Raw genomic sequence first — 115,343 nt, 5'->3', positions numbered from 1 at the left:
AATGGCATTGTAAATTATCCAATATTTTGGTAATATTAATCCTAGAATTAATAATTGTATTCATTATTAATGTGCAGCGACTATTTTTTAAAGTTATTTGCCAACAAGGTAAGAAAACCGTAGCCGCAGGAAATGGATAATCTGCTTTTTTATGCTGATCAAAAAAACTGAAAGTACAAAAAAATTGAGGTAGGGAAAAAGTCTGATTTTGATGAGATATAGGAATTATGTTTTTTAGACAATTTTTGATAAATTCTTCCGATTTTGTAAACCTATCTTTACCAGAAATTTCTATTTTATCTAAAGTGCCAATTGCCGCCATTGCTTCACCATTACTTCTATTTTCAAAATAAAAGTTTATGGTATTTTTATGATTAAATTTATCGAAAACTAGCAAAGGATCAACTAAGCCAATTTCTAGGGGAATACTCACAATTTTACTATAATTATGGCGACGGCAATTTTCCTGAATCTCTAATAGTAATTGATTAAGGTATTTGTAGTCTACAAAGGTGTGGCTGCGACATGGTGAAATTGTCATGGATGTATAAGTTAATTTTTATTAAGTTATCTTCCTAAAATGTAATAAATCATGGTGGTATTTTTATAGGTAACATAATTCAGTCACCATTAACCAGCATAAACTTAGCTTGATTATGGGGTTTATCCTGTTTTGGCGGCAAGATAGCGGGTTTTATGCCAGGATATTCGCCTATAATCATAAAACTAGCATTTTTTGGTAATTTATTGATTGTACCGATAAGTGATCAACAATCCTAAATCTAAAATAGCTAGTCAAGTATCATGCAAAATTATAAAATTTAACTGATAACTAAAGTTCTGGTAATTTAATTAATCACAACTGATGACTTCAACTCAGATTTCACCACCTCAAGCTAAACTATGGATGGCGGCTATTAAACCGCCAATGTACAGTGTTGCTATTATGCCGATTTGGGTAGGTTCGGCGGTAGCATTTAGGGAAATAAAGATTTTTAATCCCATAATATTCTCCTTGTTTATTGCTGCGGCAATTTTGATTTTAGCTTGGGAAAATATTAGTAATGATGTCTTTGATGCCGAAACAGGAATTGATCAGAATAAACATCATTCATTGGTGAATTTAACTGGTAATAAAACCTTAATGTTTTGGATAGGAAACCTGTGTTTAGGTTTGGGTTTGTTGGGAATAATAGCGATCGCTATTTTGCAAAAAGACCCCACAGTTATTGCCATAATCCTCTTATGCTGCGGTTTGGGCTATATGTACCAAGGTCCCCCTTTCCGTCTAGGATACCAAGGTTTAGGGGAAATTCTCTGCTTTTTTGCCTTTGGTCCTTTGGGTATGAGTGCGGCTTATTATAGTCAAACTCAAACCTGGTCTATGACCAATTTAGCAGCTTCGGTAATTTTGGGCATTGTTACCAGTTTAGTGTTATTTTGTTCCCATTTTCATCAAGTTGTAGATGACATAGCCGCAGGAAAGAAATCTCCTATTGTGCGTCTAGGAACTCACACTGGTGCAAAGGTTTTAGTGGGTTTTACTGCGAGTATTTATCCTCTAATTTTGTTATTTGTGATTTTGAATATTTTCCCAATTTGGACATTACTTAGTTTTCTGAGTTTACCTTTTGCGGTGAAATTATGTCGTCATGTTTTAGAAAATCACAACCAACCAGATAAAGTCAGCAATTCTAAATTCATCGCTATCAGAGTTCAGTTTGTGAGTTGCTTATTTTTGGGTTTAGGATTTATTCTTGGTTAAGGCACATTAAGAATAAACGAACCACAGAGGCACAGAGGACACAGAGGAATGAGAGTTTGAATGTTTTTTATTTGGAAGTCCTTCATGGTTTATCAATTTTCCTTCCGTTACTTTAGTCAAAAATTCACAAATCCCATTATTACTAATCATGGGGTTTGGGAAACCCGCGAATGTATCATTATTCGCTTGATTGATGCAAAAAATAATGTTAGTTGGGGGGAGATTTCTCCCATTTCTTGGTTTGGTTCAGAAACTATCAAACAAGCTTTAGATTTTTGTTATCAACTTCCAAAAGCAATTACTCAAGAGATAATTTTAGCGATTCCAGATAATTTACCAGCCTGTCAATTTGCTTTTGAATCTGCTTTGGTTATGGAAAAAGCTACTAATTTTAATCTCACCTACAGCGGCTTATTATCAGCGGGAAAATTAGCTTTAAATCAATGGGGTAATTTATGGGAACAAGGATATAAAACCTTTAAATGGAAAATTGGTGTTGATGAGATAAATCAAGAATTAGAAATATTTGATTTACTAATTTCCAGTTTACCAACTTCAGCAAAATTGCGTTTAGATGCTAATGGGGGACTTACTTATCAAGAAGCTGAATTATGGTTAAAGAAGTGTGATCAATTCTCATCCAAAATTGAATTTATCGAACAACCTTTATCTGTAGATAAATTTACAGAAATGCAAGAATTAAGTAATTCCTATTCTACACCAATAGCTTTAGATGAATCTATCGCCAATCTTCACCAATTAGAATTATGTTTTCAACAAGGTTGGCGGGGAATTTTCGTGATTAAACCGGGGATATTCGGTTCACCATTTCGGTTAAAAGAGTTTTGTAAAAAACATCAAATTGATGTTGTATTTTCATCGGTATTTGAAACCGAAATTGGGAGACAAGCTGCATTACAATTAGCAGCAGAATTATCTGGTAATAACCGCGCTGTTGGTTTTGGAATTAACCACTTTTTTCAACTACAAGAATCAAACTGGCTAGAAAGTCTATGGAAAACCTTTTAGATAATATACAAAATCATGATTGGCTAATTTGTGATCATAGTCAAGAATTACCACAAATAGCCACAGAATTATATTTAAAATTAACTCAGTTATCAACCCCAAAAATTATTATTGCGGAAAGATCACCAGTGAGATTTTTAGCCAGTTTTATTGCAGCTTGTGCGGCTAAATGTCCGGTTTTTCTCTGTAACCCAGATTGGAGTCAAGCTGAATGGGAACAAGTCTTTAATTTAGTACAACCAGATATAGTTTTAGGAATAGATCATAATTTTTCAAAATCACCAATTATCAATTATGAATTACCAATTACTAATACTATCATGATTCCTACAGGTGGTTCATCAGGAAAGATTAAATTTGCTATTCATACATGGGAAACATTAACTGGATCTGTACAAGGATTTACAGAATATTTTTCCATAAATGTAGTTAATTCATTTTGTATATTACCATTGTATCATGTGAGTGGATTAATGCAATTTATGCGTTCCTTCACAACAGGAGGTAAATTAGTAATTACCTCATCTAAAAAATTAGAAACTTCTCAACTACCAAATATTAACCCAGCCGATTTTTTTATATCTTTAGTTCCCACCCAATTACAAAAACTTCTCCAAAATCCCGAATTAACCCAATGGCTATCCAAATTTTCTACAGTTCTGTTAGGAGGTGCGCCACCTTGGGATGAATTATTAGAAAAAGCAAGATATCATCAGATTAGATTAGCACCTACCTATGGCATGACAGAAACCGCTTCTCAAATAGCAACTCTTAAACCTGATGAATTTTTACAAGGTAAATTTAATAGTGGGAAAATTCTCCCCCATGCTAAAATCATCATTGATAATCAACCAGGAAATATAAATATTCAAAGTCAATCTTTAGCATTAGGTTATTATCCCCAAATGTGGGAAAATAGAGATAACTTTGTAGTTGATGATATTGGTTTTTTAGACAATCAAGGCTACTTACATATTATTGGACGGAATAGCGACAAAATCATTACAGGTGGAGAAAATGTTTACCCCACAGAAATTGAATCAGCGATTAGAAAAACAAACATGGTAATAGATGTCTGTGTAATTGGTATAACTGATAAACATTGGGGACAAGCATTAACAGCCATTTATATTCCCAAAGATAGAAATATCTCCCCCAGAGAAATTCAAACCCAAATAAAAAATCAACTGAGTAAATTCAAAATTCCCAAACATTGGATTTCCCTACCAAACCTACCCCGTAACACCCAAGGTAAAATCAACCGTCAACAACTCCAACAAATCGCCGCAGAATTTATAAAAACTAACTAATGGAAAATTACATAACCTCCTCCCTCGACCTTCTTCTCTCTGCGCCCTCTGCGTCTCTGTGGTTCGTTTCTAACCAATGATTCATATAATCTGGTAATTCCTGCTTAATTTTACTGCTAGCATCAATACAAACGTGCCTAGTAATTGCCTTAGCAACCATTGCTTCATCTCCTGTCATTTCATAGGTAATTTCAAACTTATCCGAACCTATTTTTTCCGGTAACAAACTAATTACTAAATTGTCACCACAATACATAGGACGAAAAAAATCTACATTTGCATGAACAATAGGAAAAGCTACAGATGGATTAGTAAAAAATGATTTAAGATTAATACCAGAAGCTGCTAATGAAACCTCATAAGCTTCATGACAAATTCTCAAAATGTTAGCAAAATAAACGACTCCAGCCGCATCAGTATCTTGAAATCTTACAGTGTAGTAATACGTAAAAGCCATTACAAAGATGTCCTGAATTAAAATCTGCTATTACATATCATTTTACTTCATATTAACTTTTAATAAAAATCCCATGATCTCAGAACCGATAGATAATGTTTTTTGTCAATGCGTAAGTCCTAGTACAGCATGGCGCAAATAAAGTAACCATTCTTAATAGCTATTACGGGTTGAGGTAAATAAATTTCATGCTGTTATTGATGAATCGTTTCTGGGCGCAGACCCTGCGCCCCTACTTTCTGAATTTTTCATGGTCAGAATCTACTAGTACAGCCTGGTGTAAATAATATGACTATTAAAAGCTCCGAAAATTTGATTGATTACAAGGCTTGAAAATGGTTTATTCACTTAGGGAACACCAAAAAATAAATTACCCAATTTTGTGGGATGGGCATCCTGCCTGTCCTTGATGATTAGCAGGCAAGATGCCCGCACCACAAGAAATTTTTGGGTATTTTTTTAATTGGAAGTCCCTTAAGACGCAGTGTAGTAGTATCATAGGAATGTTATTACCAAGTATAACTACGCATAAGTCGGGATGACAGGATTCGAACCTGCGGCATCCTGCTCCCAAAGCAGGCGCGCTACCAAGCTGCGCTACATCCCGTAAAGCCATCAAAACCAAACTCCACACGAACCGAATCATGTATTTTTGGTTCATCTCGACTATCATATCACAAAAAATAATAAATGCAAACCCAAATGATCCAGAAAAATCAGATTTAGGGAAATATCCTCAATTCCCTAATCCCCACACCCCAGCCACCTTGATCACTGAGGATACCAAAACATTCCTTTTATACCTTCAGGATCTGACATAAAGCCCATCGTCTTATAGAAATCTACAACATGAGGGTCGGCAAAAAGAGTGACATTACTAATTTCTTCACTCCTGAGTTTTTTGAGGACATATTTCATTAATGCCTTACCTAGTCCTCTACTTTGAAAATCAGGATGAACGACTACATCCCAAATAGTGGCATTAAAAGCATGATCTGATGTAGCACGGGCAAAACCAATCAAACGCTTTTTGTTTCCTCGCACTTGCCACATAGAGGCTACGAGAAAACTATGCTCAATAGCTTTTTTTACTTTTCTAAGAGGGCGACGTGACCAGCCAACTGCATCACAGAGTTCTTCAAGTTCATAAAGGTCAATATCTCTTTCCGTACTGAAAACGATTTGATCCTTACCTACACTAGAATTACCATCAACTTCCGCTGTATGCTCATTAACAGCAGTGTTTTTATTTGTCGCTAAAGATTCAGGAGTGCTAAACCAAGTTTTCCAAAAACCCATGCCAATGCAGTTCGGGTAGTATGACTAAAATTGGTTTCCACTTTTAAAAAGTGTTGATTCACATTTAACATCACTATGATTATTGCCGGCTAATTCACTAGAAACATTCTACGCGGTTTAGCGATTTGCAATACTCACAGCTAGTTATCAAGTGTTTCTTCCCAATCACTCTCAACTCTAGCATTTTGTTTTGACACTACTCCATAAAACTGAACCAAAGGCAAAAATTTTCCGAAATTCAAGTATCTTTCTCATTTTCGTGACTAGTGGTCTGTCAAATTTATTTTGACGGGTAATGATCGGGAAAAACTTCTGTTCTTCCCTCCCCTGCCCCCCTGCCTCTCTTCTCCCCTGTCCCAGTTTGTACAAAACAAGCAAGTCCTACCCGCAAAAATGGCTTCTGGTTTAAAATCTTCAACTCTAGAACTCCTGAAACGCTTTAATCGGGCGTTTCCCCAATTCTATGAGCAATTTGTTAGCAGTGAGATTCAACTTCAAAATTTACGCCTAGCATACCGTCTTTATAAAACTAAACGGGCTGTTATTGAGATGAAGCCAGAAGGGAGCAAAAGCGCCCTTCATTTTGCCTACCGCAATCAATCTTTCCTCTTGAGCGATATTTTTGGTGTCCTAGCAGCTTATGGTTTAACTATTCACGGTCTAAGTTTATATGGTCAAATTCGACCACCAATGCTGGTTTTTATTAAATTACTGGTATCTCGTGGCAATAAAGCACTGACTGAAAAAACTGCTGAAAATGTTTGTCGTGCCATTCGTGAGGCGTTAGCAGGCACATTTGAGGTAGAAGAAATGCTGGCTGTAGAATTTAATCTTGATGCTGGTTTGGAACAGGTACAAACTGATTTCTATGTTGATCCTGTTTTTCATCTTCCGGCTTTAGTAATTGAAGCTGATAATCAACCTGGATTATTCTATAAAGTGATGTACGCTATCTGGCAAGAAGACCTGCTGGTGGTTAACGCCAATTTACTAGTTTGGCGCGGACGGACTCGACTAATTCTTTATTTGTTAGGTCCGAATGAAAGTCTCATTCCTGAATATTTAGGTCACAAAATCGCGGAAGGAGTGAAACATAGATTACTTAATCAATAAAATTAGCTCAGTAGGTTGGCGTTAAAAATTGTTGTTATGACAAGGCAAGAGGTTTTAGGTAATTGTACTTTTATTTACACATTTTGTTTATTTAACGTCTATCTGCTTAATTCAAAATTTTAATTTTTGAATTTTTGGTTCTCTGTTCGTGTTGAGTTGTATTGAGTCGCACCCACCCTTGAGGGTACGATATTTAATTATGGCAACAATAGAAATCTTAGGCGTTCCACATACTTATGAGCTAACTGCTCCCACATCATGCCCCCATACTTTAGTATTTATCCACGGTTGGCTAAATAGTAGCGTATATTGGCAACCTGTGATTTCTCGTTTATCGGTAGATTTGCAGTGTTTATCTTATGATTTACGAGGTTTTGGCGAATCGCAGTCTCAGGTGACATCAGATATAGAACTGGCTGCTACAGACTCTAGTATGGTTAGTTTGTCTTTGGATTCTATGCACTCTCCATATGCTTATGCTCAGGATTTGGCTGTGCTTCTCCAACACCTGAATATTTCTAGTGCTTGGTTAGTTGGTCATTCCTTAGGTGGTACTATTGCTCTATGGACGGCGGCTCAACTACCTGATTGTGTTCAAGGTGTGATTTGTATTAATGCCGGTGGTGGGATTTATCTGAAGGAAGCTTTTGAGCAATTTCGCGCCACTGGGCAAAAATTTTTACAGGTTCGTCCCCGTTGGCTTTCACAAATGCCTTGGATTGATTTGTTGTTTACTAAAGCTAGTGTGTTGCGTCCTCTAGACCGATATTGGGCGCGTCAACGACTGATTGATTTTATTATTGCTGACCCTGAAGCTGCTTTGGGAACTCTTCTCGACTCTACTACGGAAGAAGAAATTAACTGTCTACCCCAATTAGTATCCAAATTAAAACAGCCAGTCTATTTTTTAGCTGGTGCTGACGATAAGGTGATGGAACCTAAGTATGTCCGCCATTTAGCAAGTTTTCATTGGCTTTTTCAATACGTGGGCGATAATGTGATTGAAATTCCCGATTGTGGTCATCTGGCTATGTTGGAGCAACCAGAAGCCGTAGCTGAACATATTCGGTCATTGGTCATTGGTCATTAAGAAAATTCTTCTTTCTCCTGAACTCCTGAATGGGCGCAGGCCCTGCGCCCCTACCTCCTGAACTAATTTTCGTATAATTGCATGACTTGGTTCAGTGAGAGCCGGGAATGCACTCCTAATGTGAGGGGTGATGTTCTCCCAAGCGATAGATGTTCGGCGGCGGCACAGCCAATCATGGCGGCGTTGTCGGTACAAAATTTTAAGGGGGGGAATAAAACCCGGATGTTATGTTTGTTGGCTGCTGCTTGTAAATGCTTTCTCAGTCCACTATTAGCAGCTACACCACCACCTACGGTAATGGTATCTAGTCTATAGTTACGAGCGCAGGCGATCGCCCTTTTGGTGAGCGATCGCGCTACAGTATCCTGAAAACTAGCCACTACATCCGCTATTGGTACTTCTTTGCCCTCTTTCTCTAACTGCTGCACTAAACGTAATACTGCTGTCTTCAATCCGCTAAAACTACAATCATAAGGATGATAACCCCCACCAGGTAAAGAAATTTTTCCTTCCGGTAATGTAAAAGCTTGGGGATTGCCAGTTTGTGCCAGTTTATCAATTATTGGTCCACCGGGATAACCCAGTTTTAACAACCGCGCCACTTTATCAAAAGCCTCACCCGCCGCATCATCACGGGTTTCTCCCAAGGTTTCGTAGATACCATAATCTTTCACATAAATCAAGCTTGTATGACCTCCAGAAACAAGTAAGCTAAGAAAGGGAGGATTTAAACTTGGCTCACTCAAGTAAGTCGCGTAAATATGACCTTCCAGGTGATGCACCCCTAAAAAAGGCAAATCATGGACAATTGCCAGAGTTTTAGCAGCCGTTAATCCTACCAGCAACGCTCCTACCAGTCCAGGCGCACAGGTGGCAGCTATTCCATCAATCTGACTCCAATCTAAGTGACTAGATGCGATCGCTTGCTCTATTTCATAATTCAGCGTTTCTAAATGCTGACGTGAAGCCACCTCTGGCACTACCCCACCATATTGTTGATGAACAGGAATTTGTGAAGCAACAATACTGCTACATACTTCACGATTCTTAATAATTGCCACAGCAGTTTCATCACAACTGGTTTCAATAGCCAAAACGGTTGTCATAGTAGATTAATAGGGAATAGGGAACAGGGAACAGGCAAGGGGGGCAAGAGGCAAGAGGCAAGAGGCAAGAGGCAAGAGGCAAGAGGCAAGAGGCAAGAGGCAAGAGGCAAGGGGCAAGAGGCAAGAGGCAAGAGGCAAGGGGCAAGAGGCAAGAGGCAAAAGGCAAAAGGCAAGGGAATATATACATTCTCTCATATCTCCCCTACTCCCCTACTCCCCTACTCCCCTACTCCCTACTCCCTGCCCCCTGCCCCCTGCCCCCTGCCCTTTTCCCTATCTTTTGATTGAGAAGCTTTAACTTTTATTGACTTCAACTTTACTCAGTCCCCAGCCAAGAGTATGATGACTTCCTAGTTATCTAAAATAAAGACTGTACAAGCCGCTTCGTTTTGTACAAGAAACTTCTCGTTTTGTAATAAAAGGAAACAACTCCATGAGACGATTGTTTGCTTTGCTTTTGGTGATGACTCTTTGGTTCAATTTTGCTCCTGAAGCTAAAGCACTAGGCGCAAATCTTGTTCCTTGTAAAGACTCTCCCGCCTTTCAAGAGCTAGCACTAAATGCCCGTAACACCACCCCTGACCCCGAATCAGGTAAAAAGCGGTTTGAACGTTATTCTCAGGCACTCTGTGGACCAGAAGGTTATCCCCACTTGATTGTAGATGGCCGTCTTGATCATGCTGGTGATTTTTTAATCCCTAGTATTCTCTTCCTCTACATTGCTGGTTGGATTGGTTGGGTAGGCCGTGCTTATCTCCAAGCAATCCAAAAAGAATCAAATGCGGAGCAAAAAGAAATCCAAATTGATTTGGGTCTTGCCCTACCTATCATCACCTCCGGTTTTGCTTGGCCAGCAGCAGCAATCAAAGAATTGCTCTCCGGCGAATTAACAGCGAAGGATTCAGAAATTACCGTTTCGCCACGTTAATTCATTTGTTTTCACTTATTCATTCTGGAGACTAAATTCATGGCTGAAAAAGGCGACGAAACCAACTACTTGCTGACATTCATCTCTACTGCCCCCGTTGCGGCTACAATCTGGCTAACAATCACAGCCGGGATTTTGATTGAATTTAACCGCTTCTTCCCCGACCTACTTTTCCACCCCCTATAGGTTGAAAACACGGTTAGGAAAAGCTAAGTAAATTAGCTTTCTCTTCTGGATTGTTTAGCAATAAACAATCTTAAATAATGTATGAAACTCGTAATCTTAACTATAATTTACGGGTTTCATGCCTTAAAAAACTAACAACAGTGATTCAAGGAATCGAACAATAGTTATGGCAATAGCAGCAGGACGTGACCCACAAAAAGGCGACCTAGAAACCCCCATCAATTCCGCCCCTTTGGTGAAGTGGTTTATTAGCAATTTACCAGCTTATCGCCCCGGTCTAAATCCTTTTAGACGTGGTTTAGAAGTTGGTATGGCTCATGGTTATTTGTTATTTGGACCTTTCGATAAGTTAGGTCCCTTACGCAATGCCCCTAATGCTAACTTAGCTGGTTTACTGGGCAGTATTGGCTTGGTTGTAATTTTAACTGCTTGTCTATCTTTATACGCTAATAGCAATCCTGATAAAGCTCTTGCTAGTGTTGCTGTACCCAATCCTCCTGTTGATGCTTTCAACTCTAAGGAAAGCTGGAATAATTTTGCCAGCGCTTTCTTAATTGGTGGTATCGGTGGCGCAGTAGTTGCGTTCTTCTTGACAGGTAATTCTGGATTAATCCAAGGTTTATTGGGTTAATTTGATGACTGGTAATGGGTAATAGTTGCTAATTTGGGCTATTACCCATTTAGGGAAGAGGCAAGAGGCAAGAGGCAAGAGGGAACAGGCAAGAGGGAGAATTTGTTTACCAATCACCCATTACCCATTACCCATTACCAGATATTTATTCAAAAATCGCCTTCTCTATTTCCTTTACAGCTTGCTCAAAATCATCATTGATAATTTTTATATCAAATTCGTTAGCAGCGACAATTTCCTCTTCAGCACGTTGCAAACGAAGAGAAATAGCCTCTTCCGCATCTTGTCCGCGCCCGCGTATCCGCTTTTCTAATTCTGCAAATGAAGGTGGTAAAATAAAGATACTGAGAGCGCTAGGAAAGGTATGACGAATTTGTCTTGCTCCTGCTAACTCAATTTCTAGCACCACCAACTTACCAGCTTGAACGTGATTCAGCACAGCCTCACGGGGTGTACCATAACAGTTACCAGCAAATTCTGCCCATTCTAAAAATTCGCCTTGAGTAACTAACTGTTCAAACTGACTCCGACTAATAAAGTGATAGTTTTTACCATTGATTTCTCCCGGACGGGGAGAACGAGTCGTTGCAGATACTGAATAATGCAATTCTGGATAACGCCGGAGAATTTCATTCATTAATGTACCTTTGCCGACTCCACTCGGACCGGTTAAAACAATTAGTTTGCCCAGAGGCAGACATTCTTTCGTATTTGCACCATTATGGGTAGGTAAGACTTGCATTATCCGTGAAAAGAGTGAATTAATAAATACAAATGATTCCTTAGTCTTGTGTTAGCGACTAAAATAACTAATACCATTTTGAACTTGGGACTTGAGATGGTTAAATACCTGTGGTATAAGCTTTTGCGCCAGTATTTCTCATCCTCACTCTTCAAAATAGCATCAAGACTAAAGAATTTGTAGCACTGGTGACAGAAATCCAGTCTATTCATATCCTACAGCCGATATGGTACAAATAGAATTGGGTTGATAATTATGCCGATGATTAATTATCTACAACATGATGATCACGAGAAATGACAAACCGATTGGCTACTGTTTCTGGCTGAATCGCGGAGAGAATAACATGACTAGAATCAGTAATAATCACTGCCCTAGTCCGTCTTCCATAGGTAGCATCAACTAATTGACCTCTATCCCTAGCATCGGTAATAATCCGTTTAATGGGAGCAGATTCTGGACTAACGATGGCAACGACTCTGTTGGCAGAGACGATATTACCAAAACCGATATTGATTAATTGAATTTCCATAAAAAAGATTTCAGCTAAACGAAAAATGAAAAGCTCGTAGTAAACTTATTCCCATGTTATCGCTAAAGAATGGTAGTTACAACGATTTAAACCACGTTAGCCAGAGTTTTTTCATAATTAATGCTTTTTTTAGCTGTATTATCCGCTAAATCTCCTAAAAATATTCCCTATGATATATGCAGAATTGTAGGGACAGAACCTATGCACTCCTCATTCAGCAGGTATTTTAAGATAAAAAATCAGGCGTTGCTGATTAAGAGTATGATTTTATTATGCCTACGGCACGCTGCGCGAACACGCAGAGGCGCTCCAGTCGCAGAGAGTAAGAGTTTCATTTTTTTTGATTTTTCAATTTCATACCTCAATTCAGCAACGCCAAAAATCATATCGGAGACAAAATAACCTGCCCTTAAAAATACTTTGAGTATATTTACTTATACTAAATGTGGGTAAAAACCCTGAAATAACATATTTATAGGGTATTTGTTGAATTTACATTTCGTTACATATATTCATTGTTTAACGCCAACTTATTTATTTTTTTATTTGGAAGTCTTTAATGCTTGCCATTTTTGTTGTAATTGCTGGTAGTTGGGAGTATGTCCACCATAACGCCAACTCACATAAGCATGACAGATTTCATCTATCACCTCAGCTATTTCTGGAGAATGGTGTTGGTATGCAAGCTGGGCATATTCTAGGGGTGTTTGACTAGGATGCTTACCTAAACCCTTGTTGGCAGTCCATTGTAGCATTTGTTGGTACAGTCTTTCCATAGGCGGTAATTTCTTTAACCAACGCAAGTTAAGCCACTTCCGCCATTGTCCCCAACCCAGCCAAGCGAAGAAAGCGGCGATTGTCCCCACGATTAAGCCGGTTAATATTCCTAACCAACCTTTAGTAAATAAACTTAAGAACCAAGCTACCCCTTGGAATAACCAGCTAAATATCGTCCCAAACACAGTATTTAAAATAGCTGTAATTGGTGAAGGTAACCAACCAGCTATCCAATTCCAAAATTGACGCAGCACACTAAAAGTTTGATCTTCTTCGATAGAAGGGGGAATCAAAGGATGTCCAGGAATTGGATCAAAGGTAAACCAGCCATACTTGGGGAAATAAACTTCTGTCATCGCATAGGCATCTGTATTGCGGACAACATACATCCCCGTAAACGGATTAAATTCTCCTGGGGCAAATCCCGCCACTAGCCGTGATGGAATACCTACAGAACGTAGCATAATCGTTAATACAGTGGAAAAATGGTCGGGATAACCACCTTTATTTTTGAATAAAAAGCTTTCTACTAAATCATCCTTTTCATCCAAATAAGGCAAGTCCAAGGGATTGGTGGGTAGGGTGTAATTTTGTTTGACATACTGGGCTAAATAAAGAGCTTTTTCGTAAGCCGAATCTAGGCTTTTAGTCCCTGGAGAACGGGAAACCCTTTGTTGATCATAACTAGCCAGTGCTTCTTCGGTTCGTTTTCGGACTTTATCGGCAATTTTTGGTGGGATTTGCAGATAATACTGTTTAATATTAGTTGGGTATTTAGTTGAGGCTTTAACCAATAAAGAGCGATCGCGGTAAGGGACATCTGAAACAACTGTATATGTTAGCCCTTCTGACAACTGCACTGGCGCACGTAAACCATCTTCCTGATCAATGGCTATGGCTGGAGTGGGAAAATACAAACCTTTGGGATAGGACATCGCTGGAATCAGGTTAGGCAATTCCGACACCAAATTGTAAGTTTGCACCACCTCTTTGGTGAGAGTCGTGAATGGTGGAGGATCAATAGAAATGCGTGCAGTCCAAGGTGATTGTCTGAGAGTGGTAACTTGATCATTACGGGAAATATTCCAACCTTTGCCTGTGTAATTGTCAAAGGCTAGAACGCGCCAAAAACCTTCAGCTTGCGATCGCACCCGCATCACCACCTTGGGTTTCATCTCTCCCCGCAGATTTTGGTTCATCTCGCTATTAAAACCGTAATAAAAATTATTATCTAATTTTCCTGGTTCACCAGCCATTCCTGAGCCTCTACCACTATCATTACCACTACCTTGACCATTACCCTTACCTTCACGGACATAACCGGGATTAATAATACTCCTGCCTGTAAAATTATCTGGGACTTTCAGCGGCGCACTTACAGGAAAAGACCTCAGTTGATAACCAGGAAACCGAGGCAAAATAGCAAAAATCCCCAGTCCCAAAGCCACAATCACCAAAAAATTTAAAATTAGAACCTTAAAATTGAAATTAGGATTATTCTTTTTGGCAGATTTTTCCGAAGTTGATGGCTTGAACCCTAGACGAGATCGGTAATCCAGCACTAAAGTGGGGAGAGCGATCGCTAAAAACAACAGCAACACAGGCGCAAAAGCCATAGTTTGGCTCAAAGTCGCCGCCACACCCACCAAAATCAACCCAATTACAATCGAATAGCCCAAATCCTTCCGCCGAGGCGTATCAAAGCTATGTAATACTTGCAATTGAATCAATAACTCCGCCAAACTTAGCCGAGTATCATTCCAATTACCAATAAACCGCCCAAAAAAAGCCCCCAAAGCCAACAACATTCCAATCGCAATACAAAACTGGATCGGAATATTAGAATCACGACGACGGTAATAACTCCACCACGTTCCCACCACAGTCAGTGGAACAGTCCACAGACTAAATTGAGTCTCACCAGCAATATCCGTAGCCACAATCCCCAAAATTACCAGTACCATCACTAGCGCTCGCAAAGGAATCGAATCTTCCACTTCTTTGACTGGCGATTTTCCTCTAGTTGGTTGCCACTGCTTACCTAACGGTAAACGCCAAAACCGATTAATCCTAGACAAATTAAACATTTTCAAATAAGCAAAGCTATGATGTAGACGCTGCGGATACTATACTAGGTAGAAAACTATCATCTCGTTTTCAACTTCCCCCCTATCCTAGCTTCAGACTCCCTGAGAGTACAAGTATCCCGCTCATAGCTAAATATTGAATTGATCTTGTTGATTGCAAAGAGAACTAAGTTTTAAAACCAGGAAATTCAGCAAGATTATGATCCATTAGTTGCCATTAGACATCTCCAGAAATTAAAGATGCTTGACCTGAAACCCTTGTAGAGACGTTCCATAGAATGTCTCTAGCATCTTTTTTAGAGATGTCTATTGCTCCCATCTAACTCCTAGATAGGCAATATTACCTTAGATTTTCACCTGAATAGCCAACAACAAAGGCTGTTGATCTAATTCAGGGAACTCCACTGCCAAAGTATAAATTGGCTGATTTCTATCAATTTGTAACTCTACAACTGGTATTTCTGAAGTCTCAGATTTCACAAATTCTTGAGTATCATTACCCTGGAGTTGTAAAATCCCCGGCGTAGGTAATTCACCCTGAACCGTCAACTTGATGAATTTACCTAAATTCCGTAATTCTACTCGAATACTCAAAGTCCCCACCGTAGTGAGCCATTGTTTCTCTACCAGTGGCTGAGTCAATGAAATTGGCAAAGTTAAATTTTCCAACAACTGCTTGGCTGCCATTAAAGACAAAGCCATTTGTTGACGTGGCAATAAATCAAAATAATCACTCTCAACATCAGCCGTAGCTGTCAAAGTATCAGCAGAACGATAAGAGCTTCTCAGGACTAACCCAGCCAAATCATTAATAGCTTGAGCATCTGTAGGGAACATACTTTCTACCACCTGAACTAACTTAGCTCCCAGAGGTAAAGAAGATGTCAATAACACCTGACATTTTTCTAGCAATTGCCAAAAAACTTTTTCAGGCAAAGGAATAGGCAAATTTAGCTTAGATTGGTGGACAGTCCACCCCCAAACAGGAACTAAACCCAGAGATTGTTCTTCTACACAGTCGGGATACTCCATTGATTGTGTTTCCCAAGGGAACAACGGCGGATTTTTTTCTACTTGGTCTTGTAAACGACGTTTAAGAATAGCTTGAAAACGTTCTTGCACAGTAGGAATTTCTCCCAATTGAAAGGTTTGGGGCTTTTCTTATCAATCTGAGTTCACCAATAATTTGGCTACCATCTTGAAATGAATATCTACCCCGTCAATTTCCTCACATTATAACAAGCTATACCCGTAAGTGTTGAAGTTATGATTTTTCAATACCCAAGCAAGTTGATCATTTTGTGAAGATTCACAAGTCACCATTCATGGGTAGATGCACTAGATCCGGACACTAAAGAATTCCGAATTTCCCAAGCTTGTTCTAAAATCTTCAACCAACGTTTCTGTAATTGTGCCATTGACAGGCCTAATATCTTAGATATTTGCTCGTCAGGTTTTCCTTGCTGCTTCAAATCTAAGATAGACTTTTGTTTATCATCTAGTTGTGCCAGATAAGTTTTCCATTGAATCGGAGTTAAACCCAAATTAGTGGGTAAAGAAACTTCCAACCACTCATGAACCAATTCCCAACGATGTAAAAGAGCAAACCGAATTAAATGATATTTAAACCGTTGCTGTAAGTAATCACGCTGCCGAGATGTTAAACCTAAAATTGACTCAATCTCTGGTGCTGATAAATCTTGAAGACGCAAAGCAAAGTAATCAGCACAGTCAGATTGTTCTTTTTCTTCTAAATAATCTATTAATTCAGTAATCACAACCGAGCGCAGGGTATCTTCTTCTGGTTCGGGCTGCATAGCCATAGCCGAGCGCAATTGATGGATAGCTGGTTCTTCCCAAGAACCGTCAAACTCACCACTACCACCCTCTGATGCCTGTTCTATATCTACACTTGTTTCTAAAGGCTGTTGCTTGGAAAAAGTTTGCGCCCGCAAAATAATTAGCTGTTGCTGCCTTCCGGGGAGTGGAATCCGACGTTTACCATATCGTTCGGTAAATGCCATGTATTCTCCCAATTCTAAAAGAGTCTGGGGGCGATAGGTCGGAGCTAATTGGTTTTCCCTTCTAAAAGCATTTAAAGCCTCCAAATAAAAACTCTGGAGAAAATCTTCAATGATAGTCAACCGCCCTTGATAGCTTAATTGCTTGTGAGGGGGATTAATATAACGATAAACAATAGCACTCAGTGTGCTGTGTAATTCTATCCTTCCACGACTTGAACCTAACTGATAGTATCGAATACACTGTTGTAACCGATGTTTAGCTAGGCTCATGGCTGAACTTTCTACAGACCCGGAAGTTTGAATGCGTTTACTTTCATTGCAAATTCGCAGAACTTCGTTAGTAATTCTCACCGACACATCGTGACAATTTTGCTCCGAAGCCTTAGTTGACTGTTGAAGTTCCCTAAATAGGAATTGAAAGATGACCTCCACGCTGATAGAAATTTTCCCCTGATTAGTTGCGATTGCTGTTGAATTCATAGTCCCAGTTCTCAAAAAGACCCTAACATACTTTGGACACGACTTGTTAGACTTTGGATAATAGTTTCATGGTTGTTGTGTACAAGTCAAACGCAAACCAATTTACAGTGAGGATATGTGGCATAAGCAGATTGAACTTGACAAATCCCAATTTAGTGGGATATTTTCTTGCTCATGTTTTAGCCATTATCCAAAAGTCATTTACAAATCATGATGGATTTAGAAGCACAAATTCAATTGCTGATAGACAATGCACCCCAGGATGGCGTGACACCAAAGATTATGGTATCAATCGCCCCTGTATTAGTCGCCATTGCCCAAAAGTTAAACCACTACCAATACTTTATTCTCCAAAATTCTGAGCAAGATTGGGTTTTAACTACATTGAGCAATCGCGCAAATCCAGGAATAGAAAAGCAAGTTATTTACGCTTTCCCTACCATACAAGATGTTTCCCTAATCTCAGATGCTGGGCGTGACCCTCACTTGCTGCCAACCCTCATGGATGTTACTCAAATTTTATTCCAATTGGTAGCTTTGAAACCAGTACACAGCATAGTTTTTATAGAAACACCAGGAAATTTAACCAATACTGTAGAAGTGCGGCGTTCTGAGCTAGAAAAGCTGATCCAGCAACAATTACAGCAATTTAAAGCCCAAAAAACAGTTCCTCCCAATATTGCCTAACTAAATTTGGGATTTAGGAAATTTAATATCCACAATCCCAAATCTTAAATCGCCCTCAATTTTGCTTAGTAGTTGTAGGGTGCGTCAGACTGTATAAATCCTGCAAATAAACAGATTGTTGATATCTGACGCACCCTACCAATGTTCCAGTTGCGTAAGTCCTGCTTAAATCGCCTTAACTTTTTTTTAGTAGAGCCGACTTAGTACATAGTCGGTCAAATTCATCAGTGCTTCACGTGATGCTGATGGTTCTAAAACACCAATAGACTCGGTGGCTAACCTAGCATGGTGAGCAGCTAATTCTCTCGCCCTTTGGATACCTCTACTATCATGGACTAGTGCCAGTGCTTGCTCTAAATCCCCTGCCTGGGCAAACTCTCGTTCAATCAGGACTTCTAAGTAGGGTTTTTCTTCTAAAGCAAATAAAACTGGTGCTGTCAGGTTGCCACTTTTGAGGTCAGAACCCGCTGGTTTACCCAGGGTGTCTGTTGAACTGGTGAAATCAAGAATATCATCTACTATTTGAAAGGAAAGACCTAGATGGCGACCATAACTGTACAAGTGTTCGGCAGTTTCTAGGGATGTTTCACTAATTAATCCAGCAGCCTTAGAACTGTTGGCAATTAATGAGGCTGTTTTGTAATAGCTTTTTTGCAGGTACGTTTCTGTAGAAAGACTAGCATCAAAACGATTTAACCCTTGTTGGATTTCTCCAGCGGCTAAGTCCATAATTACTTCAGAAAGCAGTTTAACAACATCCAAATTATTTAGATTTGCTAAATACCAAGACGATTGTGCAAAGAGAAAATCCCCTGCAAGCACAGCAATGCGATTACCAAACAAACTATGTACAGTCGGTACACCGCGACGAACATTTGATTCATCTACTACATCATCATGGACTAGACTGGCTGTGTGAATCATTTCTGTAATTTCTGCCAGTCGTCGGTGACGCGGGGTAATATCTTCTTCGAGCATGGTTGCCCGCGATATAAGTAGCACTATTGCAGGTCTGATTCGCTTCCCCCCAGCACCGAATAAATGTTCGGCTGCGGCATAGAGAATGGGGTGGCGATTTCCAACTAGCTGTTTAAGGTTATCTGCTAGTATTTGCAGGTCTGCTTCCACAGGGGTAAACAGGGAGGTGGCTGGGGTCATGGATGGGCGGACTCTGACTTAGGTTACGAAAGTTTACATATTCTTTAATTTTAAGATAACCCAGTGTCAGCGCAAAGTTTTCCTTCAGCAAGATGATTTTTAATATCTATTGCGTTATTCACACATTAGATTATGAATGTGTTATAATCGGAGGCTATCTTAAGGTTAAATAGTTCTTGCTAAATTTGTTAATTAATAAATTGCGTAGTAACGAAAACTTTGATGTCAATAAAATAACACACATTGACGGTAACTTCAAGTTGACGGTTAGCAATGAAAAATTTTTAAATTTAGTCCAGAAATTAGCTTCAAATTCAGGTTGGCTGTGTTAGGCTAATACCTAGAGATATTAAGTTTTTCAGATTATTCACTTCCAGCGTAAAACCATCATTCAGTGATTTTACGTGATAGCGTTGTGAGTATAAAATAACTCGTCGCCAAAGAGAAAATAGGAATAATCCCTAAATTCTAGGCAATAACCATGCCTTTTGAGTTGAATTGTGCTTTTCCAGTTATGGAACTAACTCAACGTATTCAACGCACGTTGAGTCTTAGCGTACATTTATTTAAATTGGTGTGAGGTCAATAACACAGGCTGGGTAGACTGCTGATAAGCGCGGTTAGAGTTTGCTGCCGAGCAAAATTGCTGCTGTCGGATGTATAGCCTGGGAAAGTTGATATTAAAGAAAATAAATTGATTGACCAGAGAAAATTAGTTTTCGCCTGGAATGTTTTGTATAGCTAACTACATTTATCAAGGTGTGCTTGATTAATTGAGTTCTGCTGGTTCTGTATGCAATTTTATATTCCCTAGTAATTAAAGATGGTGGAACAATGATTTACAGAAATATGCCTATGATGATATTTACTTTAGCTGCTGGCTATTTGTTTAGTGTATATTTGTTATTGGCTTTAGCAAAGCGAGCAAGCAAAAGAAATGTTTCTCAAAGCGGATCTGATTCTGGACAGGATAAATATAAGCAGCAACGGGAATTAACTACAAATGTAACTCAAGCTGTCAATAGTCAATGAAAGCAACTTGTAGGGAGCAGTACCGCAAGGCGGAAGTCAAAAGTCAAAAGTCAAAAGTCAAAACGAAGACAGCATAGGCTTTTTGATGATTTAGAATGGTTTGTTTACGCCGTGTTGTAGTAGGGTAAAGAGGAGATAAATATCTTTGTTTGCTTCTGACTAGTGGTCTGTCAAATTTATTTTGACGGGTAATGATCGGAAAAAACTTCTGTTCTTCCCTCCCCTACCTCCCCTACCTCCCCTACCTCCCCTACCCCCCCTACCTCCCCTACCTCTCTTCTCCCCCTGCTTGCCTTCACCCGTCATTTTCGGGTTGACAGACTAATAGTTTTTGGGCGCAGGCCCTACTTCTGGGCTTTAAGAGAGGACGGTATCAGCAAAACATACTTGTTCTACCATTGGAGTATAGCCTAACCATTGTAAGCTAGATTGGGTAAATTGCTGGGAACAACCGCTGACAGCGAAGCGGGTAGGCATTGGTGGATGAGTATTCTTGATCCCTAGTATATCTAATTCTTGAGAGCAAGCGGCGGCGACATGAACTGCTGGGTCAATTAGCTTGACTTGCTGGGGAAGGAGCGATCGCAAGATGGGCGACAAATGGGGATAATGGGTACAACCATAAACTAAAGTATCTATTTCTTTCTGAATCAAAGGTTCTAGATAAGTTTTGGCTATTTCAATGGTATAGGGGTCGTGAATACGATTTTGTTCAATGAGTGGGACAAATTCTGGGCAACTGACTTGCCAGACTTGGACATTAGATTGAATTTCTAAAATGGCTTGACGATAGGCGTTGCTTTGAGCCGTAGCTGGAGTAGCAATGACACCAATCCGTTGTCCTTGTTGGACTGCTGCCTTTGCACCTGGTAGAATCACCCCTAAAATCGGGAAATTAAACTCTTGACGGACTATATCTAATGCCAGAGCCGAACTGGTGTTACAAGCCATAATTGCCATTTTCACCCGTTGCTGCTGCATCCAATGGAGGATTTCTCGGACAAATTGTAGTATTTCTGCTTGGGAACGAATACCATAAGGAAGACGGGCTGTGTCCCCTACATAAATAATTGATTCATTGGGAAGTTGTTGATAAATTTGTCGCAATACGGTTAGTCCACCAACTCCACTGTCAAATACCCCAATCGGAGCGCGTTGAGGTTCTTGGGGGGAAAAAGTATCAAAAATAGAAGATGAATACACAGCAAATATTAATTTTGATTTTGACACTCTCCGGTCTAAAGACGCGGAGATTCTATAGAGAGTTTCAGTCTATATCCCTCAGTTATCCCAGTTTCAGGCAGGGTTCCTTAAATATTTGGGTTCTTGCCCTGATTTCGTTTGCCCTGGCGGGCGAAATCATATCTGACAAGCGTAACTTTCCGAGAGTCCCGCGGTAGCTTTTTATGTCTTTAGTGACAATTTAATTGTATCACGAATATTGAAGGCAATCAATTCGCCCGTGTGCGTTTTCCCCTTCGGACTGAAGACCCGAAGCTCCCAACGCTACCGCGTTCCTCTTGTGGTTAGTAGTCAGTGGTCAGTGGTCAGTAGTCAAGAAAAAACAAAGAACAACTGACAAAGAACAACTGACGATAATTATCTTTGTTTTAAATAATTCAGAATACCACTAGCTATGCCCTCAGCCATACGACTTTGGTATTCTGGTGATCCTAAACGGGGATTATCTTCCCGACCAGTCATATAGCCTGTTTCTACTAAAATAGCAGGCATAGTATTTTTTCTCAGCACATAAAATCTAGCTTTACGAGTGCCTCGATTCTTGAGGGTACTAATATTTTGGAGAATGGCTTGTCGCACAGTATCAGCTAAAGCATAACCACTGTCGTAATAATAGACTTCTAAACCATTGACATCAGACCGATTATCCACAGAATTAGCATGAATACTGACAAATAAAGTTGCATTAACACGCTTGGCTATATCCACCCTTCCTTGCAGTTCCACAAAAAAGTCAGCATCTCGCGTGAGGACAACTTGGATACCATTTTGTTCTAAAATTGTTGCCAGTTTGGTACTAATGGGTAGAACAACATCCTTTTCTAGTAAACCACCCAGTCCAGGAGCGCCAGAATCTTTACCACCATGTCCAGGATCAATAACTACTAAAACTTTGCCATTAGGAACTGGTAGACGGGGCTGAGGTCTTGTTTGCGGAGGTGGTGTACTAGAACCTGGAGGATCTTGTGATCCAGGAAATCCAGGTGGTATAATTGGAGGACGTTGAGCGCGGAGATTAGTTTGTAATTGTAGCGCCAATAATTGAGACGTAACTTGACTTAGTGCGCCAAAGCTAACGCCAGATGCAGGTTGAACAAGAACAATTACGGTATTGTCAGACTGGGGTTGGAGACGGACTTTAAGAATCGGGCTATTGTTAGTAAAATCCGGACCTTGGACCTGATTAGCTAATTTAGCATTGGTAATGGTAATGCGAAATAGACCTGAGCTTCTATCCCAGCCGGTGGTGGCAGATATGGCTTGGTCTGCTCTAATTAATAATTGTGTGCCATTGCCACCGAGTTCTACAGATTGAATAATTGCGGGGGAATCACTCGGTGATGGTGCGGATGATTGGTTATTCTCAGGTAATTTAGCTAAACGATCTGGGATGACGACAAAACCACTGTCACCACTAGCTAATGCTTGCCAATTGGGACTGGCACTATCTAACTGTAAGGTCATGCGAACAGCAGATGGACTGCTGGACAGTTGGCTAAATTGGACACGACGGACTCCATAGTGATTAATCACTAGATTCCGTTGTCCCATATTTGGTGATAGGGCTGCGCCAATGATATCAATATTAACAGAGCGATTATCTTGACTGCGATTGATTTGCAGTTGAGGATTTCCACCACTGGTACTAATAAAAAACCCATCTCTTGTAACTCGCAATTTATCAATTTGCACTACCCCTGGGATGGTTTCTCGATTAGATGGAGTAATTCGGTTGGTAGTGACTACGTTGTAAATACTTCTGGGGTCTATTGTTGGTTCAGATGATTTATCGGATGTTGGGGGTAATGATGGTTCTCCAGTTTGCCCAGAAGCAATTTCTGGTTGTGGTAATTCTACTATCCAACGTTTGCCATTGGTGGGAACAAATTTAACTTGCTTGGGGTTGAAGGTGTAACCAGGGGCTAGTTCGATCACTAAGCGTGTTGTTTGGTCATCAAATTGACCGACGCGAATAGTGCGGATTTTGCTGCCAATTTGTTGGGTTACGGACGGACGACCAAGTTCTGTTCCTGGTAAGTCAATTACTAAGCGTGTGGGGTTAAAAATGAGTTGGGCTTGGGGTTGGACTGGGCTAGATGTGTTGATTTCTAAGTGGTTTTGATTAGTATCAAACCGCCAAGATTCTAATTTCGCGGCAAAAGCGGGCGAAGATAGGATGAAGACCGTTCCAAAAGTGCTAGGTATTAACCAATGTAGTTTCACAATCCTTTCTCCTGATTCCTATTGATGGGATTTGTCAATATCTCGACTTATGGGGTAATCTTCAGACCATCACCGCTGCAAATTTAACTTTGTGCAAGTAAAAGATTTTGGTGTTGGTAGTAAGACACGGCTAATGGCGTAGGATTGTAGCATACAATCGGTTTAGTATTACCATTTAGTCAACAAGTTCATTTCTCTAGCATTGGTAATAAATCAGATAACAGGTGATAAGAGTGACTATTTATCTTGATTTTAAATACTGAAGTATGCCTTGGGCGATCGCATCGGCCATTTGATTTTGATAAGCTGAAGTTCTCAGTTTGGCAGCATCGTCTCTACCAGTTAAGAAACCGGTTTCTACTAAAATTGAGGGCATAGAAGTTTTGCGAAGAACATAAAATCTAGCTTTCCGCACTTTCCTATCTCTGACATTAAGACTTTGCAGAATTTTACTGTGGACAATTTGAGCGAGTGTTAAACCACTATCGTAATGATAAGTCTCTAAGCCACTAACTTCTGGACGACTCTCACCGGCTGAATTAGCGTGGATACTGACAAATACATCAGCATTAGCCTGTTGTGCCATTGTCACTCGTCCTGGTAGAGTTACAAAATAGTCAGAGTCTCGCGTCATAATTACTTGGATACCGTTTCGTTCCAAAACTTCTGCAATCCTTTTCCCAATTGGTAAAATAACATTTTTTTCCTGGACTCCACCGATACCAATTGCCCCTGAGTCTTTACCACCATGTCCGGGGTCAATTATAACTACTATTTTGCCTTTACGAAGGTCGCGCCTTTGGGTAATTCGTGGTTGTCTGGGTTTGAGGTCAGGTAGTTGTTGTCTGGGTGGTAATAAAGGGGGCAAATTCATGGGTGGTCTAATCTGACGATATCGTTGCAGTTTTAGAACCAGAAGTTTATCTCCCACTTGATTGGGTACACCTAGTGTAACACCTGATGCAGGTTGAATCAAGATAACTACAGTATTTGGCGGTTGTGGTTGCAGACGGAGCTTGATAATAGGACTATTAGCATCAAAAGTAGGGCCTTTGACTTCGGTGGCTAATTTGGCATTGGGAATGGTGATACGGAACAAACCAGAACTTTTATCCCAACCTGTGGTAGCGGATATAACTTGGTCGGCTTTAATTAATAATTGTGTGCCATTGTCAGTAAGTTCTATAGATTCAATTGTCGAAATTGAGCCGTTATTGTTTCTGGTAGGGGGAAAATTCTCATTTTCAGGTGCATTTATCATTCCCCTGGAGGGAAGGATGATTAAACCGCTGCTACTGGAGGTTACTTGCCAGTCAGGACTATTTACATCTACTTTTAACGTCATGCGGACAGATGTTGGTGTTGTTTGCAATTGGGTAAATCCAATATTGTCCACACCGTGTTTATTAACTGCCAAATTTCCTTGTGTTAAATTGGGTGATAAAGTTGCACTAAGAATGTCAATAAATACTGTGTTTTTATCACGGCTTCTCATGATTTTAGTTTGAGGATTACCGCCATTAGTGCGGATAAAAAAGCCATCACCAGTAATTTGCAAATTTTCGAGTTGAATTGTACCTTTATTACTGCTGGCAGTTCTAGTAATTGGTGAAAATTCAGGTTTCGTCTGGGAGTCTATGCCGACTAGATTGTAATTATTATTAGTATTATTATTAGCTGTTGAGTTGGCATCAAGTTCTAATTTTGGTAATTTCACTGTCCAGCGATTAGCACTTTTACCGACAAATTTTACTTGTTGAGGATCTAGAGTATAACCAGGATTTATTTCTAAAACTATTCTTGTTGTTTTTTCATCAAATTGACCAATGCGAATTTCCCGAATTCCTCCGCCTATTTGTTGAGTTAATTGGGAACGTCCAAATTTAACACCTGGTAAATCAATGACTAAGCGAGTGGGATTAAAAACTAATTGTGCTTGTGGTTTGACAGCACCATTTGTATTAATTTCTAATAGATTTTGATGACGATCAAATCGCCAAGATTCTAATTTTGCGGCTAAAGTTGGCGATGATAGCATCAGTACAGTACCAAAGGTAGTAGGTATTAACCATTGTATTTTCACGGTTTTTTCTCCTTAGCTGAATTAATAATTAATAATGAATATAGACACATACAAAAAACACCCACCACTGTCAATTAATGACATAGTTTGGCGGGGTATTCTCTATAATTACTACAAAAATCTTCAATCTGTAAAAACTGGTCTGAAAAAAAATAGGAATACAGAACATTATCAAGGCTAATAGAATGGGAAACAAGGAAAGTTTTATAAAACCAAAAGTAAACCAAAAGTAAATTTAATTAAAGGTAGAAATAATAACCATTTTAAAATTAGAGTGTTTCAAAATTACAGAAGACGGAGATTGGATGAGAGAAGTTTCTTCCAACCTCCTTATATAGTAAATGTGGAAACCACAGCAGAGAAAATTTTCAACTATCTTCTGTGGGATTTACAGCAGAATTTGAGGTGAAATTCAAATTACTAATCATCTTTTGTGGTGATGAGAGATGGTGGTATTTCTACTGCTAATGTTTTGCCAGAATTGCTGTCTAAATTTGTGGCGGCGTTTGATTCTGGAAATACAAATCTCAACAGGGGAGGAGCGATGAATGTGGTAATAATAACCATCATAATAATTGCTGCTCCTAATGGTTTTGAGAGGACACCACTAGCTGCACCGACACCAGCAAATACTAAGCCGACTTCACCTCTGGGAATCATCCCCACACCAATAGCCAAGCGGTTAATCCCCGGTTGACCAAATACTGTTAAGCCTGTCACTACTTTACCGATGATGGCGACTGTAATCAGGAAAGTTGCCATGATTAAGGCTTCTTGATTGGTGGGAATGGCTGGATTTAAGACTCCTAAATCAGTTTTTGCACCGACTGTGACGAAGAAGACGGGAACTAACATATCAGCAATGGGGATAACTTGCTTTTGGAGTTCTTTGCGTTTGTCGGTTTCTTCGAGAACTAACCCGGCGGCAAAAGCCCCAAGAATGGCTTCTAAATGGATGACAGAGGCGAAGTAAGCCATGATTATGGCAAAAATGAAGGCGGGGATGACTAATTCGCCTCTGGTTTTGAGTTGATCGGCGATCGCTACAAATGATTTATTAAAGACATTACCAAAAACTATTGCCCCAATTAAAAAAGCGCTCGCACTAATAATCAAATAAACGACGTTACCGACATCAACTACACCATCTTTGGCTAAACTGGCAACTACCGCCAGGACGATAATTCCCAAGACATCATCAATAACGGCTGCACCAAGAATAATTTGCCCTTCTTTGGAGTTCAACCGTCCTAATTCGGAAAGCACTTTGGACGTAATTCCAATACTAGTTGCTGTCAAAGCTGCACCGGCGAAAATTGCGGGAATAGCGGTGATACCAAATATGGTCATTAATCCCACTGTACCCGCCGCAAAGGGGACTATTACCCCAACTGTAGCCACTACGAAGGCTTGAACACCAACAGCCATGAGGTCTTTGAGGTTGGATTCTAAGCCAATTTCAAACAGAAGGATAATTACACCCAATTCTGATAAAACCGAAACCACCTCGGATTGCGCTGCAAACACCTGGGGTGTGGCTTCTGGGGTTAACCCAGCGGTGAGTTGCAAGAAGGTCATGATTAAGGAATTAGAAGCGTCTGTACCACCTTCTGGGAATACTAACAGATGAAGTACGGAGACACCGATAATTACACCCCCGACAAGTTCACCTAAAACTGCGGGTAAACCGACTTTGTTGGCTAATTCTCCCCCAACTTTGCTGGCAAAGTAAATTACGACTAAGCTTAATAGCACAGCGGCTAATACCATAGAACTGTCTGCGGTTTCTGTGGCTGTGGCTAATATGGGAACAGTTGCACTGATAAGCTGCATTGGTTATGTGAATAACAATTTCTTTATTTTTACCCTTTTTCTGGCAGGAATTTCTAATTAACTAATGTAGGGGTTTTTCTTTTAGATGGTCTTAAGTTTAGAATTTAGAGGGTACTAGCGAAGAAGATCAGCTAAAACAGAAATAAATGATTCATATACAGCGAAAAATCTAATATGGAAGAACTCTTAGAAATTAGACAACTCCTAGAACAAGGAAAAATCAATGAAGCTTTACTATTAGTGGATGAATTAGAAGAAATGAGCCTCAGTGATAAAATCAATAAAATTGATAGTTATGGCGTAATTCTACTGATTCATCTAATCAAACAAAAAGCCGAAAAACGTTCTACCCGTTCTTGGGAACTTTCCATAGAAAATGCAGTGCGGGAAATCAATAAAATTAACAAGCGCCGCAAATCTGGTGGTGTTTACTTGAATCAAAGAGAATTAATGGAAATTCTCCAACAAGGATATCAAGTAGCACTAAAAAGAGCGGCGCTAGAAGCTTATGAGGGACGTTATGAAACAGAAGAATTAGCAGCTATGGTCAATGAACAAGAAGTTTTATCTCAGTCGCTGGAATTAATTCAAAAGTAGTCAAGATTCACAGATCCGTTCTATAAAACTTACCCAAAATTACCAAAGTCTAGACACATCTGGACAGCGATAATCTTAGTGTTTATTTCCTGCTTCATCGCGGTCTTAGAATGACTTCCAATCTTGTTTGCCCGCTCCACAGGCAATCTCGGTAGAACTTACCGTTTCTGACCGTAGTTCCTAAAAAGAACCCCGACTTCTCAAAGAAGTCGGGGATCTAGATATATATGTGCCTATGCTGTGACTTCTTCCTTCACTTCCTGTTGTAATGCTGAAAACAATCTATTTAGTGCATTTACGTAAGCTTGAGCCGATGCTACAATAATATCTGTGTTGGCTGCATGACCAGAAAATACACGGGATTCATGGCGGAGGCGAATTGTTACTTCTCCTAAAGCGTCAATTCCTCCGGTGACAGATTGTACGGAAAACTCAATCAATTCATTCGGTACATTCACTACCCGATTGATGGCTTTGTACACCGCATCTACAGGACCAGTACCAATGGCTGCATCAGTTAATTCTTCTCCGTCGGGAGTGCGGAGTGTTACTGTAGCAGTGGGTTGAGTATTACTACCACAGGAAACCTGTACCAACTCTACCCGGAATAACTCTGGTGCTTGTTGGATTTCGTCGTTGACAATCGCTTCCAAATCCCAATCAGAGATTTCTTTCTTTTTGTCTGCTACTTCTTTGAATTTGACGAAGGCTTTATTCAGTTCTGTTTCTGATGGTTCAAAGCCCAATTCTTTCAAGCGGGTACGAAAAGCATTTCTACCAGAATGTTTACCCAATACTATTTGGTTGTCTGATAAACCAATTAATTGAGCATCCATGATCTCATAAGTGAGTTTGTTTTTCAATACCCCATCTTGATGAATTCCAGATTCATGGGCAAAAGCGTTTGCACCGACAATGGCTTTATTTGGTTGCACCAACATTCCCGTTAAATTGGAAACCAAACGCGAGGTTTTATAGATTTGTTTGGTGTCAATATTGGTGAGTGATGCTTCGGAATTTTCAGCCCGTCCCAAAAAGGGATTAAAATATTGTCTCCGGACGTGCAAAGCCATTACCAACTCTTCTAAAGCTGCATTGCCGGCTCTTTCACCAATGCCATTGATGGTACATTCTAGTTGACGAGCGCCATTTTTGACAGCTTCTAAAAAGTTAGCAACAGCTAAACCTAAATCATTGTGTCCGTGAACGGAAATAATGGCTTTGTCAATGTTGGGGACATTTTCAGTAATGCCTTTAATGATTGCCCCAAATTCGCTGGGGGTGGTGTATCCTACGGTATCAGGAATATTAACAGTTGTGGCTCCAGCAGCGATCGCTCTTTCCAAAACTTCATACAAAAATTCTGGATCAGAGCGTCCCGCATCTTCAGGAGAGAATTCGATATCATCGGTGAAGCTTTTGGCATAGGCTACCATTTCTTCAGCGATCGCCACCACTTCTGGTCTAGTCTTCTTTAACTTATATTGCAGGTGGATATCAGAAGTAGCAATAAAAGTGTGAATTCTCCCTTTAGCAGCAGGTTTGATAGCCTCCGCAGCCGCTTTGATATCATCATGTTTGGCTCTAGCCAAACTACAAATTACCGGACCATTTTCTGTCCCCACAGTTTGGGCAATTTTGCTCACTGCTTCAAAATCTCCAGGACTAGCAAAAGCAAAGCCAGCCTCAATAATATCTACTCCTAAGCGTGCTAATTGTTTAGCAATAACTAGCTTTTCGTCTATGTTGAGAGTTGCTCCAGGACACTGTTCTCCATCACGCAATGTGGTGTCAAAAATGATAATTCTATCGGTTTGCTTGCTCATTAGCTTAACCTCTGTGAGTTTTGAGAGTGGGCTGAATAAAAGAACATTAGGGAATTAGAATTAATCAAATGTGGTTTGATTTGTCAGTCCTAGAGAATTTATAATCATCACCGACTTCTAATTCCTAAATTCTTGCTTGATAAAATAACTGGAACTCTGAAATCAGAGTTTTTAACTTTGAGACTTGTGAATAAATACTAAGCTAAGTTAAGTTAACCGTCAGTTTTTTCTATTCTATCTCTAATATCATTCAAGTCTATATATCTATCAGTAGCATTACGTAATTCTCTGGCAATCATGCCCTCAGTTGATACTACTGTAATATGAGTATTCTTGGAGCGTAATAATTCGATAGCCCTTTCAAAATCACCATCTCCGCTAAATAATACAACTCTGTCATATTGATCTACCGTATTAAACATATCAACGACAATTTCAATATCTAAATTCGCTTTTTGAGAGTAACGACCCGAAGCGTCATCATAATACTCTTTGAGAATTTTCGTGCGGACTGTATATCCCAAGCTGATAAGGGCATCTCGAAAACCTCGTTGGTCTTGAGGGTCTTTTAATCCAGTGTACCAGAAGGCATTGATTAATGTAGTGTCTGACTGTTCGTATTTGAAATATTCTAAAACGCGCCGGGGGTCAAAAAACCAACCATTTTTTTGTTGAGCATAGAACATATTGTTTCCGTCTACAAAAATAGACAGACGATTCATTGGAGAACCCATAAAAATTTACACCTAATAATAGATAAGAATGTTAGAGGGAAGAATAGATTATAGCAATTATCAACTGGTAATTTCGCTAACATCTTTGAGGTACATAATTATGTATAGCCATTATCTTACCTCTTTTAAAGCCAAAATTTGGACAAAATATCCAAGTAGAGAACCGAATTATTTAACTGGTTTCACCTCTGAGAGTTGTAAATATGTTATCTGATCAAAATTTAGCAATAAAATTGACCTAGTAACAGGATTCTGAACTAGATAATATCCAATTTTACTCCTAAAGAGGTACAGTATAGGATTTTGGGTAGTTAAATCTTCATCAATAGATTCTTCCCTCAACTGTAGGAATAATTTAAGAGAATTATCAATACTTCAAGAGAAGACCATTGAGGATACGCCTCTAGGATACCCTAAATAGGGTAGGGGGGGTAGGGGAGGGAAGAACAGTTAAGTAGTGGGACAGAATTAATTACACAATGTCATTGCGTAAACGTTGCGTGGCGTTAGCCATATGGAACGAAGTGAAATGAAGCAATTCCAAGGGTTGTGATTGCTTCCCTTCGCTCGCAATGACTGTAAATATTTTTGTCCAATTAGTTAAGTTTTTCCGCCACGCTCCAAAACTTGCCCCCAAGGGTTTTTAGCCTATTTTCTTATAAATTTTTATGACAACGTTATGACAGAGGTAGGTTGCATATTCATCATTTAAGTAGGTGAACAGAAAAATTTAAAGGTATGTGAAGAAAAGTAAAATCACTCAAAACTCTCTTCCTGTTCCCAGTTAAGAGTTCCCTGTTCCCTTGCCCCAACGACAATTTTTAACGCCCACCTACTTAGTCACATTCGGAGTTTCTAAATATTGTTTGTCTGACTGAGGATAAACAGTTACCCAATCTAAGTACCTAATTGACGGAAATAACTCTACTTTAGCGATTGAGGCTGGAAGTTTCTTTAGATCTAAGGATTTAATTTTCCCTATGGCTAAACCAGCCGGGAACTTCTGACTATAAGTAGAGGTAGATACTAAGTCTCCTATTTTAACATTAGGGACTTTTTCATAGAACTCTAACACACCTTCAGTGGAAGCATCACCTTGTAAAACTCCTTTAGCTGATGTGCGGTTGATAGTTACGCCTACTTGACTTTTTAAATCACTTATTAACAATACACTGCTAGTATTAGTTGTCACACTATCTACTAAACCTACCAATCCACCATCGGCTTTGACAATAGAACCTTCTTGAATGCCTGATGCAGTCCCCCGATTCAAAATCACCTGTTGCCACCAATGATCTGCACTGCGTCCTACCACCCGTGCTATAGTTGGTTTCTGAGGCAAGGTTTGTTTCTCTACATAGCCCAGTAAATTTTTTAATTTCTGATTTTGGCTTTCTAAATCAACGATGCGAGTTTGTAATTCTAAAAATCTTGCATCTTTAATATTTTGTTCAGGAATTGCTCCTGACTGTAGCATCTGTAATGGGCTGGTGATTCCTTGGTAAATCTCCCGTAACAATGCTCCTTTTGTCTCTCTGAGTGTCCAGGAACTACCTACAACTAAGGCTAATAATCCTATTTGTAATCCTTTGTATTCCCACCAGCGTTTTAAAGTAAACATAATAACCTATATGTATTTTATAAATTATTTAGGAGTTGTAGGGACATGGTTTGGTAACTTTTTAGTGATGCCTATAGCGATCGCCATCCGCAAATCTGGAAATCAACTCCTGTGTACTTGTGTTGAAAATAATGGGTTCTATAGTTACATCAGACGGCGTAGTTAGGAGGTACAAAATCTCAATTAAGGCCTATGCACAAAGCCAGTTTTAATCCTGACTTATGACTTCTGCTGTATGAATAAATACAGAACCCATATATTCCTAACTTACTATACCCAAGACGGCTTAATTATTTGATTCTCCGGGAGGGGTAAAGCAAGAGCTTAATAGTGTCAACTTAACGTAAAACCCGTAGCCTGCCGGGGAATGATAGACGCTATCATTTCAGGGTGGGTCTGTCAGCCAAACAAATAAGCCATCTGTAGCTTAAGTTGACACCAATGAGCATTACTAAACCTCTACAAATATAGGGTTTTTCGTGATTTTACAAAAGTCCATGTCCCAAAGGTTTTGAGTATAACTACTACTAATATAAGTTGCCAGTTAGGTAAATTGTCAGAATCAGGATATCCAGGATTAAAGGATGAAACCAGAGCTTTTATTACCAATTACCTATTACCAATTACCAGCCTCAACAAAATAACTAGCAACTTAAGTTACTACATATTGCGAGAACGCCCGCTAAAGACTCTTTCCAATTGCTTGAAGTTTTCTAATACGCGACCAGTTCCCAGCACTACACAGCTTAAAGGGTCGGCGGCTATATGGGTAACAAGACCTGTCTCATGACTAATCAATGTATCCAGACCTTTGAGCAACGCACCACCCCCTGCCAACATGATACCACGATCAATAATGTCTGCTGCCAGTTCTGGCGGTGTCCGTTCTAGTGTTCGCCTAACTGCTTCGATAATTACCGCTAGAGGCTCTACCATACTTTCCCGGATTTCTGGTCCTTTGATGGTTACAGTTCTGGGTAAACCAGACAGTAAATGTAAGCCTCGAACTTCCATTACACTATCACTATCGTCTGCGGTCGGATAAGCAGAACCTATTTTAATCTTAATATCTTCTGCCGTGCGTTCACCAATTACCAGATTATGAACCTTCTTCATATACTGGGCAATGGCTTCAGTTAACTCATCTCCAGCAATGCGGACTGATTCGCTGATTACTGTTCCTTGAAGACTTAATACCGCTACTTCTGTTGTCCCCCCACCGATGTCAATAATCATGTTACCAGTAGGTTCTGCCACTGGCAGTCCTGCACCAATTGCTGCTGCAACTGGCTCATCAATCAAATATACTTCTCTAGCGCCGGCTTGGGTAGCTGCATCCATGACAGCCCGTCTTTCTACTCCAGTGACACCACTGGGGATACCAATGACAATGCGGGGCAACATCAGGGATCTCCCTTCATTTACCCGCTGAATAAAGCTTTTTAACATCAACTCAGCCGTATCAAAGTCAGCGATCACACCGTCGCGCAGGGGACGCAGAGCAACGACGTTCCCCGGTGTGCGTCCGAGCATTTTTTTAGCCTCTTCCCCCACTGCCAGTGCCACTTTCAGATTTTGATCAATGGCAACGACGGAAGGTTCTTGCAGGACAATCCCTTTACCAGATACATAAACTAGGGTATTGGCTGTACCGAGGTCGATACCCATATCCCAGGATGGACGAAAATTTAAATTGAAAAGACCCACGCTTCTCTATGCCCCCTATTTACACTACTTCTGACTACAAACATAAGAGTTAATATAGCGGTTCTCGATTGGGTGATATACAAGAACCCCGACCCACTCCTCGCAAGCGAGCAATAAGCTATGATGTATTTCATTCAAGTGCATACTGCTATAATGATGCCATGATATTCGGTTCCCTGACTCCAGTAGACTAGACTATTTTTTTATTTAGTTTTTGTCAATCTTGAGTTTAGTTTCATGAATCTTAACTTCTATCTTCTCAAGGTTACTCAGTATAACCGTATAATTTTTTTTAGCTATAAGGTATTTTTTGAATTTTTTTGGGGTTGACTGTGGCGATTCTAACATATTTTTAATCATTTCACAATTAGTTATTATAGAATCCGGAGTAATAGAATACAAAAATACTAGGAAATAAAAACCATGAGCATTAATGTTGTCACTCTTGTTGGTCGTGTCGGTGGTGATCCAGATATGAAATATTTTGAGTCAGGTACAGTTAAATGTAGATTGACTCTAGCTGTAAATAGAAGATCACGCAACAATGATAAACCAGACTGGTTTAATCTAGAACTTTGGGGAAAAACTGCAGAAGTTGCGGGTAATTACGTCCGTAAAGGTGGTTTAATTGGGGTTAAAGGTTCTTTGCGATTTGATACTTGGAGCGATCGCCAAAGTGGAGTTGCGCGTTCTAGTCCAGTTATTAATGTTGAACAACTAGAATTATTAGGTTCTAAGCGTGATGGTGAAGGTGGGATGTCTGATATGTCCCCAGATAATTTCTAATTTAATTAAACGGGCGGTTAGAAACCGCGTCTACACAGGCAAAACCCAGATGGTGCGTGGGTTTCAAATCCTTGATTTTTCCTTAGTCCGCGCAGGCGGACTTTGTTTGTGTAGCCGTGACTTCTAGTCGCCGGGGCTTAAATTGACTAATAGCTAATTTGCAATGTTACTGATGCTTGTACTTCTTGTTCCCCCGCAACTATGGGAGTAGAAGCATCTGCGAAATTGGCTTTAGCAGCTTCAGCCCGATATAGCATCGGTGGCGGTGGTGGGGTTGCACCATTAATTTGAATACTGATAATGTCTTTTTGCTCTAATTTTAAGGTGCTAAGAACCGTTTCCGCTTGTTCTTGTGCATCCTGGGTAGCTTTTTTTAAGGCTTGTTTTTGGGCGCTGGCGATCGCCTCATCACTAGCAATAAAACTTATACCATTAATTTGTGTCGCTCCAACTTTCACCGCATCATCCAATAAAGTTCCGGCTTTATCTGTAGGAATGCGGAAGCTGACTGTATTACTAGCAGCATAACCAGTAATGCGTTGAACATTATTACTGTAGCTATATACTGGGTTGAGGCGAATTCCTGTAGTTGTCAATTTTTCAACATTGCGTTTTTTTAATAAAGCCACCACAGCCGATGATCTGCGTGCCGCTTCTTTTTGGGCATCTTCCGCCGTTTTTCCTTGAACTTCTACACCCAAACTAACTTGAGATAAAGTTGTCGAAATTGTTTCTACTCCCCTTCCACTCACGGTTAAAGTTCGCCATAATTTTTCTTGTGCTGATGCAGGTAACATAAAAATCGCACTGAGAAATATACTCAAAGATAATATTTTCCCAAAATTCCGGGTTGGAAACCGATAATTAGATAAAACAGTGATAGACATCTTCCTTAACACTCCTCTAAAAACCTATTAATTCTGGGGTAACTGTTATTAACAGCCACCAAAATATTTTCACACCGAAGGTGTAATTTCCATACTTATAGTTTCACACTGCTTAAACTTATATCGAACCTGGTTACATTTTTTGTAACGGTAAAAATTATGTGTTGGGTTTCCTTCCAACCGCAATTATTTTATGATAGTTCTTCCTTATCAAATTTATGATAACAAATTTAAAATCAATTGTCAACCCCCACATCTTCTTTTTTGCGCGACTCAATTGAGTGATATTTTTGTAAATATCGAGAAGTTGAGATCCCCGACTTCTTAAAGAAGTCGGGGATCTTATGGATCTTATTATTTATTATTGTTCAGAAACAACCATGACATCATCAACACCAGAAACCCTATCTAAATTCGTGCAATTTTGTCACCAACATATCACCGGACAAGAACGCAAAGAAGCACAAACATTTCTCGACCGCTTTTTTCGAGCCTTTGGACATGAAGGTGCATTAGAAGCGGGTGCGACTTACGAAGAAGCAATTAAAAAAAGTAGTAAAACCGGAAAAACTGGCTTTGCTGATTTAGTTTGGAAACCTCGCGTTTTAATAGAAATGAAAAAACGGGGAGAAGATTTAAATAAACATTATTCCCAAGCTTTTGATTATTGGACTAGGTTAGTCCCAAATCGTCCTAAATATGTGATTTTATGTAATTTTGATGAATTTTGGATCTTTGATTTTGATATTCAATTAGATACACCTGTAGATAAAATTACCCTCGAACAACTGCCAGAACGGTCAGGAGCATTGACATTTATGGAATTAGGGCAAAAAACCCCTGTATTCCAAAATAACCAAGTAGAAGTTACTGTTAAAGCTGCCCGTCGCATGGGTGAATTATTATTAGAATTAGAAAATAGGGGAATTGAAAAGTTAACAGCACAGCGGTTTATTTTGCAATGTGTTTTAGCGATGTTTGCGGAAGATAGACAACTGTTACCCCGTGATATGTTTGTTTCTTGTGTCCAAGATTGTATGAATGGGGGAAGTTCCTATGATGTTTTGGGTGGTTTATTTCGGGAAATGAATCAACCCGGAAAAACACCAGCGGGACGTTATCAAGGAGTAGATTATTTTAACGGGGGTTTATTTTCTCGAATTGATGCAATTGAATTAACGAGGGAAGAATTAAATTTTTTAGATGTGTCTGCGCGTGAGAATTGGAGTAAAGTCCGTCCGGCTATTTTTGGGAATTTATTTGAAGGGAGTATATATAAGGAAGAACGTCACGCGAGGGGAATCCATTATACTTCTGAAGTGGATATTATGAAAATTGTCCGTCCCACAATTAGCCGTTATTGGGAAGAGAGAATTGAGGAAGGAACGACAATTAAGGAACTTTCCAAACTACAAATAGAATTACAAAGTTATCGAGTTTTAGATCCTGCTTGTGGTTCGGGTAATTTTCTTTATATCGCATATCAGGAATTGAAGAGAATTGAAATCTTGCTATTAGAGAAAATTCAATCTTTGCGTAAATCTCCAGATAAACAATTGCAAATGGGTTTGGTGACACCTTTACAATTTTATGGAATGGATACAAATCCCTTTGCGGTGGAATTAGCGCGGGTGACTTTGATGATTGCGCGGAAGATTGCGATTGATAATTTACAATTAACTGAACCTGCTTTACCTTTGGATACTTTGGATAATAATATTGTTTGTCAAGATGCTTTGTTTAGTGAATGGGTAAAAGCTGATGCTATTATTGGAAATCCGCCATTTTTAGGTGGTAATCGAATTCGTTTAGATTTAGGAGATGAATATGCGGAACGTATTTTTAGCAAGTTTTCAGAAGTTAAATCACAGGTAGATTTTTGTGGTTATTGGTTTCGTTTAGCTCATGAATTTCTTAATGGAAAAGGTAGAGCAGGTTTAGTTGGTACTAATTCTATTAGTCAGGGAAATAGTAGATATGCTTCTTTAGACTATATCACTAGAAACGGTGGTTATATTCATGAAGCAATTCCAACTCAAAATTGGTCTGGAGAAGCACAAGTTTATGTTAGTATTGTGAATTGGTGTTATGAAAAACCATCTAAATTTCATTTAAATAATCAGGTAGTTAAACAAATTAGTTCCTCTCTAAGCTCAACCGTTGATGTTTCAATAGCTGTTAAATTAAAATCAAACCTTGATCGATGTTTTGAAGGAGTTAAGCCGAATGCAAAGGGATTTATAATCACAGAAAATCAAGCTCAATGCTGGATAAAATCTAATTCTAAAAACGAATTAGTAATTAAGCTATTTTTAGATGCAGGAGACTTAACTAAAGCTCCAAATGGAAAACCCAGTAGGTGGGTTATTGACTTTGAAAATATGAGTTTAGAGGAAGCTAGTGATTATATTCTACCTTTTGAACACGTTAGAGTTACTGTAAAACCAGAAAGAGAAAATAACCGTGAAGCTGTTTTAAGAGAAAAGTGGTGGAGGTTTAAACGTACTCATGCAGCAATGAGACAAGCATTGATTTCTCTAAAAATTTATTTCGCTGTTCCTGCTCACTCAAAATGGTTTATTTTTGTACCTTCATTGTCAAACTGGCTACCTAATAACTCTACCAAAGTTGTAGCATCAGATGACTTTTATATATTAGGAATTCTCACATCTAACGTACATCGTCTTTGGGTAAAAGCGCAAAGTTCAACTCTTGGAGAGACAACACGTTATACTCACAACACTTGTTTTGAAACCTTCCCATTTCCGCAAACAGCAGATATAAAAATAGTCCAACAAATCCGCACCAAAACAGAAGAACTACATCAATATCGCACTCAACAAATGGAAACAAAACAATGGGGAATCACCACATTATATAATAAATTCTTCCACGAACCCAGCAGCCAACTTTATAAACTGCATCAACAATTAGATAAACTGGTAATGTCAGCTTATAACTTTCAAGCCAATGATGATATTTTAGAAAAACTGCTGATATTAAATTTAGAATTAGCCGAAAAAGAAAAACAGGGAATCAAAATTATTGGACCGGGTTCACCAAATTAGAATACAAAGCACATTTTAGGTAAATGAAGGGCAAATAAGTAGTGAGACAGAATTAATTACACAATGTCATTGCGTTAGCGAAGCGTGGCGTTAGCCATATCGAACGAAGTGAAATGAAGCGATAGCGAAGCGCTGCTGCAAGCAGTTCGCAAGGGTTGTGATTGCTTCCCTTCCCTCGCAATGACTGTAAATATTGGCGTTGCTGAATTGGCGTATGATTTTTGGAGGTAGAGACGTTCCATGGAACGTCTCTACAAGAGTCTTGAACGTATGCAAAATTATTTTTATCCCTAAAATCAGCAACGCCTAAATATTTTTGTCCAATTAAGTAGTGGGACAAAGCGTGGCGTTAGCCATATCGAACGAAGTGAAATGAAGCGATAGCGAAGCGCTGCTGCAAGCAGTTCGTAAGGGTTGTGATTGCTTCCCTTCCCTCGCAATGACTGTAAATATTGGCGTTGCTGAATTGGCGTATGATTTTTGGAGGTAGAGACGTTCCATGGAACGTCTCTACAAGAGTCTTGAACGTATGCAAAATTATTTTTATCCCTAAAATCAGCAACGCCTAAATATTTTTGTCCAATTAAGTAGTGAGACTTTTTGTGGAGTTCTCTAAAAGGAAATCCTGTCAGGATTTCCCAGTTTCAGCCAATATGACTAAAAATTTAGCGCTTGAAGCGAGAACGTTGTTGGCGACGTTGCTTGTGTCTGGCTATGGCTTTGCGCTTTTCTTTTTCTAAAGGTGTCTCAAAGTGACGCTTTTTCCGCATATCTTGGAAAATTCCTGCTTTGGAAACTTCCCGCTTGAATCTTCGTAGTGCTGATTCAATCCCTTCATTTTCACCTAAGACCACTTGTGTCATTCCTGTTCCTCCGTAGTTTAATTCAATATTTGAGAACTAAAGTCAAAATAAAATACTCCAGCAGCGCTTAGCGGGAGACTGTATCTGCTGGATACTCTAGATTTTAATTTTTTTTTACTGGACTTAGTAGCGATCGCCGCTACTACTACTCCCAAACCAGAGAGTGTAGAGAGTTAGATTCGGAGAGACGTATTTAAAAAAATCTTCAAACGACTTACTCAACCGAAAATAATCTTTGATATCCCCAAGTATAGCACTACATGAGAATATTAACCCATAACGAACAAATTTTCCCAACAAAACCACCAGCATTGTCAGGAAATTCTCCACGACAAATACTGTTTCGTTGACACTCTCCTAAGAGGAGAGGGAAAAGGAATAATATTTAATACTGGAGAGGCTTTGAACTTGTTCTTTGTATGATAAAAAAGTCCGGCTTCTAGCCGTTTTGAGTATATCACTAATATTGAAGGCAATCAATTAGCCCCTGTGCGTTTTCCCCTTCGGTCTGAAGACGCGAAGCTCCCAACGCTACCGCGTTCATTTTGTAAACCGTGTGAGAATGCTTTGCGCTTCTTGACACAGTACCTCATGATTTTGATAATTACTCGCTAGTAATTCCCCCCATTGATGAATGTCGCCAGTGTTATATTCTAATGGCGTGCAGTCAAAGTGGGTAAAATTACCACCTGCTTCTGTCAAGATTAGTTCAGGAGCAGCCATATCCCAGTCTTTAGGTGCGGATTTACCGGAAAGGGAAATGTAAACATCTGCTTGCTGTTCAAGTATCGCGGCAATTTTGCAACCGACGCTACCAATTGCTTTTTGATTTTGATAGGGCAGGTGCTGTAATAGATATTCTAACCTATCGTTGCGGTGTGAGCGACTAACCACCAAAATTAGATCCTGGATATTTTTACGGGAGTTCAGTCGCACAGGCAAAGAACCTGTTGCAGTTTCGATAAAAGTTCCACTACCTCTAGTAGCATAATATAACTTTTGTGCCTCTGGAACTGCCACGACGGCTAACATTGTCTGTGTTCCTTGAATTAAGGCAATATGAATTGCATATTCTCCGGTTTTGTTGATAAAATCTCTTGTTCCATCTAATGGATCAATAATCCATACCCACTCAGCAGGATTTTTTCCCTGTTGTGATTTATGAGTTTCTTCGCTGATATATCCAAAGTCTTCATTACCTAAAGCAGCTTGTAACTGTGACAAGATATATTCACTAACGGCTAAGTCTGCCACTGTAACGGGTTCGCTGTCTTTATACTGGATATCTAAATTTGGTGCGTCAGCAGTACCGTGATAATAAGAACTCAGGAGACTGGCCGCACCCCAACCTACCTTCCGTGCAATTGTTAATATTTCAGATAAGTCTTTCATTTGGGGACAAATTTGGTTAACACTCTCCGGGTCTTTAGACGCGGAGATTCTATAGAGAGTTTCAGTCTATATCCATCAGTTATACCAGTTATAAGGCTACGGTGTACACACAAGTTATCGAATCACCATTAGACTTCTCCGGTAAAGATTGTAGAGACGTTCCATGGAACGTCTCTACAAGGGTTTCAAACGACGCACATTTAATTTTCGGAGATGTCTATTATTCCTCAAATTACCCCACCCTAACCCTCCCCGATGCTTTGGGGAGGGGACAAGATTCCGGTTTCCCCCCTTGATAAGGGGCTTGATAAGGGGGGATTAAGGGGGGTAATTTAACTTGTGTGTACACGATAGCCTTTATAAGAGGAGGGTTAGGGAGGGGTAAAACATTTGATACAGCAATCATGACTTTTCAAACACCCTCTAAGAGGTTGTTTGAAAAGTATTAGATGAAACCGATAATCTCCAGAAACCTAACCCCCCTTCTCTAGGGGACTTCCAAGAAATAAATTATCCTGATTAACGAACCACAGAGGCGCAGAGGACACAGAGGAATAAGGGTTTGAGAGATTTTTGCGTTAGGTGGTTGAGTATTTTTTTATTTGGAAGTCCCTAGGAGGGAATGGGGGTTTCAAAGCCTCTCCCCGCATCGGGGAGAGGTTTACCAGAGGGGTTTATTTATACATTAAAGACTTTTCAAACATCCTCTAAGCATTAGACTTAGACGTTTAAATTTCACCAAGTTCGCGTACCAAAATGTTTACACGCCTCCGCAGCAGTATTTCCAGCTAGTGCTAATGCTTCTATAAAATTCGTTTCCAGGATGTAGTGACAGAAAGCACCGTGAAAAATGTCTCCTGCGCCCAGTGTATCAACGGACTGTATTTTTGGCACATTAACTACACCAGACTGATCACGAGTTAAGTATTGAATGGGGTTTTCCCCTTGAGTAATGGCAATATAAGGAATGTTAAAATTTTGCAAATAGGCAAAAACGTCTTCCTGATTTTTGCAGTTAGGTGGATAGAAATTAGCAGAACAAATAGCATAATTGACAAAGGGTAATATTTCTGCAAATCCTGGTTTCCAGCTACCACCATCAATAACAACTGGAATATTCTGAATATTAGCAGTTTGGGCAATAATTTTGCTGACCTCCATTTGATGTCCGTCAATTAATACAATATCAATATCTTGTAAAATATTGGCAGGGATAGAAGTAATATTTGCCTGAGTTTTAACGGCATTAATAGAAATTACCGCTCTTTCACCTGTACCTTGGGTAACAATAATTGAAGAGACAGGTGGCGGTGTTTTCCTGTAGGGGTCTAAGTCAATAATTGCAATTTGGTAATTCTCTAAATCGCTACAAATTAGCTGTGTGATATGGTGCGAACCCAATACACCTAAAACTGTAGATTGGTTGTTTAAATGACTGAAGGTGACGGCGGCGTTTGTTGCGGGTCCCCCTGCTGCTATAGTATAGTCAGTGGCAACTAATTTTTGATTATTTTGGGGGGGAGAATCCGCGAGATAAATGAAATCTAAGGTAATTAAACCGACAAATAAGCCAGATTTGCTCATTGCTAATTTGCATTTGAATTTTCACTAGATGATATCATGTATAATTAAAGATGTATATAATGTTAATTTTCCTGATATTGATCCTTGACCAGAAAGTTTAGAGATTTTGTTAAATAATACTTTTGGAAAAGTGAAGAAAATTCACCAACAAGTTAAATTATATGCAAGATTATCTAATCTGTGAAATCCCTTAATCCGTTGAATCCGTGTTCAAAATTAATATGCAAACTGAACCTTGACCAGAAAATTTAGAGATCTTGTTAAATAATACTTTTGGAAAAGTGAAGAAAATTCACCAACAAGTTAAATTATATGCAAGATTATCTAATCTGTGAAATCCCTTAATCCGTTGAATCCGTGTTCAAAATTAATATGCAAACTGAACCAAAACCAGGAACACTTTATATTGTCGCTACACCCATTGGTAATCTAGAAGATATGACTTTTAGAGCGGTGAGAATTTTACAAGCAGTGGATATAATTGCGGCGGAAGATACACGCCACACAGGCAGATTATTACAACATTTTCAAGTGAAAACTCCCCAAGTTAGTTACCATGAACATAATAGTAATACTCGTATTCCCGAATTATTAGAACAGTTACAATTTGGAAAAGCGATCGCTTTGGTAAGTGATGCGGGAATGCCAGGAATTTCTGACCCAGGATATGAGTTAATTAAGGCTTGTATTGATGAGGGGATTACTGTTGTTCCTATCCCCGGTGCAAGTGCTGTAATTACGGCTTTGAGTGCGGCTGGATTACCCACAGATAGGTTTATTTTTGATGGTTTTTTACCAGCTAAAAGTCAACAACGCCAGAAATATTTGGAATCTTTGCAAGGTGAATCTCGAACTTTGGTTTTTTATGAATCACCTCACCGGTTGCGGGATACTTTAGTAGATTTGGGGGCAATCTTGGGAAGCGATCGCTCTCTAGTTATAGCACGAGAACTGACGAAATTATACGAAGAATTTTGGCGGGGAACAATTGCCGAGGGGATTACCCATTACCAAGACAAAGAACCCCAGGGAGAATATACTCTTTTAGTAGCTGGAAATCCACCTAGTAAGCCTCAACTCACAGAAACCGAATTAAAAAACGAACTATTATCAATGATTAAACAGGGTATTTCTCGTTCTCAAGCTAGTCGTGAGATAGCAAAGGATACGGGTTTATCTCGTCGCTATCTCTATCAACTAGCTTTGACAATTGAACTTAGCAGCTAAGTACAGAGACGATGATCAGGATCTAGAATAGGACAAACTGAATCAGGATATCCAGGATGAAAGGATGTACAGGATAATGATTTAAAATGGTGCGTTACTATATTATATAGCGATCGCTATACTACACCCAAAGTCTTTACCAATGGTGCGTTACTAGTCGCTAACACACCCTAATATTTGGCTGTCACCTTTTTACTGGCTTTTTGTAATAAAAGCTACACTAACCTCCCAGGGAACTATTTTATTCCGTTAAGGTTTTCAGATTTTACCAGTGGGGAAGAAACCGAATAGTTTGACTACTCCACTGATTAAGGCTATAATCACTGCTACTAGAACTCCACGATTAATAAATTCTTGGTTATCTAGTCTTTTATCAATACCAATAACTTTTTCTTCTAGGGTTTTAATTTCCCCTGATAGTTTTCCATCTAGGGTTTTAATTTCCCCTGATAATTCTGCCTGTCCAATTTCCAGTTTATTTAGTCTACCATCAATAATTTCTAGTTTTTGATTGACTTCAGCAAATTGCTTCTCCATTTTTTGATTGACTTCAGCAAATTGCCGATCCATTTTTTGGTTAACTTCGGTAAATTGCTTCTCTATCTTTTGATCCAAACGAGATAATATTTCTTCCAGAGTATAAGTGAGAATTGGTGGGTTGGTTGTCATATATTTTGGTGATAGTTGTTTTATGGACAATAACAGCAACACCTGTCATTTTACTATTTTACCCCCTCTCCACCTATCCATTACCCACATCTTTACTTAACATGGCTGAAAAACAGACAAGATAAAGGTTGTAGAAAATGGTATTGTTGTGCTGCTTGACAAAAGACAATAATTGTGAATATGCGAATAATTAGGTGAACACAATAAAACCAAACTGCGTAAAGAAACGTAAAATCGCCCAAACCCTCTTCACTCTTGCCTCTTGCCCATCCTTGATGATTAGCGGGCAAGACTCGTACTGAGCTTGTCGAAGTATGCCCGCACCACAAGAAATTTTGGGATATTTTTTTAATTGGAAGTCTCTTACCCCTACCCGGAGAATCAAATAGTGCTTACGCTATCGCTCCAAAGGAGAAAACCGCATCATTAAAATCGTAGTCACTTACCCCCACACCCGCAGGTAAATCTTCAAAACCAAAGGTATTATTCCCAAAACTTCTTAAATGAGCCGCACCGTCCGGGTTAGCTACCCCAAAGCTAAAATAGGCTACAGGTAAAGTCGTGTAATTTTGGGCATTAGCTGGGCTATTATTAGGGTTCGCAGCAAAGAAAGCATTAATTGCTGCTTGGAGATTACCGGAGAAGTTACCACCATTGGCAATTACAAAGGGAGAATAGATTTTACCACCATTGACAATGACATCACTCGCAGCACCACTACTTGAACCCCCTACCCGCACAATAAAGTTATCTACTACCTTACTCAAAGCGGCTTTCGCATAACCGATTTCCCCGGGTTTAATGCCATTTACAGACCCCGTTACATCATCCACCTCATAGAGACCGAACAGATTATTAAAAGCTGCGGTGGTCTGATTTAGGGCATTTTGCAGGGAGTTTTTGACAAGGGATGGGTTGTAGTTATTAGGAAATTCGTAGCCCAATTTATCAACAATACCAGTTAATGTACCTGCTTCCTTGGGAATCAGTTTATCAACAGGAGCAATTGAGATTAGCTGAGTTGGTGCTACTGTGGCAGTTGTAGCTTTACCCGTAACCGTCACCCTAACATCAGCACTTGCGGAAAGACTACCATCAGAGACAGTGTAACTAAAGACATCATTGCCCAAATAATTGCCATCTAACAGCGTATAGGTCAAATTATTGCCATTGATATCTACTTTGCCATATTTACCGTCGGTTTTGCCGGTGAGCTTTAAACTATCTCCTTCAGGGTCACTATCATTGTTTAAAGGGTTGATAGTTCCCGCACTTCCTTGACTGACAGATAATTGATCATTTTTTGCAACGGGAGGATCATTTACCGGAGTCAGATTGATTGTGATGGTAGCAGGATCAGATTCTACTTTTGGAGTACCATTATCAATCGCTGCTACTGTCAATGTGGCAACATTACCATTAGCATTAACAACGGGATTATATCGCAGATTAGCTAGGTCATTAACTAATATCTCTTGATTTTTAGTCACTTGTTGACCGTTCACAAAGGTTAGGCTTCCAGCGGTTGGTAAACTTACTACCTTAATTGCCATTAAATCATTATTGTCTTCGTCTTGGTATTTACCCTTGTCTTTGAAGTCTCCAATACCAAAACTTATTATTTGATCTTCTTGTCCATTTTGGGTGAAGCTTTGCAGATTTGGTTTTTTGTTATCATCCGTTGGGTCATTGGGTGCAGCGTCATCATTAGTAATAGTTCCCTGGGCTGTGGCGTTTGTAGAACTAATGATTGATACATTTGTAGGATTGCTTAAACTGACAGTAAATGTCTCATTTCCTTCAAACAGGACATCTGGAGTTGTTTGGACAGCAAAGGTTGTAGTAGTCTCTCCCGGTGCAAAAGTCAAAGTTGCTGTTTTTGCAGTCAAGTCAGTATCACTGGCTGTATCACCTGTAGCAATAGAGGTAGTTACAGTTACACTTTGTGAAGATGAATTATTTCCTGTCCGAGTGACAGTGAAAATTATGATATTTCCTTCTGTTGCTGAAGCTGAGGTGATAGCAAACTGTGGTAATTCATAATTCTTCAGAATAGCTAAGGGATTACTATTCGCACTAATTAAGGTGTAATCTCCCTGGGGTGAAAGTGTAAGTTGATTTATGTCCTTAAACCCATCAACATTAACGTTTAATAAATCTTGTGCTGGATTAAAATCGGTAATTATGTTGGGACTTTGCAGATATGCAGCATTAGCTAACCAAAAGGTATCTTGACCATCACCACCTGTTAAGGTGTTACCACCAAGACCGGAGTAAATTATATCATTACCAGCATCACTAAATACTTTGTCATTCTGATCAGGGAATATTTGATCATTGCCTTCACCACCTGATAAAATATTATTACCTTGACCATCGGAGAATATTTGATCATTGCCTGAACCACCTAAAGCCGTATCATTTTCCTTAGCAAAGATTTCATCATCACCTTCACCACCATCTAGGATATTGTCACCTGTTCCTGTGACACCATCAATGGAGTCATTACCTGCTAAACCCAGGAGAGTATAACCGCCGGCAGATGCTAATAATACATCGTTTCCAGAAGTACCACTAATAGTAACAGGTAGATTATTTGCTAGTTCAATAATGCCTAATTTTTCAGGAATTGTTGTGCCAGCAACATTAAAATCATTATCATTAATCACAGCGAGAATATTGGGGGCAACTAATGCCAAACCTTCTAATTTTTCAACCCCGGTGTAACCTATTTGGGCTGCATTAACAATTAAAGTTTTGTTAGCAGCAATAATTCCAGCGGTAGTTAATTCAGCCGGGCTTAATTGTTCAATAGTCTTAGCACTTGGCAAAGTAAAGTTAGCAGGATTATTGATATTAGTCGCTGCTGCTAAATCTATTTGATAGATAAGTTTATTGGAAGTATTATCACTTCTATCATCTCGTTCTACAACGGCAAATTTACCATTACCCAAGGCAACAGCATCACCGATTTTATCAGTTTTGGCATTACCACTGCCTGTAATATCATCCAAGAGATAGAGATATTCACCAGTTACCTGTTTAGAAACTATGTCAAATTCCAAAATTCGCAAATTACGGGAATTTCTGGAGGTTGTATCAGTGCCATTATCGGGATTATCAATTGGACTTTGAATAAAAGCATATAACTTGTTACCTTCTAGTGCTATTGCTTCAAAGCCGCGATTTGCCCGTCTTTGGGCGTAAACTGCGGGTAATACCTCAGTTCCAAAAGTCCCTGCGGGTTGATCTGGTTCTGTGGCTGCTGCTGTTCCTTGGGGAACAAAACGATCAAGTAACTTCCCATTGACATCAAAATGGTAAATTCCGGGACGATATTCATCCACCAGCCAATAGTTGCCATTTGGTGCAATCACGATACCTTCGACATCAGCCCCTAAAGTATCATTAGGTAAGATTTGACCATTTAAATCAACGCCAATTTCATCAGTGTAAGCTGTTCCACCAGCCCCAGCTTGGACATTGGGAAGTCCAGTTAATGGAGTTGTACCATCTTCACGAAATAACCCAGTTCTTTTGGTAATTGTGATTTGATTAGTCGTTTGATTGAGTTCAAAACTGACTATTTCTGGTTGAAAATTGGGTAATAAAAACGGTCTATTTTGACCAGTGGGTTCACCATTGGGACCACGATCTGTATTAGTAACAAATTTGAGATTGCCATTATCTGCTACACCTTGGAAATACAATCCAGAAAAACCGCCCAAAAGTATATCTTGTCCGGTGGAAGTTGTGCCTAATTTGGGTAGATTTTGAAATTCATAAGTCGTTAACTTTGGTTGGGAAGCTATTTCATAAAAGCTAACGGTATTACTAACTTCATTAGAAACTGCCAGCATGGGACGAAAATTGGGACTATTTTCGGCAGAGATAAATTTTAAGCCTTCAGGAGAGACATCACCTTCGGTTCTAATATACTGAACAAATTGAGGTGCAGTGGGGTTGCTAAGATTATATACCATCACCCCACCGCCAGCCCGTTCTAAGCCAACGAATCCATAAAGAATACCATTAATTACGCCAACAATTGCACTTTCTGGTTCAGGTCCTTTATTATCGGAACGAGTATCAAATTCAGTGGCTGAACCATTATTAGCATTAAAGAATGTAGGCGTTTGTTGTTTGAGAATTTGTTCAATTTGGTCGCCACTGTCATATACTAATTTACCTTGATCATCCCAAATTGAGAAGGAACGAGTGCCGTAAGCATAGAGTTTATCAAAGTCTCCGTCTCCGTCGGTATCTCCTAGTTTATTGGTAACGGTTAAACGTCCTAAATTTTCCGGTTTTTTCAACTCAGTAGCATTAGGAAAAGCTGTAGGATCAAGATTTAAACTAGAAACTCTTGCTTCTTCGTTAAATAGTGATCCTTCATTACCAAAAGTACCATTTGCTGTAGGACGAATCCGCGCATCTCCTTCATTGGCTGTGATATAATAGGTCTTATCAGCAATTTGAAAAGAGCTAATTGCATCGGGTTGATACATCCCGAAAATTGGCCAATTTTGAATATTAATTTTACCTCCACCACTAGAAGTACCATTAACATCTCTATCACTAGCATCAAGACCATTTCCTGGTAAATTATGATCTTTAAAACCTAATGGAACAATTTTAGTAATACTAGCAGTAGCAATGTCTAGAACTGCAAAGGCATTATTTTCTTGTAGGGTAACAAATGCAGTTTTGCCATCGGGAGAAACTGCAATATACTCTGGTTCTAAATCTTGAGCAACGGTGGCATTAAGCCCAAAAAGTCTGACTCCGGCGGCTGTTAAAGTTTCTTTTTGCCCATTAAATGCCGTGAAATTTGCAGTTGTAACTTTACTGTTATCTAAACTGGCAATGTTTCCAGAAACATCAATAATACTAATTGAACCTTCTGGATCAATGGCATAATTTTCACTGGGTTCTCCTTCGTTGGTGACAAGTAATTTGCTACCATCCGCAGTGAAAGTGATCATGTCAGGTAAAGCACCTACTGTTACTTCGGAAATTTTAGTGAGAGTTACAGCGTCATAAAAAGCAATTTTACCAGGGTCGGTACTTATATTTGCAGAAATAGCGATCGCCACAATGCTATTTCCAGTTCCTATGCCTTTTCTGACGGCTACACTTTGAATTCCTGCACCTAAGCTAGAAAGATCAATGTTAGTAACTTGAGTGGGGTTATTTGCATCAGAAACATCCACTACTTGGAGAACAGGTTTATTCGCAGATTCTCCAGTCACAAACAGGCGTTGAGATATGGGGTCAAAATCAGAAATTTCTGCGCCGCTTAATTTAATAGTACCGATATGGTTAAGTTGAATTGAATTCATAATTTTTGTATTGACAATTAGAGGTTTGTTGTTACTTAGTCTGCAACGGAGATTTTAGTCTTTTTGATCTCTAAAAAAATGGGTAAGTTTTTGACTATAAAGAGAATCTATCCCAATTTATTTAAGGAATAAATAATTAAAGGTTAAGGAAAATTTAAAAAACTAGAATAACAGCTTATGTGTTAACCCTGTGTTTTCTAACTTTCAGTAATTTTTGTTCTATCAATTTGGTCTTATTCCCTAATACCTTGTCCAAATTAGAAAAAGCCTTGATTTGTAGGTTGGGTTGTGGAACGTAAACGTTCGCGGAGCAATTAGCATAAAACCCAACAAATGCGTTGGGTTGCGCTGTCGCTTAACCCAACAAAGCAGGAAATGGACAAGGTATTGATTCCCACAATAGATCATATCTGAAGGTGGAACGATAGCTTACCTTTACGTAACTTGTTTGCGTAGCATTCTGTAGAAAGCGCTAAAAAATAAGTATTAATACTGGAGCAAGCAACCAATTAGTTATGACCTTCTCAAGTATATATTGTAGGTATTAAGGAAAGTTTTCCCATGCTTGAGTAACCAACTGACTTAACCAGCGTCTTTGTTGTCTATCTAACATTTGATCATCCGCTAATACTTGGGTCGTTAATTGATCTAAGGACTGACCCTGGGCGCGAACAACTCTAACTACACCAGCAATTACCGCAGCAACTAGTTCTTCATCAACTGGCTGTTTTCTGAGTGCAGATATTTCTTGGGGACTGTCTGGGATAGGATAATTCATGGCGTGGGTTTAGGAAATTTACAATATGAACAATAAACATAAGAATTCAGGGGTCAGGAGTCAGGATGTAGGGGCGCAGGGCTTGCGCCCAGTCAGGAGTCAGGAGTATGGCTAACGCCACGCCACGCTATCAGGAGTTTAGGAGAAAGAAATTGAAGAATAGAGAATGGAATTTCTCCCCTGTTCCCTGTTCCCTGTTTCCTTCCATCTCAAACCTTATGTATCCTGAGTCCTTATACTTGATAAATTATAAGATCTCGCGGTAAGTGGGAAACTCAGTCCTTTTAGGGCTGAGAGGGAAGCGACACGAGCGATTTTAACCGCTGTGGATATTAAAATTGAAACCAGATTTTTGATTGGAATCTGGAAACCAACTCCCATTTCTGGGGTAATGTTAGCTAGATGCCTCCGGCACGCTGGCGCGAACGACCTGTTATAAGAGCTTTTTAGACTTGCAACACTGTTTCAGTGACCTTAAAACTGTTTAATTGCAAATGACAGAGCAGGGAACTAGTGAAGCAGCGCGGTCTTGGGGGTTTCCCCCATGAGCGACTGCTGAACCCCGAAGGGGCAACGCATTCGGTGGGTGTCGTGACTCAAATAACGGCTACCATGAGAGTAAACTCAGGGTGGTCTGGTCAGTACGGCTTGCTTGATTTCTCTTACAAGCCCAGTCCCTTTAGGGCTGGGTTACTGACTAAAATTCTTTATGGGATCTTTATGAAGTTAATCAGCGCAGATTCTAACCTAGTTTCTGCCTTTTTTTAATCTGTCTAACTGAGTAGATTGATAGGAGATATCAGAAAAATATGCAAGAACTTCTTTATTTAGAAATTCCTACGCCCGATACAGTATCCGTTAGCAAATGGCTACAAACAGATTTTGTTGTTGAAAATGGGCAAAAATTAATTACCCCAGATGGTTTGCGGTTGAGAGGCGCGGTTCAAAGTACCACTTCTGGTGATGTAGAACTGTCTATATTTGTGTGGTCGGTGCAGCGAACAACTTATCTCAAGGTATTCCGTTGGGGAGATGAACCTTTTCCAGGGGAGAGAGGTATTCTCCAATCTCTGACACAGGAAATTAGAGGTCGCTTTCCTAATTGCTACCCGGAACTACCTGTCATTGATGCCCAAAATTCAATTTTCGCAGAGCTAGAACCTTATTATCCCTTAACTGTTAAGTATTTTCAGAAAATGTCTAATGGGGAATATCACCTCAACCGGGCTTACTGGTGGGAACAACGGTGGCGCGAAGGGGTAAGAAATCCGCAAAAGCCCCGTCAAGTGGTATTTTATCAAGGGAATAGCCAGGAAACATCACCTGTTCTTTCTCCTGCTGCTAGTCCTGAGTATGACCTAATTTATATTGGTGGTGCTTTGGGGTCAATTCATGCCGCAGTCATGGCTAAATTGGGCTATAAGGTGCTATTGGTGGAAAGATTACCTTTTGGTAAAATGAACAGAGAATGGAATATTTCTCGTGATGAGATCCAAAGTTTAATCAATTTGGGTTTGTTAACAAATGCTGAATTAGCAGAAATTATTTCTAGGGAGTATAAGGACGGTTTTAATAAGTTTTTTGATGGGAATAATCCTGCTAAGTTAAAATCCCCTGTTCTCCACACTCCTACTGTTCTGAATATAGCTTTAGATTCAGAAAGGTTACTGGCATTATGTGGAGAAAAACTTCAAGCTGCTGGTGGTGATATTTGGGACGAAACGGAGTTTTCCCAGGTGAATATTAGTTCTACACAAGTTGCTATTAATGTCAAACATTTGCCTACTGGAAATGAACGGCAAGTGAGTGGAAGGTTGTTGATAGATGCAATGGGAACGGCTTCACCGATTGCTTGGCAATTAAATGGTGGTCGGGCTTTTGATAGTGTGTGTCCAACGGTGGGAGCGGTGATTGAAAAGGGCTTTGAACCTGGGGTTTGGGATTCTGAATATGGGGATGTTCTCTATAGTCATGGGGATATTTCTAGGGGACGACAATTGATTTGGGAGTTGTTTCCTGGGGTTGGGGAAGAGTTGACGATTTATCTGTTTCACTATCATGAGGTGAATGAGCAAAATCCCGGTTCTCTGTTGGAAATGTATGAGGATTTTTTCACAATTTTGCCAGAGTATCGGCGTTGTGATTTGGATAAATTAGTGTGGAGGAAACCCACTTTTGGCTATATACCGGGACATTTTAGTGTAGATAGTAGCGATCGCACTATTGCAGTTGATAGATTAATTTCCATTGGTGATGCTGCTTCTTTGCAGTCTCCTCTAGTTTTTACTGGTTTTGGTTCTTTAGTCCGCAATTTAGACCGATTAACTACTCTGTTAAATATCGCGCTCAAACATGATTTATTAAGTCAGCAACACTTAAATAAAATTCGGGCTTACCAAAGTAATGTGGCGGTAATGTGGTTGTTTTCTAAGGGAATGATGGTTCCCACGGGCAAATTTATCGCCCCCCAAATGATAAATGCGATGCTGAATACTTTCTTTGGGTTATTAACAGATGAAACCCCGGAAGTTACAGATAATTTCATTAAAGATCGTTGTGATTGGTTCACTTTTAACCGTCTAGCTTTGAAAGCAGCCCTGAAAAATCCGGCTTTATTATTGTGGATTTGGCAATTAGCTGGTTGGCGAGATTTATTACGTTGGCTGGGTAATTATGTTAGCTTTGCTCGTCATGCTTTAGTCAGTCTGATTTTGGGGACATGGTTTCCAAAATTCTTAAAATGGAATCAATCTTGGTTAGAAAATCGCTTTCCAGGATTATGGTTACAATTGTTAGTAATTAACTATGCAATTTCTACTGGTAGACCACGATTACCGCCAGTGTTGCGTTAGTTTTAGGGACTTCCAAGAAATAAATTATCCTGATTAACGAACCACGGAGGCGCAGAGGACACAGAGGAATAAGGGTTTGAGAGATTTTTGCGTTAGGTGGTTTATCGGTTGTCAAGAGATTGCTTCCTTTCACTCGCAATGACAACTCATGCAGCACAGGTTTATTAGAGACTTCCAATCAAAAAAATATCCCAAAATTTCTTGTGGTGCGGGACGAATTGCCCGCTAATCATCAAGGACGGGCAAGGATGCCCATCCCACAAAATTGGATCATTTTTTTGTGGAGTTCTCTTAGGAACGCAAATTTAATAACCTGCAATTCTGATGTAATCTGGAATGGTGCGTTACGCTGTCGCTAACACACCCTACTTTTGCACCTTATTTAATTCACATTCCTTATTTAATTATATTCATCATCAACATAGGATTCATATATCTCCGGTGTTTCTGCGGAACTAACAGAGTCCGATAGTTGGAAACTGTCATCTGTCATCCGAATAATTTCTCCCGAAAAGAATTTGGCTAAACTTTCCGCAGCTTTAACGACTCCATCATGATCCCAATTTGATGGAGATGGTGACACCGGTGGCGGAGAAAGAGTTTGTACTGGTGCTGTATTGGTAACAACAGGCTCAATTTGGACTGGTGTAGGTGATGGCGTGGATACTGTAGCTACTGGTTGTGGTGTGGGTTGTGGTTCTGGTGTTTGTTGATATGTTTGTTGGGGTGGTTGTTGAACTGGAGGAGAAGTTTGTGGTGGTGGATTTCTTCTGGTAGATGTGGCGTTTGCAGTGGTAGCTTTTTCTAAAGTAACTTGAATTTCTTGCTGGAAAGTTTGTCTAAAGGCTGTGGTGATAATAGGTAAATAAGATTTCACTTTGTCATACCAAACCGCTTTTACACCTACACGGGCAGTATGACCATTAAATTCCATTAAATGGCACATTTGACCCAGTAATGCTTGTGTGGGTAACTGTTGAATATGTCCACGAACTTGTTGCCAAAGTTGAGTTAAATCGTATTGTGAACCTTCTCCTGGTGGTTGTACTGCTGCTGTTTGATAGTTGGTAGGTGGTGGTGGAGGTAGAGGTTCTGATGTTGGTGGTGCGAAATTAACAGATGGATTATGATTTGTGGGTGGATATGCTGGTGGTGCAGCAACGGGTGGATAGGTTGGGGTTGCGGTTGTATTGATTCTTGGCGGGATATTTGCAGTTGGGATTTGAATATTGGCACTGGGTAATAATCCCAGTAATGTTACTTCTAACCATAACCGGGGTTGAGTGGTGTTTTTTAGTTGGACTTCGGCTGTTCTCAGGTGTTGTTGTCCTAGCAAGATGGTACTGATGTCAAATTTTTGGGCAAATTCAACTAATGATGTCCAAGTTGACTGAGTACAAGCCACTAAATCTTGACGATTGGGGGCAGTTTTAGCGATGAGAAAATCTCGATAAAAAGCGGCGAGATTTTGGAGAATAATTAGGGGTTCTCGTCCTCTATCGAGGATTTTCCGGGTAGTGTCTAGGACTATTTCTGCTTGATCTTGAGCGATCGCTTCTAACAATCCAAATAGGTCTTTTTCGCTGACTGAACCCACCAAATCCCAAACTTTATCCGGTGTCACTTCCCCAGCGACTAAAGCTAATTGATCTAATAAACTTTCTGCATCTCTTAATCCCCCTTGGGCAATTTGTCCCACTAAAGTCAGGGAATCATGGGAAATATTAATACTTTCTTTATCGGCAATATGTGTTAAATGTTTTACCATTGCCTCTAACTGAATCCGTCGAAAATCAAACCTTTGACAACGAGAAATAATTGTTGGTAATACCCTTTGTGGGTCTGTTGTCGCCAGAACAAAAACAACGTACTTAGGTGGTTCTTCTAGGGTTTTAAGTAACGCATTAAACGCTGCGGTACTTAGCATATGACAGTTATGTACTAGTAATCCATTAGCTACAAAGTTATGATTATCCTCAACTTCCAGATCATAAACTCGCTCAACTCCAGCGAGGTGAACAGATTCTACCTTTTCCAAATTTGTAAATGAGCGTGCCGCATCCACATTCACAGGGGATAGTATCTTCATTCCTTCTTTTACGTCTTTGGCTGCTATCCATCCCTGATCAGTCCTGATTAAATGATTACTTGTACACTTAATTTCTCTGTGAGTTGTTTTGATAACTAAAGTTTGCTTTTCCCCTTGATCTAACCAACGGACAACTTTTTTAAATTCCCATTTTTTAGAGGATTCATTGTAACTAAGAACTTTTTGTCCTTTAATATTCGGGTTGTCAATGCGAACAAGTCCGGTATTAGTGAGAATTAAAGAATCTCCTGTTAGACATTCATCAATCACATATACTTTATAACGGCACTGCATCGGGGCAAACTGCGCCCGTTCAATCAGTTCCCGGATATTATCAACACCAGTATTACTAGCAGCGTCAATTTCAATAACATCAGTAGAATAGCCTTTAGTAATACCCTGACAGATTTCACAAACGCCGCAGGGTTGGGGGGTTGGCTGGTTGCCTTGGAGACAATTGAGAGATTTGGCGAGAATTCTCGCACTGGAAGTTTTTCCTGTACCTCTGGGGCCAGTGAACAAATAGGCAGGGGCGATTTTCGCTGAGAGGATGGCATTTGTTAGGGTAGTAGCGATCGCCTCTTGACCCACTAGTTCAGCGAAGCTCTTTGGCCGATACTTATGGTGCAGTGGTTCGTAAGACATGGAGACAGGTTTAAATCCGTATATCCCAGGTAAATTTTAGGGTTTTACCATTCTAACAACTCATGGCATTCGATTTTGGATTGACAATTTTGGATTTTGGATTAACTTCACCCTAAGAGAACTCCACAAAAAGAAATGCCCAATGTCATTCTGTTCGCGCAGCGTGCCAGAGGCGTTACGAAACGAAGTGTAGTGAAGAATCTCAAGAGATGCTTCGTTTCGCTATGGCTAACGCCACGCTCCGCGAACGCTACACTCAGCATGACAAAACAGGATCATTTATTTTGTGGCTTACTCTAAAGGACGGGTCTTGTAGCAAGTTTTTTAATCTAAAATCTAAAATTTTTTATTTACAGTCTCTTACGCTGTTGTGTACTATACTACAAACGGTTCATAGTTTAAAGAAAGATGGAACCCCCCTCCAAACCTCTCCAGTATTAAATGTTATTCCTTTTCCCTCTCCTCTTAGGAGAGGGTTAGGGAGAGGCTTTAAACTTGTTCTTTGTGTTATAAAAAAGTCCAAGTTTTAACCGTTTTGAGTATAAGTAGGTTGGCGTTAAAAATTGTCGTTATGACAAGGGAAGAGGTTTTGGGTAACTTTACTTTTCGTTACATATTACTCTTCAAGAAGCCGCTCCGCGTCTACGGTTTTTTTCCGTTCACCTACTTAGTCACTCCCACAGCTAAAATTTTAATAGGCAACATCAATGGTGCATCAAATGTTCAAGCGGCTAATTCAATGGCTCAAAAAAATTTTTCGGCACTTGTTTGGTGGTAAACAAAATCTCACCCTCAGTCGAGAGGAAGTCCCCACACAAGTAGCTCCACCCCTAAGTGATACAGATTTAGAATTTCTATTTACAGAACTACTAGAAGGGGTTCATCAGGTCAAGGGACAAGCTTGGGCGCAAAAATGGTTACATAGTCTTGAACATCGTGTTAGTACGGAACAGTGGTTAGAATGGTTAATCCGTTTTGGAGACAGATTATTAGCATCTGCTAAACCTCATAATGAATTAGCAGCCAGATTAGTCCAACTTGGTGAGCTAGGAGTTGGGGAAATCAGTAATCTGTCCTACGATATAGGCATGAAAGTCTTAACACTTAATCCAGGAGAACCAATTTGGGAATATGACGGTCCTGATGTAATGGAGAGTAATCCCTTAGTATCTGCCAACACAGAGGAAAATTTATCCGAAGGGGAATACAAAACTGTTACCCTAGATGAACTGTTGATGATGTTACAACAGGATGAGAACCTATGTGAGCAAATCTCCCAACAACTAGGAGTGGAAACACAAAATCCCGAAGAGATTATTCAGGTATTGGTTAATCAGTATAATGAAGCGAAGGAACCTTCTGTATAATAAAAATTGGCAGATGTTCAGGTGGCTCTTGCAGTGGCTTAACAGATTTTTACAGTACCCCTTTGGCAGTCTTGGGATAAGTGATCCCAAGTCTAGTCAAGGCAATCTGGTGGCAGATCAACCACCAGAACTTACGAATGCGGATCTAGAGTCCTTATTTAACGAACTCCTAGAAGGAGTACATCAAGCGCGAGGACAACAATGGGCATTCAAGTATTTACAGCGGATGGAACCGCGTATTACTGTTGACCGTTGGATAGATTGGCTGTTGATATTTGGAGACAAATTATTAGCTTCTCCCGCACCGAATCTTCAGTTAGCGGAGCGGATGGTGAAACTGGGTGAGTTGAGTATGGGAGAGGTTAGTAACTTGTCCTATGACATTGGGATGCAGCTATTGCGGCGCAATCTTAATCAGGAGTATGAAAGTACGCAAGAGTCACAGGAGTGGGAAATTTCCATCCCTACACAGGAGGAGTTAGATACTCCTGGTCAAGAATTGCTGCGCCAATTTGGGGAGCAAATCTGGCAATATCAGGAAATGGAACCTCTGAGTCATCCACAATCCCCAATGGTTGAGGATCTATTCACTGGTGAGTCTCTAGAGTTAAGTCATGAGTCTTTGGCTGAAGATATTTTTGACAATACTGCCAAGACGGAAAATGACTATCAGAGTTATGAGCATAAAATTCAGGAATTTTCCCAGAATGTTGAGGATGTAATTGCCGATCCAGAATCTCGAATGGAGAAAAGCTGGCACGAGCCTTGGGTAAATTTAGAACCGCAGTTAGCATCCACTTTCGATGAGTTGGTGGTGCGGTTAGAGCAAAGTAACGATCTTGTTCAGCGGTTAGCGTCGGAATTGGCAATTCGTGATGGTCAGATTGTGCAGCAATCTAGATCACAAGTGGTTGTTACTAATCCGGCAGAAAGTTTATTTTATGAAGGGTTACAGCAAGCTAAGGCTGGAAAGTTATTAGCGGCTTTGTATTTGTATGAACGAGCTAGTCAAATCCAACCTCAAGCTTATGAATATTGGTTTAATCAGGGGCTGACACTGTTTTATTTGCAACGGTTTACAGAGGCGATCGCTGCTTATAACCAAACACTGGCTCTCAAACCCGATTTCTATAAGGTTTGGTATAACCGAGGCGGTATTCTCGGTGAGTTGGGAGACTTTGATGCGGCTATTGCTTCTTTTGATCAAGCGATCGCTATTCAACCAAATTACCAACCAGCTTGGTCTAGCAGAGGCTTGGCATTACTCAAGTTAGGTTTGATCGGGGAAGCCATTGATAGTTATGATCAAGCCTTGAATTTAGAACCCCAAGATGCGGAAACTTGGTATTACCGAGGTATAGCTTTAGCTGTGGTTGAGCAATATGCAGAGGCGATCGCTAGTTACGACCAAGCTCTCCATCTCGAACCCAACTATCATGAAGTATGGATAGACCGGGGGGTAGTGCTATTTAGTTTAAAACAATGGTCAGAAGCGATTGAGTCTTGGGATCAAGCTCTGGCTGTGCAACCAGAATTTTATTTAGCTTGGTATAACCGGGGTGTGTCCTTTGAAAACTTAGGTTGTCGGGAAGATGCGATCGCCTCCTATCAACAAGCGATCGCCATCAAACCCGATTTCCATCCGGCATGGTATAACCAAGCTGTAGCCCTATTTTACCTAGATCGTTTCCCTCAAGCCATTTCCTGCTATGACAGTGCCTTGGAAATGAAACTAGACTATTGGGAAGCTTGGCTAGGAAGAGGGGCGGCTGCTGGTCATCTCACCCCCCAACAATCATCACTAATTATCGTTAGTAGCATTTCTGCCGCCAATCCCAACCTGAACTTAGGCGGTTATGAAGGCAAATTAGCCAGTTATCAAGAAGGTTTAAAATATCTTCGCCCCGATACTCATCCAGAAGGTTGGGGAAGATTACATATAGCTGTTGGTAATACTTATTACGAGCAAGGCAAAAAAGAAACTGCACATCGGGATTATTGGCATCATGCCATGTCTGAATACCAATTGGCACTATCCACCCTAACACCAGAAGATTTTCCCGAATTCCATTTAGAAATTTTGCAACTTCTCGCCAAAGTCCTTGTCTGCTTAGGAGAAACAACAACCGCACAAGAACTACAAAAATGGGGAATTGAACTATTACAACAATTACTCACTCAGCCCACCCGTTCTGATGAAAATAAAAAACAACTGTTACTAAAATTCATAGGTTTAGGACAACTAGCAGTTGATTTGGCTGTAAATACAGGAGACCTAGTAGAAGCTTGGGAAATCGCTGAACAGGGTAAAAATAATTGTTTACAGTGGTTAATACCTGATTTAAATTATCAACTTCAGTCGGGGAATTATCACGGTATTCAAAAATTACTGAATCCCTCCACAGCTATAATTTATTGGCATATTAGTCCAGCCGCTTTGCACACATTCATTATCAAAGATCAAGCCCCATCTCCCATTTTACTTTTTACACCTATCCAAGATATAGAAGCAATTCCAGAGGGAGTAAGACGCTTAATTGAGTTTGAACAATGGTTAGCAGATTGGCAACAGTCAGCAACACTATCCAAACTGTTAGAGTTGCAAAATATCTTGAATATTTCCACAATTATTCAAGAATTGGAAGGGGTAGAGACAATCATTTTAATTCCTCACCGTGACCTATACAAGTTACCTTTGCACAGTTTATTTAAGCTGTCTTTTGTTTCGGTAGCCTCTGCAAAGGTGGCAAATTATAATATTAGCTATCTACCCAGTGTAGCTATGGGAATTTATTTACAATCTCAATCATCTTCTAATGGTCATCAGGACTATCCTCTACTTAAATCTGATAGCGAAGCGCGATATAGGAATCAATTAGCATCAGAAATCATTAGCGAAACCTTTGCTATTTCTCAGGATTTTCTGAGTTATTAAGAGATGATTGTTAACAGTTGACTGTTAAGGTAATACTGCTCGGTTAAGCCTAAAAAGTAATTATACGGTAGGTTGGGTTGAGGAACGAAACCCAACATTATCAAGGATTTTGTTAGGTTTCGCTGTTAAGGGACTGCCAAGAAATAAAGTTCCCAATTAATGATAATGATCATCATTGGTAATGTCTTTTAATTATCCCTCTTATATATTTAACCGACCTTCCGCACCCTAAACTGTCACACAACGAAAAATGGTCGTTTGGGGATTTGAGATTGGCGATAGCGAAGCGCTGCTGCAAGCAGTTCGCCACCTAAGATTTCGACGATTTTGTATCAAAATTATCATCAAAGGTATTCAAAAATCCGAAATTACCGATTGTGACACTGGGGGGTGCGGAATGTGGGATTTAAACTTTAAGAGGGATAGGCTATTATCTTACACCTCTATATCTAATTTACTCATCAGAAATCATACTTAATATCCATGCTATCCATCGTCTAACTGTGCTAGAAGTTTTATAAAAAACCTGATATTGTAAAATTTTTCTAATAAAATATAATATTTTTATTTTATGCCTTTTTTTTAAATAATCTGTGCTTTCATCACTTAACTTAAAGTTGATTTCTTTAGTATTTATGTCTTTATATTTTTCAACAAATCCAAGATATCTAGCAGCATCAGTATAATAAGTAGTCTGTCGTTGATTAAATTGATAATTTGCTGTAATCTCTTCCTTTGTAAGCTCTTTATTTAACAAAATTGTTAGTAAATCTATAATTCTTGCAAATGTATTTGCTTGTGGAAATGGAATATCTGTTGGTTCAGGGGCTATCGTAATAGATTTAAATACTTCAGATACATCATCATGAGTTATTATTTCGGGTGCTATAACATAATTTTTTTGCTCTACTAACTTTATAGAATTGTAATCTAATAAATTCTCAAATTTGTATATAAAGAAGCTAAATATATTACTAGAATTAGAGTAAGTCATTAAAACTGGAATTACCTCTTTTGTTCTAATTTTATTAGACCATAGTTGATATGGATAATAAAGCTGCCTAATTAAAAAATTATCCACATCATATAATTTAGCTTCCACTAATACAAAATAATTTTCACTCTCAAACCCTGCATCTATTTCACACTGAGAGTTATCAACTTCAATTTGATACTGTTTATTATCTACTTTATCTTTTATAAAAAAATTAAACTTACCTGTAGACATTCGACCATAAACAGTTTGTTTAAAAACTTCTCCATTACTATTAATTAAATCATCTATAATATCTATATTGAAAGCACAACTTAAAGCTGCACTTTCTGAAAAGAGATTACAATAATCTATACTTTCTATACTGGAAGGAAAATCAACAGGAGTAGGTTCTAAACAAGCGTCATAATCAACATTTAAATAAGTATCAAATCTGCCTATTATATATTTATTTCTGGAAATAGGTAATATAGACAGCTTATGTTGTTTAAAGATTTTAGGCAAAGTATGATAATGATCAAACTTTGCCATTAACCTACTTTCTCTGAATTCATTAATACTATTGGACTCTATCTCAAAGTATCCTATTTCATTTATTTTTTCCAAAATAGAGTATTTTTCAAATAGTGCTTCCCAAGCAATATCATTTTTAGTATTTTTATCACTCATAGTTTTTTACTAAAATCTCATCCACTTTACCTCTTTTTTTACCATTACAATTTATCGCTCTTATAGCTGAGATTTTTGTGTGCAGATAATCTTTATAGAGGTCTTCGATAAATTCTGTACAAGCATTACTTAGTAAAATATGACAACCCCTACTGTTTAGATCATCAAATACCTCTTTTAATCTTCTCTGTTCCTGTTTATTGAAACCGTTAACATCGTAGCCAGTAAAAGAAGCAGTTTCGGAAACTGGATCATAAGGAGGATCGAGATATATAAAATCTCCTCGTTTGGCATCTTTAACAGCTTCTTGAAAATCAGAGTTTAATATTCTAACTTGATTTTCATTTAAATATTTATTAACTGCTTTTAAAACAGCTATATCTAAAATATTTGGATTTTTATATTTGCCAAAAGGTACATTAAATTGACCTTGAGAATTAACTCTAAATAACCCATTATAACAAGTTTTATTTAAGAAAATAATCCTGGATGCTCGTTGAACTTCTGTTTTAGACTTGAAATTCTTTTCTCGATCCCAGTCTCTAATATCATAATAATAATATTCATTATTTTTGTGATTTTTTAAATCCTCAATTAGTTCATCTAAAGAATTTTTAATTATTTTGTAACAATTTATCAATTCAGCATTACTGTCATTAATGACAGCTTTTTTAGGTTGCAAACTAAACAAAAGCGCACCACCACCAATAAAAGGCTCGTAGTAGGTTTGAAGATTATAATTTTTAGGCAGGTGATTGGCTAGAATTGTCGGCACAAGCTGTCTTTTTCCTCCTGCCCACTTTACAAAGGGTTTGACTAACGGATTAACTGATACCATTTTATGACCTGTAAATTATTAAGTGACAATAGCTTATTGATACTATTGTACTATATAATTGATATTTTCGTCTAGAATCCAGATTATACTATATTTTTTGGAAAAATCTGGATTTTTGAGAATTATTGGATTATTCCCAGTTTAATTGACATTCATGTTGATCAAATTCCCAATCAATACATACATCAGATATGGAGTCCATCGAATTTATTATATTAAAAACTTGAAGTTTATCTTCTTGTTGATATAAGCTAACAGCATATAAAATAATAGCAGCTAACCAAGCATCAAGTCGTCTAGCAAATTCAAGTGTCCAATCATATCTTTCTTCAACAGTAGGTTGATAATTAATCACAGGAGTAGCTGTTTAGTGTGTTAATTTTGACAGACAAACCAGAAATTTCCTTCATGCAGAAAGTGTGATAGAAAAAAGAATCCCTGAAAGCCTGAAACCTTAAATCCGCAAATATTTCTGACACGGAACTTGCATGAAGTCTTACGGGTAAAGGATTCACAGAATTAACACACTAGTAGCTGTTGATTTATGTGATGGAGGGTAAGGTAGTTGAATCAATCCAGGTAAAACACCTAAAATATGAAATTCAGTTTCATTGTCACTCACATCAATTAATTGCCATTCAGTATTATTTGAGTATAAAGGCATATTAAAAAATAAATAATTTCCTCGTTCGTAAGTGTTACTTGTATTCCATATATCCCAAGATCGTAAAGCTTTTACTAACACTTTCTGCCATCGAATATTATCGGTTGACGCTCACGGAAGCCTCATTAATTTACAATCTGCTATATTCCCAATCACCAATTATCTATTTTGTAAAAATTCCGCGTGTTCAGGTGAATTTAATCCGGCTTGTAAAACTGCTAAAACCTGAGTCATGTCACCTGACAATAATGCTGGCACTGCTAACCATAAACCTGGCATAACTTGACTTTTGATAACACCATTAGCATCGGGTTCAAGAGAGATATATTCACTTTCATGTAATTGAAACCAATTTAGTTTTTTTTCTAAACTTTGCCAAACAATATATTCTTGAATACCGTTGCGACGATAAGCCTTTTTTTTATCATGCAAATCATAAGCTGCACTACTAGCAGCAATTTCGGCAACTAATTCTGGTGAACCTTCAATATAGTCATCTGCTGTAATGCGGGACTTTCCTCCTAAACTTTGATCAATGAATAGAATTCCATCGGGTTGGGGTTCGTTATCTTGATCTAATCTAATTGTGGGTTCAATACCTAACTTGACACCGGGTGTAGCAATTTGATAATTCCCTAACCAAATTACCAGTTTTGCATGGGGTTCTGCATGACGTTGAAAGCGTAAGGGTGATGCCACGTAAACTACTCCTTCGATTAATTCGGCTTTTTTAACATGGAGACTTTCTGTATAACGACGTTCAAATTCGTGGCGTGATAGGCGATCGCCACTTTCTAAAGGTAAAATCAGATTTTGAGGAGTATTGTTAATATCTGGTTTCTTAATCACCATGTTGCGTCCCTCCATTAATTACCTTAATTTTATAAAATATCCAACTTGTCAAACAACCATTTACACGCACTATCCACGTCTGGAACTTGTTCTCCTGGGGGTACAGGTGGACGATTTACCATCACAACCTTAATTCCGAGTTTCCTAGCAGCGATAATTTTGGGATAGGTGGCACTACCACCGCTATTTTTACTAACAATGGTATCTATATTATATTTGAGTAAAATTTCCTGTTCGTTTTCTAAAGTAAAGGGACCGCGATCGCATAAAATTAATCCAGGTGGAATGATAACATCAGTATTTGGTGGATCAATCATCCGCATTAAAAACCAAATTCCCTGTGAATTTGCAAAAGTCGCAATTTCTTGTCTACCAATTGTTAAAAATACTCGTTTAGCTTGATTTGCTAACACAGCAGCAGCAGCGAGATTATTTTCTACTTCTAACCAGCAATCATCTCCTAATTTTTCCCAAGGTGGACGAATTACCATTAATCGCGGAATACCTATTTCCTGTGTCGCTGCGGCGGCATTTTCAGAAATCTGATTAGCGAAAGGATGAGTAGCATCAATTAATATATCAATTTGCATTTCTCGCAAATAACCAACCAATCCTGGGACACCACCAAAACCGCCAATCCGCACATTACCAACAAGATTAGCAGGTTTACGAGTTCGACCGGCTAAAGAAGCGATCGCCTCAATACCAGGAATATTTGCTACCTTAGCAGCCAATTCCACTGCATCACCAATTCCACCGAGAATTAAAACCCGCAACATATCAATTTTGGATTTTGGATTTTAGATTTCTACGAAGTTTGCACTTGAATGAAATACATCCTAGTACAAAACGGCGTAAATAAACCAACCATTCTAAATCCTCTAAAAGCCTATACTGTCTTCATTTTGACTTTTGACTTCCGCTTTGCGGTACTAGTCCCATCCTTGGTTGCGTGGCTATCGTGTACACACAAATTACAGCGATTTTTAATCATATAAGGTACATCTTAGCCCCCTCATCGCTTGCGGGGAGGGGGTTGGGGGTGGGGTTCTTGTACTTCATAACACTACAAAGTGCTGTATGTTTATTCATTTTTAATTAAGTAGGTGAACAGAAAAATTTAAAGGTATGTGAAGAAAAGTAAAATCACTCAAAACTCTCTTCCTGTTCCCTGTTCCCTGTTAAGAGTTCCCTGTTCCCTTGCCCCAACGACAATTTTTAACGCCCACCTACTTACTAATGTCTATTGACACCAGATTCTAGGATTTTAACTTGATTTTGGAGTTTTTCTACAGTTTGCAAATGCGATAACTTTAATGAATAATTCAACCAAATAAAACTACCGGAAAAGATAGTTAAAACTACAACTAAAATACCTGTTAACAATTTCACCTGGAAATGCAGATGTTTTACCTGATTAGCTTGATTTTCTTCTGGAAGTTGAGACATAGAAGCTAAACTGAGATTTTCATTATCTACCATCACCTCTATCTTCGTTTCTTCCACTCTGGCAAATGTCACCTTACTTTCCAGCCATTTAGTAATTAACTCAGGACAATTTTTATTAAACCATTGCCAAGCCAGGATTTTAAATACTGGCTTCGACATTTTAGTCATAAATTTTAGAGTCTTATTGAGAGTTCCAAAATGCAGCTTATGATTTATAAAATTAGTTGAACCAACATCATAAAGACAATCTATGATGGCTTTAATTGTAACTTCTTCCTGATAAATCAAGGTTTTTAATAAAAGTCTAAGTTCATTAATTAGTTGTTCCTCTTTCTCTTTCTCTTTTTCTCGAACCTTTTGTGTTAAATGATCAGATATTTTTACTGATTTAGACATATTAAGACTATGGGTTGCTGGAAAAGTTTTTTTATTATAGTTCCCAGTTTCCATTACCTAATCTTCCGAGAACCGGAAATTTTCGCCAAAGCATCTTGAAACGCGGGTGGTAACTGACGCATAATTTTACCTTTTTCTCGATCCAAAGCTACTAACGTTACCAGAGCAGTAATATATAAATCCTGACCATCAGGAGAAACAAGGGTGTAGTCCCAGTTCATTCGCACTCCCGTTACCTCAGCCATCCGTGTTCTTACTAGGACTGGCATTCCTAATTTCACCGACTGATGATAACGAATTGACAATTCTACAACAGGTAAATCACAACCTAAAGCTACTAAATCAGCAAATTCAATGCCTATAGAGCGTAAGCATTCTACCCGTGCTTCTTCCATCCATGTTAAATAAGTACCATGCCAAACTATACCTGCGTAATCAGTGTGGTGAGGTTGGGCCCGAACTGGATATTCAAACCAATTTTCAAATGCAACATTAGTCACACTGTCAATAGCGCTGGTGGGTGGTAATTGGGGCTGATTGATTTCTTTAGGCATAGGAATAATTTTTACAAGCAACGGATGGCTAAAAAACCGATAAAACTTTGTAAATTGGATATTTGTCAACTATTTTTCATCTTACCAGATTGTCAAGACGTTGCGTGAAACGCCCATGATTCGGAAAATTTGAGCAATACTGGTACATGAAGCAAGATAGACAGAAATTACAAAAATGACGATTCAACTTACAAATACAGGATTATTAGATTGGACTGGTGATACTTTAGCCTTTGGTCTATTTGAAGATGCAGTGGAGTTAACTGGTGATCTGGTCAACTTAAATGATAAATTTGCGGGAATTTTAAAGGAAGTAATTGCCGAGGAAGAGTTTACAGGTAAGGCAAATAGCACCGTTGTCATTCGTTTAGGTGGGACTGGTCCAGTGAAGAAGGTGATTGTGGTTGGTTTAGGGAAACCAGACGCACTAAAATTAGACAGTTTACGCCGTGTAGCCGCGACTATAGCCAAAACCGCCAAAAAGCAAAAAACCAAGACTTTGGGCATCAGTTTACCACTGTGGAATAATGACCCAGCCACCACAGCCCAAGCACTAACTGAGGGCATAGAATTGGCACTTTACCAAGATATTCGCTTTAAATCCGAGCCAGAAGATAAAAATCCCAATATCGAAACCATTGATTTACTTGGTTTAGCTGGACAAGAAGCGGCTATTACCTGCGCTAATCAAATTGTTTCTGGCGTGATTTTGGCGAGACAGTTGGTAGCAGCCCCAGCGAATGCGGTTACATCTATTACTATGGCAGAAACTGCTCAAGCGATCGCTCACGAACACGAGTTAGAACTGGAAATTCTCGAACAGGAAGAATGCGAAAAACTAGGCATGGGGGCATTTTTGGGAGTCGCCCAAGCTTCTGATTTACCACCAAAATTCATTCACCTCATCTATAAACCAGCCGGTACACCTAAGCGGAAACTGGCAATTATCGGAAAAGGTGTAACTTTTGATTCCGGTGGATTGAACATTAAAGGGGCTGGTAGCGGCATTGAAACCATGAAAATGGATATGGGTGGTGCAGCCGCAACTTTAGGTGCAGCCAAAGCCATTGGGCAGTTAAAACCAGATGTAGAAGTTCACTTTATCTCCGCCGTTACTGAAAACATGATTAGCGGTAAGGCTATGCACCCTGGAGACATCTTAACTGCATCAAATGGCAAAACAATCGAAGTTAATAACACCGATGCTGAAGGGCGGTTAACCTTGGCTGATGCCTTGGTTTATGCTGATAAATTGGGTGTAGATGCGATCGTTGATTTAGCTACCCTTACAGGTGCTTGTGTGGTGGCTTTGGGCGAAGATATCGCGGGTTTATTTACACCAGATGACGCGGTAGCTTCCCAACTACAAACCGCCGCTGACAATGCTGGTGAGAAAATTTGGCGGATGCCGATGGAAGATAAATATTTTGACGGGTTAAAATCGGGTATTGCTGACATGAAAAATACCGGACCCCGTTATGGCGGTTCTATTACTGCGGCTTTATTCCTGAAGCAGTTTGTTAAGGATACTCCTTGGGCGCATTTAGATATTGCTGGACCAGTTTGGGCTGATAAGGAACATGGCTACAATGGTGCTGGGGCAACTGGTTTTGGTGTGAGAACACTGGTTAGCTGGGTTTTGAGTTAATTTAATTTCCTCTAATCTGGACAAGACAAGATCCCCGACTTCTTCGAGAAGTCGGGGATCTGAAAAAACAAATGGGAGTCTTATCTGGAAATTAATGGCTGATTTTCTAAACTTTTATCTTTCAATGTTCCAGGTACAGAGATACCTAATAAAACCATATTACTTGTCATGTAAGACAGTAAAGAAGACCACAATAAATGATTATTGTGAAAATATCCAGCAGCAATTAGTAAGGGGATAAAACCCACTACAAAAGATAATAATACCGCATTACGTAAAGTTGCAACTTCCTTTAAACCAATAAAGTAACCTTCTAGCATAAAAGTAATGGCAGTCATTACTAAAATAGGCAGTAACCAAATGGTATATTGATTAATCTCTTGATTCACTTCTGTGTGATTAGTTAATAATCCAAATACCTGATCAGGGAAGAAAATAGATGTCCCGGCAAAACCTAATGCAATCACCACACTCGTAACTAGAGAAACTATTAATAAAGGGATGATCTGTTGAGTATTGCCTTTGCTTTTAAAATTCGCTGTCAGGGTTTGCATTGTTACTCCTACCCCTTGAATTGTAAACTGACTCAAAAGAGCAATTTGGAGTAATAAACCATTTTGCGCTAAAACAGTTGTTCCCATGGTTGCACTTAAATTAGTAAAAATAGAATAGACAGAAATTAATACTAAAAACCGAATCAAAATATTACCTTTTAACGCAAAAGTTTCCTTTAAAGCTACCCAATCAAATAATTCTTGAATGGCTGCTGGTACAGCTTGCCAAGGAATAGTAAAAAACATCCATATTAAACCCACGATTAAAGCTAAATACTGGCTTAATGCTGTTGCTAAACCTGCCCCTACACTTGCCCAACCCCATTTAGAAATCATCAAATAATCTAACAATACATTAGAACCATTACCGACAATTGACATTAATAGCATCACCCAATTCATTTCTCTACCTAAAAACCAACCAAATAAAACAAAATTGAGGAGGACAGCAGGTGCGCCCCAAATTCGCGCATAAAAATAATCAACTCCAGCAGATTCAATATCTGAAGAACCACTCAAAATGAAAAAACCAATTTTTTGTAAAGGATATTGCAATAAAACAATAATTAAACCCACTAGTAAAGCAATTAAACCACTCCGTAAACCAGCTAAAACTACTGCTTTATCATCATTTTTACCAACAGCTTGAGCCGTTATAGCATTGGTGCTAGAACGCATGAACTTTAATACTCGATAAAGATAATCAAAGAGAATAGTTGCTAAAATTACTCCTGCTAAATGTCGAATATCTGTTAAATGCCCTAAAAAAGCAATATCTACCAAACCAGCCAAAGGAACCATCATATTAGCAAGCACGCTGATGCTTGCCAGTCGGTAAAATCTGCCTAAAAAATTGTAGTTACTGGGGACTGTAAATGTAAATCTCATTTTTGTTGTTTGGTCTGCTATAATTTCAGTTTATTATCATCTAGAAAACGCCTTTATAGTAATTAGCAAGGGGTAGTTCATTCACATATTTTCCGGTGAACGGTAAAAGAGCATAAAAAAGCTTTAACCTGATCGTTCTCAGTCCTATTCAAAATACCTATATGCTTAATTAGGTATCGTTATATTTCAATTAATGCAAGCTCCTGAATTCTCTTAGTTGCAGAAAAAATAGATTTTCTTATGCTTTTTTGAGAATTCTGAATTTTTAAGTATTGCAATCTGATAAAATTTGTAAGGTTTCTATAAGCTCTGAGCAATGGGATCGACTGGTGTAAGGATCGCAATTGACGCAATGGGGGGAGATCATGCACCCACTGAGATCGTCGCCGGCGCACTGCGGGCGCGAGAAGAATTGGGTGTAAAAATATTACTGGTTGGAGATCCCCAACAAATCGAGGCTGTAATGCCGCCAAAGACAACTATGGCGGATTTGGAGATTGTTCCTGCCGAGGAAACGATCGCTATGGATGAAGATCCTCTCAACGCAGTTAGACGCAAGCGGAAATCTTCCATCAACATAGCGATGGATTTAGTCAAAAATCAACAGGCAGATGCTGTATTTTCTGCTGGACACTCTGGGGCAGCTATGGCATCAGCTTTGCTGCGATTAGGCAGATTACCGGGAATTGACCGCCCAGCAATTGGCACAGTATTCCCCACCATCAAAGCCGGCAAGCCAGTAATGATCCTGGATGTTGGTGCTAATGTAGACTGTCGCCCTAAATTTTTAGAGCAGTTTGCAGTTATGGGTTCAATTTACAGTCAGTATGTTTTGGGAACCGACAATCCCAAGATAGGTTTATTGAATATTGGCGAAGAAGATACTAAAGGTAACGAAGTAGTTCTTCGCGCCCACCAATTGTTACGGGAAAATACTCAAATTAATTTTACTGGTAATGCTGAAGGGCGTGATGTATTATCTGGTGAATTTGATGTGATTGTTTGCGACGGCTTTGTGGGTAATATTTTATTAAAATTTGCCGAAGCAGTTGGGGGCGTAATTCTACAAATTCTTCGAGAAGAACTACCCCAAGGGATACACGGTCAAATCGGTACAGCGATTTTAAAACCTAATCTGAAGCGCGTTAAACAACGCATGGATCATGCTGAACACGGAGGAGCTTTGCTTCTGGGTGTCAGCGGTATTTGTTTTATTGGTCATGGTAGTTCCCAAGCACCATCTATTTTTAGTGCCATTCGCATGGCTAAAGAAGCCGTAGATAATCAGGTGCTAGAAAGACTCCAATCCCAATATCAAATTCTCCAAAATGAAAGTAGTTAGCTATTATTTCTTCAACGTGGAGATACTACGTTAACAACTATTTGTCATTTGTCATCCAATTTTAGATTGGGGATTTTAGATTCATAAATACTTTTATAAATCTGAAATTCTTGATCTCAAATCTAAAATTGGGATTGTCATTGGTACTCATTATTAATGCTTACAAACAAGACAACTGACAATTTACAAATGACAATTGACAATTGAGGAAAAAAAGAAGTGCAAAATTTTTTTAACGGTGGTATAGCAATTACAGGCAGTGGTTCAGCAGTCCCAGCAACTTGTTTACACAACCAAGAATTAACTCAACTGGTAGAAACATCAGATGAGTGGATTGCCTCAAGAACAGGAATTCGTCAAAGACGGTTAGCATTGCCCCCTGACTCACTGACATCATTAGCCACTGCGGCTAGTCGGCAGGCTATTACTGCCGCCGGGATCACAGCAGCAGACATAGATTTAATTTTATTAGCCACATCCACTCCTGATGACCTGTTTGGAAGTGCTTGCCGTGTTCAAGGTGAATTAGGTGCTACCAAAGCAGTTGCCTTTGACTTAACTGCTGCCTGTTCTGGCTTTGTCTTTGGTTTAGTCACAGCCGCCCAATACCTCAGAACAGGTGTTTATCAAAATGTACTCTTAATTGGGGCTGATATCCTCTCTCGATGGGTAGATTGGCAAGATAGACGCAGTTGTGTGTTATTTGGTGATGGGGCTGGGGCGGTGGTATTACAGGCTAATAAAAGCGATCGCCTATTAGGATTTTGCCTCAAAAGCGACGGTTCTCAAAACAATTGTCTCAACCTAGCCTATAACGCCTCTAGCACAGAATTAGCGCCAGATATTCACGTATCTACAGGCAAATATCATCCTATTACCATGAACGGTAAAGAAGTCTACCGCTTCGCTGTGCAAAAAGTTCCAGAAGTGATAGACAAAGCCCTATTTGCAGCTAATCTCAAAGTTGAAAATATAGATTGGCTAGTATTACATCAAGCAAATCAAAGGATTATCAATTCCGTTGCTGAACGCTTAGAGATTCCCAAACATAAAATTATCAGCAATGTCGCCGACTATGGTAACACCTCCGCTGCATCTATCCCCCTGGCTTTAGATGAAGCAGTGCGAGCCGGGAAAATTAAACCTAATGATATCATTGCCACATCTGGTTTTGGTGCAGGTCTTTCCTGGGGGGCAGCCATTTTTCAATGGGGAAGATAGATAATTCAAAAGTCAAAAGTCAAAAGTCAAAAGTAGAAAATTAATACTAATAATCAATGACAACTGACAACTAACAACTAACAACTAATAACTAACAACTAACAACTAACAACTAACAACTGACCACCGACTAATAACAAATGACTAAAACTGCATGGGTGTTTCCCGGACAAGGTTCTCAAGCATTGGGAATGGGAATAGACTTGTTAACTCTACCATCTGCCAAAGAAAAATTTATTCAAGCTGAGGAAATTTTGGGTTGGTCTGTAATAGATATATGTCAAAGTGATATTGACACCTTATCAAGAACACTTTATACCCAGCCTAGTTTATATGTAATCGAAAGTATTATTGCTGATATTTTGCGGGAAAAAGGACAGCAACCAGACGTAGTTACAGGTCATAGTTTAGGCGAATATATAGCCCTTTATGTCGCTGGTGTCTTTGAATGGTCGGCTGGATTACACTTGGTAAAACGACGGGCAGAATTAATGGATAGTGCTGCTGGGGGAATGATGGCAGCATTAATGAACTTTGACCGAGAAGAATTAGAAAAAGTTATTAGCGCCACACCTGATGTAGTTTTAGCAAATGATAACAGTCCTCTCCAAGTTGTTATTTCTGGAACTCCAGACGCTGTACAGACTGTCATTTCACAAGTTAAAGCTAAACGGGCCATCCCCTTAAAGGTTTCGGGTGCATTTCATTCCCATTTAATGAAAGCAGCCGCAATGGAATTTCAAGAAGTTCTGGATTCAGTGATTTTTCAGTCAGCAAATGTTCCAGTTTCATCTAATGTAGATCCAATTCCAGCAGTGGCAGCGGAAACTTTAAAACAGCGTCTTTCCCAACAAATGACTGGTTCTGTCCGCTGGCGAGAAATTTGTTTGCAATTAGTAGAAGATGGCATTGAGAAAGTTGTAGAAATTGGTCCTGGAAACGTATTAACTGGGTTAGTTAAACGAACTGCACCTAGTTTAATTTTACAAAATATTCGTAATGCTGCTGAGTTACCTGAATAGGTGAAGAAAACACCAAATTGCTGCAAAAGTCTGGAATTGATGAATTTTTCTCTCCTCATTGGTTGCCCTTTGTAAATTTACAACCTTTAGACTTTACGTCGGATGAAATATTTTCGCAAAGTCTTAATCAACCTGCAAACAAAACTAAAAATATTCATGAATACACTTGAACAAAAAGCTTGGATGACGCAAGCAGAGTATGCTAAAAATTTGCGTCCTTTACTGCCGACAGAAGCATTTTTACCTGATATCAATAAACTCTGGATTCTCTTAATTAATCTAGCAATTATGATTTTAGGTTGGGGAATTGCCAATCATCTTGATGACTGGAATTGGTATTTTCTTTGGCTGTATTTACCATTAGCATTAGTGATGGCTAATAGTGTGATTGTTTTGCTTTTTAGTACCCACAATTTCCTTCACAGCCGCACAGTTACGAATCCTTGGTTGAGACAAATAATTAGCTTATTGGGATTCACAATGTTATGGATGCCGCCAACTTTATGGAAAGCAGTACACAATCGAGAACATCATAATAAAACAAATTCTTTGGAAGATCCAGATCGTAATTATTTAGATAATCAACCTAAAAATTGGGGTAAATGGATTCAGAATGCTTTTGTGCCGTCATCTGAGGTAAATCCTATTTTATTGTTTATAGGAATGAGTCATGCTTGGGGCGTCCACACATTTCGGAATTTGACCTCAGTTTTATTATTCAATAATGGTAAGTCTAAGTATCCTGTAGTGGCTTTTACAGTTAGTGGGAAAGAACAACGGGCGATCGCTGTAGAATTACTCATGATTATCGCCATCCATGCCACCATCTTAAGTTACCTGGAGTTCCACCCCATTAAACTACTTCTTAGCTACTTCTTGCCTATTTGGATAGGCTATGCGGGGCTGATATTTTATATCTATACCAATCATATGTTGTGCCGCATGACCAATGTAAATGATCCTCTCATTAATAGTCTCTCTATTCGAGTTCCGAAACTATTTGATGTCTTACATTTAAACTTTTCTTACCATACAGAACATCACATTTTCCCCGGCATAAATTCAGATTATGCGCCAATGGTGCAAGAACTATTACAAACATATTACCCTGAAAGATTTAACTTATTAAATGCGGGAAAAGCCTGGGAATTAATGATGGAAACACCCAGACATTACAAAAATGATCATACTTTCACAGATTGGTCTGGAAATAAATTTGTAAACTGTCCAATCTTAGGGATAAATCTCAGCGATCTATAGTCAAATTTAATCAGCACCTATGGAGAAGTAATGTAGAGACTTTCCCCGTCAACTCGATTACATCTCCATCCAAAGACGTTCTAATTGTCTTTGCCAAGCTGCTAAAACTTGTTCTCGTCCCTGGGCATTTTGGTCAATATCTCCTAATAATCCTTCGGCATAAAAACGGTCTAGATTTTGCATAGTGGCTTCTAAGGATTGTCCCTGTTGTTTGGCGGCTTTAATAATTTCGCGGATACGAGTTTCTACTAAATTATTGAAAACATCATGAACACCAGCTTGATATAATGAAATCAGACGAGCGATCGCATTAGCAAAATCTCCATTAGTCAAAGTGCCACTATTATGTTGAAATACTCCCCAAATTACATCATCATAAACAGCATATCGTGTTTCCTGAGTATCATCAAAATTAGCCTCTAGAAACTGTGTCATAAAGGCTGCGGCTTCTTGTAAAGGCATAATTGGCAATAATATCCGCAACCAGGTATTATCTTCTGAAAGCAGCACCAATAACCGAAAATCAGCAGTTTCTACTTGCCAAGAACCAGGAGCGATAGATTTTACAACTTCAGCACTAAATAACTCTGTTAACGTACCCGCTATGTCTTCCGGTGTCATAATTATTTTTGAACTTTATCATCTAGAGTAACGCTTTTTGGCATAGGACTTACCCAAGTTTCACACTAAAAATCTGTTGTCGGGTGCTAATCTTAGCACTATTGACTTTTAGACTCAGTTGGTGATGTAGTCGCAGGTTCTAGTGGTGCGGGAGATTCTGCTGGTGGTGAATCAGCAGACTTTTGACGACGACGGAGGACTTCTGTTAAGCGTCTCTGACTTTTTTGTATTCTTTCGGTTCTACCTTCGTCCGATTGACTACTCGTGTCAGATTTTACGGGCTGAACTGAACGGCGACGGGCTGGAGATTCTTCTGTTTGCTTGGGTTGTTCAGGTTCAATAGACTGACGGGGTAGTGAAACTGGTTTACTTTTGGAGGGTGCAGATTCTTGTCTCTGTCTAGTTATATTTTCGGATGGAATATCGGTAATAATAACATTCGTTTTTCTGCGATTGCGTTGACGTGATTCTATCGAAGTGGAAGCAGCAGCTTCTTGTTCCGGTTTTTTATTAATGGCTTCTCGCTGTTTTTCTATTTGGCGTTCTTGAAGTTTACGGTGACGCTGTGATCCTTTAATAGCAAAGTTAACCGAGGCTCTTACTCCTTCTCTTCCTGCTTCTGTGGGCGTTAATTTCCACTCTTGAGCAGCTTTTTGAGCAGCTTCATCTAGTTCACTATCACCACTGGAACGGATTAACCGCACTCTCGTAACATTACCTTTATTATCCGTGTCAATAGCAACTTCTGGATTTCCTTCTGCACCTCGCCGTCTGGCTCTCTCTGGATACTTAATTTGACACTGTAGACAATCCGCACGATTCAATTTAGAACTGTTTTCGGTGGGAGGATTGGGCGCGGTAGCTACTGGTGTATTCTCTGGCTTGGCTGTGTTTCCCACACCATTACCAGAACTGTTTCCCACACCATTACCAGAACTGTTTCCTACACCATTACCAGAACTGTTTCCCACCCCATTACCAGAATTGTTTCCCACACCATTACCGGAATCTTTACCTAAAATATTTCTCCAGCGATGATTACCTAAATTATTTAAAATATTTCTATTCTGCGAAACTGGTATAGAGGTTGTAGAGTTGCTGGGGATATTATTAGAACTAATATTAGGTTGAATTTCTGACTTTAATAATGGGATTTCCGTAGGTTTTGTTTCCGCTTGAGGTTCAGTAGACGCTAGGGTATTTGAAGTTTCATCTAATTTTTGGATTGGTTTGGTTTCTGTTGGGATTGTTGCTATTGTCGGTTCAGGAGTTGTATTTTCTATAGAGTTATTTTTTAGAGAATTTGGGATGATTGCACTTTTAGGAGGCGTGAGTATTGGGGATTGTTTACTAATCAGGTTATTAGTGGTTTTTGGTTGAGGCTGTGTGCTTACAGGGGCAACAGAAGACTTGATTTTACTAATGGTTGTTTTTGTTGGTATAGAAACTTCGCCGCCTTCATTTCCACCACCAGAATTTATTTTTGCTAGGGATTTGATCTCTACTGGTGGTTGGATTATTTTCTGAGGGAGAGTTTCCAAAATTGTTACTTCAATTGGTTCATTTGTAACTTCAGGTACTTTGAAGAAAAACTTATTAATAGCTAAAGCTAATAGTCCAGTATGTAATGCTAGTGAGCCAATAAAACTAAAGATCAGGAAAGTCTTTAAGGCTTCAGCCTCTTTTTCGCGCTGTTCTATAGTAATGCCTGATAAACTCATATTTTATGATTAGTTATGGATGATTAGTTATGAATAACATGACAGTTATTATGCTTAATGCAATACAATCTAGGGCGGGGTTTCCCCGCCCCTACAGGCTTTGCGGGTTGCTGACTGGATCTCACAAAGAGTGCATACTGCTATAACTATAGGAATAATAAGCGAAAAGCCCCGCACATTGTTAAACCATCAAGTTAGATGTAACTTTACTTTTTCCAGCCATTATCAGCTTGTTCTAGTACATAAGCAGCTACATTTTCTATTTGATCTACTTTTAATTTATTACCAAAGGCTGGCATTGCACCTTGACCTTTAGTAACTTGAGCAATAATTTTTTCAGCCGAGTACATACCGTACTTTTCTAAAGCCTCTTTCTTCAAGGTTTTAGCTCGATTAACTAAATTTCCGCCCCCAACGTGACACTGAGCGCAATTAGCCTTAAATAATGCAGCGCCACTAGCAGCGTCAGCAGCCAAAGCGGGGCTACTGAAGGCAAAGGTGAAGATGGCTATGCCTATTAATAATACTGAGACGATATTTTTCATGTGGTGTTCTCTCTACGACAATGGCTGAATCCGTGCAAATATCCTCTATAATTTTCATTTGATTTTGTGGGATTAGTCAAAAGACAAGCTGTCAAACTTGGTTCTCAATTATGGGAAATTGGCGATTAATTGATTGATAGCTTGAGGGTTTAGGCTGAAGGTAAATTTATGTGAATTTAAATTTACGATTAGCAAAAAGAAATTAATAATGAAAGATAAAAGGTAAACTGTTTGGATTTTTCCTTGATTTTTTAAACTTCATTTTTGATTTGCTAATTGGGGAATATCCTTTTCAGTTACACGACAAATCCGCCAATCATCTAAAATATCTGCGCCCATGTTCCGGTAAAATGCTTGGGCTGACACATTCCAATCTAAAACGCTCCACTCTAAGCGCCCACAATCCCTTTCTAGGGCTATTTGAGCTACCTTTGCCAAAAGTGCTTTACCAATACCTTGGCGGCGATATTCTGGCAAAACAAAGATATCTTCGAGGTAAAGTCCCGGCTTGGTGAGAAATGTTGAATAATTATGAAAAAATATAGCAAAACCTACAGCTTGACCTTGAGATTCAGCTAAGATTGCGTATACATATTTTGGCGAACCAAATAAATGATCTTTGAGGGCTTCAGCATTACCAATCACAGCATCGGATAGTTTTTCATATTTTGCAAGTCCTTGAATTAATGCAAATAGGGTATGAGAATCACTGGGTTGGGCAAAACGGATAATTAAATTAGTCATTAGTCATTAGTCATTAGTCATTGGTCATTAATTCACAGTTTATACTCAAGAGGTCTAATTTTTTCTAACCACAGGCAACTAACTAAGTAGGTGAACAGAAAAATTTAAAGGTATGTGAAGAAAAGTAAAATCACTCAAAACTCCCTTCCTGTTCCCTGTTGAGAGTTCCCTGTTCCCTTACCCCAACGACAATTTTTAACGCCCACCTACTTAATGACAACTGACTAATGACTAATAACTTAAACCAACCAGCCTTTTAACCGTTTGGCTATGTGGGGGCGACGTAACTTTCGCATGGCTTTACTTTGGATTTGGCGAACTCGTTCACGGGAAAGGTTAAACATATTACCTACCTCTTCTAGGGTGCAGGGTTCGCTGCTGGTGAGTCCATAGCGGAGGGAAATGACATCTTTTTCCCTGGGGGTAAGTACGTCTCCTAGAACTTCCCAAATTTCCTGACGCATCATGTTTTCGTTCATTTTTGCTTCGGGAGACTGGTTATCTTCATCTTCTAGCAAGTCCATTAATTCTGTGTCTTCTTCTTTACCGACACGGTGGTTAAGGGAAAGTGCTTGTCGTCGAAGTTGTTGAAGTTGACGCAGTTGGTGAACCGTAATTTCCAAAGATTCAGCCATTTCGGCTTCCGTTGGGTTACGAGAGAGTTTTTGTTTAAGTTCCCGTTGTGCTTTTTTTAGTTTATTAAGTTTCTCAACAATATGGATTGGTAAGCGAATAGTTCGGGCATCATTAGCGATCGCTCTGGTAATTGCTTGTCTAATCCACCAATAAGCATAAGTAGAAAACTTATATCCTTTATCGGGATCAAATTTTTCAGAAGCGCGGTTTAAACCCATTGCTCCTTCCTGAATCAAATCGAGAAAAGGGACACCACGATTTAAATATCGTTTAGCAATAGATACAACTAACCGGAGATTGGAGCGAATCATTTTTCGCTTGGCGACTCTACCTTGATACAAGCGGCTTTCCAGTTGTTTTTCTGTAATCTCCAACTGCGAAGCCACCTGAACCTTACTAGGGTGCGCTCCTAGTTCCAATTCCAATGCTGCTTGCAATTCTTTGACTTCTTCCAAAAATCTCACTCGTCTGGCTAATTCCACTTCTTCATCAGGTTTGAGTAGTGGATAACGTGCCATTTCCTTAAAAAATGCGCCTACAGCATCATCATTTTCGGTTTTATTATATCCCGAAGGACGGGCTGCGGCCATGTCATCGCCATTGCGTTCTTCTGATTCCAAGTTTTCGACAATTGCAGTATCTTCATATACTACTTGATCTAAACTCTCAATTGTTGGTTCTTCATGATCAGTAATATTCTCTAGTATTTCCATTGTTCCCAATTCAGCAAGATTCATAGTTTCCTTTAGGGATGGTTGCTTTGTTTGGTACATAATTTAATCACAACAGCCTGTTTCAGACTGGGTAGTTTTCCCTTCAGGACAAATACACCCTTTTTCTCTAGCAAAAGACTCCCTTTTTGATCATTCCTTATCTGGAAGGTAAATCAGTATTTGTCCATTATTTTTGGTTATGGCTAGATACAACCCATGATCATTACTGGTTTTAGCACCCACAAAAAACTATCTTTTTTGGAAGATATATCGGCATATTCTTCATTCTTTTCTTAATTAGCAAATATGTCAAACCCCCTGATACTCACTTTAACAAATATCCAAAATGTAGATAAACACTCCTATATATCCATCCTAAATGATCTGTGAAAAAATCTATTGCTTGTTGCCTGTTGTCTGTTTAGCACCTCCATGAATAAGCCAGGAAAGCTATATATTAAATTTTTGTGTATTTTTTGCAAAGTTTCTATGTTTGTCCGGGTTGGAAGATGAGAGTAATTGGATAAATCGCCATGTTGTTACTAGATTTATTTGTTCCTACGAAAATTTACTAAATAATCCAAAATACAAAAATAGAAACTTACAATCCGGATAATATTTATCGTTTAAAAGCATCGCATATTGAAAAAATATTTAATATCTATCAATGGGTGGAAAAGCTCTATGCCTGATTTCGTAGTTCAAAATGAGTTTTAATTAATAACACAATCACGTAAGAAGTTAGAAATAATAATTCAACACTTAATTCACTCATAGTATAGGTATAGTATGGGTATTTAAGAGTTAGAATACTTGTTAGACAAGAATTTGTCTAAAAGGTTTATCTCAGATTTATTCTATATTTTGAATCCTTACTTCATTGCCTATTACTCATAATTACTCATTCTCTGAATGTATTTCTCAAGATAGGGTTGGTAGATTGAGGACACAAGTATGTAAATCAATTTTCAACTATTTATTACTCCGATACTAGAAGATAATTTGTCTGGTAGATTACATAAATTCCAGATTATCAAGTATTATGTGTAATTGAAGTATTGTAAAATACTATTTACATCAGGTAAAACCAAAGGATATAGTTAAGTAAGATTGAATAGAATTAACCAAGTCTGTAAATAAAATATTTGTTTATAAATTGAGAAGTTATGTATAGTATTAGCGTAAATTCATCGGTTATAACCGTATCTGAACCAGGAGGATTATATCAATCTCAAACAAAGTTGTCTCAATGGGTTGAAGTGCTTGTAGATTGTCCAGGATGTTCAGATTTATTTACCTATAAAATACCGGAACAGTTAGAAATCAAACCAGGGGATATTTTAAGTGTTCCTTTTGGTGCAACACAGGTAGGTGCGATCGCTATTCGCTTATTAACTCAACCTAATCTAGATATTCCCTTAGAAAAAATTCGAGAAGTTGAAGATGTGGTTAGTGAAGGGTTTTTTCCTGCTGGCTATTGGATATTACTTAACCGAGTTGCAGCTTATTACTATACACCTCTAATTCAAGTTATTCGCGTCGCATTACCACCAGGATTATTAGGAAGATCACAACGTCGTCTGCGGTTAACTCCCTTGGGTAGAGAAAATCTTTCTATTTACATTAGCCCTACAGCCCAGCAAGTAATCACACTTTTACAAAAAACGCCGACAGCAGACTACAGTTATCACTACATTCAACAAAAAGTTAAAGCTGCATATCGAGGTATTCGGGAATTAATTCGTTTGGGATTAGCAGAAAACTATTTAGAACCGCCACGACTAACCCAACCTAAATTACAAAAAGCTGTCACACTTTTGGATAATCATGATGACGATTTAACAACCCGTCAAAAAGAAATTGTGGAAGTTTTACGCCGACAAGGCGGGGAAATGTGGCAAAGTGAATTATTGCAACTTTGCGCTACTAGCACGTCTACGCTGAAAGCCTTAGTAGATAAAGGCTATATAGTCATTGAAGACAGAGAAATATTACGCCAAGAACAAGGACCAACAGTAGCCGGAGATTGGGCTAAATCCTTAACACCAGCCCAAAATAACGCCCTAGAAACGATTAATTCTTTAACTGGATTTACTCAAGTATTGTTACATGGGGTGACAGGTTCAGGAAAAACAGAAGTATATTTACAAGCCATATCACCTTTACTCGCACAAGGAAAATCCGCCCTTGTTTTAGTTCCCGAAATCGGACTCACCCCCCAACTCACGGACAGATTCCGCGCCAGATTTGGAAACAAAGTCCACGTTTATCACAGCGCCCTTTCCGACGGTGAACGTTACGACACTTGGCGACAAATGCTCACAGGAGAGCCACAAATCATCATTGGGACTCGCAGTGCCATTTTCGCCCCTTTGCCCAATTTAGGCTTAATTATCCTGGACGAAGAACACGATAGCAGCTTTAAACAAGATTCCCCCATTCCTACTTACCACGCCCGCACTGTCGCTCAATGGCGAGCCGAATTAGAACATTGTCCCCTTATTTTAGGTTCAGCAACTCCTTCTTTAGAAAGTTGGGTGAGTAGAAATCATCAATATTTATCGTTACCAGAACGGATTAACTCCCGGCCATTACCACCTGTGGAAATTGTGGATATGCGTCAAGAGTTAAAAGAGGGAAATCGGTCTATTTTTAGTAGAAAGTTGCAAAATGCACTGCAACAATTGGAAGAAAGACAACAACAGGGAATATTATTTATTCACCGACGGGGACATAGTACCTTTGTCTCTTGTCGCAGTTGTGGTTATGTGTTGGAATGTCCCCATTGTGATGTTTCTCTAGCTTATCATCATGTGGAAGCGGGAGCGCCAGAATTATTGCGCTGTCATTATTGTAATTATGGGCGTTTACATCCTCCCCATTGTCCTGAATGTAGTTCCCCTTATTTGAAATTTTTCGGTAGCGGTACTCAACGGGTAGCACAGGAATTAACTAAACAATTTCCCAATTTGAAAATAATTCGCTTTGATAGCGATACAACTACAAAGAAAGGTTCGCACCGTGAACTCCTAACTAGATTTGCTAACGGTGAAGCGCATTTATTAGTGGGAACACAAATGCTAACTAAAGGGTTAGATTTACCCCAAGTTACCCTTGTGGGTGTCGTCGCTGCGGATGGATTATTGCATTTATCTGATTATCGCGCCAATGAACGCACATTTCAAACTCTGACTCAAGTTGCAGGAAGGGCGGGAAGAGGGGATGATCCAGGTAGGGTAATTGTCCAAACCTATACCCCAGAACATCCGATTATTGAAGCGGTACAAAAACATGATTATCAATCTTTTTGTGATGCAGAGTTAGCACAAAGACAAGCTCTGAATTATCCTCCCTATGGGAGATTAATTTTATTGCGGTTAAGTAGTTTAGATCCGATTCAAGTCCAAAATACAGCCCAAATCATTGCTACATTTTTAAACGATAAGGAAGGGTTTGAGATATTAGGACCCGCACCTGCTAGTATTTTACGAGTAGCTAACCGTTATCGCTGGCAAATATTACTCAAGTTTGCTCCTGATGCTTTACCTAATTTACCAGATTGGCCAGAAGTGCGATCGCTCATCCACTCTTCTGTTAGTCTAACAATTGATGTAGATCCCATTAATATCATGTAATCGGGGAAAATATTATCCAAATATTATGGCAGATTTGGGTTATCTAGCGATCGCTCTTTAAATTAGTGGATACTACTGGAGCGATCGCTGCTATTATGGCTACTTATTGGTAATTTTTCAGCCAAGTTTCTAAATCTGTAACTGAAGTAAAGTCTAATAAAGCCTCTCCTAATTCTTCAAGTTTCTCCACAGATAATTGCTGGACTTTTTGAATTAATAATGAATCAATTTCCCCAACTCGGCGATTTAAGAGACGGATAATTAGACGTTGTTCTCCCTCTTGTTTAGCAAGTTCTCTGTCTTGTTGGTAAAGTGGTGCTAATCGCATAATCAACTCCTGATCTTCTGTTTGTGAACTTTGATTGATTTTTAAGTTTTTCTGGAGGTTGTAGAGTAGTTCTAAGGTGATTTTGACGTAAGGTTGATTTAATGGTAACGCAGCTAATTCATCAATTGCTCGTTTTTGGACTGTACCTCTACCTAAAAGTCTTAACCACAGTGTTTCTTGAGTTTGTGGTAATTGATGAATGACGACAATTGCGGCGTGTAATGATTTTGCTAAATAGTATATTCCGGGTAAGGAATCTGGTTTTGTTGTCTCGCTAAATCCTGATATGATGTTTCTTGAGGCTGTGGGGGTGAGAATCCACAATTTAGGAATTTGGATTTTTGTTTTGTTGGTTTGTTCGCGTTTGGCTGCTCTTCTTAATGCACCTCTGACTTCTAATGATTTTAACAGACAATCACAGATTTCTTCTGTTCCTGCTGGATTGCGAAATGGCTCAAAAATAGCTGGTGTTGTGGCTAATTTTCCTAATAATCCTAATAGTTCTACGTTGGTTGTTTGGTTGGGAAATGGTGTAAATAATACGTCTATTTCTCGGATTTCTCCAGCTACTTGACTGGCTGCTTGCACTTCTCCGAATGGTTTGAGTAGTTCTTCTAAGTAGTCCTTGGCGAATTGATCGTGTATAAAGCGGGTCATTTTCGTGTTTACTTTAAAGATATCTTAGATGCTGCCAGATCCCCGACTTCTTTAAGAAGTCGGGGATCTATTCTATGCTATTATCTACTTGACTAAATCTAAAGTTTTCTGTATTATGGACGAAGCACTCATCAAGCATCCGAAAATCTAAAAAAATATTTTTTATCGCTCCACTCCGTTACGCTAGGGAAGGGAAAAATAAAGAGCGCAAAGCGCAAAAGAGCAAGAGTGCAAAGGGCTACTAAGTCCTCGCCGCACCACTACACACAACCCGAAAACCAATATGGTCGTGGTTGTGGTCGAGATTGCCGTTGCCGCGATAAGCAGAACGGCAATTTTCAGGATAGTTGTCCCACGAACCACCGCGCAGCAGTCTAGACTCACTGTTTTTATCTAGCCAGGCGCTACCATCAGCGGGAGCATTTATATAATTTTTGTGCCACTCATCTTCGCACCATTCCCATACATTACCACACATATCGTATAAACCGCAAGGGTTAGCAGGAAATTTTCCTACTTCTGTGGTTTTTCCTCGATATTCTCCTTTTGCACCACCACCATAGGTGTAGTTACCATCATAATTTGCTAACTCTGTGGAAATTATTTCCCCAAAATAAAATGGTGTAGTAGTTCCCCCACGACAAGCATATTCCCATTCGGCTTCACTAGGTAAGCGATAGGTTTGATTTATCTTTTGGGAAAGTCTAGCGCAAAATTCTTGAGCATGATTCCACGATACAAACTCAACTGGCAGATTATCACCTTTAAAGTTCGATGGATCAGATTCTAAATCAATCTTAACTTTAGGTAAAGCAGCTACAAGTCGCCATTGTTTTTGAGTAACTGGATATTTACCCATGAAAAATGAGGGAACAGTAACTTGATGTTGTGGACTTTCATCAGAATCTCGTCCTTCCTCACTTTCTGGAGAACCCATGATAAAAGTTCCTCCAGGAATATGTACCATTTCCAGTAATACACCATTTCCCAAATCTTGGGTAAAATACTCGGCACTTTTGGCAATGCGTTTAATTCCTGTACCATTCTTATTTATCTGAGCAGTTTCAAACTGGAAAGTCTTTAACTGATAACCAGATTTATTTTTTTCTGCTTCTGCTTCTCGCTGACGTTGCAATCTTTCTGCTTCTTGCTGCAATCTTAGTTGTTCGGCTGCTTCTGCCTCTCGTTGGCGTTGCAATCTGTCTGCTTCTTGCTGGAATCGTAATTGTGATAATTCTTTTGCTCGTTGCTGAAGTTGCAATGCTTCCGCTTCTCGCTGCTTTTGTATCTGAAGCTGTTTTTGATATTCTGCTTCTTTAACAGATGTAATTTCTAACTCAATTGATACTACATCCTCATCTCTCAAACCTAAAACATCTTGCTGATAATCTTTAAGTATATTTAAAATATGTTCATCCAGAGGATATTTTTGCTCAACAGCTTTAGCAAAAGCTTGTTTGTAACTTTGCAAATTTGCTAACCGTCTACAAAAAGGTTCGAGAAATTCTGTTTCTATTTCTTCGGCTTTTGTATCTGTGATTCCCAGAATTTTCCGTTTTGGCTTTAAGACTAAAAAAGCCAATTCATTTAGTTCACCATTTGGAGCATATTGTTCAACCAATTTGCGATACTCTGCTTCTGGATTTTTGGGAGCATAGGCCAATAAAATATTGTATCCTTCCTTGTCCAGAATGATATCTGGTGTCATGTTAGGCTTTACCGCTTGGACTTTTAATTTAGCGTAAGTGTGTAGTTTCTGAACATGAATATTGCCATCGTTATCTGTATCTGCTGCACCTGTCTCGATTCCCTCAACTAAATATTGAGTATAGAGGGAAAGTGTTGCCCCTTCTTGTGCAAAGGAAGTTTGAGTTGCACCAGAAGATGTAAGCACAACTCGTCCTTCTGCACCTAATTGCTTTTTGATATCTACTCCAATACTTTTTGTGTGCCAACCATTAGCAAAAGCACCACTATAACAAGCATCTAAAATTAAAACTTGTCGTTTGGAATAACAACTTTTTGATTGTGTTTGAATAAAACTTGCATCTACAGCAGTGGCTTCAAAGTCATCTTTTGCTGTGTTGCGAGTTGCTAAATAGAGATGATTATCATCATTAGTAATTCCATGTCCAGAAAAATAGAATAATAATAAATCTTCTTTACCTGCATTCTTAAACAGCTTTTGAATTGCTATTCTCATAGCTACTGAATCAGGATTCAGCAGCCGTTCTACCTGTGCAAAATTTCCCAAGTTGGGATTTTGCAAAACTCGTTCCATAGCCTGGACATCATTGAGTGCAGATAATAGGGGTGGGATACCTGCACCATATTCACTGACTCCAATCAGTAGAGCCATTTTTTTAGCCATTGTCACCACCCATTGCGGCTAATAGGTCTTTTGCTATTTTTTCGCTTTCTAGCAGTTCTTGGCGGCTTTTGGCTTTGATACTGACTTCTTTATCACCGACTTTGACAGTGATTTCCAGGGATTGATCTTTCAGGCGATCGCCTAAAAAGCTCAAAAATGTTTTAATATTTTTCATACTGACTTGTGCTGTCAGCACTCCGATCAAAGTTGCAAAACCTGGCTTACTTCCTGCTTCTGGGTTAAAATCTTCAGCACGGTCTACTTTTTCTACTTCATCCGAATCCCGCAATTCCCGCAGTAGCTTACTTGCTATTTTTAGCCGTCTCTCATCATCTAATTCTGGGTCATCAATAGCAAAAGTAAATTGAATTGTGCGATTATCCGTCATATTCACCCCCAGAGTCTTAATTATATTTTTAATACTAAACTATACAGTGCAATTCTCCACTTTACTGTGAAAAAAGGTGGTAATTTTTAGATTTAAAAGTAGTGCGTTTCCCATAACCTTTGTAGAGACGTTCCATGGAACGTCTCTACGGAGATTTCAAATCACTCTCAACTCCCCGCTTTCAGCTTCCCATAGGCATAACGAGTTAAACTGCCTTCATTAAGATTATTCCACGCATACATCCGATCTCTAAAGGGTTTCCATTGTTCATAAACAGCTTTAAAATCAGCATCTTTAGCCGCAAATTCATCATATAAAGCAAAAGAGGCTTTTTCCGCTGCTTCCAAAATTTCTTGACTATAAGCACGCACTTGAGTACCTGTTTTTAATAGTCTTTCCAATGCTTCACCATTACGAGCATCATAACGAGCTAACATTGTTGTATTCGACTGATATGCAGCAGTTTCTAAAGCTGCTTGGTATTGAGCTGGTAACTTTTTCCATTCGTCTAAATTAACTTGTACTTCTAAAGTTGGACCTGGTTCCCACCAACCTGGATAATAATAAAATTTAGCGACTTTATTTAAACCCAATTTTTCATCATCATAGGGTCCCACCCACTCAGCCGCGTCAATAGCACCTGTTTGTAAGGCTTGGAAAATTTCCCCACCAGGAAGAGTCTGTACCGTTACTCCCAATTTAGCCATAACTTGCCCCCCTAAACCGGGAATCCGCATTTTTAAGCCCTTGAGATCATTAAGTGTTTTGACTTCGTTGCGAAACCATCCCCCCATTTGTGTCCCCGTATTTCCCGCAGGAAATTGAATCACATTGAATTTGCTGGCGTAAATTTCCCGCAGTTTGGTTAAACCTCCGCCTTCATATAACCAAGCGTTTTGTTGTTGGGCATTAAGTCCAAATGGTACTGATGTACCAAATCCTAGAGCGGGACTTTTACCAATGTAGTAATAAGCAGCAGTATGTCCGGCTTGGACTGCACCTTGGGAAACCACATTGAGAACTTCTAAACCGGGGGCTATCTCTCCAGCCGCACGGGGTTCGATGATAAATTTCCCGTTAGTGAGAAATTTGACGCGCTCTGCTAAAACCTGCGCTCCGCCAAAAATAGTTTCTAAAGACAATGGCCAACTTGTAGCCATTTGCCATTTAACGGTCGGTAGGTTACTTGTATCAGTTTGACCTGTAGCGGCTTGATTTTGTGCCTTTTGACAACCACCAACAATTGCTACTCCGGTGGCAGCGATCGCACTTTGAGATAATCTGTTAACAATAGCTCGACGTTTCATAAAAATGAATATTAGTAAGATTTACCTACAATATCATAATCCTGTAAAATTTTAGCCACTACAGGGTAGGTTGATGTTAAAATTTTTCGTGGAGATTAGGCACGGGGAAAAAAGGTTTTAGACTTGTTTACTTTTCCTTGTACAGTTTGATTCTATGGTGCTGATACACTTAAAACTTATTATTTCTTATAATTTTGCCAATTGCTGATCATTTCAGATTAGTATAAAAATATTAAGTAATTTCTAACTAAATTTAACGGCTATGTTAGAAACTGTTTTGGCTGAACCTAGCATTAAACTGCCACCCACCCAGGCAGAACTTCCTTGTGATGATGGTATCCCCATGGAGACACAAAGACATAAATTACAAATGGATATTTTAATTGATACCATTCAGCCTTGGTTAGATCAAAGGACTGATGGATATGTAGGTGGCAATATGTTTGTTTACTACAGTTTAGCACAATTAAAAAATCAAGATTTTCGCGGTCCAGATTTTTTTGCTGTTTTAGGTGTGCCGAAAACAGAAAGACTTTCTTGGGTAGTTTGGGAAGAAGGAAAACCCCCAGACGTGGTAATTGAATTACTTTCAGAAACCACAGCTAACAATGATAAAAATCAGAAAAAACTGATTTATCAAAATCAAATGCGGGTTTCTGAATATTTTTGGTATGACCCGTTTAACCCCAATGATTTTGCAGGTTTTGATCTGAATAGTGGTGCATATCAACAGATTGCTCTAAATGAGAAAAATCAATTGGTAAGCAAAGTTTTAAATTTAGCTTTAGTGCGTTGGGAAGGTAATTATAGAGGCGTTGATGCCACTTGGTTACGCTGGGCAACTTTGGATGGTGAATTATTTCCCACTTCTCAGGAAATGGTAATAATTACACAACAAAGAGCAGATGAAATAGAACAAATTGCAGAACAAGAAAAACAACGTGCAGAACAAGCTGAATTGCAATTAAGACAAGTTGCTATTAAGTTGTTACAGAATGGAATGTCCATAGAACAAGTGGCACAATTGACAAATTTGGATATTTTGGAGGTGGAACAATTGATGAATTAATAGTAAAAATTCACTAAAGTTTTTCTCGTTCCCATACTCTGTATGGGAATGAATTCCAGAAGGCTCTGCCTTCAATAACAGCAGAGGCAGAGCCTCCGTCAGGGCATTCCCAGTCAGAGACTGGGAACGAGATAACGAGATAAAAACACTGGGGAAATTTCTGAGTCTGTTTTAACAGACTTGAGCTATTAGACAGGGAATTTATTCCCTGGCTGAATGGCTGACTGTATTCTCAAGTCTTGCCTTTAATTTATTATGTTCTATGCGTCACTCAAAAAGATTTGCTTTCATCAGTAAGCTATTAAAATTTTCGCAGTTTATTGACAATGGTGCTGATAAATTGGGATGGTTATCGAATTGGCTGGTTTTGCTGACAATTGGAGTCGGTTTTTTCAATGTTGTCGCCCGTTATATGGGTCGCTTTATTGGCGTACAATTGTCTTCTAATGCCTTATTAGAACTGCAATGGTATTTATTTTCTCTCACATTCTTATTCGGCTTCGTTTATATTTTACGTCATGGAGAAAATGTCCGGGTTGATTTTCTCTATACTAATATGAGTGAAAAAAAACGCGCCTTAGTTGACTTTGTGGGAACAGTTTTATTTTTAATTCCCTTTTGTCTACTTGGCATTTGGGTGACAATCAATCCAGTTTTACAATCTTGGGGGAGATTAAGTGATGGTAGTTGGGGAACTTGGGAAATATCTTCTGATGCTAATGGTTTACCCCGCGCCCCAATTAAAACAATGGTTCCTATAGCCTTATTATTGCTGCTTTTACAAAGTATTTCTCAAGCAATTAAATATTTAGCAGTATTACTAGGCTATCAACAAGTAGCGGAACAAATTCGTTTAGAAACTTCAGAAAATATCAATATTGAATAGGGGAAAATATGGGTTTTGAATGGTTAGCAGTTTTAATGTTTGTCGGCTTTTTCTTTATTCTCATGAGTGGCTTCCCTGTCGCTTTTTCTTTCGCCGGCACAGCCATTGTTTTTGGACTTATTGGTACAGCAGTTGGGGCTTTTAATCCGGCGCGTCTTCTCCTATTACCTAATAGTTGGTTTGGCACAATGTCGAATTTTACCTTACTTGCTATTCCCTTCTTTGTGTTTTTGGGCGCAGTTCTAGAAAAGTCAGGATTAGCTGAAGAATTATTAGAAACTATCGGCATTATTTTAAGTCGTGTTCGGGGAGGATTAGCTTTAGCAGTTGTCTTAGTAGGAACTGTTTTAGCAGCCACAACTGGAGTTGTAGCCGCCACAGTAATTGTGATGGGAATGTTATCATTACCGCTAATGTTACGCTATGGCTATGATAAAAAATTAGCTTCAGGAGTAATTATTGCTTCTGGTACTTTAGCCCAGTTAATTCCTCCCAGTTTAGTTTTAGTTATTCTCAGTGATCAAATTGGTGTTTCTGTGGGAGATTTATTTTTAGGGGCATTAATTCCCGGATTAATGTTATCTACTTCCTATATTCTCTATATTTTAGGACTAGCTTTTTTTCAACCGGAAAAAGTGCCACTTATCCCTGATGATGTGGTAATTCCTCAAGGTACTCAATTAATTAAACAAATTTTCAAAGCTGTTGTTCCGCCAATTATTTTAATTTTTGCAGTGTTAGGTAGCATTTTCTTTGGTGTAGCTACTCCCACCGAAGCGGGGGCTGTAGGTGCTGTTGGGGCTTCTATTCTGGCTGCTTTTAATAAACGTCTGACACCACAATTAATTCGTGATGCTGCCCATTCTACCGCAGTAATTACAGCTTTGGTGGTGATGATTTTATTCTGTTCTTCGATGTTTAGTTTGGTGTTTGATGCTTTGGGTGGCAAAACTCTGATTACTAATTTATTAGTAGGTTTACCTGGAGGATATTGGGGTTTTTTAATTGTTAGTAATATCGTGATTTTTATTTTAGGAGCTTTTTTAGAATTTATTGAAATTTGCTTTATTGCTATGCCTTTATTTGTGCCAGCAGCCCAAGCTTTACATATTGATATGGTGTGGTTTGGTGTGGTTATGGCAGTGAATTTACAAACCGCATTTATTTCTCCACCTGTGGGATTTTCTTTGTTTTATTTACAAAGTGTTGCTCCTAAAGAAGTGAGTACATTAGATATTCATAAAAGTGCGATTCCTTTTATAGTTTTACAGTTTATTGTGTTATTAATTGTGATTGCTTTCCCGCAAACTGTTCGCTGGTTAATTGATATTTCAGCAACAACTGGTGTATAAAAAATAAGATGTGTTATCTTTCATTCTTTCGCCCAAAAAGAGCAGCAGTTATAGTTGTTCTAAAATTTTGATTAACTAAGGATATAAATAAAATGTCACAAGAAGAGTTTCAACAAAAAATCTTAATGATGAGTTTTGCCTGTGTAGTAACTGGAACTTGAAATATAGACTTAAAGAAAAATTGGCTGTAAATCTAAAATAAAACCTGGTAATACATCTTCTCCAGATAAACTTATAGGAGATTGTAAAACTTCTATTTCTTGATTTTGACGATAAATTTCTACTTGTTTGGTTTTAGGATTAATTAACCACCCTAAACGTAAACCATTGGCTATAAATTCCTGCATTTTTGCTTGAGTATCTGCTAAATCATCACTTTCAGAAACTAACTCAATCACAAAATCGGGACATAAAGGCAAAAACTTTTTTCTTTGTTCTGGTGTGAGTACATTCCATCTTTCTATTTTAATCCAAGACACATCTGGGGAACGGGTAGCACCATTAGGTAATTTAAAACCTGTGGAAGAATCGAAAGCTTTTCCTAAATTATTTTGGCGATTCCAATACCCTAAATCAAAACACATTTCAAAATTACGATTTCCTGTTTCTCCTCCAGTTGGTGACATAATAGTTAATTCCCCTTGATGTGATAATTCTAAACGCAAATCTTTATTAGCAGCGACTATTTCCACAAATTCATCATCTGTGAATTTTAATGATTGTGGTATTTGTAAAGTTACAGCAGTCATGATTCATACCTCTTGACTAATCTTGAATAATACTTTCCATTATATCTGTTAAAATGGCGGTTAGAAACCGCAGCTACACAGACGAAACCCACCTTCGTGGGTTAAATTCCGTGAGTCCGCGTAGGCGCGATTTATAAAATTAATGTTTCAAGTTTCGCTTGTACTTCTTCTATTAAATCTTGGGTAACACTTTCAACAAATTTTACCTTTCTAGCTCTCCAATCTAGTGTTTTAATTTGGTCAGCTAACACAACTCCTTTTGTTTTCATTCCCTCAACAAGTGGAACTTCAAAACTCAGCCCTTTTGGATTGCTATTTATAGGACACACTAGAACTAAAGAAGCCATTCGATTATATTTAATTGGAGATATAACAAGAACAGGACGATAGCCGATTTGTTCACGCCCAAGTTGTTGCAATTCGTTATTTAATGTCTTAGCAATATCATCAAAAGACATTCCTGACGCTTGCAGGGAAAATGCACGCTTAATCGAATCAGCAGTAAATCTTTGTGTGTTCCCAAATTCTAATTTAACAATATCTCCTCGATTGGGAAAATAAGAATTAACTACCAATCTTCATTCCCCACAGCGTTTCCAGTTTCAAATTCAGGATGAAATTTATCAGGAGTCATACCTTCAAGCAACTCATCCAGGGTATATTTTTTTCTTTTTTGTGGTGTAATCACAATCCTGTTACCTTCCACACTAAAATTTATCGCTATCCCTTCCGTTACTTGCGCTTGTTCAGCTACGGATCTGGGAATCCGAATCGCTAAACTGTTTCCCCATTTTGCCACAACTGTTGTCATAGTTATCTCCCAATATTTTGTTAGAAATCTACAGGACTAAACTTGAGGTTTTCTCCAGTCAAACACTCTTCACAACTTAGGTCAATGTATATACTTTGAGTATACATATTTAATTAGCGGGTGTCAATAAATTTTTTAACCTGTAGAAAGGAAATCGCCCTGATCACTTCCCCCGTCTCTGATCTACGGTTACACACAAGTTCCGAAATAAATACGTTGTAGCAATCACCGGTAGAGTAACCCAACGTCCTGAAGCCAAAGCTAAAATAACTGATTTTTCCAGAACTAAAACTACTACAATGACAATTGATGCTAGATAATGGGAAAGCCTTGACATTTACCCAACCTAGCCCGGAACCAAAGAACTAACAATTATGCGAACTCACTATTGCGGCGAACTCCGAAAAGAACATATTGGTGAAACTGTTACCTTTTACGGATGGGTAGACCGTCGCCGCGATCACGGTGGTGTGATATTCTTAGATTTGCGCGATCGCTCTGGTATTGTCCAAATCGTCAGCGACCCCCAGCGCACCCCAGACTCCTACGAACAAGCTAACACACTCCGCAATGAATACGTTGTGGCAATCACCGGTAGAGTTACCCAACGTCCCCCAGAATCTCTAAATCCCCGGCTACCCACAGGCGAAGTCGAAATCTATGCTGATAAAATAGAACTCCTCAACGCCGTCCGTAAACAGTTACCTTTCCAAGTTTCCACCGCAGACACGGAAACAGTCAGGGAAGATTTGCGGTTAAAATATCGTTATTTGGACTTACGACGGGAACGCATGGCGCAAAATATGCAATTGCGTCACCAAGTCATCAAAGCCATGCGGCGCTACCTGGAAGACTTAGAAGGGTTTATCGAAATTGAAACCCCCATTCTTACCCGTTCTACTCCCGAAGGGGCGCGAGATTACATTCTTCCCAGTCGCGTCAATGAAGGTGAATGGTTTGCTTTACCGCAATCACCGCAACTATTCAAACAATTATTGATGGTATCGGGAATGGATAGATACTATCAAATTGCGCGATGTTTCCGCGATGAAGATCTACGGGCTGACAGACAACCGGAATTTACCCAATTAGACATGGAAATGAGTTTCATGTCTGAAGATGAAATTATCGAACTTAACGAAAAGTTAGTTTGTCATATTTTCAAAACCGTTAAAGGAATTGATTTACCTCGTCCTTTTCCTCGTCTTCCTTACGCGGAAGCTATGAACCGTTACGGAAGTGATAAACCAGATACCCGCTACGGTTTAGAATTAGTTGATGTTTCTGACATTTTAAAAGATTCCGGTTTCAAAGTTTTTCGAGAAGCTATTTCTAACGGTGGTATCGTTAAAATTCTCCCCATTCCTAACGGTAACGATGCAATTTCTAATGTTCGCATTAAACCAGGTGGCGATATTTTCCGGGAAGCCGCAGAAGCTGGAGCGAAAGGTTTAGCTTATATTCGTGTCCGAGAAAATGGTGAAATTGATACTATTGGCGCAATTAAAGATAATTTGACACCGGAACAAAAGCAGGAAATCTTAACCAGAACAGGTGCAAAAGCTGGACATTTGTTATTATTTGCGGCTGCTGATAGGTCCACTGTGAATAAAACTTTGGACAGAATTCGTCAATTTGTGGCTAAGGAATTTAAGTTAATTGAAAAAGATAAGATTAACTTCCTGTGGGTGACAGAATTTCCCATGTTTGAATGGAATGCAGGTGAAAACCGGCTAGAAGCATTACATCACCCATTTACAGCACCTCATCCTGATGATATCAATGATTTAAAGACCGCCCGCGCTCAAGCTTATGATTTGGTTTTAAATGGGTTTGAAGTTGGTGGGGGAAGTTTGCGAATTTATCAGCGAGAAGTTCAAGAACAGGTGTTTGCAGCTATTGGTTTATCAACGGAAGAAGCACAAAGTAAATTTGGCTTTTTGTTGGAAGCTTTTGAATATGGAACTCCTCCTCATGGTGGTATTGCTTACGGTGTAGATCGTTTGGTAATGTTGTTATCTGGAGAGGAATCTATTCGTGATGTGATTGCTTTTCCTAAGACTCAACAAGCTCGTTGTTTGTTAACAGATGCTCCTGCAAATGTGGACGCAAAACAGTTGAAGGAGTTGCACGTTGCTTCAACTTTTAAACCGCCGCTTAAATACCAAGACATTATGGATAAGTTATAAACACTGAAGGAGTTGCACGTTACTTCGACTTTTCAACCACAGGTGTAAGGTTTGATTATTCCCTCTGCTATATTTTAGTAGGGGGTTTAATTAAATTCTCACGCAAAGGAAGAAGTTAGAAAGTTACATTTATTAATTTTGGGTAAGAGTTCCTACTAAAATTTGCATTAATATTTCTAAATCAGTTGGAACTCGATATAACATTAAGTCCTGAGTTATGAGTTTATTTTCTCGTTGAAAACTTCCAAATTGCCAAATCTCTCCAGTTGTTACAGCACCATATAATATTGGTTCATCTCCTTCAATCCATTGATCTAAAGCAATTAATTCAACTGCAAGTTGAGTAAATCCTCGTGTTAAATCTGCGTGTTTTGCCTCTACAACTAAAACCTGATGTTGAGATTGCAAGTAATAATCTAAATCACCTCGCAAAAATTGATTTATTTCAATGGGATATTCAATATTAATTTTAGATTCAGTAATATGTGCAACTTCTAAGAGAATTGGCGCAATTAAAACTTCTCTTCTTGCAGCTTCACTTGTTAAACTAACTCTTTGAATTGCTTCTTCTAATCGTTCTTTGAGATTAACTAATCGAGTGAATTTATCATTGTTTATTGGAAAATTAATTGTTCCTCTGGTTAAATTAACGCCTAATTCTTGTAAAATATCCGCAGGTGCAAACCTTAACTCAAAATACTTACGAAATGTGTATGTTTCATTAGGTTTAAGAATTGGGGGACGATGTGATTTATTCATAAAGTTATAAATTATGTTGTCAGTTTTTTATCTTTTATATTTATTATAATATATTTCTTTGGTGCGGTGATATAAAAATACTGCAAAAAAATACAAGAGTATGGTATAAAAAAGTAATACATTAAGTTGTGGAAAATGACTATTCCTGATTTTCAAACTATTATGCTCCCTTTATTGCAATATGCAAGTGATGGTAAGGAACATTCTTTAAGAGAGGCTATTACATATTTAGCTGATGTTTTTAATTTAAGTGATGAAGAAAGAAAAGAATTATTATCTAGTGGACAACAAGCGGTTTTTGATAATAGAGTAGGTTGGGCGAGAACTTATTTGAAAAAGGCAGGTTTATTTATTTCTCCAAAGAGAGGGTTTTTTCAAATTACTGACAGAGGTAGGGATATATTAATTCAAAATCCATCAGAAATTAATCTCAAGTTTCTTAATCAATTCCCAGAGTTTATAGAATTTAAAACTACTAAAAAAGATAATGATAAATCAGAACCGGAAATTATAGAAATATCGGAAACTACACCCCAAGAATCTATAGAATTTGGATATCAAAAAATTAGAAAGGAATTAGAGTTAGAGTTACTTAATCGGGTGAAAAGTTGTTCACCTGATTTTTTTGAAAGATTAGTGGTAGATTTACTTGTAAAAATGGGTTATGGTGGTTCAAGACGTGATGCTGGGAGAGCAATTGGTAAAAGTGGTGATGGGGGAATTGATGGGATAATTAAAGAAGATAAATTAGGTTTAGATATTGTTTATATTCAAGCGAAAAGATGGGATAATACTGTTGTTGGTAGACCAGAAATTCAAAAGTTTGTCGGGGCTTTACATGGACAAAGAGCAAGAAAAGGTGTTTTTATCACTACTTCTAGATTTTCCCAAGAAGCTAGAGAATATGTATCTATTATAGATAGTAAAATAGTGTTAATAGATGGACAAGAATTAGCCCAATTAATGATTGATAATCATGTGGGTGTTTCCACAGTTTCTATTTATGAGATTAAAAAAATAGATTCCGATTATTTTACAGATGAGTAATTATTAAACCAGGGTTATTTCATTCTAAACATAATTCGCCCTGAACTGAAGTAGCCTACGGAAACGCTACGCGAACAGGGCTAATAAATAAATTCCGTCAAAACGGACTATAAACTGCTAAATAAGAATGAAATAGCCCTGATTGCTTGGATCTATTGCTGAATCTGGCCGGCAATTTTTTTTACCAATCACTAATACTATTCTCATCCCAAACCTGCAATTTCAATTCTTGCAAATAATTTAACCCATTTTGAATTTGTGTTTCTGTTCCTTGTAAATCTAAGTCAAACCAACCATCACCTACAGCATTTTGTCCGAGAATTGCAGCTTTGATATTTACTGTTAAGCCGTATTCGGAAACTAGGCGAGAAATAACAGGTTCTTGATGATGATCTTGAGTGATTCTGATGCGAATTCGCTTGTTTATCAGGGTATTTTCACTGCTCATAACAACTCCTAAGATGTAATTTTATATCTGTCTAAAAATTACCCATTACCTATTACCCATTATTCAACTTCTTTAATCTGGGTTTTGCGTTCTAGAATTTCCTTGAGTATCAAGGTGATTACGGCTAGAAATGCTAACAATACAGCCGCAGAAAAAGCAGCTTCAGTTTCATATTGTTTGTAAGCATCTTCCACGAATAAGGGTAAACTCTGGGTTGTATTAGCAATGTTACCAGATACGACAGAAACTGCGCCAAATTCACCCATTGCTCTGGCATTTGTTAAGATTAAACCGTAGAGTAACCCCCAGCGAATACTCGGTAAAGTTACTCGCCAGAAAGTTTGCCAATCGTTTGCACCTAATGTTCTGGCGGCTTCTTCTTGATCTTTGCCAAATTCTTCTAAGATAGGAATTACTTCTCTGGCGACAAAAGGCATACTCACAAAGGCGGTAGCCATTACCATTCCTGGAAAAGCAAAGATAATTTGGATATTATGTGCTTGTAGCCAAGGACCAAACCAGCCCTGTCTGCCGTATAGTAGGACTATCATTAACCCGGCGACGACTGGGGAGATGGAAAAGGGTAAATCAATGATACTGAGAACTATAGCGCGTCCAGGGAATTTATGTCGAGCGATCGCCCAAGCCGCGCATAATCCAAATACTGCATTTACAGGGATGGAAATCGCAGCCAGTAATAGAGTTAACCAAGCTGCATGGAGAAATTCCGGTTTTGCCAGGTTGGATAAAAATGGTCCAGTTCCCTTTTTGAAAGCTTCAAAAAAAACATTAATAGCTGGAATATATTGAACCAGAAATAGGTAGGCGATCGCAATCCCAATTAAAACCGCCGGCACCCAACTTTGTTTTTTTTGTCTTTTAACTTTATCTATTGTCATATCTTCTCGCCCAAGCTTGTAAGAAATTAATTGCTAACAACATCACCAAAGAAATTCCTAATAAAACCACACCAATTACAGTTGCACCGGAATAGTCATATTGTTCCAACCGTTGGAAAATTAACACAGGTGCAATCAAATCTTTATATGGTGTATTAGAAGAAATAATTACTGTTGAACCATACTCTCCCACAGCGCGGGAAAAACCCAAAGCCACACCAGTTAAAATTGTCGGAAATAAAGGCGGTAAAATCACTTTCCAAAAAGTTTGCCATTCGGAAGCACCCAAACTCCAAGCAGCCTCTTCAATTTCCGATTCCATTTCTTGCAGTACCGGTTGGACAGTTCTCACCACAAAAGGTAAAGATATAAATATCATTGCTACCCCAACTCCCAACCGAGTAAAGGATACCTTAATCCCCATTGGTGCTAACAATGAACCCAGCCAACCATTATCACTATAAACTGTTGCCAGTGTTAAACCTGCTACTGATGTTGGCAAAGCAAATGGTAAATCTACAGTCGCATCAATAATCCGTTTCAAAGGAAAATCGTAACGCACCAATACCCAAGCAATCAAAGTTCCAAACACACCATTCAGCAAAGCTGCAAATAAAGACGTAACAAAGGTAACGTTATAAGTCGCCAATGCTAAATCATTAGTCGCAATTTCCCAAAACTTCTCTGGAGATTCCGTACTAGCCTTGAGAAACATGGCCATAATCGGAATAAATAACATCACAGTTAGATATCCCAAAGTAATTCGCCAAGTCCAAGGAAGATGAAGCAAATTATCTAGAAACACCTTCCAAATCGAAGGTTTAATATTAGTTTGTACAGGAGAAGATACAGCCATAATTTAATCAGTTGTTAGTTGTTTTTTAGAAAATTCAGGGGCTTGTCAATTACCGCTTATTTTTAGCTTGAATTTGGTCAAAAATTGCCCCTTCAGCAAAGAACTTTTTCTGAACAGCATCCCAACCGCCTAATTCTTTAACTGTACCTAAAGTTTTGATTTGGGGATATTTGTCAGCAAACTCTTTACTCTTAGCTACTGTTTCATCAACAGGGCGAAATCCTACTTTTGCAAATTCCTGTTGTGCTTCTGGAGTGAATAAGTATTTAACAAAAGCTTCCGCCACCTCCCGATTACCATGTTTATCAACATTTTTATCAACAACAGCAATAGGATTATCAATTGAGATATTCACATCAGGAAGAATATAATTGGTTTTTTCACCCTTGTCTTTGGCCAAAACAATTTCATTTTCATAATTGATCAAAGCATCACCTTGTCCTTGTTTAAAAAATGCGTCTGTAGCTTCACGAGCATCTTTAGTTAATACAGGGACATTTTTATAAACCTTAGTCACAAACTCAATGGCTTTTGTTTCATCTCCACCAGTTTTAATGACCGAATTCCAAAGTGCGAGAAAATTCCACCGCGCTACCCCAGAAGTTTTAGGATCTGCGGTAATTAGCTTAACATTATCTTTCGCTAAATCAGCCCAATTCTTAATACCTTTAGGGTTGCCTTCACGAGTTACTAAAGCAGCGACAGATTTAGAAACAATAGCATTATTAGGAAATTTTTTCTCCCACCCAGCTTGAATTAATCCCGCCTTCTCAATTTTTTGCGTATCTAAAGCTAGTGCTAGGTGAACAACATCCGCTTCTAAACCATCAACTACAGCACGAGTTTGTGAACCAGACCCGCCATAGCTTTGTTTGAAAACTACAGTTTGGTTATGTTCCTTTTGCCATTTTTCCACAAATTTGGGAATAATGGCAGCGTGAGCAGCTTTAGTGACAGCAAAAGATACAAGGGTTAGTTCTACATTCTGGCTTTTACCCGTATCATTACTGGTGTTTGTCCCAGAACAAGCAGCAAGAGATACACTCAATACCGTTCCTACTAAAACAAGTGAGACAAAGCCTTTGAGAGAATTGGGGCTAAACCTCAGTTGTAATATTTTCCGTAATTGTTGCCACAAATTCATTATTTTTCCTCCTGTAAAACTACGGATAATTAATTTCTTAGCTTGCAATTATGCTTCAGCGCACAAGTACATAATTGTCAATGCCATTTCAATACCTTGTCCATTTTTTGTAGGTCGGGTTAAGCGACAGCGCAACCCGACACATTTGTTGGGTTATGGCTATGGCTCCTACGTCGCCACGCAAGCTATCGCCACACTATGGCTAACGCCTCCCGTCAGGGATACGTGAACGTACCTCAATCCAACCTACAAATCAAGACTTTTTTCGATTTGGACAAGGTATTGCCATTTAAAACAGCATATTGACGATAGGGAATATGGTGATTTTACCAGTTTCAGGACAAATTACAACGCCTCTAATAAAGAAGTATCAATTTTCAATTGTATTTATAGAGGTTGCAAAATATAAATACTTACTTAAATAGTTATTTATAATATATAAATTAAATCAAATACTTGCAGCAAAAATAGATTTAGTTTATCAAAAGACTTAATATATAAGCTTTACAAGTAATAAATTACCAAAAAAATAACTGCAATATTAAATACATACAATATCCGATAGGAAAATAGTTGTTTTTAAGTACAAAAACTATTGATTTTATTTATTACATCTGGTAAGCTCTTTTCGATAGGTTAAATACTGTATCCTGACAAAGATGCCGTAGATTATTTTTAAGCCAATTTAAGGACATCCCATGACAGATAATTCTTCCAATACTAAAAAATTAGTACCAACAACAAAGCCATTCTTTCCTACGCTGTTCTTAGCCACAAGTTTAAGTATAAGCACTATTCTACCTGTATTTGCAGGTACAGCCCAGAAAACACAACTCATTAGTCAAAGTGGTAAAAAAGTTGAACTTACCTTAGTTACTTACGCAGTCACCAAGGCAGCTTACGCTAGAATCATTCCCGATTTTGTGGCAAAATGGAAAAGAGAAAAAGGTCAAGATGTTCTAATTCGGGAAAGCTATGGTGGTTCTGGCTCTCAAACCCGCGCTGTTATTGATGGTTTAGCCGCAGATGTGGTAGCCTTAGCATTGGCTGGAGACATTAAAAAAATTGAACAAGCCGGCTTGATTCAACCAGGTTGGGAAAAAGAATCTCCGAATAACGCAATTGTTACCCGTTCAGTAGTTGCGCTGGAAACTCGGGCTGGTAATCCCAAAAATATCAAGAATTGGAGTGATTTAACGAAACCTGACGTTAAGATTGTTACCGCAAACCCCAAGACATCTGGTGGAGCTAAATGGAATTTTCTAGCTTTGTGGGGTGCTATAGTTAAAAATGGTGGAAATGATACCCAGGCTTTGAAATTCGTTACTAATGTGTTTAAGAATGTGGTTGTATTACCCAAAGATGCACGGGAGTCTAGTGATGCTTTTTACAAAAAAGGTCAGGGTGATGTATTACTAAACTATGAAAACGAAGTCATTTTAGCTGCACAACAGGGAAAAACAGATATTTCTTACATAGTTCCTCCAGTTAATATTTCTATAGAAGGACCTGTCGCAGTTGTGGATAAAAATGTTGATAAGCATGGAAATCGTGAAGTATCTGAAGCTTTTGTCAAGTTCCTTTTCACTCCAGCAGCACAACGTGAGTTTGCTAAAGTCGGTTTTCGTCCAGTTGATCCTACTGTGTCCAAAGAAGTAAAAAATAAATTCCCTTATATTGCCCGACTCTATACTGTAGCTGATATTGGAGGCTGGGGTACTGTACAGAAGAAGTTCTTTGCTGATGGTGCGATTTTTGACAAAATTCAAGGTGGAAGACGCTAAATATAGCAATTCTTGATTAAGTCTAATTATTCTGACAGCAGTTTTCCCCTCTTATGAGGTACATATTAGCCCCCTCATCGCACCCCCTAAATCCCCCCGCAGCGGGGGGAAGAAAAGGATAAGCTTTTGATACGGGAGGGGGTTGGGGGTGGGGTTTTTGTGCCTCATAACATCGGGAAGTGCTGTAAGTCGCGGTGAAGATAAAATTTTTTAGGGATGCAGGATTTTATAGACCGTGACTTTAATGTATCATAAGTCAATGCCTTCGCTGAATTAAAACCAGCTTTGATTTTTTTTGGATTTAATGATGAATTTTGCTCTTTCTTATTAATAAAATAGTTGTCAAAAATCAGGCAAATTTTAGGGGTAATCCATCCTGAAATATTAATAACTCTCCCGGTGGGATTTGTGTCCAAACTTCGTTATCGGTTAGGGGTGTGGTAACAATGACAGCAACGCGATCGCTTGGTGTGGTCAATTCGCTAAAATCTACAGTCATTTCTTCATCAATTAAATGCGCCGCAGCAAAGGGTGCTTGTCTAATAATGTAGCAAAGTTTGGTTGAGCAATAGGTGAAAAAATGCTGACCATTTGATAACATATAGTTGAAAGATCCAAGAATTGCTATCTCTTTGGTGATTTTATGTAATGTCTGGTAGAGTTCCTTTAATGATGGTTGTCCTTGGGGAAAATGCGATCGCAAAGTATTAAGAATTAGGCAAAATGCTTTTTCGCTGTCGGTAGCGCCCACAGGTTGAAAAGCCCCATGATTTTCTGGGTTAAAATCTGGTAAATTACCATTATGAGCAAATACCCAATATCTACCCCAAAGTTCCCGACGGAAAGGATGACAGTTTTCTAAGGCTATTTTACCTTGAGTGGCTTTGCGGATATGAGCTATCACATGAGTAGAATGAATGGGATACTGACGGATAAAATCGGCAATTGGTGACGCTATAGAAGCTTCAGCGTCTAAAAAAATCCGACATCCTTTACCTTCAAAAAAGGCAATTCCCCAACCATCACTATGTTCATCTGTTTTTCCTCCTCTGGCAGAAAAACCTTCAAAGGAAAAGCAAATGTCTGTGGGTACGTTGCAGTTCATTCCTAACAGTTGGCACATTAGTTTTGTCGTTGTAAAGATCAACTCCAGGGTAACTGATTAATTGTGATGGGATAGGTGCAATTTGTACATTTAATTAGCAAATATATGAGGCGTTGGTGAATTGGGGTATGAAAGTCGAAAATTCCATCTCTCAAACTCTTACTCTCTGCGCCTGGAGCGTCTCTGCGTGTTCGCGCAGCGTGCCGTAGGCATAATAAAATCATACTTTTACTCAGCAACACCATATATGAATATACCTCCTGCATAAACGCCGATAATCCGATAGAGATACCGTATATTTAAATTTATTTTAGAATTATCACATATTCTTTTCAAGGGAGCAAGATGTTTTGAGGTGATTTTCATCAATTTCTCGTCAGAGAATTTATCAATCTTGTGGAGTTGTTTGGCTAAGGAAGAGAAAAATAGCAAATAATAGATTATGGACAAACGCAATTTTTTACAAATCAGTACCCTATTAGTCGGTACAGCCTTTTTTTCCCATTATATCAATTGGAGTTCAGAATCTATGGCACTTTCTAACACAGAGTTTGCAGTGACAAAAACAGAGGAAGAGTGGAAGAGTATCCTCACACCAGAACAGTTTCGGGTGTTGCGGAAACATGGTACAGAACCCTCCCATACCAGTCCCCTCGATAAGCAATATGAACCTGGTACTTATGTCTGCGCTGGGTGTGGACAGGCTTTGTTTACTGCTGATACTAAGTTTAATAGTGGTACTGGCTGGCCAAGCTTTTTTAAACCCATAGAGGGGGCGATCGCTACTACTACAGATAGAACATTTTTCATGACCCGAACTGAAGTCCATTGTAGTAATTGTGGTGGACATTTAGGCCATGTTTTTAATGATGGACCCAAACCAACTGGTCTCCGTTACTGTATGAACGGTGTATCTTTACAGTTTACACCTGCGTAGATCACTAATACGGTTCACTTTTTAAACTCTCTCAAGGGGTGCAAACCCCTTGTTTTATTCTGTCAAAAGCAGGAAATTGGAATATAGCAGGTAGAGTTTAGATAAAATTGTCGAAAACAAGGATAAGGATTAGATAATGCAAGTTCTCAAAAGATCCATCAAACCAGAAAGTTATATATCGTTTCTCCACATTTACCAAACTACTTGGGGAACTGCTGGTGATATTTGTTTAGTTCGGGAATCTGTAGCTGAATCTAGTGCATCTAAGTTTGTGGGTCGCAGAATTAAATTAGCTCTCCCTAAAGGTATGGAACGTGATTACTTAGTGAATATTCCCATCATTAAAATTGCAGGTTACGTAGGTGAAGGGCATCCTAAAGATCCACAGTCTGAATGGGAAGCCTATGATGGTATAGATCCAGAAATAGCGATCGCAGTTTTGAAAATTTGGGGCTTTAAGTTAATTGAGTTATAGAAGATTTCACTTAAGGTACATCTTCATAGAATAGGCAAAAAACTCCTATTTACAAAAACCATGAGCAACAGCACAAAAAATTAAGAGTGCGTCAAGAATTATCTTCCTAACGCACCCTATAAATTAAAAATTTTTGGGTAAACTTAGTACACAACAGCGGAAGTTAACTTTTAATTTTTAATTATTAATTTTTAATTCCGCCTAGCGGTACTAGCGTTTGCCACGGTAAGGAACAGCATTCAGGTAATCAATATCAAAAGAAGATAGCTTTTGAGCATAGTTACCTTTACCAGATACAGAAGCCGCCATAGCTTCAAAGTTGCCGGGATCACCTGCTTTCAGACGCTTGGCTTTAGCTTTAGCAGTATAGAAATTCTCCAAAGTAAAGCGCCAGTCGGTTTTGACTGTACCGGCTGTTTCTTGGAAGTCAGCACCGTAACGAGGAGTTACCAAGTTAAAAGGACGATCTACAAACCGCTTGCGTTGGTAAGGTACGGTATTATCACCAAAGTTTTGGGTATACTCTTCGCTATCTAATAAAGCATCAACGAAACCGCCAAAGCCCTTGTTACAAATAACAATTGACCAAGCAATTTCTTCCTTTTTATTGTAAGCACAACGACCCAATAAGCGTTTGAGGGTGATGTCTACTAAACGGTAGTTGTTGTTAACAGAAACAACCAAACGATAGAAAGCTTCAGATTTAGCTAAACCGCGAATAAAATCACGAACTGACAAAGAACCGTTTTTGAGTTGAGATTCTAAGGTCCCTTGACGGTTAAACTTGAGAATTTCATGTTCACTGAAAACTTGGCGATAAGCAGCCCAAATGATGTTTGTCATGTCAGTGTAAGAACTAACATCTTCAATGCGATAGATATAAGGTGTATCTTCATTTTGGTCAGCAACACCAAAGCTGGCCACTCGGTGATTTTGACTACTTGGATTGTATTGAAGTAATGGCAATGCCATATTAATTTTCTCCTTTTATGATCAAATTAAACAAAGAAAGATTTCGTTCTAGAAATACCCCGCCCAGAACTGAAGTTTAGGGCTAATAACTAAAGTCCGTTAAAACGGACTATAAACTTTTTTTTCAGTCGTCTTGAGACGACTTTTGCTATTAGACTCAGAATTCATTCTGAGGCGGGATTACTTACTTATTTTCCCCTCAAAAGGTTAGTAGATATCACTAATTCCTAACCAATTGAGAATCAACAAGAAAGTGATGCCTGCGGTTATTACCAGTAATACAGCAGACAATGCCCCCAAATCAACATTTTGCCCAGAGCCTGGGTAGAAACCTCCACGCCATTGACGAATATACGGCCATTTTTGGACAATACCTGCCCGGTCACGATAATCAGCACCATAGCGGGGAGTAAAGCTGATTGGTCGGTCTGTGGTCATTCGTTTGCGTTGATAGGGTACGGTATACTCACCAAAGGCTTGTTCATACTCGCTACTATCAATCAGAATATCTACAAATTTTCCCCAACCTAAAGTAGCAATTTGAATTGACCAAGCAATTTTTTCTTGCTCATTATAGGGAGAACGACCCAAAATTCTTTTTAGAACCATTTCTACCAACCGATAGTTGTTATTAGGTGTTACAACTAGCTGATAAAATCGCTCTGATTTCACCAAACCACGAATGAAGTCTTTAACCGTAATTGACCTATTTTTGAGTTGGGTTTCTAGGGTAATTTGACGGTTAAATTTGAGAATCTCCTGTTCGTTGAAGATTTGGCGATAAGCAGCCCAAATTAGTTGTTCAAGTTCGCCGGAAGAATTAGCATTTTCAATTCGGTAGATATAAGGATTGTCTTCGTTAATATCTGCCGTACCGAAGCTGTTCACTCTTTGGTTTTGAGTTGTAGGTTTGTATTTAAGTAAAGGAATTGCCATTTTAAAGAACCTGCCTTTTGGTAAAGTTGGCATCTTAAAATGTCGTAATACTTAGCGAAATAACTAAAATTAAAATCCTGAAAAAAATGCAAACTTTGTCACTTTTATCACCGAAATTTCCCAGCTAGTTAAAAAACTATTTAGGAACGCAAATTTAATAACCTGCAATTCTGATGTAACCTGGAATGGTGCGTTACGCTGTCGCTAACACACCCTACTTTTGCACCTTATTTAATTCACATTCCTTAGCGCAGGGGAAAACTAGCACTAGGACTAATAGAAACAGGAATACCTGTTGATTTGGTGTCTCTGGTAGTGTTAGGAATTTGGATGTTGGCAGTGCTAACTGGTGTGTGAGGCACTGTTTTAATCTTAATGGAATTTGCCATATCCAAAAAGTTTTTGATGTCGCCCCATTTGTAACGAGCATCCTCGATTTGGTCGCGCCAGTAGTCGCTGTATCGTGGTGTTACTAAATTAAAGGGTCTATCTTTATAACGTCGTCTTTGGTAGGGAACGATATTTTCCCCAAAGTTGTTTTGATATTCTTCAGAATCTAGTAAAGCATCCACAAAACCGCCCCAACCTTTGGTAGCAATCACAATTGACCAAGCGATTTCTTCTTCTTTGTTATAAGGTGCGCGACCCAATAACCGTTTTAGTCCAATTTCTACTAATCTGTAGTTGGAGTTACTCTGAATTACCAAATTTTGGAAAGCTTCAGATTTTGCTAAACCCCGGATAAAATTGCGGACGGTAATGGCTTTGTTTTTGACTTGGGATTCTAAGTGAACTTGGCGGTAAAATTTGAGAATTACGTGTTCGCTAAAAAGTTGCCGATAAGCCGCCCAAATTAGTTCTTCTACTTCTCCACCAAAGCCGTAGTCTTCGATGCGGTAAATTTTGGGTGTATCTTCGTTGGGAACTTCATAACCAGAAACACGCTGGTTTTGAGAACTGGGTTTGTATTCTAGTAAAGGTATTGTCATGTTTGTCAGTTGTTAGGGAACAGGGAACAGGGAACAGGGAACAGGGAACAGGGAACAGGGAATAAGTATTTTCGGCGTTGCTGAATTGAGGTATGAAATTGAAAAATCAAAAAAATGAAACTCTTACTCTCTGCGACTGGAGCGCCTCTGCGTGTTCGCGCAGCGTGCCGTAGGCATAATAAAATCATACTCTTAATCAGCAACGCCGTATTTTCCAATTACCAATTACCAATTACCAATTACCAATGACTAATTTTTAGCATTAGCAGGGATGTAACGATAGGGTAAGGAAACTGCCACAGGTTTAATGCTGGGTTGTTCTTGGTTATCTCTGCTAGTGTCAGGTATTGCGGTGTTACTAACGAAAGATTGGGCTGTCGCCAAACTGCGTTGGTAGTTGCATTCGTTGGTAATAATTGTTCCCGCCATAATGAAGAAGTTGGCGGGAATCGCCCGACGGATATCTGCTGTGGTCAGTTGTCCTGATGTGCGGATACTGTAGTAGGAACGACCAGCCAAACCACGCAGGTTTTGAGTATCGCGCCAGTCAGCACCATAACGGGGGTTAGCTAGGTTAAAGGGGCGTGAGCCAAAGCGACGACGTTGGTAGGGGACAACATCATCACCAAAGTTGTCTAAATACTCGTCTGATTCTAATAGAGCATCTATAAAACCGTGTAAACCTTTGGTAGCAATCACAATTGACCAAGCAATTTCTTCGTCTTTGTTGTAAGCAGCCCGACCTAAGAAACGTTTTAAGGTGATGTCAACTAAGCGATAGTTAGAATTTGTATCCGCTACTTGGGTATGGTAAACGTCTGATTTACCTAAACCTCGAATAAAATCACGGAGGGTAATCGCCCGATTTCGCAGTTGTGATTCTAAAGCGGTTTGCTTGTAGCTGGCTAAAATCAAATGTTCGCTGAAAATTTGGCGATATGCAGCCCAGATGATGCTATCAATATCTTGGTCTGAGGTAGCTCTATCTAAGCGATAAGTAGTTGGGGTGTCTTCGTTGGCAACTTCATAACCTTCTACTCGCTGGTTTTGCGACTTGGGCGCATATTCTAGTAGTGGTATTGACATCTTTACTTTTACCTTGTTATATGGTATATAAATCAGTTTACTGAGCCAAGGCTAACTGAACGCGAGCGCGAACGGCTTTTTCAGTATCGTTAGTCAGCATTAATTGAAATTTAGCCGAAATAGGTAATTGCACTATAGCTACTTTTGCTAAAGCTTGTAACCCAACAATAGCAGCATAACGAATTGACCAATCTGGATCTTCGCAAATCAACAGAAGTGTCTCTAGGGCGCGGTTAATGGCTATTTCAGCTTCAGTAGGTGCTAATTTCTGCCAATGTATGTTTCCTAATCCCTTCGCAGCAGCACGGCGGACACTAGGGGCAAAGTCAGTCAATGCAGTGGAGATGAGAATATCCAAAGCACGGGGATCTGCGATCGCAGCTATTGTACGAATCGAATAAGCCCGTGCGCCATAGTTATAATCATCAATTTGGTCTAGCAATTGTGGCACTGCTATTTCTCCCAACTCCGTCAACCCGGCTGCCGCCACTATGGCCGCTGCTGGATTGTTATAACCAAAGACGGCAATTAAGGTAGGAATTGCCAATGGATCTTTGGCTGCTGCCAAATTTTTAACTGCTGTCACCATTTGCTCAGGTGTTTCTGCTACGGTGACAGCCCGAATTAGTTCATCCATTTGATTAGTCGTCAGTGGTCAGTGGTCAGTGGTCAGTGGCTTCGCCGTGAGCGTCAGCCGAACGGTCAGTAGTTTTGCAACTGACAATTAACAACTGACTACTGACTATAAGAGTGAATCTATGAGATTCATGATTCGGATAGCTGGTTCGGATATATCAAAAGTATCAGACTGTTCTGGCAGTTGATACTCTAATAGTCCTTTTAAAGCAATAAGTTTAAAGCTACTTTCCACTTGCGCTTGGGCGATCGCCTCTGCTGCTGCCAAATACCCAATCGCCCCTAAATCCCCCAACACAACGCGACGCATTTTCAAATCACCTGTTGCCAAAGTTTTCACTAATAACTCACCATAAATAGAGTCTTGTGTCAGTTGGTACATGGCTCTCGCGGCGGAGCATTGTAATCGAGGAACAGAATGCTTGAGAAAAGGCTGCACAAGGGAAATAGCCTCAGTTGCACCCATAGCTCCTAAGGCTTCTAATACTGCTGTATAGGGTTGGGCAAGGTGGGGAAAACCAGGTACTTGTACAGCTTGGTCAACTCCCCCATCGAGCAGTTTGATCAGTGCTGGTAATGCGGTTTTATCCTGAAGCATAGCTAAAGATTGGGCTGCTGCTTCGCGGACATAAAAATCACTACATTCTAAACACTTAATCAAACCTGGTACGGCTTTTAGGTTGCCCAATTTACCAAGCGCCCTCGCGGCATTACGCCGTAAGGGATAACCACCCAGTTCGGTTCTGTCAGATTCATCCTCTAACGCCTTGATCAGTGCGTCTATGGCTTCTGGCTGACTGACCCGGAACTTACCCAACCACCAAGCAGCATAATAGCGGAGACTTAAATCTGATGATTGCAGGTTAGCGATCGCTATCTCTGGTGTGAGATTTGGGGCATTCTCTACAGAATATGCTTCTCCACTGGTTTCTATCATTGCCAGGGCGTTATGTTTATTCTGCTACTGTCAAAGTTTCAATTTTGACTATTCTGCCACCTAAACGGCTAATTCGTTGCATTTCCTCATTCATCCGGCTGTAGGGTACGGTAATAAACACGCTACCACTGCGGCGAATGTCAAATTTATTTTTGTCGCTTTCTTCGTTTTGCTTTAAGCCGACAACTTCGTAACGAAATACGCGGCTTGCAGATGAGGAAACGCTACTAGCGCCAAGTGTGGTTTGACCGAACATTACTTCTATATCTCCTATGATGAGTTTTGTCGGTGAACAGCACCGGATCTTAGGTTGAAATTACGCTGACAATTTTGCCGCCAACTCGATGAATTTGCTGCATTTTGTCTAAAAGGCGCTCGTAAGGTACAATAAATACTGTGCTGCTGCGGCGCACGCTGGGGTATCCTGGATTGCGGATGCCTGTAACTTCAACTCGGTAGGTACGATTTGATTCTCCTACAGCATTACCCAAGTTTTGCTTAGGAGCGTTACCCGCAGATACACGGAAACCCCAGTTTTCATTACTGCCAGATGGTCCAACAACTGATGAGGTCTGATTACTAGCTAATTCCCGCGCTAAACGAGATTTAGAACCTTCGACTTGAGCAGTATCGCTGTTTGCATAACCCCGGTATAAACGGAACATCCGAGTAAATCCGGCTGCACTTTGTCCTATTTGAAAATCAAAACCGCGATAGTAGGGAACAACACTTTCCCCAAAGCTATTTTGATATTCTTCAGAATCAATGTAGGAGTCAATTTCTGCGTCGTAACCTTGGTTAATATATAAGTCTAAGTGGTAAGTTACTTCGGACTCATTGTATGGTGCGCGACCCAACAAATGTTTATAGTTGAGTTCAATTAACCGGGTTTGAAAACTGTTGTAGAAGAATTTAGCTTTGTAGAGTTCTGATTTAGCGATGCTGCGAACAAACTCACGGACGCTCAAGTTGCCATCGCGTAGCAGTGATTCTGCGCTGATTAAGCGATCTGATGCCAATATATAGTCATTTCCTAAGACTTGCCGATAAACGGCACGAATTACTAATTCGACTTCTTCACGGCTGGCGTTGGGGCGCAGTTCAACTCTGCGTGCGTCGCTAAAAGGCTCTGTCCCCAGTCTGGATGCTGCTGTTGTAATTGCCATATTTTTCCCCTTTATTGTGCCGAATTTTGGCTGAATAAAGCTTGGTCAGTTGTCAGTTGTCAGTGGTCAGTGGTCAGTAGGATTTACCTCTTACCTCTTGCCTCTTGCCTCTTGCCTCTTGCCTCTTGCCTTTTGCCTCTTGCCTTTTGCCTCTTGCCTCTTGCCTCTTGCCTCTTGCCTCTTGACCTGTTTTATCTGTACATAAAACTATGCCCGGAGCTAGATCCAATTGCTAGGTGAACCAGAGTGATCATGTATGGTCTTAACGCCACTCAATTCCCAGTCAGAATGTTTTCTAACTTACGCAGTGACTCCCCATGAACGACTGGTGAACCCCTTTAGGGGTAAATCCATCTAACAATTGTATCCCTCTCCGGGCATGACGCTATCTAGCTAAGAGCGTTGATTGCGTAGTCAATGTAGGTATTAGCTTCGTTAGCAGCTTGACCACTTAGACCATGACTAGCTTTGATGGATTTCAATGCTTCTACGTACCAGCTAGGAGATAAGTCAAATGCGGCGTTAACTTCAGCTAAACCGGCAATTAAGAACTCATCCAAAGGACCTGTACCACCAGCAACTAAGCTATAGGTGATGATGCGGAGGTAGTGACCAACGTCACGGGCGCACTTAGCTTTACCACGAGGATCAGCTGCGAATTGATTGCCTTGTGTGGAGGTGGTGTAAGGGAATTTGCTGTATACGGCGCTAGTAGCACCGTCAATCAATTTTTGAGCGTTAGCTGTTAAACCACGAGCAGCTTCCATGCTGGCAGCGGCACGAACTAGACGACCGTTAACTGCTTGTAATTCGGTATTGCTTAAAAAGCGTCCTTGGGTATCAGCAGATGCGATTGCTTCGGTAATTGGTGTTTTCATTGGTGAAAATCTCCTAGATAGTTTCTTGCTTTTTTTGTATGGCTACGCCATGCAGACTATGGGAAAAGCTCAATTCAGGTTTGAGCCAATTTGTCATGAATTATTAAACAACAGCAGCCGCAGCGCGGTCGAAGTAGCTTGCCAATTCAGAAACCAAAGAACTGCAATCACCTTTGGTGATACCGTTAGGATCGTTAACGATAGCGATCGCTGCTTCTTTCATTTTACCAACACCAACTGCTACAGAGCTACCAGGAGTACCCAAAGCTTGGTATGTTTCGCGCAAGCCGTTCAAGCAACGGTCATCAAGAACACTAGCGTCACCAGCGATAGCGGCGTAGGTAACATAGCGTAAAATGATTTCCATGTCGCGTAGACAAGCAGCGTTCCGACGGTTGGTGTAAGCATTACCACCGGGAGCGATCAATTGAGGCTGTTCTTCAAATAAAGAACGAGCTGCGTTGGTAACGATAGCGGAAGCGTTGCTTGTAATGCGGTTAACAGCGTCTAAACGCTTGTTGCCGGAAGCTACAACTGCACTTAAAGCATCTAGTTGTTCGGTGCTGAGGAATTCGCCTCTAGCGTCGGCTTGGGAAACAACCTTGGAAAATACATCTAATGTCATGGACTCTAATCTCCTAAATTACTTAGTTGAGAGATGTCTAAATTAAAACTAATTTGGATTTGTTCGCAACGGAGTCAAATCAAAGCGTTTCTCAATTCGCTCTCTCATTTACTAGTTTACAGTTTACAAACCAAAAATTATGAGAGTCAAGGAAAATTTTATGAGAAAGTGGCAAACTTGATGAATTGCCTGCTTTTTTCAACTTTCCTCTGTTGTTTAACCCCTACAGTTTATGTTTATACAATGCTATAGAGTCTTTATTCGTTACAAATTATGAATAAATGAGATCATAGCCTAAGATAAGGCTCAAATCCTTCCTATATAAGGGGTATAGCTGAGAAAATTCTTATATTTACGTTACATAACTTTATATTTTTTGCAAAAAATCGCAATACTCGGCGGTTAAAGACTGTTTTAATTTTGCTGTAAACTCTTGATATAACTACACCAAAGCTTTTTTTAGCTTCTATGTGAGTTTTATAATTTTTGTTAAGGAATGTTAAATTTACATTTCTAAATATTTGGGAAATTTTCTTTTTTTTCCCCCCTGGGGGGATATAAATTTTTCCAAAGGTAAAACTCACAAAATGAGACTAAATGGCTATTTTTTCAGGAATTCTTAATAAATACCACTACGACGGCGCAGGACTTCCAGTAAAGTTGTCAAGCTGCGGGGAAGGGGTGCTGTGACTGCGACTAACTCCCCAGAAACGGGATGTTGTAGCTGGAGTTTCCAAGCGTGTAATGCTTGTCCCGGCAAATTTACACCCAGGGAATGACCTGAACTATAAATGGGGTCGCCGACGATGGGATGACCCATTTTGGCGCTGTGAACGCGAATTTGATGGGTGCGTCCTGTTTCTAGTTGGAAGTGAATTAAGGTGTAGTTGCCAAACCGTTCTTTTACACGCCAATGAGTAATGGCGTTGCGTCCACCATCTTCTATAGAAACAATAGCCATTTTTTTACGGTCTTGGGGATTGCGTCCAATAGGTAAATCTATAATTCCGGTTTCTGTTTTGGGAACACCGTAAATTAGTCCTAAATATTCTCTTCTGGCGGTTTTTGCTTGTAGTTGCGCTTGTAGGTGTTGGTAAGCTAGGTCTGTTTTGGCGATCGCAATTGCTCCTGTTGTATCTTTATCTAAACGATGGACAATTCCCGGACGTTGCACGCCACCGATTCCTGGTAAGTTGGGACAGTGTGCCAATATGGCATTAACTAGAGTCCCGTCAGGATGTCCGGGTGCGGGGTGGACTACTAAACCTGCGGGTTTATTGAGAATGATGAGTTCGTCGTCTTCGTAGAGGATGTCTAGGGGAATATCTTCTGCGATTACTTCTAAAGGTTGAATGGTGGGAAGTTCCAGGGTAATGCGATCGCCTGTTTTCAGGTTAATCTTTTTAGATGTGCAAATCTTGTCATTAATTTGAACATGACCCTGTTCTATTAACTGCTGGATGCGAGAACGGGATAAATCTGATAACTCTTGAGATAAGTAGCGATCTAGGCGATCGCTATTTTCGGTAACTTGGATGCTATTAATTGCAGACACGATTAGGTATGGGGTGTTTTAAGAAACATTGAGGTTCAAAATGTTCTGGGAGAACCGCTGTACTTCATTTTTTCATCTTATGTTTAAGATAGTTTTTTATTTCTCTAAAAAATCTATAGTAACCTAAAAGTAATACTTGAATACTTATAATTCAAAACCCTTGTAAAATTCACTAATTAAATGATCATGAGAGAAAATTTTAATGATCAATCCCAGCATATTAACACAATTCCGATTAGTAGATATAGATTTT

97 protein-coding genes, 1 tRNA gene and 1 pseudogene (2 of these 99 running past the window's edge) are annotated in these 115,343 nt (G+C 39.2%); 34 read left to right on the top strand and 65 right to left on the bottom strand.

What is annotated here, in order from left to right; genetic code table 11:
* On the bottom strand, positions 1–541 hold the beginning of the coding sequence (locus AA650_RS07765) for an isochorismate synthase (protein WP_053538583.1). It extends 875 nt beyond the left edge of the window; only the first 541 of its 1,416 coding nucleotides appear in the window; it begins with the start codon at positions 539–541; its stop codon lies off the left edge, out of view.
* A gap of 324 nt (positions 542–865) precedes the next feature.
* On the opposite strand from AA650_RS07765, the gene menA reads away from it, so the two are divergent.
* The 3 genes from menA to AA650_RS07750 all read left to right on the top strand — a co-directional run bounded on the left by menA (position 866) and on the right by AA650_RS07750 (position 4,104).
* The gene (gene menA / locus AA650_RS07760; protein WP_053538582.1) at positions 866–1,765 is read left to right on the top strand and encodes a 2-carboxy-1,4-naphthoquinone phytyltransferase; all 900 of its coding nucleotides are present in this window, start codon (positions 866–868) and stop codon (positions 1,763–1,765) included.
* Positions 1,766–1,849: 84 nt separating this feature from the next.
* A complete protein-coding gene (locus tag AA650_RS07755; RefSeq protein ID WP_053538581.1) occupies positions 1,850–2,794 on the top strand; it encodes an o-succinylbenzoate synthase in 945 nt (314 codons plus the stop codon).
* Positions 2,779–4,104 carry a 2-succinylbenzoate--CoA ligase gene (locus AA650_RS07750; protein WP_053538580.1) on the top strand — a complete coding sequence of 442 codons (1,326 nt, stop codon included), beginning with the start codon at positions 2,779–2,781 and terminating at the stop codon, positions 4,102–4,104. Before AA650_RS07755 ends, AA650_RS07750 begins: the two co-directional genes overlap by 16 nt.
* 7 nt (positions 4,105–4,111) lie before the next feature.
* Here the strand turns inward: AA650_RS07750 and AA650_RS07745 are convergent, their stop codons facing one another.
* From AA650_RS07745 to AA650_RS07735, 3 genes are all read right to left on the bottom strand, one after another.
* Complete coding sequence (locus AA650_RS07745) at positions 4,112–4,561, bottom strand: acyl-CoA thioesterase (RefSeq protein ID WP_053538579.1); 450 nt, start codon at positions 4,559–4,561, stop codon at positions 4,112–4,114.
* A 533-nt stretch (positions 4,562–5,094) separates the two neighbouring features.
* Positions 5,095–5,168: transfer RNA gene (locus tag AA650_RS07740), tRNA-Pro, on the bottom strand.
* A gap of 164 nt (positions 5,169–5,332) precedes the next feature.
* Positions 5,333–5,860 carry a GNAT family N-acetyltransferase gene (locus AA650_RS07735; protein WP_039203157.1) on the bottom strand — a complete coding sequence of 176 codons (528 nt, stop codon included), beginning with the start codon at positions 5,858–5,860 and terminating at the stop codon, positions 5,333–5,335.
* Positions 5,861–6,253: 393 nt separating this feature from the next.
* Here AA650_RS07735 and AA650_RS07725 point away from each other — a divergent pair, with 393 nt between their 5' ends.
* Together AA650_RS07725 and AA650_RS07720 are read left to right on the top strand one after the other, a co-directional pair.
* Positions 6,254–6,973, top strand: a complete 720-nt coding sequence (locus AA650_RS07725) for a hypothetical protein (RefSeq protein WP_027402292.1) — start codon at positions 6,254–6,256, stop codon at positions 6,971–6,973.
* Positions 6,974–7,172: 199 nt separating this feature from the next.
* Positions 7,173–8,063, top strand: a complete 891-nt coding sequence (locus tag AA650_RS07720) for an alpha/beta fold hydrolase (protein ID WP_039203158.1) — start codon at positions 7,173–7,175, stop codon at positions 8,061–8,063.
* 62 nt (positions 8,064–8,125) lie between these two features.
* Here the strand turns inward: AA650_RS07720 and tsaD are convergent, their stop codons facing one another.
* Positions 8,126–9,169 carry a tRNA (adenosine(37)-N6)-threonylcarbamoyltransferase complex transferase subunit TsaD gene (gene tsaD, locus AA650_RS07715; protein ID WP_053538577.1) on the bottom strand — a complete coding sequence of 348 codons (1,044 nt, stop codon included), beginning with the start codon at positions 9,167–9,169 and terminating at the stop codon, positions 8,126–8,128.
* 433 nt (positions 9,170–9,602) lie between these two features.
* Between tsaD and AA650_RS07710 the strand changes: the two genes are divergently transcribed.
* The 3 genes from AA650_RS07710 to AA650_RS07705 all read left to right on the top strand — a co-directional run bounded on the left by AA650_RS07710 (position 9,603) and on the right by AA650_RS07705 (position 10,914).
* Positions 9,603–10,097: a Photosystem I reaction center subunit III gene (locus tag AA650_RS07710; protein WP_053538576.1), complete on the top strand. Its 495-nt coding sequence runs from the start codon at positions 9,603–9,605 to the stop codon at positions 10,095–10,097.
* 39 nt (positions 10,098–10,136) lie between these two features.
* Positions 10,137–10,283, top strand: a complete 147-nt coding sequence (gene psaJ / locus AA650_RS26210) for a photosystem I reaction center subunit IX (protein WP_039203682.1) — start codon at positions 10,137–10,139, stop codon at positions 10,281–10,283.
* 166 nt (positions 10,284–10,449) lie between these two features.
* On the top strand, positions 10,450–10,914 hold the full coding sequence (locus AA650_RS07705; RefSeq protein WP_039203683.1) for a photosystem I reaction center subunit XI: 465 nt from the start codon (positions 10,450–10,452) through the stop codon (positions 10,912–10,914).
* Positions 10,915–11,059: 145 nt separating this feature from the next.
* Here the strand turns inward: AA650_RS07705 and gmk are convergent, their stop codons facing one another.
* The 5 genes from gmk to hetZ all read right to left on the bottom strand — a co-directional run bounded on the left by gmk (position 11,060) and on the right by hetZ (position 17,556).
* Positions 11,060–11,656, bottom strand: a complete 597-nt coding sequence (gene gmk, locus AA650_RS07700; RefSeq protein ID WP_053538575.1) for a guanylate kinase — start codon at positions 11,654–11,656, stop codon at positions 11,060–11,062.
* A gap of 265 nt (positions 11,657–11,921) precedes the next feature.
* Positions 11,922–12,188 (bottom strand): extracellular matrix/biofilm regulator RemA, encoded by a 267-nt coding sequence (gene remA, locus AA650_RS07695; RefSeq protein WP_015080662.1) that lies wholly within the window; start codon positions 12,186–12,188, stop codon positions 11,922–11,924.
* Positions 12,189–12,730: 542 nt separating this feature from the next.
* Positions 12,731–15,052 carry a transglutaminase TgpA family protein gene (locus AA650_RS07690; RefSeq protein ID WP_199924400.1) on the bottom strand — a complete coding sequence of 774 codons (2,322 nt, stop codon included), beginning with the start codon at positions 15,050–15,052 and terminating at the stop codon, positions 12,731–12,733.
* A 345-nt stretch (positions 15,053–15,397) separates the two neighbouring features.
* Complete coding sequence (locus AA650_RS07685; RefSeq protein WP_234413338.1) at positions 15,398–16,174, bottom strand: PatU; 777 nt, start codon at positions 16,172–16,174, stop codon at positions 15,398–15,400.
* A gap of 194 nt (positions 16,175–16,368) precedes the next feature.
* Complete coding sequence (gene hetZ, locus AA650_RS07680) at positions 16,369–17,556, bottom strand: heterocyst differentiation protein HetZ (RefSeq protein ID WP_053538573.1); 1,188 nt, start codon at positions 17,554–17,556, stop codon at positions 16,369–16,371.
* A 213-nt stretch (positions 17,557–17,769) separates the two neighbouring features.
* On the opposite strand from hetZ, the gene AA650_RS07675 reads away from it, so the two are divergent.
* Entirely contained in the window at positions 17,770–18,243 is a 474-nt protein-coding gene (locus tag AA650_RS07675) for a hypothetical protein (protein ID WP_053538572.1), read from the top strand.
* A gap of 186 nt (positions 18,244–18,429) precedes the next feature.
* On the opposite strand, the gene sds is transcribed toward AA650_RS07675, so the two are convergent.
* Entirely contained in the window at positions 18,430–19,401 is a 972-nt protein-coding gene (sds, locus tag AA650_RS07670) for a solanesyl diphosphate synthase (RefSeq protein WP_053538571.1), read from the bottom strand.
* Positions 19,402–20,235: 834 nt separating this feature from the next.
* Here sds and AA650_RS07665 point away from each other — a divergent pair.
* Positions 20,236–20,433, top strand: coding sequence for a hypothetical protein (locus AA650_RS07665; protein WP_053538570.1), 198 nt, complete (start codon positions 20,236–20,238; stop codon positions 20,431–20,433).
* Between the two features lie 357 nt (positions 20,434–20,790).
* Here AA650_RS07665 and murI read toward each other — a convergent pair whose 3' ends face one another.
* The 3 genes from murI to AA650_RS07650 form a co-directional block, all read right to left on the bottom strand.
* Positions 20,791–21,636: a glutamate racemase gene (murI, locus tag AA650_RS07660; RefSeq protein WP_053538569.1), complete on the bottom strand. Its 846-nt coding sequence runs from the start codon at positions 21,634–21,636 to the stop codon at positions 20,791–20,793.
* Positions 21,637–22,032: 396 nt separating this feature from the next.
* The gene (locus AA650_RS07655; protein ID WP_053538568.1) at positions 22,033–23,898 is read right to left on the bottom strand and encodes an N-acetylmuramoyl-L-alanine amidase; all 1,866 of its coding nucleotides are present in this window, start codon (positions 23,896–23,898) and stop codon (positions 22,033–22,035) included.
* Between the two features lie 241 nt (positions 23,899–24,139).
* On the bottom strand, positions 24,140–25,981 hold the full coding sequence (locus tag AA650_RS07650) for an N-acetylmuramoyl-L-alanine amidase (protein ID WP_053538567.1): 1,842 nt from the start codon (positions 25,979–25,981) through the stop codon (positions 24,140–24,142).
* A gap of 34 nt (positions 25,982–26,015) precedes the next feature.
* Here AA650_RS07650 and AA650_RS27685 point away from each other — a divergent pair, with 34 nt between their 5' ends.
* Entirely contained in the window at positions 26,016–26,162 is a 147-nt protein-coding gene (locus AA650_RS27685) for a hypothetical protein (protein ID WP_199924399.1), read from the top strand.
* A gap of 239 nt (positions 26,163–26,401) precedes the next feature.
* Here AA650_RS27685 and AA650_RS07645 read toward each other — a convergent pair whose 3' ends face one another.
* Positions 26,402–27,814 carry a cation:proton antiporter gene (locus AA650_RS07645; protein WP_039202542.1) on the bottom strand — a complete coding sequence of 471 codons (1,413 nt, stop codon included), beginning with the start codon at positions 27,812–27,814 and terminating at the stop codon, positions 26,402–26,404.
* Positions 27,815–27,988: 174 nt separating this feature from the next.
* Here AA650_RS07645 and AA650_RS07640 point away from each other — a divergent pair, with 174 nt between their 5' ends.
* Positions 27,989–28,411, top strand: coding sequence for a DUF29 family protein (locus AA650_RS07640; RefSeq protein WP_027402276.1), 423 nt, complete (start codon positions 27,989–27,991; stop codon positions 28,409–28,411).
* Between the two features lie 233 nt (positions 28,412–28,644).
* Here AA650_RS07640 and AA650_RS07635 read toward each other — a convergent pair whose 3' ends face one another.
* From AA650_RS07635 to mreC, 3 genes are all read right to left on the bottom strand, one after another.
* Entirely contained in the window at positions 28,645–30,237 is a 1,593-nt protein-coding gene (locus AA650_RS07635) for a 2-isopropylmalate synthase (RefSeq protein ID WP_027402275.1), read from the bottom strand.
* A 212-nt stretch (positions 30,238–30,449) separates the two neighbouring features.
* The gene (locus AA650_RS07630; RefSeq protein WP_027402274.1) at positions 30,450–30,971 is read right to left on the bottom strand and encodes a LabA-like NYN domain-containing protein; all 522 of its coding nucleotides are present in this window, start codon (positions 30,969–30,971) and stop codon (positions 30,450–30,452) included.
* Positions 30,972–31,803: 832 nt separating this feature from the next.
* Positions 31,804–32,592, bottom strand: a complete 789-nt coding sequence (gene mreC / locus AA650_RS07625) for a rod shape-determining protein MreC (RefSeq protein WP_053538566.1) — start codon at positions 32,590–32,592, stop codon at positions 31,804–31,806.
* 10 nt (positions 32,593–32,602) lie between these two features.
* Between mreC and AA650_RS27680 the strand changes: the two genes are divergently transcribed.
* Positions 32,603–32,758, top strand: coding sequence for a hypothetical protein (locus tag AA650_RS27680; RefSeq protein WP_168634844.1), 156 nt, complete (start codon positions 32,603–32,605; stop codon positions 32,756–32,758).
* A gap of 494 nt (positions 32,759–33,252) precedes the next feature.
* Here AA650_RS27680 and AA650_RS07620 read toward each other — a convergent pair whose 3' ends face one another.
* Positions 33,253–34,260, bottom strand: a complete 1,008-nt coding sequence (locus AA650_RS07620) for a rod shape-determining protein (protein ID WP_027402272.1) — start codon at positions 34,258–34,260, stop codon at positions 33,253–33,255.
* 462 nt (positions 34,261–34,722) lie between these two features.
* Between AA650_RS07620 and AA650_RS07615 the strand changes: the two genes are divergently transcribed.
* Positions 34,723–35,085 (top strand): single-stranded DNA-binding protein, encoded by a 363-nt coding sequence (locus AA650_RS07615; protein WP_039200306.1) that lies wholly within the window; start codon positions 34,723–34,725, stop codon positions 35,083–35,085.
* A gap of 146 nt (positions 35,086–35,231) precedes the next feature.
* On the opposite strand, the gene AA650_RS07610 is transcribed toward AA650_RS07615, so the two are convergent.
* Positions 35,232–35,972, bottom strand: a complete 741-nt coding sequence (locus AA650_RS07610; RefSeq protein WP_053538565.1) for an SIMPL domain-containing protein — start codon at positions 35,970–35,972, stop codon at positions 35,232–35,234.
* 380 nt (positions 35,973–36,352) lie between these two features.
* On the opposite strand from AA650_RS07610, the gene AA650_RS07605 reads away from it, so the two are divergent.
* On the top strand, positions 36,353–39,040 hold the full coding sequence (locus tag AA650_RS07605) for a DNA methyltransferase (protein WP_053541219.1): 2,688 nt from the start codon (positions 36,353–36,355) through the stop codon (positions 39,038–39,040).
* A gap of 665 nt (positions 39,041–39,705) precedes the next feature.
* Here AA650_RS07605 and rpsU read toward each other — a convergent pair.
* The 3 genes from rpsU to AA650_RS07590 form a co-directional block, all read right to left on the bottom strand.
* Complete coding sequence (rpsU, locus tag AA650_RS07600; protein WP_015078697.1) at positions 39,706–39,903, bottom strand: 30S ribosomal protein S21; 198 nt, start codon at positions 39,901–39,903, stop codon at positions 39,706–39,708.
* 540 nt (positions 39,904–40,443) lie between these two features.
* Positions 40,444–41,295 (bottom strand): 3'(2'),5'-bisphosphate nucleotidase CysQ family protein, encoded by an 852-nt coding sequence (locus AA650_RS07595; RefSeq protein ID WP_053538564.1) that lies wholly within the window; start codon positions 41,293–41,295, stop codon positions 40,444–40,446.
* 735 nt (positions 41,296–42,030) lie between these two features.
* The gene (locus AA650_RS07590) at positions 42,031–42,879 is read right to left on the bottom strand and encodes a sugar kinase (RefSeq protein ID WP_053538563.1); all 849 of its coding nucleotides are present in this window, start codon (positions 42,877–42,879) and stop codon (positions 42,031–42,033) included.
* 372 nt (positions 42,880–43,251) lie between these two features.
* On the opposite strand from AA650_RS07590, the gene rsmI reads away from it, so the two are divergent.
* On the top strand, positions 43,252–44,106 hold the full coding sequence (gene rsmI, locus AA650_RS07585; RefSeq protein ID WP_053538562.1) for a 16S rRNA (cytidine(1402)-2'-O)-methyltransferase: 855 nt from the start codon (positions 43,252–43,254) through the stop codon (positions 44,104–44,106).
* Positions 44,107–44,364: 258 nt separating this feature from the next.
* On the opposite strand, the gene AA650_RS07580 is transcribed toward rsmI, so the two are convergent.
* From AA650_RS07580 to AA650_RS07570, 3 genes are all read right to left on the bottom strand, one after another.
* Complete coding sequence (locus AA650_RS07580; protein ID WP_053538561.1) at positions 44,365–44,775, bottom strand: hypothetical protein; 411 nt, start codon at positions 44,773–44,775, stop codon at positions 44,365–44,367.
* Between the two features lie 392 nt (positions 44,776–45,167).
* Positions 45,168–50,117, bottom strand: coding sequence for a choice-of-anchor I family protein (locus tag AA650_RS07575; protein WP_053538560.1), 4,950 nt, complete (start codon positions 50,115–50,117; stop codon positions 45,168–45,170).
* Between the two features lie 544 nt (positions 50,118–50,661).
* Entirely contained in the window at positions 50,662–50,895 is a 234-nt protein-coding gene (locus tag AA650_RS07570; RefSeq protein ID WP_039200269.1) for a hypothetical protein, read from the bottom strand.
* Between the two features lie 809 nt (positions 50,896–51,704).
* Here AA650_RS07570 and AA650_RS07560 point away from each other — a divergent pair.
* On the top strand, positions 51,705–53,747 hold the full coding sequence (locus AA650_RS07560; protein ID WP_053538558.1) for an NAD(P)/FAD-dependent oxidoreductase: 2,043 nt from the start codon (positions 51,705–51,707) through the stop codon (positions 53,745–53,747).
* Between the two features lie 400 nt (positions 53,748–54,147).
* Here AA650_RS07560 and dnaX read toward each other — a convergent pair whose 3' ends face one another.
* Positions 54,148–56,481, bottom strand: a complete 2,334-nt coding sequence (dnaX, locus tag AA650_RS07555; protein ID WP_053538557.1) for a DNA polymerase III subunit gamma/tau — start codon at positions 56,479–56,481, stop codon at positions 54,148–54,150.
* Between the two features lie 719 nt (positions 56,482–57,200).
* Here dnaX and AA650_RS07545 point away from each other — a divergent pair.
* Both AA650_RS07545 and AA650_RS07540 read left to right on the top strand, forming a co-directional pair.
* Positions 57,201–57,848: a hypothetical protein gene (locus AA650_RS07545; RefSeq protein WP_234413334.1), complete on the top strand. Its 648-nt coding sequence runs from the start codon at positions 57,201–57,203 to the stop codon at positions 57,846–57,848.
* Between the two features lie 13 nt (positions 57,849–57,861).
* Positions 57,862–60,423: pseudogene (locus AA650_RS07540) on the top strand (tetratricopeptide repeat protein); the annotation flags it as partial.
* An 814-nt stretch (positions 60,424–61,237) separates the two neighbouring features.
* Here AA650_RS07540 and AA650_RS07535 read toward each other — a convergent pair.
* The 8 genes from AA650_RS07535 to AA650_RS07500 all read right to left on the bottom strand — a co-directional run bounded on the left by AA650_RS07535 (position 61,238) and on the right by AA650_RS07500 (position 67,199).
* A complete protein-coding gene (locus tag AA650_RS07535; RefSeq protein ID WP_081424169.1) occupies positions 61,238–62,446 on the bottom strand; it encodes a type II restriction enzyme in 1,209 nt (402 codons plus the stop codon).
* Positions 62,439–63,284 carry a DNA adenine methylase gene (locus AA650_RS07530; protein ID WP_027402257.1) on the bottom strand — a complete coding sequence of 282 codons (846 nt, stop codon included), beginning with the start codon at positions 63,282–63,284 and terminating at the stop codon, positions 62,439–62,441. Before AA650_RS07530 ends, AA650_RS07535 begins: the two co-directional genes overlap by 8 nt.
* Before the next feature lie 130 nt (positions 63,285–63,414).
* The gene (locus tag AA650_RS07525; RefSeq protein WP_027402256.1) at positions 63,415–63,639 is read right to left on the bottom strand and encodes an alfin; all 225 of its coding nucleotides are present in this window, start codon (positions 63,637–63,639) and stop codon (positions 63,415–63,417) included.
* Positions 63,640–63,795: 156 nt separating this feature from the next.
* Positions 63,796–63,948 carry a hypothetical protein gene (locus tag AA650_RS07520; RefSeq protein ID WP_168634853.1) on the bottom strand — a complete coding sequence of 51 codons (153 nt, stop codon included), beginning with the start codon at positions 63,946–63,948 and terminating at the stop codon, positions 63,796–63,798.
* 159 nt (positions 63,949–64,107) lie between these two features.
* The gene (locus tag AA650_RS07515) at positions 64,108–64,800 is read right to left on the bottom strand and encodes a Uma2 family endonuclease (protein ID WP_053541218.1); all 693 of its coding nucleotides are present in this window, start codon (positions 64,798–64,800) and stop codon (positions 64,108–64,110) included.
* A 29-nt stretch (positions 64,801–64,829) separates the two neighbouring features.
* Positions 64,830–65,579, bottom strand: coding sequence for a cobalt-precorrin-6A reductase (locus tag AA650_RS07510; protein ID WP_190384176.1), 750 nt, complete (start codon positions 65,577–65,579; stop codon positions 64,830–64,832).
* A gap of 457 nt (positions 65,580–66,036) precedes the next feature.
* Positions 66,037–66,645, bottom strand: coding sequence for a hypothetical protein (locus tag AA650_RS07505; RefSeq protein ID WP_053541216.1), 609 nt, complete (start codon positions 66,643–66,645; stop codon positions 66,037–66,039).
* Positions 66,646–66,698: 53 nt separating this feature from the next.
* Positions 66,699–67,199: an acyl-CoA thioesterase gene (locus AA650_RS07500; protein ID WP_039199261.1), complete on the bottom strand. Its 501-nt coding sequence runs from the start codon at positions 67,197–67,199 to the stop codon at positions 66,699–66,701.
* Between the two features lie 175 nt (positions 67,200–67,374).
* On the opposite strand from AA650_RS07500, the gene AA650_RS07495 reads away from it, so the two are divergent.
* Positions 67,375–68,847, top strand: a complete 1,473-nt coding sequence (locus tag AA650_RS07495) for a leucyl aminopeptidase (protein ID WP_053538552.1) — start codon at positions 67,375–67,377, stop codon at positions 68,845–68,847.
* Between the two features lie 80 nt (positions 68,848–68,927).
* Here the strand turns inward: AA650_RS07495 and gntT are convergent, their stop codons facing one another.
* Entirely contained in the window at positions 68,928–70,289 is a 1,362-nt protein-coding gene (gntT, locus tag AA650_RS07490) for a guanitoxin biosynthesis MATE family efflux transporter GntT (protein ID WP_053538551.1), read from the bottom strand.
* 316 nt (positions 70,290–70,605) lie between these two features.
* On the opposite strand from gntT, the gene plsX reads away from it, so the two are divergent.
* The 4 genes from plsX to AA650_RS07470 all read left to right on the top strand — a co-directional run bounded on the left by plsX (position 70,606) and on the right by AA650_RS07470 (position 75,134).
* Positions 70,606–71,631, top strand: coding sequence for a phosphate acyltransferase PlsX (gene plsX / locus AA650_RS07485; protein WP_053538550.1), 1,026 nt, complete (start codon positions 70,606–70,608; stop codon positions 71,629–71,631).
* Between the two features lie 219 nt (positions 71,632–71,850).
* Positions 71,851–72,852, top strand: a complete 1,002-nt coding sequence (locus AA650_RS07480) for a beta-ketoacyl-ACP synthase III (protein WP_053538549.1) — start codon at positions 71,851–71,853, stop codon at positions 72,850–72,852.
* Positions 72,853–72,992: 140 nt separating this feature from the next.
* Positions 72,993–73,874 (top strand): ACP S-malonyltransferase, encoded by an 882-nt coding sequence (gene fabD / locus AA650_RS07475; protein WP_053538548.1) that lies wholly within the window; start codon positions 72,993–72,995, stop codon positions 73,872–73,874.
* Between the two features lie 156 nt (positions 73,875–74,030).
* Positions 74,031–75,134 carry a fatty acid desaturase family protein gene (locus tag AA650_RS07470; RefSeq protein WP_053538547.1) on the top strand — a complete coding sequence of 368 codons (1,104 nt, stop codon included), beginning with the start codon at positions 74,031–74,033 and terminating at the stop codon, positions 75,132–75,134.
* A 57-nt stretch (positions 75,135–75,191) separates the two neighbouring features.
* Here AA650_RS07470 and AA650_RS07465 read toward each other — a convergent pair whose 3' ends face one another.
* From AA650_RS07465 to AA650_RS07445, 5 genes are all read right to left on the bottom strand, one after another.
* The gene (locus tag AA650_RS07465; RefSeq protein WP_053538546.1) at positions 75,192–75,755 is read right to left on the bottom strand and encodes a hypothetical protein; all 564 of its coding nucleotides are present in this window, start codon (positions 75,753–75,755) and stop codon (positions 75,192–75,194) included.
* A 98-nt stretch (positions 75,756–75,853) separates the two neighbouring features.
* Positions 75,854–77,476: an energy transducer TonB gene (locus AA650_RS07460; protein WP_053538545.1), complete on the bottom strand. Its 1,623-nt coding sequence runs from the start codon at positions 77,474–77,476 to the stop codon at positions 75,854–75,856.
* A 206-nt stretch (positions 77,477–77,682) separates the two neighbouring features.
* On the bottom strand, positions 77,683–78,021 hold the full coding sequence (petJ, locus tag AA650_RS07455; protein ID WP_053538544.1) for a cytochrome c6 PetJ: 339 nt from the start codon (positions 78,019–78,021) through the stop codon (positions 77,683–77,685).
* 258 nt (positions 78,022–78,279) lie between these two features.
* Positions 78,280–78,765, bottom strand: a complete 486-nt coding sequence (locus AA650_RS07450) for a GNAT family N-acetyltransferase (protein WP_053538543.1) — start codon at positions 78,763–78,765, stop codon at positions 78,280–78,282.
* Between the two features lie 239 nt (positions 78,766–79,004).
* Entirely contained in the window at positions 79,005–80,174 is a 1,170-nt protein-coding gene (locus AA650_RS07445; RefSeq protein WP_053538542.1) for an RpoD/SigA family RNA polymerase sigma factor, read from the bottom strand.
* A 1,106-nt stretch (positions 80,175–81,280) separates the two neighbouring features.
* On the opposite strand from AA650_RS07445, the gene priA reads away from it, so the two are divergent.
* Positions 81,281–83,749 carry a primosomal protein N' gene (gene priA / locus AA650_RS07440; RefSeq protein WP_053538541.1) on the top strand — a complete coding sequence of 823 codons (2,469 nt, stop codon included), beginning with the start codon at positions 81,281–81,283 and terminating at the stop codon, positions 83,747–83,749.
* 103 nt (positions 83,750–83,852) lie between these two features.
* On the opposite strand, the gene AA650_RS07435 is transcribed toward priA, so the two are convergent.
* From AA650_RS07435 to AA650_RS07420, 4 genes are all read right to left on the bottom strand, one after another.
* A complete protein-coding gene (locus tag AA650_RS07435; RefSeq protein WP_053538540.1) occupies positions 83,853–84,734 on the bottom strand; it encodes a DUF4351 domain-containing protein in 882 nt (293 codons plus the stop codon).
* A 241-nt stretch (positions 84,735–84,975) separates the two neighbouring features.
* Positions 84,976–87,105 (bottom strand): caspase, EACC1-associated type, encoded by a 2,130-nt coding sequence (locus AA650_RS07430; protein ID WP_053538539.1) that lies wholly within the window; start codon positions 87,103–87,105, stop codon positions 84,976–84,978.
* A complete protein-coding gene (locus AA650_RS07425; protein WP_053538538.1) occupies positions 87,098–87,493 on the bottom strand; it encodes a hypothetical protein in 396 nt (131 codons plus the stop codon). Before AA650_RS07425 ends, AA650_RS07430 begins: the two co-directional genes overlap by 8 nt.
* 167 nt (positions 87,494–87,660) lie before the next feature.
* Entirely contained in the window at positions 87,661–88,800 is a 1,140-nt protein-coding gene (locus AA650_RS07420) for a TRAP transporter substrate-binding protein (RefSeq protein ID WP_053538537.1), read from the bottom strand.
* 262 nt (positions 88,801–89,062) lie between these two features.
* On the opposite strand from AA650_RS07420, the gene AA650_RS07415 reads away from it, so the two are divergent.
* The 3 genes from AA650_RS07415 to AA650_RS07405 all read left to right on the top strand — a co-directional run bounded on the left by AA650_RS07415 (position 89,063) and on the right by AA650_RS07405 (position 92,107).
* Entirely contained in the window at positions 89,063–89,869 is an 807-nt protein-coding gene (locus AA650_RS07415; protein ID WP_053538536.1) for a Uma2 family endonuclease, read from the top strand.
* Between the two features lie 262 nt (positions 89,870–90,131).
* Complete coding sequence (locus AA650_RS07410; protein ID WP_053538535.1) at positions 90,132–90,755, top strand: TRAP transporter small permease subunit; 624 nt, start codon at positions 90,132–90,134, stop codon at positions 90,753–90,755.
* A gap of 8 nt (positions 90,756–90,763) precedes the next feature.
* Positions 90,764–92,107, top strand: a complete 1,344-nt coding sequence (locus tag AA650_RS07405; RefSeq protein ID WP_053538534.1) for a TRAP transporter large permease — start codon at positions 90,764–90,766, stop codon at positions 92,105–92,107.
* A gap of 170 nt (positions 92,108–92,277) precedes the next feature.
* On the opposite strand, the gene AA650_RS07400 is transcribed toward AA650_RS07405, so the two are convergent.
* The 3 genes from AA650_RS07400 to AA650_RS07390 all read right to left on the bottom strand — a co-directional run bounded on the left by AA650_RS07400 (position 92,278) and on the right by AA650_RS07390 (position 93,667).
* Positions 92,278–92,856, bottom strand: coding sequence for a Uma2 family endonuclease (locus AA650_RS07400; RefSeq protein ID WP_053538533.1), 579 nt, complete (start codon positions 92,854–92,856; stop codon positions 92,278–92,280).
* 131 nt (positions 92,857–92,987) lie between these two features.
* The gene (locus AA650_RS07395; RefSeq protein WP_053538532.1) at positions 92,988–93,431 is read right to left on the bottom strand and encodes a type II toxin-antitoxin system PemK/MazF family toxin; all 444 of its coding nucleotides are present in this window, start codon (positions 93,429–93,431) and stop codon (positions 92,988–92,990) included.
* Positions 93,425–93,667, bottom strand: a complete 243-nt coding sequence (locus AA650_RS07390; RefSeq protein WP_027402219.1) for an AbrB/MazE/SpoVT family DNA-binding domain-containing protein — start codon at positions 93,665–93,667, stop codon at positions 93,425–93,427. Before AA650_RS07390 ends, AA650_RS07395 begins: the two co-directional genes overlap by 7 nt.
* Positions 93,668–94,041: 374 nt before the next feature.
* Between AA650_RS07390 and aspS the strand changes: the two genes are divergently transcribed.
* Entirely contained in the window at positions 94,042–95,856 is a 1,815-nt protein-coding gene (gene aspS / locus AA650_RS07385) for an aspartate--tRNA ligase (protein ID WP_053538531.1), read from the top strand.
* Positions 95,857–95,988: 132 nt separating this feature from the next.
* Here the strand turns inward: aspS and AA650_RS07380 are convergent, their stop codons facing one another.
* A complete protein-coding gene (locus AA650_RS07380; RefSeq protein ID WP_053538530.1) occupies positions 95,989–96,615 on the bottom strand; it encodes a hypothetical protein in 627 nt (208 codons plus the stop codon).
* 135 nt (positions 96,616–96,750) lie between these two features.
* Here AA650_RS07380 and AA650_RS07375 point away from each other — a divergent pair, with 135 nt between their 5' ends.
* Positions 96,751–97,662 carry a restriction endonuclease gene (locus tag AA650_RS07375; RefSeq protein WP_053538529.1) on the top strand — a complete coding sequence of 304 codons (912 nt, stop codon included), beginning with the start codon at positions 96,751–96,753 and terminating at the stop codon, positions 97,660–97,662.
* Positions 97,663–97,843: 181 nt separating this feature from the next.
* Here the strand turns inward: AA650_RS07375 and AA650_RS07370 are convergent, their stop codons facing one another.
* From AA650_RS07370 to AA650_RS07355, 4 genes are read right to left on the bottom strand one after another with little or no spacing between them, the layout of a single operon-like run.
* Positions 97,844–98,110, bottom strand: a complete 267-nt coding sequence (locus tag AA650_RS07370) for an NIL domain-containing protein (RefSeq protein WP_039199230.1) — start codon at positions 98,108–98,110, stop codon at positions 97,844–97,846.
* A 59-nt stretch (positions 98,111–98,169) separates the two neighbouring features.
* On the bottom strand, positions 98,170–99,009 hold the full coding sequence (gene cysW, locus AA650_RS07365) for a sulfate ABC transporter permease subunit CysW (protein ID WP_039199228.1): 840 nt from the start codon (positions 99,007–99,009) through the stop codon (positions 98,170–98,172).
* On the bottom strand, positions 98,996–99,865 hold the full coding sequence (cysT, locus tag AA650_RS07360; protein WP_053538528.1) for a sulfate ABC transporter permease subunit CysT: 870 nt from the start codon (positions 99,863–99,865) through the stop codon (positions 98,996–98,998). The genes cysW and cysT overlap by 14 nt, the downstream gene beginning before the upstream one ends.
* A 49-nt stretch (positions 99,866–99,914) precedes the next feature.
* Positions 99,915–101,009 carry a sulfate ABC transporter substrate-binding protein gene (locus tag AA650_RS07355; protein WP_053541215.1) on the bottom strand — a complete coding sequence of 365 codons (1,095 nt, stop codon included), beginning with the start codon at positions 101,007–101,009 and terminating at the stop codon, positions 99,915–99,917.
* Between the two features lie 698 nt (positions 101,010–101,707).
* Here AA650_RS07355 and AA650_RS07350 point away from each other — a divergent pair.
* Positions 101,708–102,793, top strand: coding sequence for a sulfate ABC transporter substrate-binding protein (locus AA650_RS07350; RefSeq protein WP_199924398.1), 1,086 nt, complete (start codon positions 101,708–101,710; stop codon positions 102,791–102,793).
* A 349-nt stretch (positions 102,794–103,142) separates the two neighbouring features.
* Here AA650_RS07350 and AA650_RS07345 read toward each other — a convergent pair whose 3' ends face one another.
* The gene (locus AA650_RS07345; RefSeq protein WP_053538527.1) at positions 103,143–103,916 is read right to left on the bottom strand and encodes a class II glutamine amidotransferase; all 774 of its coding nucleotides are present in this window, start codon (positions 103,914–103,916) and stop codon (positions 103,143–103,145) included.
* Between the two features lie 424 nt (positions 103,917–104,340).
* Between AA650_RS07345 and msrB the strand changes: the two genes are divergently transcribed.
* On the top strand, positions 104,341–104,835 hold the full coding sequence (gene msrB / locus AA650_RS07340) for a peptide-methionine (R)-S-oxide reductase MsrB (protein ID WP_053538526.1): 495 nt from the start codon (positions 104,341–104,343) through the stop codon (positions 104,833–104,835).
* A gap of 136 nt (positions 104,836–104,971) precedes the next feature.
* Positions 104,972–105,310 carry a hypothetical protein gene (locus AA650_RS07335; protein WP_039200904.1) on the top strand — a complete coding sequence of 113 codons (339 nt, stop codon included), beginning with the start codon at positions 104,972–104,974 and terminating at the stop codon, positions 105,308–105,310.
* A gap of 210 nt (positions 105,311–105,520) precedes the next feature.
* Here the strand turns inward: AA650_RS07335 and AA650_RS07330 are convergent, their stop codons facing one another.
* From AA650_RS07330 to AA650_RS07280, 11 genes are all read right to left on the bottom strand, one after another.
* Positions 105,521–106,282: a phycobilisome rod-core linker polypeptide gene (locus AA650_RS07330; RefSeq protein ID WP_027402206.1), complete on the bottom strand. Its 762-nt coding sequence runs from the start codon at positions 106,280–106,282 to the stop codon at positions 105,521–105,523.
* 207 nt (positions 106,283–106,489) lie between these two features.
* On the bottom strand, positions 106,490–107,218 hold the full coding sequence (locus AA650_RS07325) for a phycobilisome rod-core linker polypeptide (protein ID WP_027402205.1): 729 nt from the start codon (positions 107,216–107,218) through the stop codon (positions 106,490–106,492).
* 245 nt (positions 107,219–107,463) lie between these two features.
* A complete protein-coding gene (locus AA650_RS07320; RefSeq protein ID WP_053538525.1) occupies positions 107,464–108,207 on the bottom strand; it encodes a phycobilisome rod-core linker polypeptide in 744 nt (247 codons plus the stop codon).
* Positions 108,208–108,456: 249 nt separating this feature from the next.
* Positions 108,457–109,293 (bottom strand): phycobilisome rod-core linker polypeptide, encoded by an 837-nt coding sequence (locus tag AA650_RS07315; RefSeq protein ID WP_039200908.1) that lies wholly within the window; start codon positions 109,291–109,293, stop codon positions 108,457–108,459.
* A 37-nt stretch (positions 109,294–109,330) separates the two neighbouring features.
* Entirely contained in the window at positions 109,331–109,930 is a 600-nt protein-coding gene (locus AA650_RS07310; RefSeq protein WP_053538524.1) for a HEAT repeat domain-containing protein, read from the bottom strand.
* 105 nt (positions 109,931–110,035) lie between these two features.
* Positions 110,036–110,866, bottom strand: coding sequence for a HEAT repeat domain-containing protein (locus tag AA650_RS07305; protein ID WP_053538523.1), 831 nt, complete (start codon positions 110,864–110,866; stop codon positions 110,036–110,038).
* Between the two features lie 16 nt (positions 110,867–110,882).
* Entirely contained in the window at positions 110,883–111,122 is a 240-nt protein-coding gene (locus AA650_RS07300) for a phycobilisome linker polypeptide (RefSeq protein ID WP_053538522.1), read from the bottom strand.
* 49 nt (positions 111,123–111,171) lie between these two features.
* A complete protein-coding gene (locus AA650_RS07295; RefSeq protein WP_053538521.1) occupies positions 111,172–112,032 on the bottom strand; it encodes a phycobilisome linker polypeptide in 861 nt (286 codons plus the stop codon).
* Positions 112,033–112,421: 389 nt separating this feature from the next.
* On the bottom strand, positions 112,422–112,910 hold the full coding sequence (cpcA, locus tag AA650_RS07290; RefSeq protein ID WP_027402198.1) for a phycocyanin subunit alpha: 489 nt from the start codon (positions 112,908–112,910) through the stop codon (positions 112,422–112,424).
* Between the two features lie 103 nt (positions 112,911–113,013).
* Complete coding sequence (locus tag AA650_RS07285; protein WP_027402197.1) at positions 113,014–113,535, bottom strand: phycocyanin subunit beta; 522 nt, start codon at positions 113,533–113,535, stop codon at positions 113,014–113,016.
* Between the two features lie 619 nt (positions 113,536–114,154).
* Complete coding sequence (locus AA650_RS07280) at positions 114,155–115,090, bottom strand: RluA family pseudouridine synthase (protein WP_053538520.1); 936 nt, start codon at positions 115,088–115,090, stop codon at positions 114,155–114,157.
* Between the two features lie 219 nt (positions 115,091–115,309).
* On the opposite strand from AA650_RS07280, the gene AA650_RS07275 reads away from it, so the two are divergent.
* Positions 115,310–115,343: the beginning of a response regulator gene (locus AA650_RS07275; RefSeq protein WP_053541213.1), read on the top strand. 1,007 nt of this gene lie beyond the right edge of the window; 34 of the gene's 1,041 nt are visible here — the first part of the coding sequence; it begins with the start codon at positions 115,310–115,312; its stop codon lies beyond the right edge, outside the window.

Source organism: Anabaena sp. WA102, assembly GCF_001277295.1.
GTDB lineage: Bacteria > Cyanobacteriota > Cyanobacteriia > Cyanobacteriales > Nostocaceae > Dolichospermum > Dolichospermum heterosporum.
Note: the sequence above shows the minus strand (reverse complement) of the source record. Positions and strands in the feature narration are given on the sequence as shown.

Excerpts from the sequence above, each read along its gene's own strand:
- menA (WP_053538582.1), top strand. The coding sequence starts at position 866 with ATGACTTCAACTCAGATTTCACCACCTCAAGCTAAACTATGGATGGCG.
- AA650_RS07755 (WP_053538581.1), top strand. The coding sequence starts at position 1,850 with ATGGTTTATCAATTTTCCTTCCGTTACTTTAGTCAAAAATTCACAAAT.
- AA650_RS07750 (WP_053538580.1), top strand. The coding sequence starts at position 2,779 with ATGGAAAACCTTTTAGATAATATACAAAATCATGATTGGCTAATTTGT.
- AA650_RS07745 (WP_053538579.1), bottom strand. The coding sequence starts at position 4,561 with ATGGCTTTTACGTATTACTACACTGTAAGATTTCAAGATACTGATGCG.
- AA650_RS07735 (WP_039203157.1), bottom strand. The coding sequence starts at position 5,860 with ATGGGTTTTTGGAAAACTTGGTTTAGCACTCCTGAATCTTTAGCGACA.
- AA650_RS07725 (WP_027402292.1), top strand. The coding sequence starts at position 6,254 with ATGGCTTCTGGTTTAAAATCTTCAACTCTAGAACTCCTGAAACGCTTT.
- AA650_RS07720 (WP_039203158.1), top strand. The coding sequence starts at position 7,173 with ATGGCAACAATAGAAATCTTAGGCGTTCCACATACTTATGAGCTAACT.
- tsaD (WP_053538577.1), bottom strand. The coding sequence starts at position 9,169 with ATGACAACCGTTTTGGCTATTGAAACCAGTTGTGATGAAACTGCTGTG.
- AA650_RS07710 (WP_053538576.1), top strand. The coding sequence starts at position 9,603 with ATGAGACGATTGTTTGCTTTGCTTTTGGTGATGACTCTTTGGTTCAAT.
- psaJ (WP_039203682.1), top strand. The coding sequence starts at position 10,137 with ATGGCTGAAAAAGGCGACGAAACCAACTACTTGCTGACATTCATCTCT.
- AA650_RS07705 (WP_039203683.1), top strand. The coding sequence starts at position 10,450 with ATGGCAATAGCAGCAGGACGTGACCCACAAAAAGGCGACCTAGAAACC.
- gmk (WP_053538575.1), bottom strand. The coding sequence starts at position 11,656 with ATGCAAGTCTTACCTACCCATAATGGTGCAAATACGAAAGAATGTCTG.
- remA (WP_015080662.1), bottom strand. The coding sequence starts at position 12,188 with ATGGAAATTCAATTAATCAATATCGGTTTTGGTAATATCGTCTCTGCC.
- AA650_RS07690 (WP_199924400.1), bottom strand. The coding sequence starts at position 15,052 with ATGTTTAATTTGTCTAGGATTAATCGGTTTTGGCGTTTACCGTTAGGT.
- hetZ (WP_053538573.1), bottom strand. The coding sequence starts at position 17,556 with ATGAATTCAACAGCAATCGCAACTAATCAGGGGAAAATTTCTATCAGC.
- AA650_RS07675 (WP_053538572.1), top strand. The coding sequence starts at position 17,770 with ATGGATTTAGAAGCACAAATTCAATTGCTGATAGACAATGCACCCCAG.
- sds (WP_053538571.1), bottom strand. The coding sequence starts at position 19,401 with ATGACCCCAGCCACCTCCCTGTTTACCCCTGTGGAAGCAGACCTGCAA.
- AA650_RS07665 (WP_053538570.1), top strand. The coding sequence starts at position 20,236 with ATGATTTACAGAAATATGCCTATGATGATATTTACTTTAGCTGCTGGC.
- AA650_RS27685 (WP_199924399.1), top strand. The coding sequence starts at position 26,016 with ATGAATATAGACACATACAAAAAACACCCACCACTGTCAATTAATGAC.
- AA650_RS07645 (WP_039202542.1), bottom strand. The coding sequence starts at position 27,814 with ATGCAGCTTATCAGTGCAACTGTTCCCATATTAGCCACAGCCACAGAA.
- AA650_RS07640 (WP_027402276.1), top strand. The coding sequence starts at position 27,989 with ATGGAAGAACTCTTAGAAATTAGACAACTCCTAGAACAAGGAAAAATC.
- AA650_RS07635 (WP_027402275.1), bottom strand. The coding sequence starts at position 30,237 with ATGAGCAAGCAAACCGATAGAATTATCATTTTTGACACCACATTGCGT.
- AA650_RS07630 (WP_027402274.1), bottom strand. The coding sequence starts at position 30,971 with ATGGGTTCTCCAATGAATCGTCTGTCTATTTTTGTAGACGGAAACAAT.
- mreC (WP_053538566.1), bottom strand. The coding sequence starts at position 32,592 with ATGTTTACTTTAAAACGCTGGTGGGAATACAAAGGATTACAAATAGGA.
- AA650_RS27680 (WP_168634844.1), top strand. The coding sequence starts at position 32,603 with ATGTATTTTATAAATTATTTAGGAGTTGTAGGGACATGGTTTGGTAAC.
- AA650_RS07620 (WP_027402272.1), bottom strand. The coding sequence starts at position 34,260 with ATGGGTATCGACCTCGGTACAGCCAATACCCTAGTTTATGTATCTGGT.
- AA650_RS07615 (WP_039200306.1), top strand. The coding sequence starts at position 34,723 with ATGAGCATTAATGTTGTCACTCTTGTTGGTCGTGTCGGTGGTGATCCA.
- AA650_RS07610 (WP_053538565.1), bottom strand. The coding sequence starts at position 35,972 with ATGTCTATCACTGTTTTATCTAATTATCGGTTTCCAACCCGGAATTTT.
- AA650_RS07605 (WP_053541219.1), top strand. The coding sequence starts at position 36,353 with ATGACATCATCAACACCAGAAACCCTATCTAAATTCGTGCAATTTTGT.
- rpsU (WP_015078697.1), bottom strand. The coding sequence starts at position 39,903 with ATGACACAAGTGGTCTTAGGTGAAAATGAAGGGATTGAATCAGCACTA.
- AA650_RS07595 (WP_053538564.1), bottom strand. The coding sequence starts at position 41,295 with ATGAAAGACTTATCTGAAATATTAACAATTGCACGGAAGGTAGGTTGG.
- AA650_RS07590 (WP_053538563.1), bottom strand. The coding sequence starts at position 42,879 with ATGAGCAAATCTGGCTTATTTGTCGGTTTAATTACCTTAGATTTCATT.
- rsmI (WP_053538562.1), top strand. The coding sequence starts at position 43,252 with ATGCAAACTGAACCAAAACCAGGAACACTTTATATTGTCGCTACACCC.
- AA650_RS07580 (WP_053538561.1), bottom strand. The coding sequence starts at position 44,775 with ATGACAACCAACCCACCAATTCTCACTTATACTCTGGAAGAAATATTA.
- AA650_RS07575 (WP_053538560.1), bottom strand. The coding sequence starts at position 50,117 with ATGAATTCAATTCAACTTAACCATATCGGTACTATTAAATTAAGCGGC.
- AA650_RS07570 (WP_039200269.1), bottom strand. The coding sequence starts at position 50,895 with ATGAATTATCCTATCCCAGACAGTCCCCAAGAAATATCTGCACTCAGA.
- AA650_RS07560 (WP_053538558.1), top strand. The coding sequence starts at position 51,705 with ATGCAAGAACTTCTTTATTTAGAAATTCCTACGCCCGATACAGTATCC.
- dnaX (WP_053538557.1), bottom strand. The coding sequence starts at position 56,481 with ATGTCTTACGAACCACTGCACCATAAGTATCGGCCAAAGAGCTTCGCT.
- AA650_RS07545 (WP_234413334.1), top strand. The coding sequence starts at position 57,201 with ATGTTCAAGCGGCTAATTCAATGGCTCAAAAAAATTTTTCGGCACTTG.
- AA650_RS07535 (WP_081424169.1), bottom strand. The coding sequence starts at position 62,446 with ATGAGTGATAAAAATACTAAAAATGATATTGCTTGGGAAGCACTATTT.
- AA650_RS07530 (WP_027402257.1), bottom strand. The coding sequence starts at position 63,284 with ATGGTATCAGTTAATCCGTTAGTCAAACCCTTTGTAAAGTGGGCAGGA.
- AA650_RS07520 (WP_168634853.1), bottom strand. The coding sequence starts at position 63,948 with ATGCCTTTATACTCAAATAATACTGAATGGCAATTAATTGATGTGAGT.
- AA650_RS07515 (WP_053541218.1), bottom strand. The coding sequence starts at position 64,800 with ATGGTGATTAAGAAACCAGATATTAACAATACTCCTCAAAATCTGATT.
- AA650_RS07510 (WP_190384176.1), bottom strand. The coding sequence starts at position 65,579 with ATGTTGCGGGTTTTAATTCTCGGTGGAATTGGTGATGCAGTGGAATTG.
- AA650_RS07505 (WP_053541216.1), bottom strand. The coding sequence starts at position 66,645 with ATGTCTAAATCAGTAAAAATATCTGATCATTTAACACAAAAGGTTCGA.
- AA650_RS07500 (WP_039199261.1), bottom strand. The coding sequence starts at position 67,199 with ATGCCTAAAGAAATCAATCAGCCCCAATTACCACCCACCAGCGCTATT.
- AA650_RS07495 (WP_053538552.1), top strand. The coding sequence starts at position 67,375 with ATGACGATTCAACTTACAAATACAGGATTATTAGATTGGACTGGTGAT.
- gntT (WP_053538551.1), bottom strand. The coding sequence starts at position 70,289 with ATGAGATTTACATTTACAGTCCCCAGTAACTACAATTTTTTAGGCAGA.
- plsX (WP_053538550.1), top strand. The coding sequence starts at position 70,606 with ATGGGATCGACTGGTGTAAGGATCGCAATTGACGCAATGGGGGGAGAT.
- fabD (WP_053538548.1), top strand. The coding sequence starts at position 72,993 with ATGACTAAAACTGCATGGGTGTTTCCCGGACAAGGTTCTCAAGCATTG.
- AA650_RS07470 (WP_053538547.1), top strand. The coding sequence starts at position 74,031 with ATGAATACACTTGAACAAAAAGCTTGGATGACGCAAGCAGAGTATGCT.
- AA650_RS07465 (WP_053538546.1), bottom strand. The coding sequence starts at position 75,755 with ATGACACCGGAAGACATAGCGGGTACGTTAACAGAGTTATTTAGTGCT.
- AA650_RS07460 (WP_053538545.1), bottom strand. The coding sequence starts at position 77,476 with ATGAGTTTATCAGGCATTACTATAGAACAGCGCGAAAAAGAGGCTGAA.
- petJ (WP_053538544.1), bottom strand. The coding sequence starts at position 78,021 with ATGAAAAATATCGTCTCAGTATTATTAATAGGCATAGCCATCTTCACC.
- AA650_RS07450 (WP_053538543.1), bottom strand. The coding sequence starts at position 78,765 with ATGACTAATTTAATTATCCGTTTTGCCCAACCCAGTGATTCTCATACC.
- AA650_RS07445 (WP_053538542.1), bottom strand. The coding sequence starts at position 80,174 with ATGTACCAAACAAAGCAACCATCCCTAAAGGAAACTATGAATCTTGCT.
- priA (WP_053538541.1), top strand. The coding sequence starts at position 81,281 with ATGTATAGTATTAGCGTAAATTCATCGGTTATAACCGTATCTGAACCA.
- AA650_RS07435 (WP_053538540.1), bottom strand. The coding sequence starts at position 84,734 with ATGACCCGCTTTATACACGATCAATTCGCCAAGGACTACTTAGAAGAA.
- AA650_RS07430 (WP_053538539.1), bottom strand. The coding sequence starts at position 87,105 with ATGGCTAAAAAAATGGCTCTACTGATTGGAGTCAGTGAATATGGTGCA.
- AA650_RS07425 (WP_053538538.1), bottom strand. The coding sequence starts at position 87,493 with ATGACGGATAATCGCACAATTCAATTTACTTTTGCTATTGATGACCCA.
- AA650_RS07420 (WP_053538537.1), bottom strand. The coding sequence starts at position 88,800 with ATGAAACGTCGAGCTATTGTTAACAGATTATCTCAAAGTGCGATCGCT.
- AA650_RS07415 (WP_053538536.1), top strand. The coding sequence starts at position 89,063 with ATGTTAGAAACTGTTTTGGCTGAACCTAGCATTAAACTGCCACCCACC.
- AA650_RS07410 (WP_053538535.1), top strand. The coding sequence starts at position 90,132 with ATGCGTCACTCAAAAAGATTTGCTTTCATCAGTAAGCTATTAAAATTT.
- AA650_RS07405 (WP_053538534.1), top strand. The coding sequence starts at position 90,764 with ATGGGTTTTGAATGGTTAGCAGTTTTAATGTTTGTCGGCTTTTTCTTT.
- AA650_RS07400 (WP_053538533.1), bottom strand. The coding sequence starts at position 92,856 with ATGACTGCTGTAACTTTACAAATACCACAATCATTAAAATTCACAGAT.
- AA650_RS07390 (WP_027402219.1), bottom strand. The coding sequence starts at position 93,667 with ATGACAACAGTTGTGGCAAAATGGGGAAACAGTTTAGCGATTCGGATT.
- aspS (WP_053538531.1), top strand. The coding sequence starts at position 94,042 with ATGCGAACTCACTATTGCGGCGAACTCCGAAAAGAACATATTGGTGAA.
- AA650_RS07380 (WP_053538530.1), bottom strand. The coding sequence starts at position 96,615 with ATGAATAAATCACATCGTCCCCCAATTCTTAAACCTAATGAAACATAC.
- AA650_RS07375 (WP_053538529.1), top strand. The coding sequence starts at position 96,751 with ATGACTATTCCTGATTTTCAAACTATTATGCTCCCTTTATTGCAATAT.
- AA650_RS07370 (WP_039199230.1), bottom strand. The coding sequence starts at position 98,110 with ATGAGCAGTGAAAATACCCTGATAAACAAGCGAATTCGCATCAGAATC.
- cysW (WP_039199228.1), bottom strand. The coding sequence starts at position 99,009 with ATGACAATAGATAAAGTTAAAAGACAAAAAAAACAAAGTTGGGTGCCG.
- cysT (WP_053538528.1), bottom strand. The coding sequence starts at position 99,865 with ATGGCTGTATCTTCTCCTGTACAAACTAATATTAAACCTTCGATTTGG.
- AA650_RS07355 (WP_053541215.1), bottom strand. The coding sequence starts at position 101,009 with ATGAATTTGTGGCAACAATTACGGAAAATATTACAACTGAGGTTTAGC.
- AA650_RS07350 (WP_199924398.1), top strand. The coding sequence starts at position 101,708 with ATGACAGATAATTCTTCCAATACTAAAAAATTAGTACCAACAACAAAG.
- AA650_RS07345 (WP_053538527.1), bottom strand. The coding sequence starts at position 103,916 with ATGTGCCAACTGTTAGGAATGAACTGCAACGTACCCACAGACATTTGC.
- msrB (WP_053538526.1), top strand. The coding sequence starts at position 104,341 with ATGGACAAACGCAATTTTTTACAAATCAGTACCCTATTAGTCGGTACA.
- AA650_RS07335 (WP_039200904.1), top strand. The coding sequence starts at position 104,972 with ATGCAAGTTCTCAAAAGATCCATCAAACCAGAAAGTTATATATCGTTT.
- AA650_RS07330 (WP_027402206.1), bottom strand. The coding sequence starts at position 106,282 with ATGGCATTGCCATTACTTCAATACAATCCAAGTAGTCAAAATCACCGA.
- AA650_RS07325 (WP_027402205.1), bottom strand. The coding sequence starts at position 107,218 with ATGGCAATTCCTTTACTTAAATACAAACCTACAACTCAAAACCAAAGA.
- AA650_RS07320 (WP_053538525.1), bottom strand. The coding sequence starts at position 108,207 with ATGACAATACCTTTACTAGAATACAAACCCAGTTCTCAAAACCAGCGT.
- AA650_RS07315 (WP_039200908.1), bottom strand. The coding sequence starts at position 109,293 with ATGTCAATACCACTACTAGAATATGCGCCCAAGTCGCAAAACCAGCGA.
- AA650_RS07310 (WP_053538524.1), bottom strand. The coding sequence starts at position 109,930 with ATGGATGAACTAATTCGGGCTGTCACCGTAGCAGAAACACCTGAGCAA.
- AA650_RS07305 (WP_053538523.1), bottom strand. The coding sequence starts at position 110,866 with ATGATAGAAACCAGTGGAGAAGCATATTCTGTAGAGAATGCCCCAAAT.
- AA650_RS07300 (WP_053538522.1), bottom strand. The coding sequence starts at position 111,122 with ATGTTCGGTCAAACCACACTTGGCGCTAGTAGCGTTTCCTCATCTGCA.
- AA650_RS07295 (WP_053538521.1), bottom strand. The coding sequence starts at position 112,032 with ATGGCAATTACAACAGCAGCATCCAGACTGGGGACAGAGCCTTTTAGC.
- cpcA (WP_027402198.1), bottom strand. The coding sequence starts at position 112,910 with ATGAAAACACCAATTACCGAAGCAATCGCATCTGCTGATACCCAAGGA.
- AA650_RS07285 (WP_027402197.1), bottom strand. The coding sequence starts at position 113,535 with ATGACATTAGATGTATTTTCCAAGGTTGTTTCCCAAGCCGACGCTAGA.